Source organism: Parapedobacter soli (genome assembly GCF_025460835.1).
GTDB lineage: Bacteria > Bacteroidota > Bacteroidia > Sphingobacteriales > Sphingobacteriaceae > Parapedobacter > Parapedobacter soli.
This window is the reverse complement of record NZ_JAMXAY010000012.1, coordinates 1-101,719: the sequence shown is the minus strand read 5'-3', so window position 1 is coordinate 101,719 and position 101,719 is coordinate 1. Positions and strand designations below refer to the sequence as shown.

Sequence of the window (101,719 nt, the reverse complement as noted above, 5' to 3'; positions counted from 1 at the left end):
ATTTTTAAATGGAAAATGGCTGGCTGACTTTTTCAGCAGGCCCTATTTTAGACACCGCTTGTCCCTCCACAGCAAAGTCGCTGATTGTGGCAATGGCATACCCTGCAGGATTTCCCTGGGCGTCCAGTGCTTCTGCCGCAATGATCAGATCGTCGCCATCGGGCGAGAAAGCGAAATCCTTGACATGCGGAACCATCGCCAGGCTTTTGCCTGTATGGTCCACCAAATGGAAGTCTGTACGGAGTAATGGCTCATCGGCCGATTTTACCAACACCCCCAAGGATTCACTGCCTGGCCTGAAGTCTGGTGTATTTTCAATCGCGTAGGATGTAGTGAAGCTATCGCTGGATTCGATGTTGTCGAAGCGATGGATATGGACGGTAGACTCGCTTTCAAAGGCGTCATAATCGAACCATAGGAACATGCTGCCGTCGGCCGAGACGTTGTACCCATACCCTTCTGAAAAGGCCTTTCGTTCGGTTTTATCCGCAAAGGAGTACACTATCAGCTCATCGGCCGAGGGGTACACCAATGTGCCTTTCATCGGCGGGTTTTGGCCGGTATCTCCCCGGTTATCGTCTTTGGTGCACGACATAAAAAAGGCAAAGGTGATGAACATAGTCAATGACATCTGCATTTCGGTAGTTTTTAAGAACTGTTACAAACATACGCAATCCGACAAGCCCGATAAATCCACGGAAACAAGGAGTTTTTTCAAAATAGGTGCCTACGTCCCGCCACTTAGGCTGCATATCGTGTAACAATCCTGGAGGCCCATACCATGGACCGGCAAGAGAGACGCGATACCCTTTGTCAGTGTACGCTTGCGGCGCCGTTGCTACCGTTGGTTGTGGACTCTCTTGCCCGGTGGTTTTTCTGCTGACTCCATCTGTTTTAACACGGAGACGGGTTCGGGATGTGCCGTACTGGGGTCAGGCCATACCGACATGGATTCATGTTGTGCCAATATGGGTCCATGTCGCGTCGACAGGGGTTCAGGTCACGCCGGTATGGGTTCAGGTCGNACCGACATGGATTCATGTTGTGCCAATATGGGTCCATGTCGCGTCGACAGGGGTTCAGGTCACGCCGGTATGGGTTCAGGTCGCGCCGGTATGGGTTCAGGTCACGCCGGTATGGGTTCAGGTCACGCCGGTATGGGTTCAGGTCACGCCGGTATGGACTCATGCCGCATCGGTATGGGTTCAGATTACGCCGGGCGGAATTCGTTCGGACGAGCGTTTAGACCGGCTACATTCTTCAGGGGTTCGGGTAGGCTTCATCCGGCTCCCTTTTGGTTCCACCTGGATTCGGTCGGGCACGTAAGTAAACCACGTGAGCTCCGTGTTGACCCATGGCTGTACCAGCTTAACTCAAAATGACCCTACTTTAGTCCAGCGTGGTACAACCTGAACCCAAGATAAGCTCACTTCAATCCAAGATGGCCCCACCGCAACCCAAGGCGACTTAACTGCAATCCCCTCAGCGTGCAATCGGCCCTGGGTGTGTTAGGGATGAACCCTTGTCGGTTCCATATAAATCGTTGTCCATTTCACCTGAACCAGAGGAGGTGTCGCCCGAGTTCAGGTGGTAGAGGGACGGAACCAAGTTGTGTTGTACCAGCTTTGGGCCGGTGTTTCCTGAACCCATTGCGGTGTTTCCTTAATCCAATGACGGAGTTGCTATGGAGACATTCACTTTCCTTGCAATTTCCAGCATTTAGGATAGCAGCGCTCTGCTATAACGGACTTCGAGGTGTGTATTGGGTAATTGTTGAATCGCGTGTGTCGGATGCAACTTGTTGATAGGTGAGATTTGTTAACCTTAATTTGAGCCTTGCATTATACTTGTCGCATAGTTTTGCGCCACAGTGAACTTCTGGGGCTTCTACGTTAATATATAGTACGAATTGTTCTATGAACTTTATTTTTCTAACTGCGACAGGATTGTGCGTTTTTTCGTTTCATTAAAAATGTGTTACTTTACGCAAAATAAAGAACCAGTTTTTACCTGATCGCATCATGACGAAGAGTGATTTCCATCTGCAGGCATTGCGCGAAGGGCAGGAATCTGGCCTTCATCATTTCATGGCTATTTATGGTAAGCCGTTGCGGTTCTTTGCGTATTCATTGGTCCGTAAAAAAGAGGTCGCCGAAGAAGTTGTTTCCGATGTGTTTTATAAACTCTGGAGTAACCGTGAAAATTTCCATACTCCCCAAAATGTAAAAGCATTCCTATACATTGCCACCCGAAACGCATGTTATGACTTTTTGGATTCCCCTAAAAATAAAATCCAGTACGACCCTGAAATTACCGACGAGTTGGCCTATCCCCAAAAGGACTTGTTGTCGCAAATCATCGAAGTCGAATTGGTTGAATTAATCTATCAAGAGATTAATAACCTGCCTGAGCAGCAAGCTTCGGTGTTTAGGATGAGCTATGTGGAGGATTTGACCACCGAAGAAATCAGTGATAAGCTGGGTATATCCGCCAATGCAATCTTCCTAGCCCGCTCCCGCGCGCTTGCTAAGCTCCGCGTCGTTTTCAAGGATAAAAAGGCGCTCTGGTACCTGTTAATTCTATTGCCCTTAGTCGATCGTTGGGTAAACTAAAAAGATTTTCAGAAAAAATGTAAAATAATGTGACAGGTTTTGTCGTCGTTCCCGTTTCTATACCAACACGACTGAAAAAACTATGTTGGATACCCATTATATTGCAGAACTGTTAAAGAAAAAGCTTTCTGGTGCATTGTCTGCCTCAGAAGAAGCTGAACTCATGCGTTGGGCAGGCAGTGATGCGGTATACCAAGATTTATTAGCGCAAATTGAAGAAGGGAAAAGCATCGAGGAATTGGTGTTGCTGCGCTATGAGTTAGAACAGGGAGACGAGCAAGATTTTACCGATAAGCTTCGAAAAAATGTGGGCAGTCGCATTTCCGAAACTGATCCATCTTCCAAGCCGTACAGCATCCGACGAATGCTGCCTTATGCGGCTGCCGCGGTATTGCTGGTGGCGGGCACCGTATCCTGGATGATGCTTCGCGATGATGTGATATCTGTTGAAAATACCGTATATACAGAGATGGTGAATGATATCGCACCGGGTGGCAATAGGGCTATGCTCAAGTTAGCAGACGGACGAGTTATCACACTCGACGAAATCCAAAGGGGGATTGTTGTTGACGATGATGAGATTCTGTACGATGATGGTACGTCATTGCTGTCATTATCCCCGAGTGATGCCGATGTAGAACGGTTGGCGGTGCCTTTATTAGAATTGTCGACCCCCATGGGCGGTACCTATTATGTTGAGTTGCCGGATGGTACGCAGGTGTGGCTCAATGCCGCTACCACGTTACGTTATCCCGCCAAATTCGGATTAACGGAACGGATAGTAGAAGTAGAAGGCGAGGCCTATTTCCAGGTGTCACACGACGCCAATCGTCCTTTTAAAGTGAACAGTAGTGGACAGCTCATTGAAGTGTTGGGTACGGAGTTCAATGTTACCGCTTACCCAGATGAGGCAGGTGTCAAAACCACCTTAGTGGAGGGACGGGTCAAAATTCAGGCGGCCCCAGAGCAAGGAGCCTCAGCAAGCACAGACTTCATTACACTTGTACCCGGCGAGCAATCCTTTGTGGACAATGGTAATTTAGTAAAATCCCTTGTCGACGTCAGTGCTGTAACCGCTTGGAAGTCGGGTAAATTCCATTTTGACGGAAAGTCTTTCCAACAAGTTATGAATGAGGTCTCACGATGGTATGATTTAGATATCGTGTATCCCGGGGGTGTGCCATCCGGCCAATTGGTCGGTGATGCCTACCGCAGTCAAAACCTTTCGGTGGTGTTGAAGATGCTCGATGTGCTGGAGGTAAATTATGAGCTGAGTGTAGCCGATAAGAAATTAACGATATACGATAAAAAAGGAGGTAAGCCGTAGGTCTCTCGCAGACCGAGCTGACAAAACGTACAAGGAGACCGTAATGACGTAGGCTGGCGTCAAAAAAATAAGGGAAGTGCTACCAACACCTCCCTCAAACAGTCGGGATAGCGCTAAATACTTTAAACCATCCAAACTGTTCAAAGTTAATGAATAAGAATTACTTAGTGAGGGTAATGAGGTTACTTTTACTCTTTATGTTGGCAGGACTGCTGCATGTCAGTGCCGCGACAAATGCCCAAACGGTAACCCTGAAAGGAAATCGCCTTTCATTTGATAAGATATTGCAAGCCATCAGGCAGCAAACTGGGTACACCGTCTTCACCGCGGAAGCGGTAGTGAAAAACACCAAACCCATCTCTGTCGACGCTAAAAACATGCCCGTCGACCAATTTTTAGAAACGATTTTCACGGGGCTTCCGCTGGAGGCAACCATCGAAAATAAGACGATAGTGATCAAAAGAAAAAGCACTGTGGTGCCTGCTACCCGCAGCGATCGGACGCCTGAGATCGAATCGGTGCAACAACGGGTAATTTCGGGACAGGTCACCGACACCGAGGGAGCCCCCTTAGCGGGGGTGACGGTACGGGTGGCAGGAACCAATGCCGTGACCACAACGAATACCAGCGGCAGGTATGAACTCCAAATCCCCGAAGGCGGGACAACCCTCACATTTACCAATATCGGGCATGTCTCAGTCGAACACATTATCGGTACGCAGACTACGCTAGATGCCGTGCTGCAGAGCAGTGTAAGTGATCTCGATGAGGTGGTCGTGGTGGGTTATGGCACGCAAAAGAAACGAGACATCACCGGAACGGTTGCTTCACTTCCGATGGAACGGCTGGAAATGGCTCCAAACGTCAATCTGACCCAAGCCATACAAGGCGCGATCCCCGGCGTACAGGTCTCTACTTCGTCAGCCGGAGCCGCACCCTCGCAATCCGTCATGATGCGGGGCCGGAATTCCATAAAAGCCAGCACGTCCCCGCTGGTGGTCATCGATGGGATCGCCGGAGGGCTTGGCGACGTCAACCCCAACGATGTTGCTTCCGTCGAGGTGCTGAAAGACGCCTCCGCTGCGGCAATTTACGGATCCAGGGGAAGCAACGGCGTCATTCTCGTCACGACAAAATCGGGAAAGGGCGGAGACACCAAGATCCGATACAACGGCTATTATTCCATGCAGCGGTTTGCCAACCTACCGGACATCATGAAGGGAGAAGAATTCTACCGTTTCAAAACGGAACGGAATCCCGAAGCCTTCACCTCTTCGGAACTGGACATCTACGAATCGGGGGAATGGGTCGATTGGCTGGACCTGGCGCTGCGCAATGGAAAAAGCACGCAGCACAATCTTTCTTTTTCCGGCGGATTCAAGGAGACGCAATATTACATTTCCACCGGGATAACCGATGTAACCGGACTGGCCGTCAATGACGATTACCTGAAATTGACCTCCCGGATCAACGTGGATACCAAATTCAAGAACTGGCTGACCGTGGGTACCCGCACCCAGCTTGCCTACACCGATGCCGGGGGTATTGCGCCTACCTGGGATGGAGACCAGGGTGTATTCTGGATGAACCCGTTTACCAAAGCATACGACGAAAATGGCGAACTGACCATTTACCCATGGCCTGAAGACACCTATTTCCGCAATCCGCTGATGGGGACGCTTGCCAAAAATATTGACGAATCGTACCAAGTAGTATCCAATAATTATGCGGTGGTCGACTTTCCGTTTGTGAAGGGGCTGCAATACCGGATCAATGCGGGAATCCGGTTGGGGTTCTCCAACGATGCCACCTATTATGGGCGGAATACGCAGCGCGGACTTTCCAACAGCGGCGACGCCGCAACGAGCCGGGGATTGTCCAGAAACGTGGTGATCGAAAATATCATCAATTATAACCGGGAATTTGGCAAGCACAGTGTTTTCGCTACCGGACTTTACAGTTTTGAAAACTCCCGAAGCAACACCAACAGTGTGGACGCACAGGGTTTTCCCAACGATTTCCTGACCTGGTATTCCGCACCCCAGGCCGAGCTGGTTGTCCCCGGGTTTTCAAATACCGAAACCTCGCTGCTATCAAGCATGCTGCGCATCAATTATGCCTACGATAGCCGGTATCTGCTTACGCTGACCGGGCGCAATGACGGCTATTCCGGGTTTGGCGCGAAAACAAAATGGGGCTTTTTCCCTTCATTGGCTGTTGGCTGGAATATTTCCCGGGAAGACTTCTTCGGATGGAACGACGTGGTCAATGAGCTGAAACTTCGGGCTTCGATCGGGCTCAGTGGAAACCAGGCGATTTCGGCCTATGAGACCATTTCCCGTCTCTCTTCCGAGGATATCGTGGCCGGATCAACCACGCTGCCGGGGTACGTCCCCAGCAAACTGGGGCAGGACGACCTCGGCTGGGAGACCACAAGAACGTTGAACCTGGGCCTCGATTTTGGGATCCTGAACAACCGGATTATCGGAGACGTCAATTTTTACAAGTCGAACACCTTCGACCTGCTCCTTGACCGGACCATCTCTCCCATATACGGCGTAAGCTCCATCACCCAGAACATCGGGCAAACGGAAAACAAGGGACTGGAAGTATCGTTTACCTCCCGGAACCTCACCACGGAGAATTTCCAATGGGAAACCACCGGAAATATCTCTTTTGTAAAGAACAAAATCGTTTCCCTTTACGGGATGCTGGATGAAAACGGAAATGAAATCGACGATGTTGCCAGCACCTGGTTTATCGGAAAGCCCATTTTGGTGAACTACGGCTATAAATGGGACGGTGTCTGGCAATTGGACGAAGCCGAAGAAGCCAAGGCGTATGGAACCCAACCGGGATACATCAAAATCAAAGACGTCAGCGGCCCGGATGGTGTACCGGACGGCGTGCTTTCACCCGATTACGACCGGGTCATCATCGGGCAGCGGGATCCGAAGTACATCTGGGGAATGAACAATACGTTCTCCTATAAAAATCTGACAGTGAATGTGTTTATCCACGGCGTTCATGGCGTCACCAAAAACAACACCCTACTGAACGATACGGACGTAGATCAAGCCGTTCGGATGACCACCACCAAAAAGAACTGGTGGCGGCCGGATAACCCGACAAACGAATGGTACATGAACACATGGAATGCCAACCTTCAGGACGGGAAAAGCGCAGCTCCTTATGAACACGCAGGCTTTGTCCGGATCAAGGATGTTTCAATCGCATACGATTTCGCGAAAAGCGCTTTGTCGCGTTACGGTATCGGCAAATGCCAGCTTTACCTTACTGGCAGGAACCTCTTTACCCTCACCCGATTCGGGGGGATGGATCCCGAATTGAACGGACAGCGGAATATTCCCCTGCAAAAGGAATACGTGATCGGCTTAAATCTTGAATTTTAATTGTAAACGCTTCATAGTATAGCTAATGAAAAAGTTGTTAAACATTGCCTTTGTTTCCGCCATCGTATGGATTGCGGCAGGTTGTTCCCAGGGTTGGCTGGACGAAACGCCACCCCACTTGATCACCGCTGAAACCCTGTATACAAACCTCGATGGATTTGAAGCAGGCCTGAATGGATTATATTCACTGGTTAGAAGGGAAAGAGAAGCAGTTAATGGTGCCAGCAATAACCTGACTGCGATGATTGCGACCGTTGGAACGGACAATTTAGTCGCCCACAATTCCGCTTATATCGGCTCCATCACGCAAAATTGGAAAAGCCTGAACGTTTCCACCAATTCGGGCCTCTCAGGTGTTTTTCTGTGGTTATACAAAATCGTGAATGCCGCCAATACCATTATCAACCGGGCAGAAAGCGGAACGGAAGTTGACTGGACCGGCGGCGGTGCAACCCCCGAACAGAACAAAAACCGGGTCCTTGCCGAAGCCAAAGCATTGCGCGCATGGGCATACCGGCACTTAACGTTTTGCTGGGGCGATGTACCCCTGTCGCTGGAAGAAGCCCAGGGATCTGACATAAAAACGGACTGGGAACGTACCCCCCGGGCGGAAGTCCGCAACCAGATAAAAGCAGACTGGCTGTTTGCCGAGCAATACCTATCCGCAGAACCTGCCATACGCGGAAAAATTAGCAAAGGCGCTGTTCAGCATTATCTTTCCGAATTATACCTGACGATAGGCAAGCCCGACAGCGCGTTGTATTGGGCCGACCAGTGCATCAACACCCCGGCCTATAAACTGATTACCGAAAGGTACGGCGTGAAAAGCAATGAACCCGGTTCGGCTTTCATGGATATGTTTTATGAGGGCAATTCGAACCGCGAAGAAGGCAACACCGAAGCCCTTTGGGTATGGCAGTGGGAGTATAATGTGGTAGGAGGCGGCGGGAGCCTGATGCGAAGGGAATACAGCAACACCAATTTCAACAACCAAATCAAGATCGGCGGCATTGCGCCGCTGCAATACACCGTGGAGCGGGGCGGTCGCGGAATCGCACGTGCCCTTCCGTCGCAATGGGCCATTAATCTGTACGATCCCGATGACGTCCGCGGTTCCAACGACGCCATACGCACCTATTATATCCTGAAGGATGCCACCCAGAATGCGCCCGGCGAGGCCGACAGATTGCCCGCGGGGTATAATTACGGAGATACTGTTAAGTTGGATTGGTCGGAAGATCTGGTGTATACCACCAAGAGTTCCCGCAACGATTGGCCATTTATCCGGAAATGGGATAACACCATTTCCGCCGACCTGCAGGCATCTTTTCAGTATAACGACCAGGTTTATCTCCGGCTGGCTGAAACCTACCTGCTTAAAGCGGAGGCCCAGTTTAAACTGGGTAACAACGCCGGGGCAGCAGAAACCATCAACATCATCCGGAGAAGGGCGCATACCCATGACATATCGGCCACCGATGTCACCCTTGATTTTATCCTAGACGAGCGCTCGCGGGAATTGATTACAGAAGAACACCGGCGTTATACCTTGCTCCGGACGGGAAAATGGCTGGAGCGGGTACAAGCCCACAACTTTGCCGGCGGAAACCAGACTGCCACAGCGAGGGATACGCTGTACCCGATTCCCCAGGTGGTACTCGATGCCAACCTGACGAAAGAAATGCCGCAAAATCCAGGTTTTTAATCATGAAACGGAACCATATAATCCTGTCTGCCACGATCTGCCTGCTGGCGTTCGGCCTCCGTACGGCGGCCAACCAGATTGTGTATCCCTGGCGTGCCTGCCCGGCGATTGCACCGGTAGGCAAATCCATCGACATTCTCTATGACAACCCGGCGGCGCTGCCGGTAGACTCGATCATTCTCTCCGGGCCCTATAACCGGGTAGTCCTTTCTGCGGACACCGTCCAACGCGGGCGGTTCGAATACGATTCCTTCACCCGAGCAGCGGTCGGTACGCTGATCCGGATTACGATACCCGAGGGCACGCCCGAAGAACTGTACGACCTGATTGTCAAAAGCGGGGGCGAAACCAACGTCTCCAGGCGGTCGGTCAAGGTGCTCAACGCCTTCCGCAACCCGCATCGCTTCATCCACATCAGCGATCCGCATATGTCGCGGCAATGGGTCGGCACGCCGGAAAATGGATACGCCAAGGAACTGGAACTGCTCGATCGGTTTATCGAGGTGGCCAACATCATCCATCCCGAATACGTCATCGTCACCGGCGACATCATCCACGATTATACCCGTTTCGATGCCGATTCATTGGGTTGGGGCGGTGTCGTTCGCTCCGGATTTGACCATCCGCCGCTGGCGGAAGAGAAATACAAGAATTTCTTTGAAGGAGCGCATGGATTTTCGGGCGTTTACGGATTCGACGCCCCGGTGTTCTCCATCCCCGGCAACCACGATTTCTACGGCCCCAAGGCAGATGACTATACAGCCAAAGCCGCACAGTGGAATAAGTTAATGGGAAGGCGGGTGTATGGATTTTCGTACTTCGACACGCGTATTGTTGCCTCCGACGACTACCTCGGTGACCCCGTTATCGATATCCCCAATCAGGCACCGATGAGTGGACTCCAAGGGAGGCTTTTAGACGATTTCCTGAATATACATGGATCTGGCAAATTGCGTGTCATGGCGCAGCACCGTCATGACCGTGTGGATACCTCATTTATGAATCGCCACAGAATTAACATCCTACTCAACGGGCACAATCACCAGCCCCATGAAGAGTTTGTAGGCACGACGCCCACACTGAGTATCCGACCAGGCGCCGTTTGTAGGAGTGGGGAAATTGCCAACTGGGAGAAAATATTGGGTTTCTTTCGTCTATTCACGGTCGATGGCGACACGTTTCATTATACACCGCCCCTACGGTTCTGTGAAAATCCCACAGCACCTTACGACCAGCTTGTGATGAAGTTGACGCTCGAGTTTAGCAAGGATAATACTGGGTTGTCTGATTCCAACGAAGCGATACTAACTAACTGTTTTAATTTGGATCTTCCAGGTTGCCATGTTCGGTTTGTGATGCCCAAAAACAAAGACGGGTATCGCGTGACGGGCGGCGAGGTGTATCAAACCATCGAAAATTCGCGTGTGGTAGTGCTGGATGTTCGTGCAGATGTAAGCGCCAACAGTCATAAAACTGTAACTGTTTCTGCTCGCCGGTTGCCGGACGGCTGACATACCATGATACAATTCCTGGCCCGGATCGTCACCAGGCCAGGAATTAAGCCTTAGGGGTCTCCTCACTTGGAGCCGGTCTTCCGGTCCGTGTGCGCAGCGTGGGCCCTACCCGATTAGTGTCTACCTAGAGATCGGTATAGCACGAGCAGTAGCCCCCCGGCAACCAGCGCAATGGCCAGCCACCTGAATGAGTATCCCCAAACGGGCTGTCGGTCTGTCCTCGATTCGTGTTCCTGTGCGTGTGTATGCCTTGCTGAGGTATGATGCTGTGCCGATGATGCCGCATCCCGTTGGGCCGCTGTATGGTCAGCTAACACCTGGGTATGTTTGTTTGTTGAATGGGCTAAGAGAATGGCGGTTGCTTCGCCTTCAAATCCATAGACAGGGTGGTATGATACCGGCCCTGCCGGGAGGATGACAATGTCAGCTGATTCGGCAACCCATTGTTGCCAATACTGTCGGGTGGATTGTGCCGTCGCTTTTTCGACGTGTTCGATGGAAGTTGCTGTTTGTGTAAGGCTGCTGTCTTGTTGGGATATGCTCCGTAGGCGCTGGGTTTTGCAGGCACACAGCGATAAGAGTGCTAACAATAGTAATCGTTTCATAATCGTTTTCTTATTGATTAATCAACCCCGCCGGCGGAACAAAGTCTGCCGGCAGGGTTGGGGTTCATGGTTCCACGCTGTTCGTGGTTATCGGGCAATCTGTGATGCTGGCGCGCTCCAGTCGCTTACCCCCTGCGGATTGCGGGCGCGCACGCGGACGTAGTAGGTTACCGCCGGGGTAAGGTCGGCGATGATGTTATCGCGTTTGTTCCGGCCATTCCGGAATGAGGCGATTTCACCCCAGACGATTTCCCTATCGACCATGGTACCCACCTGGTACTCGAACTCCGTGGCATTAGGTACCGGGTCGAACAGCAGGGCCAGTTGTCCGCTCAGATGGCCATCTACGAGGCGGGCGCGTGTCGGGGTGGTTGGTACGGTGAGAACTTTGGGCAGGTCCTTCAGGCGGAACCCGGAGCTGAGCAATTTGTGCGTAACGCCGTTGCACGTGGTGTTTACATAAAAGGCCAATCTGCGTAGGACATCCACTAGCACCTTCTTACTGGCGTTCTTGGCTTCTGAGTCGTAGGGGCTACCCTTCCTGTTGGTAAGCTGCATCTTCTCGTCGTAATCAGCTAAGGCCAGTTCCAGTTCTTCCAGCGGTGGATTGGGTTCGGCAAAGAATTCCGTATTCCCACCTATTGCTTGGAGTACGGTGCTGGCGAGGTAACCCAAGTCAGCATCGCGGTAGTCACCATAATTGATTTTTACTTGTCGTTTCATGATTGAAAAAAATTAAAAGTTATTAAATGAATGAATTAATGGGTGTCCGGCGCCGATAGCCAATCGGCTACGGCATATAGGCTCCCGATGGGGCGCCGTTTCCGGCGCACCTGGTTTTCGGCATTACCCTCTACGGTAACCAGCCAGTTGCCCTCAATCTGATCTATGAACCCCACATGGGCAATGCGTTTCAACGTGGGGTAGTAGATGCCGAACACATCGCCATGCTTCATCGTCCCGCTGTGGCCACCTTTCGTCCAGACCGTCCGGCTGGCTGGGAAGAGTGCCGGGCTCCAGGGGTTGCGTGGCTGGGGGTACCCCGCCCTGCCGAAGCACCAGCTTACAAAGGCTGCACACCACGCGTGCCCCGGCCCGAGGCCGCAGTAGCGGAGGTACGCCTCCACACGGGTGCCGTCGTTGCGGCCGGAAGCCTCCCTTACACCCAGCTCGGCCAGGTAGATCGCGCGCAGCCGTTGGCGCGCATCAGCTACGGCCATTTCGCTGTTGGCGCCTGTGGGCGGAGCAATAGCTGGTGTATTTATAGCAGTACGATAAGGACCAGCATAAAGCCCCAGAACAACGAGCAGAACAAGCCCAGCAGCATAAGCAGGTGTTGCCATGGTTTCATCGGATTTAAGGGTTTAACCATAGAAGGGATCGCGTGACGTACCAGCGCTACCGTAAGTACACGGGCCATCAAGCCGGCAGCCAGTACCGCCGCGGCGGCAAAAGCCAACGCACTCAACAGGCCCAGGTCGAACGGTGCCGCGGTGGCATCCACCTGGCGGAGCAATGGTCCGCTGAAGGCGAATGCCAGCACTGCAACCAGCAACGCCGACACATTTCGTGCGATACGCCCACGGCTCCAATGGATGGTGCCGGTTGGGGCAGGTAATGGAATTGATTTTAACATGATTGTTGTTTTTAAAGTAATTAACTCGCTCCTACTCGTATTCGCAGGTTTTCGGATTTCCCCTGGTCGTTGCAACAGACATGGGCAAACATAGAACGGAAGCCGTGCGGGGTCAATTTTTTAGACAAGGATGAACTTACTTGTACTGAAATGAACTTACTTGCACTTCGGAAGCCGTTACTTCCGGCTCGGAAGCGATCACTTGCGGGGCGCAAGCCGTTGCTTCCGTTGCATCGGCTACAGCTTGTGTATCGGAAGCCGTTACTTCCGGCTCGGAAGCGATCACTTGCACTTCGGAAGCCGTTACCGGCGGGCCGCAAGCCGTTGCTTCCGTTGCATCGGCTATGGCTTGTGTATCGGAAGTCGTTGCTTCCGGCTCGGAAGCGATCACTTGCACTTCGGAAGCCGTTACCGGCGGGCCGCAAGCCGTTGCTTCCGTTGCATCGGCTATGGCTTGTGTATCGGAAGTCGTTGCTTCCGGCTCGGAAGCGATCACTTGCACTTCGGAAGCCGTTACCGGCGGGCCGCAAGCCGTTGCTTCCGTTGCATCGGCTATGGCTTGTGTATCGGAAGTCGTTGCTTCCGGCTCGGAAGCGATCACTTGCACTTCGGAAGCCGTTACCGGCGGGCCGCAAGCCGTTGCTTCCGTTGCATCGGCTATGGCTTGTGTATCGGAAGTCGTTGCTTCCGGCTCGGAAGCGATCACTTGCACTTCGGAAGCCGTTACCGGCGGGCCGCAAGCCGTTGCTTCCGTTGCATCGGCTATGGCTTGTGTATCGGAAGTCGTTGCTTCCGGCTCGGAAGCGATCACTTATGGGTCGCAAGCCGTTACTTGCGTTGCATCGGCTACGGCTTATGTATCGGAAGCCGTTACTTCCCAATCGGAAGCGATCACTTATTCTCCTTTTTTTTCCGTTCGGTGTTCAGTTTTTTGAACCCCAGGTGCTTCTTTTTACGTTCCGTCATCAACTCAATCACGTCGGATTTCAGGTAATAAGGCCGGCGGCCGATATTCAGGATAGCTTCCAGTAACTTGCCATCCACCTCGTTGTAGAAGGTGCCTTTGGAGATGCCGAAATAGTCGGTTAACCACGTGATGTCGACGTGCTCGGGGACTTCCTGGGTCGGTTGCTGCTCCAGTACCATCGGGCGGTGCTTTGGTATGCGGTCAGCGAGCAGGTCGTGGATTTTTTTGGTTTCTTCCAACAACTGGGTCAATGTCGTATTTGTTTCCATAATAGATAGTATAAATGATTCGAAAGCAAATATCATCCGTTATGCAGTTGGTGGGTAGTGGATTACGGACATTTCATACGGTTTATTCCGGACGGTAAGGTCCGATTACGGATAAGGTTTGTTCGGCGAAGCGATGTGCTTCCGATGGCAAGTGGTTCCATGCTTTGCGATAAGCCTTGGTGAAGGCCGAGGTGTCTGCGTACCCCAACAGGTCTGCCGTTTCTTGAACCGATACGTTTTCATTCCGTGATAAGAGCCGGTGGGCCGTCTCCATCCGCATGCGCTGGAGCATCTGACCGGGGGTGATGGTGCCGTCTGAGACGTTCCGAAATGCGCGGTTCAAGGTTTTCGGTGAGACGTGTAGGGCCGTCGCTACTGTTTCGACACTCAAACGCTCCTGGAGGAGCAAGGCGTGTTTGCAATGGCGGAGAAAGTCGCGGACGACTTCCTCGTAATTGCGCCTGGATGCGCTGGCTTTCCGGGTCCGGGCCAGCAGACGGTCGTAATAGGCCATGATGCGGTTCAGTTGGTGAAAGTGATCCAGCTCGGCGATCGCGGTTTCGTCGCCCGATTGGTAGGTAAGGGAGAGCAGGTAATTCGCTAATATATCGGGCAATTCATACCGTGGGAAAATCAGCGCTACTTGATGTGGCTGCATGGTGGCCGATACTTCGTTGATCAGCGGCAGTGCTTGCTTGATACGCTTGATCCACTCGGTAGCGGCGGCGAAACAAACCAATCGGTGTTTACCCGGCGCAAAGGCAACGGAATAATTGCCGTTACAGAGGTACAAAGCTTGGCAGTGGTTGGTTGATTGATTTAGTGGAATTGGGTCTGCACCGGTGCGTTCCATAAGGAGACTGCCGGTGACCAGCACGATAAGGTACAGGCCCGTTTCCGGTATTTCGACGGAAGCCCGGGTCGCTACGGGCAAATCCATGGTAACCACGGTTTGGGTATAATGGATGATCGTTGTCGTTTTGGTGGTTGCTGCCATTTCATCAGAGGCGGTCTGTACAGTAATCTTCGCGTCAGGATCGGACAAGGCCGGGAAACGTATCGCCACGGTCGGTGTCATGATAGATGTTTTTTGTTCAACAAGGTAAATCGGTGCGAGGAAGATAATGAATTTTGTTTTAAAACTGGGAGAAAACGAGGCGGAAAGTGGATTTATGCTTATCTTGCAGAGCAACTTAACGAGCTAAGCAATGAACCAGATCAGCATAGCATGATGGACAGCGAAATCATCATATATCAAACCCCTGACGGTAATATCAAAATAGATGTCCGATTGGAAGGAGAAACCGTTTGGCTGACGCAAGACCAGATGGCCACACTTTTTGGAAAGGGCAGAAGTACCGTAGCTGAACATATTGGAAATGTTTTTGAAGAGGGTGAACTGGAACAAAATCGAACTTGTCGGAAATTCCGACAGGTTCGTCAGGAAGGTAATAGAAAAGTCGAAAGGGAGATTGACCATTACAACCTCGATGTCATCATTTCCGTCGGTTACCGCGTGAAATCGCCTTTCGGAAAGATTCTTCTATCAGAAAATCAAAGATATTTACACCACCAGTATAGACTATGACCCTAAAGACGAAAAGACGGTTGAATTTTTTAAGGTGGTACAGAATAAATTGCTTTGGGCGATCAGCGAACAAACGGCTGCAGAATTGGTGTATCGTAGATCCAAAAGGAATTGGAGAAAGAACACAGCTTGAAGGAACTTGAGGCAGATCTTAAAAAATTTGAACCTAGGAAATGAGAAGGTAGGATAACCAAGTGATGTCGACGTGCTCGGGGATGGGGTGGGTCCGTTGTTGCTCCGGCACTATCGTGCGGTGCTTTGGTATGCGGTCAGCCAACAGGTTGCGGATTTTTTTGATTTCTTCCAACAAGCGGATCAATGTCGTATTTGTTTCCACAATAGATACGCATATGACTTGTGGGAAAAAACTGTTACCTTTGGATAAAGGAAAGCGATTAGCTATGCATGAAGTCATTATAAAATACAAGAGCCAGAAAACGCTCAAAGTTTTAACTGCGTTGGGGGAGTACTTGGGTTTTACTATTTCCGCCCCGGAAGTTAGGAATGAGGCAGCTACCTATTCGATTAATGGTGTGCCAGTAGAAATCGGCGATGCATCTATTGACATCCGCGAATTGGATACGGTATTCACGGGTAAAAATATAGATGCGGCATCATTGCGAAAATCGGCATGGCAGCGGAACGGATAATCTGCGATACCGATGTCATGATCGAGCTTTTAGACAGGGATAAAGCGAAACATGCGCAGACGGACCAACTTCTTGAAAAAATCGGTTTGGATAACATCCTTATCTCGGCTATCACCAAGATGGAGCTTATCAAGGGTACGGTTAACAAGGAACATAATCAACAAGTCTACAAAAAGCTGAAACGCCTTGACACTATTCTTCTTAGCCCCGAAATTACGATACGTGCCGTCGAACTATTGAATAATTATCACCTTAGCCATGGATTGGCTATACCTGACGCATTGATTGCTGCGACTGCGTTGGAAACCAAACTCAAACTGTTCACTTACAATCTTCGCGATTTTACGTTTATAAAAGGGTTGAATCTGTATACCTAAATTTTCAACTCCTCATCATGGAATTACCGTGTATGGTTACTATGATAGGCTTCGGTTCGATTAACCCTAATTAGAGGAACGAATGGAAAATGCGGAATATCATCGCAACCTACTCAACGTTGAAAATAACATAAATGTTTTTTTTACACAAAAAACGAATTGCATGAATTTGAAAAGGATATTAGATACATAAAAGACTAGCGTTGCTATAACGTTTCTCTTCTCGCAAAATCACCAAATTTTAAGAGTATAGGGAAAAATACTGGCCAGCAATCGGCACAAAATTATTCTATTTTTCTAGAATGTTCAGTAATCGTAATCCTGCTTCTGTTATCCTATATCTTTGATTAGGATGAGTTGTGTTATTGGGAAATTCTTGTTCCACCCAACCACATTTGATCAATGGATCCAAATACTTCGCTCTATTTTTACTTTGATTGGTCAAGTTCATAGATTCAAATAATTCTTGTCTGCTCATGTATTCAAAAAGTACAGAAAGCATTTCCACTACACGATCATGGACATCGTCTGTCAATATTTCGAGAGCTGACTTGTGAGCTCCGTTACTAGCTCCGTTACTAAATTCCGTTAAATGGACTAAGTCCTTAAACTTCAGATCATCAACTCCGTTACTAGCTCCATTACTAATGTCAATCAGAGAGGGTAACACAGTCAAAAAACACGTACTTTGATCATCCGTCTCAAAAACAGGCTCTGGTGAACCGTTATTGCGCATGGCTCGATAAATAGTCGGAATAGTCACTCCGTAGCCACTATCTGAAATAGCAAAAAAGCAGCTGCCTACTCTATTTTACCCAGTGCCTTATTTAATTCATCAATCATAGCCGGCCGATGCTTATACATTGTCTTCCACCGAAGCATCTGTTGCATTAATGTTTCCTGACCGGAAACTAGGTCTTTGTAAAGGGATCGTACCGTATCGAGCAAGTTGCAGTACGCTTTACGGTTGTTTGCAGCTTCCGCGTGCTTGTCTAGGAGTGGTACGTACAAAGACAGCAGCTCCGTGGGATACGACTTATAGAGGTGTTTATGATAGGACAAAACAGTGTCTAAGTTCGTTTGTTGCCGTACCAGTGCAAATAGCCGTTCGAACAGCTGCTCCTCTACATATAACGGTCCGAGTTTTTGCAGTTCCCACTGCACTTCATCCACCCAAGCGTTAGCTTTTTTTCGCTTTTTGATCTCCTGTTGGATAGTAGCTATCTTGTCTTCAATAACCGAGTTCCATGCAGCATCCGTAAAGGTTGCCTTCCATTGCCTATAATATCGTTGATTGAAATAACCACTAAACGCAAATCGTTCGGTGTAGTAACGGACCATTTCGACATCGTCTTCCATTTCTGCTATTTGAAGCAACTTCACTTCCCAGCCATGTACGGTGCCGGGATGCCCTTTCTCTTCAGCCAAACGAATACCTTCTTGCAGGAGCACCTTCGCTTCGTCCAACTTTTTATTGTCAATAGCCTTTTCTACGAGCAGGTCCCTTACCTTTGGCAGGTCGATCTGTTGCTCCATCAGTTGTTGTGCTTCTTCTGTTCGATTGGACTTCTCCAAAACCCAGGCTTTCAGTTCAATGAAGAAACTACTCCCATAATCGAAGTCGTCGTTTCGGAATTCATCAATGGCAGCGTCGGCAAAACGAATGAAGTTGTCTACCTGTCCGATATCCACACAAAGTTGCGCATACAAATCGGCCATATCGTAACCGAAATTGCCATAGTCGAAGTAAAGCTCTTCCCCAAGTTCAGCTCTTAAATAATCCGCTACTTTTTCTTTCAGGCTCGTCGGGGCCTGTTGCGCGATGTCAGCCAATAAGGATATCGCGTTATCGATAGCATCACTTAAGTAGCCGCTGCTATCGTCGGCATAGGTAATGATAGGCATTACCTCATTTATAAACACCATGCAGACCTTGCTGGCGTCCAATAGGTTTTTTTGGGACATATAGTGTTCCCCTCGCATCAAAACTTTACCCAGTTCGCGCCCGAGCTTACCACTTGACCCATAATCGACAAACTGACGTTTGGTATATGACTTGGTTGTTTTACGTATCAACTCACGTATATGTTTTTCGACGTCGAAGTGATCATCCTTTTCCGCAAAGAAAAGTTCGAAATCGGATTTGAAGCTATTATTCGTTTTGCTGTATTGGAGGATAAAGGTTTTGAGCTCGTCGGCACTGATTCTATCCAGCAATCCGCGGAGTGCTAATTTCGGTTTCTTTTTGTTGGCCTTTTTCTTATCTACATCCGGACCGACCGTGTTTTCATCCCTGATAGCATACAAGACAGCGACGACATGTTTGCATAGGTCTCCATCATAGGGGCAGTCACATTGGTACTCGCTCACTACCCCACGTTTGTTTATCTCCACTTCCACGGAATACTCCTCCGACCCGGTAACCGTAGCGATCCATTCACCTTTTTCAACCTCTTCAAGAGATTCGACATGTTCGTTTTCAAAATACGCCCTTCCCCGTTGTAAGATCGGGCGTCCGATATATTCTTCAAATGATGCTAATTCCATACTTTATTTTTTGGCAAAATAAACAATCGTATAGAGAAATGGGGTGTCAAAAAGCATTAACGTGCTGCGTAGCCGTATCCTTATCCAGTGCACAGTGTGAAACCACATGGCATGTCAGAAGAAACGCTATCTTTGACTGAGGGAGAACTTTTCAGTTATGCATGAAGTCATCATAAATACAAATGCCAGAGTCCGACAAGATTCGATTACATTGCGGAGATACTTGAGGTTTACTATCCCCGATCCGAAAGCGAAAACTAAAGCGATTCTAGGAGCGAATGAAAGATAACCACCAGCTCATCAAAATAGCCGTAGTCGGCCCCGAGTCGACCGGCAAATCCACCATTGCGGAGCAGCTGGCCCGGCAGCTGGGTACGGTGTGCGTGCCGGAGTATGCGCGCGAATATTGCCGCCACCTCAACCGCGAATACACCTTACAGGATGAAATGAACATGTTCTATGGGCAGGTGGCCCTGGAGCGCAGCCTGGTGCCGCTGGCACAAAACAATATATTGGTTTGCGATACCATGTTCCTTACCATCAAAATATGGTGCGACCATCTTTTTGGCCAAACGCCGGATGAGGTGCTGGATGCACTTCAAGCAAGCTACTATGACCTGTATTTACTGTTGGATATCGACTTGCCGTGGGTGGACGACCCATTAAGGGACTTCCCCGACTTGCGCGAACATTTCATGGAAGTGTGGCATAATGAACTGAAAGCTCTCAACGCGAACTACCGGCTCATATCAGGGCTGGGTGAGGAGCGGCACCGGAATGCGCTGGAAGCTGTGAAAGGATTTCTGGATCTCAGATAGTATTAATACCGATAGTGCTCCGGCTTATAAGGCCCTTCTACCGGCACGCCGATATATTCCGCCTGATGGGGGTCCAGTACGTCCAGCTCCACCCCGATCTTTGCCAGGTGCAGGCGGGCTACTTTTTCGTCGAGGTGTTTAGGCAACGTGTACACCTTGTTTTCGTAGTTTTCCGTGTTGGTCCACAATTCAATCTGGGCCAGCGTCTGGTTGGTAAACGAATTACTCATCACGAATGATGGATGCCCCGTGGCACATCCGAGGTTTACCAAACGGCCTTCTGCCAGCAGGATGATGTCTTTGCCATCTATCGTATATTTATCCACCTGCGGCTTAATCTCCACTTTGGTGTTGCCATAGTTTTCATTGAGCCACGCCACGTCGATCTCATTATCGAAATGCCCGATATTACATACCACCGCTTTGTCTTTCATCAGCTTGAAGTGCTCGCCGCGGACGATATCACGGTTGCCTGTTGTGGTTACCACAATATCGGCTTCTTTTACCGCATTCGCGAACTTTTTCACTTCGTAGCCCTCCATTGCGGCTTGCAATGCACAAATCGGGTCGATTTCGGTGACGATGACACGCACGCCGGCACTGCTTAGCGATTCCGCAGAGCCTTTGCCCACGTCGCCATATCCCGCTACCACGGCAACCTTGCCGGCCAGCATCAGGTCGGTAGCACGGCGGATGGCATCCACCAGCGACTCGCGGCAACCGTATTTATTGTCAAACTTGGACTTAGTGACCGAATCGTTGACGTTGATGGCAGGCAGGTGCAATGTACCGTTTTTCATCCGCTCGTACAGGCGGTGCACGCCTGTGGTGGTCTCTTCGGAGAGGCCTTTGATACCGGGAATCAATTCGGGAAATTTATCGAAGACCATATTGGTGAGGTCGCCGCCGTCGTCCAAAATCATATTGAGTGGCTGGCGATCTTCGCCGAAGAACAACGTTTGCTCGATGCACCAATTAAACTCGTCTTCCGTCATGCCCTTCCAGGCGTATACTGGTATGCCCTTGGCGGCAATTGCTGCAGCAGCATGGTCTTGGGTAGAGAAAATGTTGCACGACGACCAGCTTACCTCGGCACCCAATTCGATGAGGGTCTCGATAAGGACAGCCGTTTGGATGGTCATGTGCAGGCATCCAGCGATACGGGCACCTTTCAGTGGTTTGGAGGCGCCGAACTCCTCGCGGAGCGACATCAGGCCCGGCATTTCGGCCTCGGCCAACTCGATTTCTTTGCGGCCCCATTCCGCGAGGCTGATGTCTTTGACTTTATAGGGTACGTATGCGGTGTCTATCGATGACATAATGCGATAAGCTAAACGAATTAATAAGTGCAAAGGTACGCCATTCGCCACGGATTTTCAAATTCAGAAAACCCGTACAATGCATAAGCTGGTTAGAAATCGATGTTGTACACGCTTTCGATAAGGGTAGTCGGAAAGCAAGACAATATTTCCGCTGTTGAAGTATTATTCATGCTATAAATTCAATATTGTACAACAATGAGCCAAATGAGTGGAAGTATTGCCTTCCTTCTTCCGTTAGTTTTGCTTCTGTTAACGAATCGGATTAATCAGGTAAGTGACGAACCTCGTTTACAGCTTAGGATACATAGGTGTCCGCATCTGAACGGGATAGTTTTGTGATTTGGCGATTGGGGCAATGAGCGGGTATAAACGAAAAATTATGGGTAGTTCGTGTCGGCCTAAAAATTAGGATAATCACTGGGGCGAATGAAACGAGTAAATACACCTTATTTATGGCAACTAATAATAGGTACGATGCGATTGTAATCGGATCGGGGATTTCGGGTGGATGGGCGGCAAAGGAGTTAACTCAGAAGGGGCTGAAAACCATTATGCTGGAGCGAGGCCGCGATGTGAAGCACGTAGAAGATTACCCTGCTGCGACTAAACATCCGTGGGAATTCCCGCATCGCGGTGGGCGCACGCAGCAGATGATCGCGGATTATCCGGTATTGAGCCGGGATTACCCGTTGAATGAGAAGAATCTCGACTTTTGGGTGACGGAAAAAGACAGTCCTTATCGGGAGGTCAAGCGGTTCGATTGGTACCGGGGGTACCACGTAGGGGGGCGCTCGCTGATGTGGGGCCGGCAGAGCTATCGCCTGGGTGACCTTGATTTCGAAGCAAACGTGAAAGACGAACATGGCGTAGACTGGCCCATCCGCTACAAGGATATCGCACCATGGTACAACTACGCAGAGAAATGGGCAGGTATTAGTGGAAACCGTGATGGATTAGATGTATTGCCTGATGGCGAGTACCTTCCCCCCATGCCCATGAACGTGGTGGAAAAAGACCTGGCCGATCGCATTAAAAAACATTACGGTGGTAAACGCCATTTTATCATTGGGCGTGTGGCTAACCTGAGTGTTCCTCACGAAGGCCGCATCAATTGCCAGTTCCAGAACCAATGTTGGCTGGGGTGCAATTTCGGTGCGTATTTCAGCACGCAGTCGTCGACGTTGCCGGCAGCGATGGCCACGAATAACCTCACGCTGCGCCCATTTTCGATTGTGACACGTATCCTCTACGATAAAGACACCAAACGGGCGACGGGGGTGGAAATTGTGGATGCGGAGACGCACCAAACGTACGAGTATTTTGCCAAGGTGGTGTTTGTGTGTGCATCGGCCTTCAACTCCACTTGGGTATTGATGAACTCCGCAACGGATGTGTGGGAAGGAGGATTGGGAAGCAGCAGCGGCGAGCTTGGCCATAATGCGATGGATCACCATTTCCGCTGTGGTGCCCGAGGCCGCATCGAAGGGTATAAAGACCGCTATTATTACGGGCGAAGGCCTACGGGCTTGTATATTCCGCGGTTCCGGAATGTGGGCGACGATCATCGACCTTACGTCCGTGGCTTCGGGTACCAGGGCGCGGCGACAAGGGGCAGATGGAGCGGCGAGGTGGCCGAGATGAGCATCGGCGGGGCGTGGAAGGACGCGCTGTGCGAACCGGGCGACTGGTCTGTCGGTTTTACCGCCTTCGGTGAAATTTTGCCTTACCACGAGAATCGCATCTTCCTCGACCACGACATGCGGGATAAGTGGGGGTTACCTGTTTTGGCAATGGACATGGAAATCAAGGCAAACGAGCGGGCCATGCGCAAGGATATGGTCCAAGACTGCGAGGCGATGTTGGATGCGGCCGGCGTGAAGGATGTGGAGGGCTACGACCGAGGGTATGAATTTGGTATGGGCATCCACGAAATGGGTACCGCCCGTATGGGGCGGAGTCCGAAATCGTCGGTGCTGAACGCCTACAACCAGGTGTGGGATGCGTTGAATGTTTTCGTGACCGACGGTGCATGCATGACTTCGGGTGGGTGTGTAAACCCCTCGCTTACGTATATGGCACTCACGGCCCGAGCCGTCGATTTTGCAGTTGGAGAACTGAAAAAGGGGAACTTATAATCGGAATGATCGACTGGAATTTTAGCCACCTAATTATCGGAAAAAATGAATAGACACAAGGGAAATGATCACACGCGACGGACTTTCCTGAAAACGGGCGCGTTGGCGGCCACAGGATTTATGATTTTGCCCCGCCATGTACTGGGCGGAAAAGGGTATACAGCGCCCAGCGACAAGCTAATTGTTGCCGGAATCGGGGTCGGGGGGAAGGGCTCGACCGATTTGAAGGCCTTTCACGAAAGCGGCAAAGCCGAAATCGCCGTGCTGTGCGATGTCGATGACCGCGAGGCGGCGACTTCGATTAAGCGCTTCCCAAAGGCGAGGTATTACAAGGATTTCCGGGAAATGCTTGATCGGGAACATAAACACATCGATGCCGTTTCGGTTTCGAGTCCGGATCACAACCACGCCATCCAAGCATTGGCCGCGATGCAGTTGGGTAAGCACGTGTATGTGCAAAAACCGCTTGCACACGATGTCTGGGAGGCGCGCGTGTTGACACATGCGGCTAAACGATACGGGGTCGTTACCCAAATGGGCAACCAAGGGGCGTCCGGTAACGGTGTCCGGATTTTACGCGAATGGTTCGACGCCGGCCTTATCGGAGATATCCACACCATTTACTGCTGGACCGACCGGCCGGTGTGGCCGCAGGGCATCCCCTGGCCGGCCCGCAAAGGCCGGATACCGAAGGGATTGGACTGGGACTGCTGGTTGGGTACCGCGCCCTACCGGGACTATGTCGATAACATCGCTCCGTTCAACTGGCGGGGCTGGTGGGCGTATGGCACCGGCGCATTGGGCGACATGGGATGCCACATCATGGAAGCGCCCTTCAGTATACTCGGCCTCCAGTATGTGAAAGATGTACAGGCCAGCGTGGGCACCGTATATCAGGGCCGGTTCAATCGGGCAGATTTTCCCGATAGCTGCCCGCCTTCAAGCTATGCGGTACTGACGTTCCCGAAGACGGAAAAAACGGCCGGGGATGTCAGAATCCATTGGATGGATGGGGGAATGCAGCCCGATAGGCCGGAGGAGCTTGGGCCGGACGAGGCCTTCGGCGATGGTGGGAACGGCATTCTTTTCATCGGGACAAAGGGTAAAATGCAAGCGAACTGCTATGCGGAAAACCCGCGGTTGTTGTCGGCATCGTCCGGCACCTCGAAACCCGACGTGCCGGTTAAATACAAGCGGGTGCCGGGCGGGATTGCCGGCCACTATGCGCAATGGGTGGAAGCGTGCATCGCCGGTTACGGCAACAAGCCGGTGAGTGCGCCCTTCGAGATCTCGGGTCCGCTCACGGAAGCCCTGTTGATGGCCAACCTGGCCATCCGCGGCGCCGGCCTGAACATCGACGGCAAATACCCGGGCCGCAACAGGCGCCTTCTTTGGGATAATGAGAACATGAAAGTGACCAACTTCGATGCCGTTAACCAGTTTGTTAAACGCACCTACCGTAAGGGATGGGAACTGAATTACGACTTATGAGGACGCCGGGAATGATGACCAGAAGGGAGGCACTGGCCTGCGTCGGATGGATCCTGGGGAGTGCGGTGGTGGGGGGGCACCTGTTTATGACCGGCTGTACGCGCCGGCGTACCCCGCGCGTGGACGATCTTTTTGAATCATCGACGATGGATTTGCTGGGGGATGTAGCCGACACCATACTGCCGCCTACCTATACCCCGGGCGCAAAGGAAGCGGGGGTGGGGGCGTTTATCCCCGTCATGGTACGGGATTGTTACGACGAGAAGCATCAGGTTGTGTTTGTGGATGGAATGGATGCGCTCCAACGGGCGTCCCGTGATCGATACGGCAGGGAATTCCAGCAACTGACGGCCGATGAGCGGACGGCACTGCTGGCACCGATCGATAAGGAGGCCAAGGCGTACCAATTGACGAAGGAGACAACGGATGCGGACCACTATTTCCATTTATTCAAGCAACTGACGCTGCTCGGTTACTTCACCTCCGAAATCGGTGCGACCAAGGCGTTGCGCTACGTGCAGATTCCCGGGCGTTATGATGGCGATTACCCGTACCAAAAGGGCGATAGGGCATGGGCATTATGAGGCAGGAAATGGCAGGCGGAAATTGGCTATTTTGCGGTTGCAAATAAACGAATTGGAAGATGAAAACAATGAAAGGACCGGGCATTTTCTTGGCACAATTCCTCCGGGATCAAGTGCCCTACAACGACATGGCCTCGATTTCAAAGTGGGTGGCCTCCCTGGGGTACAAAGGGGTACAGGTGCCAACCTGGGATGCCCGTGTGTTTGATTTAAGTATGGCGGCGGGTTCGAAGGATTACTGCGAACAGTATCTGGGAATACTGCAGGCGAACGGATTGGAATTAATTGAGCTCGCGGCTTATCTGCAGGGCCAGGTGATGGCCATCCATCCGGCGTATGAAATGCTGTTCCAGTCGTTTTACCCGGCTGGGCTCAGCGGAACCGAACGGGCTGAATGGGCGGCCAAAGCGCTTCGCGACACGGTCCTTGCATCGGCGCATTTCGGAACAACCTCCATCTCGGTGTTATCAGGGGGGCTTGCCTGGCCCTACATGTATCCCTGGCCGCAACGATCGGGCGATCTGATCGACGAAGCATTCGGCGAGCTAGCAAAGCGATGGCTCCCCCTGTTGGATTTTGCCCACGACCACGGGATTACCTTTGGTTTCGAACTGCATCCGGGGTCGGACCTGTGCGATGGTGCTACGTTTTTACGGTTCCTGGATAAAGTGGGCGGGCACTCGGCAGCATGCCTGACGTATGATCCCAGTCACTTCTTGCTGCAGCAGCTGGATTACGTGGAGTTCATAAAACTATTTGCCGACCGCATCCGGGCATTCCATGTTAAAGACGCGGAGTTTAATCCCAGTGGGCTCGTGGGGGTATATGGCGGCTTTAACAACTGGCAGCAGCGCGCAGGTCGATTCCGTTCGTTGGGGGATGGACAGATTGATTTTAAGCGCATTTTCACGCTATTGACGGAATTGGGCTACGACGGCTGGGCAATATTGGAGTGGGAGTGTTTTGTGAAAAGCCCGGAACAGGGAGCCCGGGAAGGGGCTGAATTTATTAATCGCCACCTGATCGAAGTGACCCCGTATGCCTTTGACGATTTCGCGGCCAGTTCGATGAGTCGCGAGATGAATCGAAACGTACTCGGACTGAGGGAGTGAGCCTTCATATCAGCCCCGGCACATCGTGGTCCGGGATGAAAATAAATGGGTAACCAAACGTGAAACCTTATGCATGAGTTAAATAAATACAGTAGACAAGTAACCCAAAACGATACGCAACCGGGCGCACAGGCGATGCTACATGCGATTGGATTGACCAAAAATGACCTAAAAAAGCCGCAGGTGGGGATCGTAAGTGCCGGCTGGGAGGGTAATCCCTGCAATATGCACCTGAATGCCCTTGCGTTGGAAGTAAAAGCCAGTGTATGCGCAGCGGATATGGTGGGCCTGATCTACCATACCGCGGGCGTAAGTGATGCGATCTCCATGGGATCAAGCGGCATGCGCTATTCGCTGCCCTCGAGAGACCTCATAGCCGATTCGGTTGAAATGGTCGGAGGAGCACAATGGTACGATGGTATCGTAGCGGTGGTGGGGTGTGACAAGAACATTCCAGGGGCCCTGATGGGCATGAGCCGGCTGAACCGCCCGGGTATTCTGATGTATGGGGGGACCATACAGCCCGGCTACCACAACGGCCATAAGCTGGACATTACGTCTGCCTTTGAGGCCACCGGCAAGAAAGTGGCGGGCGAAATCGACGAAGCGGCATTTGATGATATCGTATTGCACGCTTGCCCGGGACAAGGAGCATGCGGCGGCATGTATACGGCCAATACCATGGCGTCGGCGGTAGAGGCCATGGGGATGAGCTTGCCGTTCAATTCATCCTACCCTGCGGTGAGCTCGTACAAACACCGGGAAGCTGGGGCGATCGGTAAGGCCATCCGGTTGCTGCTGGAGCGAGACATCAAGCCTAAAGACATCCTTACGCGCGAAGCATTTGAAAATGCAATCCGGCTGATTATTATACTGGGCGGTTCCACCAATGCGGTAATCCACTTGATTGCACTGGCGAAAACCGTGCGTGTTCCGCTAACCATCCACGACTTCCGGCGGCTGGGCGACAGCACACCCGTACTGGCCGATTTGAAACCGAGCGGCAACTACGTCATGGAAGATTTATTTAACGTCGGGGGCGTACCTGCCGTAATGAAAATGATGCTGCGGGAAGGGCTTTTGCACGGCGATTGCCTGACGGTTACGGGCAAAACATTGCGGGAAAACCTTGATGGGGTGCCCGACTTAAAGGCGGGCCAGGATATCGTCCGCCCGATTCATATGCCGTTGAAGCCCACCAGCCACTTGGAGATTTTACAGGGCAACCTGGCGGAACAGGGTGCAGTGGCTAAAATTACAGGGAAAGAGGGAGAGGTTTTTACGGGGCCAGCCAAGATTTTCAATTCGGAGGCGGATGCCAATGAAGCGATTTTCGAGGGGCGGGTCAAACCGGGGAATGTCGTGGTCATCCGGTATTGCGGCCCCAAAGGGGGGCCAGGCATGCCCGAGATGCTGAAGCCTACCGCCGCGCTGATGGGGGCTGGGCTGGGCAAGGACGTGGCCCTGATCACCGACGGGCGGTTCTCGGGAGCCACACACGGGTTTGTTGTCGGACATGTGACGCCCGAAGCCCAGGATGGTGGAAACATCGCGCTGCTGAAAGATGGGGACACCATTTCTATAGATGCCGTTGCCAAAACGCTTTCCGTGCAGTTGAGCGACACCGAGCTGGCGGCGCGCAGGGAGCTGTGGCAGGCACCTCCGCTGAATGCCGGCCAGGGCATCTTATTCAAATATGCGTATTCAGTTACTTCGGCCTCCGAAGGATGTGTAACCGATGAAAAAATAGAACGATGACCGATCGATCATTTCTTGCAGCGAAAGCGCTTAAAACCCGGAAATCCATCATTGAGATGGTGCACCGGGCGAACTCGGGCCATGTGGGCGGAAGTCTGGGGGCAGTGGAAATCGTGGTGGCACTGTACTACTGCCTCATGCGGCATCGGCCGGAGCAGCCTGACTGGCGTGACCGCGACCGATTTATCTTGTCAAAAGGACATTGCACGCCGGTGGTTTATGCGGTTTTGGCCGATTGCGGCTATTTTCCGGAAAGCGATCTGCAAACGTTCCGGCGCCCCGGATCCCACTTGCAAGGGCATCCGTACCAGCCCAAAACCCCCGGTATCGATGCATCGACGGGGACACTGGGATTGGGGATCTCCACCGGAGTTGGGATGGCATTGGGCGCAAAGCTGCGAAACCAACAGCACCACTACTACATTCTTTGCGGCGACGGAGAGCTGCAGGAAGGGCAGGTGTGGGAAGCGGCCATGTTTGCCAATAAGTACAAGCTCGGCAATATTATCGCGTTTGTAGACCGCAATTATTTACAGACGGACGGCCACTCGGAAACGGTGATGCCGTTGGATCCGCTTCGTCCGAAGTGGGAAAGCTTCGGTTGGGATGTAGACGAAATTGACGGGCATGATTTTGCCCAGATTATCGCGGCCGTGCAACGGGCAAAGGCGAACGCCTCGCGCCCGACCATGATTATTGCCCATACGGTGAAAGGCAAGGGGGTGTCGTTTATGGAGCATGAAGCGAGTTGGCACGGTACGCCGCCGGGGAAGGATGATTTTCGCAAAGCAATGGAGGAACTGGGACATGGAGTTTAAACAGACACGACAGGGATATGTGGATGGGTTGCTGGAACTGGCAGCCGAAATACCGGATTTGGTGGTCTTGGATGCCGATGTGGCCAAAGCAACGAAAACAGTGGATTTTCAAGCAGCTCACCCGGATCGCTTTTTTAATTGCGGAGTGCAGGAGCAGCATATGCTTTCGGCAGCGGCCGGGTTGGCACTTGAAGGTTTCCTGCCCTTTGCGTCTACGTTTGGGGTATTTGCTTGTTGCCGAGCGGGCGACCAAATGCGAAATTCAATTGCCTATCCACAACTGAATGTTAAAATCGGCGCTACACATTGTGGTATCAGCACGGGGGGCGACGGGGCCTCACACCAAAGTATTGAAGACATCGCGATTGCCCGGTCATTTCCGAATATGACGGTACTTGTACCGGGCGATTACGAAGAAGCCAAGCAGGCGACCCGGGCAGCGGCGTACCACGTGGGGCCGGTGTACCTGCGGTTTGGGCGAGATACCTATCCGGTGGTCGCGGAGATTCACGGGGATTTTGAAATCGGGAAAGCTAAACTGCTCCGCATGGGCTCGGATGTTACCATCATCACCACCGGCATTATGGTCAGTGAAGGGCTGATGGCGGCCGACAGCTTAACGGAAAAGGGCTATAGCGTACGGGTGCTGCATTACCCAACGATAAAGCCGTTGGATGAAAAAGCTATTATCGCCGCGGCTCGGGAAACCCAAGGTATTGTCACAGCAGAAGAGCACTCCGTCATCGGTGGATTGGGCGAGGCCGTAGCCGGTGTGGTAACGCAGTCGTATCCCTGCCCCGTACACCGTGTTGGCGTAATGGATGTTTTCGGCGAATCCGGACATGCCAACGAACTGCTAGATCAGTATGGCTTGCGGGCAGTTAATATTGTGGAAGCCGTGCTTAATATTCTTTCTGAACCCCTTAAAAAAGAATCGTATGGAAGCCTTAGTTAAATTCGATAAAGGACCGGGAAATGTGGTGCTAATGGATGTGCCCGAACCGCGGTGCGGGAATACGCAGGTCATGCTCGAAGTACATTGCTGCGGTATCTGTGGCACAGACCTGCATGTGTACAACGACACCTTTCGAAACTTCCCTCCTGTCATACTCGGCCACGAGTTTGCGGGAACTATCGTGGAGGTAGGGGCGCACGTGCAAGGTATCGACCCAAATGGCTCTTTCGCCGTATTGGGAGCGACTGCCGTCACATGTGGGCTATGCCAGTATTGCCATAACGGTCAATTCATGTTTTGCGAAAAAAGACGAGGAATGGGCCATGGCGTTAATGGAGCCTTTGCAAGATACGTGGCGGTACGTCCTGATCAACTGTTCAAGCTTCCAGCTAAAGTAACGATGCAAGAAGGTGCATTGGTCGAGCCGCTTGCTGCCGCTGTCCATGCCGTGTGTGACATCGCACGATTCAAGCTGGGCGACGTCGTCTTGTTATCGGGCCCAGGGCCAATAGGATTGCTTTGTCTCAAGCTGTTGGCGGCCCAAGGGCTCAAGACCATTGTAGCAGGAACGGCTGACGATAACGTACGCTTGGACAATGCGCAACGATATGGCGCTGCCCGGATCGTGAAAATCGATCAAGACGACCTTGAGGCAGTTATTGCGGAAGAGACCGGTGGAAAGGGAGTCGACCTTGCTATCGAATGTGCCGGTGCAGCGGGCTCCGTCCGGAATTGCTTGCAAGCGCTGCGGCCATTAGGCCATTATGTGCAAGTAGGCCATTTCGGTAAGGATTTGAGTATGCCGTGGGATCTTGTCGCTTTCAAACAACTGACAATTAGTGGGTCGGTGGGCTATACCCGCGATACGTGGCACCAGACCTTGCGAATTTTGGAACAGGGACAGCTGGATGTGCATGAAGTGGTTACACACGAATTGCCTCTGGCGGATTGGCGCCTTGGATTCGACCTGTCCGAACAGAAAAAGGCAGTTAAAGTATTGTTGTATCCCAACTTACCCAAACCCATGAATCGTGATGCTTGATACTGAGCAACCCGATGCATTTATATAGAAACCATATTTAACAAATTAACCCAATATGTCTCTGAAATTTTCAAACAAATCAGCAATTATAACAGGAGCAGGCAAAGGCATTGGCTTTGAGATCGCTCATCAACTGGTAAGGAGCGGTGCCAATGTAATGCTGAATGATATTGACCCTGAATTGGCAAAATCAGCTACCGAAAAGCTCTCGTTAGAAGGGCCCGGCACATGTGTTGCGTTGGCAGGGGATGCCGGCGACGTTGCATTTATACAGCAAATGATTGCCCAAACGATCGCATATTTCGGCCGGGTTGATCTGGTGGTTGCGAATGCAAGCTATACCTTGTTTGGCGATTTCTTTGCGTTCACGGAGGAAAACTTCCAGAAAGTTGTCGACCTCAACCTTAAAGGGCCGTTTTTTATAGCTCAACAAGCTGCCATACAGATGCGGAAACAAGGGAACGGAGGTCGGATTCTTTTAATGTCATCTACCATTGGCCTGCGCGCGTACCCGCAGCTTGCTGTTTATTCGATGACCAAAGCGGCCTTGCATATGATGGCCCGTAGCTTGGTACTTGATTTATCCCGCCATGGCATCACCGTCAATGCCATCGCTCCGGGAGCGACCATTACTGAACGTACCCTTTTGGAGGATCCGGCGTATGAAAATAAATGGAAGCAACTCATACCCGACAGCAAGACGGCCTTTCCTTGTGATATTGCAAAAGCCACGCTTTTTCTCCTTTCCGAAGATGCAAGCCATATCACCGGCCAAACCATCGTTGTTGATGGAGGTTGGACGGCTGTGGGCCCTTATCCTAATGCTGCAAATCTCAGTAAGACCGAATCATGAATGATACCTTGGTTTCATTTATGGCCTAATATTGAACAATAATACCGCGATTTCTTTGTTGTGGCGCACATGGATTCAATATAGTGCAAAGCTCGACCAATATAATGTAAGTTTACGCATTTTCGGTTCACTATCTTTATCCCTAAGTTATAAACAGGTAAATACGATTGATATTGAAAATCCATCGGCGGCTAAACCCGGTTTAACAAATACAATTACATAACGATATATGGAGATAGATAAACGAAGCAAGGAAAAACTATTGTCAAAAATTTAACACAAAATAAAAATGGAAAGAAACAAACACCTGTTAATTTTCAGCGCGTGGATCGGTGTATTATCGCTGTTCTGCGCCACGGTAGCGCATGCCCAGCGTACCAACGCCGAGTTCAAGGGCATCGTTTTAGACCAGACCGGGGCACCACTATCCGGAGTAACGGTAAAGGTGCAAAGTTCGGTAGGCGATCACGTGCAAACCACATCGACTAGCGACGGAGGGCAGTTTAGCTTCAGGAACCTCAACGTAGGGACGAGGTACGACGTTTTATTCAGTTTACTGGGATACGAAAGTTATGTGGAAAGCGCCTTTCTGATACGGGATCAAACCGATAACTCGTTATCGGTGACGCTTAGTGAAGTAGCGTCCAACTTAGATGAGGTGGTTGTTGTCGGGTACGGAACACAACGAAGGGGTAACGTGACGGGAGCTGTTTCAAACATTGTGGCGGAAGACTTACGGACAACGACACATAGCAGCTTAGCCCAAAGCCTGCAAGGAAAAATGCCGGGCTTACAGATTAGGCAGCAAACGGGTGAACCCGGCGATTTTAACACGATGATCAATATCAGAGGCTATGGAACGCCGTTATACGTAATCGATGGAATTCCCCGCGACGGGGCAAGTGAGTTCCAAAAACTAAATCCGGAAGATATTGAAAGCATTTCCATCTTGAAAGATGCATCAGCGGCCATCTATGGATTAAACGCCGCGAACGGAGTTGTCATCGTGACGACCAAGAAAGGTACACCGGGTAGAGCTAGGTTTACCTACAGTCACGTTTCCGGCTTGCAGTTTCCAACAGGGATGCCGAAGATGACCAATGCTGCCCAATATATGGAAATGCTGAACGAAGCGACTGTCAACGGTGGCGGAACCCCCATTCTCCCTAAAGAGGAACTGGAAAAATACCGGCAGGGATTGCCCGGTTATGGGTCGACTGATTGGTATGACGAAACATTCAGGTCGTATTCGTCGCAAGCGGAAGATAACATTTCTGCTCAGGGAGGCTCCGAGGTAATGTCTTATTTCCTGAGTTTTGGCTTTCAAAACGATAATGGATTACTGCGATCCAAAGACATGAATTATAAACGGTATACGTTTCGGTCGAACCTCACGGCAAGGTTGGCAAAAAACTTCACCGCTGACGTATCCCTTTCGGGTAGAGCAGATCGGCGAAATAAGCCTGGCACGGATTTCTTTACCATTTTCAAACAGACCCGAACCAGTTTGCCGATTGAACAGGTGTATGCGAACAACAACCCTGATTATCCTGCCTTGGTGCTGCCATTGGATAACCCGGTTCTTCTTGCAGATAAGAATTACACCGGATATGACGATACCAGAAATAAGTCGTTTCAGTCGTCTATTTCATTTACGTACACCACCCCGTTTGTAAAAGGGTTACAATTGAAAGCTACGGCGGCCTACGATAGCAACAATGAGCTCGTCAAGTACCTCGGAAAATCTTACCTGGTTTATTCGTACGATAAGGAGGATGATGTTTACCTGCCTTTCGAAAAAAATAATCCAGCGAGGATCTCCAATACAAACCGAGATTTCAATCGGGTGAATTTTCAGTTGCAAGCGGGCTACGATACATTGTTTGCCAACGGACACCGGATCGGGGCTACTGCGGTTTATGAGCAGCGGGAGAGTTGGTTCCGTAGCTCGTTCCTTCAACGCGAATACGAGTTTTACACCAACGACCAAATTGACCAAGCCAGCCAAAATAACCAAACCAACCGCGGGCACGAGAATGAAACCGCGAATATATCGTATATCGGCCGATTCAATTATGCGTTCAAAGACAAGTACCTTCTTGAAGCGGCCGCTAGATACGACGGATCGTATCGTTATCATCCCGATAGGCGATGGGGGTTCTTTCCGGTTGTCTCGGGTGGATGGGTGATTTCCGAAGAGCGTTTTATGAAAGATCATGTGTCCTTCCTCACCCACCTTAAAGTTAGGGGTTCGTATGGGATAATCGGTGAAGATGCGGGGGCACCCTTCCAGTATGTGCAGGCTTTCTCCACAGCGGGTGGACGGGGTTATGAATTTATTGATGGCACCTACCTCAGTGGTGCCGCTTCTCCATCTATTGTAAATGAATATCTTACCTGGTTCCAGTCGCGCACTCAAAATATCGGATTGGACTTGGCGTTGTTCCGTGGCAAATTGGCGTTTGAAGCCGATGTGTTCCGTCGCGATAGGACGGGGTTATTAGCATATCGCAACGTATCAGTACCCAACACGTTTGGCGGCACGTTACCTCAAGAAAACTTGAACAGTGACCGGACACAAGGCTTCGAACTTGCTGTATCCCATCGGAATACAATTAATAAAGTCAGCTACGGGATCAGTGGCAATTTCAGCTTTTCAAGAACCATGAACAACTATGTGGAACGGGCCCCTTTCAGAAGTAGCTGGGACCGGTGGAGAAATGGCGCCGAGGGCAGGTGGAATGATTTGATATGGGGTTATACTGTTGAGGGGCAATTCCAAAATCAAGAGGAAATCTACGTTGCTCCATTGCAAAATGGAAACTTGGGCAATGCACGGGAACTTCCTGGTGATTTTCGATATCGGGATGTTAACGGCGACGGCATTATCGATAGCCGAGATATGTTGCCACTTTTCCGGAATGGCCAACCAAAATACTATTACGGACTAGTTTTGGATGCCGAGTGGAAAGGGTTTGACGTGAATGTCGTGGTACAAGGCGCTGGAAACTATACCCTGCGATTTGGGCAAACGTATGCCGGTGTCTTTAATTTTAACGGCAACTCGCCGGCGTTTTTCTTCGACAGGTGGCATCAAGCGGACCCGTATAATCCGGATAGTGAGTGGATACCGGGTGCATGGCCCGCTACACGCTTTGATCCCGATAGGGGGGCGATAAGCAATGAAAGTGAGGTTTGGCGGAAAGATGCGACTTACCTACGTCTGAAGAGCATCATGATTGGTTATACGGTCAATTCGCCCTTCATCCGGAAAACGGGTGTAAGAAACATTCGGGTATATACAAATGCTCACAACCTGTTCACGCTGGCGGATCGTTTTGTGAGGCCATTCGATCCCGAGAAGATCGAGGGCGATTATAGCGGTGGATATACGTATCCATTAACCATGAGTTTTAATCTGGGTGTTAGTGTCACCTTTTAATGGAGTAAATGATGAAAAATAAGACAATCCGTACCACTATTGGATTAATAATGTTGCTTTTCCTATCGGAAGGTTGCAGCAAGAATTTCTTGGACAGAATGCCTACAGATAAGCTTGACGGGAACACGCTTTTCGCAAACCCAATGGGCGTAAAGGTCTACATGGCAAACTTATATGGGCAACTTCCCATAGAAGATTTTAAATTTTATGACAGGGGTTGGTCTTATGTCGAATGGATGGCCCCTTCGGTGTTGACCATGGCTTTCTTGACCGATGAAGCCGTTCACTCGCAATGGGATGTGATGCTTAATAATGGAGGCAATAGTTGGTGGGACCCGGGATATAAACTAATAAGGGATGTTAATCTGCTTATTGATATTATTCCCACGCTTGGTCTCACGGAGTCCGAAGAGAAAAGCATGTTAGGAGAAGGTGCTTTTATTCGGGCTTTCACATATTACGGCTTGGCCAAGCGATATGGCGGAGTCCCGCTTATCCGTGAAACGCAGGTATATGATGGCGATGTGGAAAAGCTTAAAGTTCCGAGAAGCACAGAGCAGGAAACTTGGGATTTCGTGTTAAGCGAATGCGACCTCGCGATCGCGAACCTCCCCGATACCTGGCTGGGCGGCGAACGAAGGGCTACGAAGTGGGCTGCATACGCGTTAAAATCGAGGGCCGCCCTCCACGCGGCGTCTATTGCAAAGCATTGGGCGAGATCACCACTCTCGGGGCCTGCCGTTGACCAAGGGTTAGTGGGCATACCGGCCGGTGAGGCTAACAGGTATTATGAAGCTTGTATCGATGCTTCGGCCGCCATTATGGAGTCAGGCAAGTTTGGGCTGTTCAAACCGAACCCGACTAATCCGCAGGAAGCGGCAGAAAACTATCGTGTTTTATTTGAATATCCCAATGCTGCCGGCAACGAACCCATATTTATCAAGGGTTTTGCGAGGACCGGGGTCGATGGACACAATTACGATGTCTGGTATAACCCAAACCAAACGGCAAACGGGTGGGGGTACCCGGGACGACTGAACCCATCACTCGAGTTCGTCGATTTGTATGAGAGTTATACTAACCCAGGTCATAGTGCGCCCATTGTCACGACGGAAGACGGTAATGTGAATGACTATAATGGCTATCGCAAAGACCGATCATATCTGCGGTTCGAAAACCCATATGATATATTTAAAGACAAGGACGCGCGCTTATGGGGCACGGTGGTCCTACCGGGCACAGAATGGAAAGGTGAAACCATCATTATTCAAGGGGGATATGTTCAGCCGGACGGAGAGGCTCAAATCGAAATCGACAATGCAATTACGGTGGACGGCACGACTTACTACAGTTATGGTGCGCCCGATTGGACACAGTATTCTGGTTTTAACCCAGCGAATATACAAATGACGCGATCGGGGTTCAGCTACAAAAAGATGTTATCCTCGCAGCCCATAACCCCTGCGGATAGGCAGTCTATTACCGACTGGATGGAATTTCGCTATGCAGAAATCCTGTTGAATTATGCAGAGGCCGTTGCAGAAAGCGGCTTCGCGGCTAACAATGCCCAATTAACTGCCGAACAGGCCATCAACGCGCTCCGGCGGCGCGCAGGCCACACCGTAGACATTCCCCTGACCATTGAAAGTGTGATTCGTGAGCGAAGGGTTGAGCTGGCATTTGAAAACAAGCGGTTTTGGGACTTGATCCGTAGACGCGAATTCCACACGCTACTAAATAACACTCCTAGAAGAGCATTGGTGCCCCTTCTTGACTTACGTACTTCTCCTGCAACTTATATCTTTGTGCGTAGAACGGTGTCTAGGACAATTACGCGTACATTCAATCCAAGGCACTATTACGTTTCCATACCGGGCATTGGCGCAAACGGATTGGTTCAAAATCCTCAATATTAAAAGTTATGACTAAGAAAGTAATAAAATTAAACACGATATGGATGATGGTAAGCGTGGTTACCTTCATGTCTTGTGAGTTGGATAATTATGACATGCCGAACGCCGTATTGTTTGGGTCTATTGTCGATGCTGAAAGCGGCGAGCTTCTAGAGCAAGATATCATTAACGGCACACAAATCGAGTATATTGAGCTGGGTTTTGACGACCCAGCAACCCAGTATCTCGTGGTCAAAAACGATGGTACGTTCAGAAACAACCTGGTTTTTGCAGGTACGTATACGGTGCGGCCCGTTAGAGGGAATTTCTTTCCAATCGACAAAAAGGAAATCCAGGTGAAAGGGGATACGCAAATTGATTTTCAGGTACAGCCTTACATCCGTGTGAAGAATGTATCCATCGCGAAAGCGGGAGATAAGGTGATCGCTACGTTCAATTTAGAACAAACGGGGCCTAATAATGTAAGGAAAATTGGGTTATACGCACATCCCGAAGCTGCTGTCGGAGAGCCCTTACGGAAAGTAGCTGTTGAAAAGGTTCTGAATGAGCCAACGGATCCGGATGCGACTTTCTCACTTGAAATCGACTTGCCATCGCACCCCACATTAGCGCCCGGGCATCCCTACTTTTTTAGGGTAGGGGCGCTGTATGATGCTCCAGAGGCCAAGCTGAACTATGCGAAAGCGGTAAGGTTGGCGTTGTAAGCCATCGACGGTTTCCTGGCCACAAAACCAAATGCCGCAGCAGGCACCTAGCCAAGGGTGAGTGCTGCGGCATTTGGTTCGTGATAAAAACGTCGGCGATAGTCCATCGGCGAATATTTCGTAATCAGCTTGAACTTTCGGTTAAAATACGATAGACTATTATAACCGCATGCATAACAGACCTCTGATACGGAGATGTCTTGTTCAATAAATAGCCTGCAAGCATGCCCAATCCTTATTTCATTGAGAATATAGGTGAATGTCTTGCCGGTCCGACTTTTAAAAAATTTACAAAAAGCAGAGGCGTTCATATGTACGTGGGCCGCCACTTCAGCTAAGCTTATGTCTTCAGTAAAGTGCTGCAACACGTATTCGAATACACTGTTGATCCGATCCGCATCGTTAAGTGAGAATGAATTTTCATACCCTATTGACGATAACATACGTTGCTCACTGGAGTGGGCGATCAGCTGAAGAATGTCCAGCAGGCAGATAAGACGCTCATAACCTTCTACGGTCAATAGTTCTTCCATTTTCTTCGCTACCACCTGTTGGGTTTCTCCATAAATATGGATTCCCCGAAGCGAATTGTTCAATAATTTTTTTACCATACCCATCTCGGGAATATCAAAGAATTGACCGCCGATAAAGTCCTCGGTAAAATGAACCACTATAGCCCTGATCCGTAAATCAGAGTCGTTTCGGTAATAGATTTCATCGTTACGCATGTAATGTGGCAAGTGAGGTCCGATCAGTAATAAATCGCCCGGCCCGAAACTATCGGTGTGGTCGCCGACAAATCGCTTCCCAACACTTTCTGTAAAAAGCGTCAGCTCGTATTCGGGATGGAAATGCCATCCAATCTTGATGTGTGGAAGAATTTCTTCTTTAAGTGCAAAGGAGCTGTTGGAGCTGACAGTGACCTTTTCTAAAATAGGGTTCATAAGTCGATTAGTTTGAACAATAATAACTAATAAAAAGCACCAATATAGGAAATCGATTCAATATAATTCATATTAATACCAAAATAATGTTAGTCGGCCGTCTTCAGGTATCCTATCTTTGTCTAAAGTAATAAGCTTGATGCCCTTGATTAATAGTGCATCAGCTGGCAAAATGTATTGCTTTTAAATTAATTGGATTAAATTATTGGCATTTATGGAAACATCCCTCGGTAGCTTGGCGTTTTGCATGGTTATAAATTTGTTGTCGGGCAATCCGCTTACCATCGAAGAAGAAATCTATAATGATAGGTCGCATTTTGTGGTATCGACCGAGTCGGCGATTTATTACTTGGATAAAGCCGGGGGTGGATTATCGAGCATAATCGATTGCGATGGGATAGATTGGGTGCATTACAATGGTAGCCCTCACGCCAAGGTGCCTGATGGTGCCTCGGGAGGTTTTCGCGGTCTCCCGAATTTTGTTTTCCGCTCTGATGACGGCGGCGCAGGGCACCCCGGGTTTGACCAATGTATAAGCGAGCAGATCGATAGCAACGCCATTCGTACGAAAAGCAAAAGCGGAAAGTGGGTTTGGTTATGGAGGTTTCATGATGACCATGTCGAACTCACCATGGAACGGACGGATCCAAACCATAGCTATTGGTTTTTGTACGAGGGGCCGGTTGCCGGTAGTTTTAACCCTTACCTCAAATATTGGGGAACTGATCTTGGCGGACCGCGATATGAAGTGCCTTCATTGAACCATGGTGAAAGCATTGCGGATACTTGGCAGTGGGCTTACTTCGGCGACCAAGAAACAAACCGGGTCTTTTTTGTGGCCCAGCAAGAACACGATCACTTGAACGACATTTTTTCTTACATGGGGAATAGCGGTGCAGGTAAAGATGCGGAAGACGGGATGGTTGTTTTTGGTTTTGGTAGGGGTACGGGTGCCCAGTCGCTGATGACTGCGGAAAATGTCACGTTCAGGTTTGGCTTTCTTGAACGTAAAATTATAACCCAAGAAGACCATGAGTGGGCGGCAGCTTGCATCGAGCAAATGCACAGGCATAAATCGAATTTGCATTAAACAAACACGATAATTAACGATTATTTCGACACAACCATGAAAAGAATATCTTTTGCTGCGATTGCACTTATTGCACTGCTGAGCACAACACTTCATGCCCAAGAGACTACTCCGGGCCAGTTCATCAAACGGTACTGGTATCAACAGGGCCTCGAACATGGCAATCCGAACTTCAACCAATCCATCCGGGTAAGCTCCCCGGATATCATGTTGCATCCCCTGTATGGTAAACGAGTCGAAGCGCGTGGCAATGGAATGATTCAAGTATTGGCAGAAGAGGAGCTGGACCAAATCGAGAGTGCCGCCCTATATTTGGAGCTGTGGGGAGGGCATCCCGGAACTGCCGCTAAAGCCATGACCGTTAATGGACGAAGTACCTACGCGATTCCGGAGGTGGGCACCGCGAAAGGACACTGCACGTATCATTATCCACTGATTCCGGTGGAGATAACGGATCTGGTCAACGGATACAATGTATTTCAGTTTTCGTGTCAGGCGGGGTTTTCCTTTTGGGGCCATTTCCTGATGGACAACGCGTGCTTGGTGCTCACGTTGAAAGGGGAGCATACCGATTTGGTTGCGGCCGGACTGCAGGGCTTTGAAGCGAGTGTGGTCGCCACGGTCCAATCGGCCGATGCTATTGAATTGCAGCTCGCCCTGTCGGAAATGCATGACGCAGAAATCGACTACGTGGAGTATTATGGCTATTACGAAGGCTTTGACGAGAATGGAAATGGATTGGAGACGGACTGGCATGGATATACTAAACGCAAGGTGCCGCAACATCACCTGGGCCGCAGCGACACGGCACCGTTCAACGTGGTGTGGAACACGGCAATGCTCAAACCGCAGCATGGCGTTAAGGTGAAGGCTGAGGTCCACTTCAAAGACCGGGATCGCATCAGTTACCTCACCCCAGAGACGACCGGTCTGAAAATACCAGTGCGCACCGATACCCGCATCGATAGGTTTCGGTCGCACGACCTGCCCGTTCCCTTTTGGTCGCGGGCGAATAAACTGAATACGTGCACCATCGTGGCGGATGTGGTTCCGGGTAAGATTGATAAAGCCGAATTACACATCCTGATATGGGACGGCGGCGAAGGGGGGGTAAAAGATCATTTTAAATTCAATGGCGTTCCGCTGCAGTTGGCCAGCGGTAAAAGTGCACATGATGTGATATATCGTATTTTCGAATTGGACCCCGCATGGATTCGGGCGGGGGAGAATACGATTGAGTTGCTTTCGGATACGGAGCATCATGGCATTGAGGTCTTGTTGCCCGGACCTGAATTAGTAATAAAAAGCACGAAATAAACCGAACAACCCGATTATACGACGTTTTAATAGTACCATTATGTTATCAAACATCACAAAAGCGGCCCTAGGGCTATATGTTGCATGCATCACCCCTACGCTAACCCATGCCGCACCTTCTCAAGGCGATTTAACAGGAATCCATGTACGGGATACGTCAAAAACCCAGTTAGCGAAATCGAATCTTGAATATACTTGGGAGCACGTTTCTACTGCGCATGGTGATTTTCCCACGCCGAATGCGGGTAACCAACAGACCGCAACGTTGGTGATGGACGTCGACCAGGACGGCATCAATGATTTTATCATTGCCGAGCGCTCGGAGGCGCCGGCGGTGGTGTGGTACCGGAGAACGGCGACCGGATGGGACCGTTACGTTGTCGACCAAGAGCGTTTGCCCATCGAGGCGGGATCGGCGTTTTATGATATCGATGGCGACGGCGATCTGGACATCGTGTTCGGGGGCGACAGCCAGAGCAACCAGCTCTGGTGGTGGGAAAATCCGTATCCGAATTATGACCCGGACAAACCTTGGGTACGCCGCTTGATTAAAGACGGTGGGGCGCCGAAACATCACGACCAGCTTTTTGAGGATGTTGACGGCGACGGGAAAACCGAATTGGTTTTTTGGAACCAGGGGGGCACGACCTTATTCTTAGCGAAGATTCCTGACGACCCCAAGCAAACTCAACCCTGGAACTGCGTACCCATTTACCAATGGAGTGCTGACAGCGAAATGGAACAGCGAGGCTCCTATCCGGGCTGGCGCAAAACAAACGAACACGAGGGCTTGGCCACGATCGATATCGATGGTGATGGTCAGCCGGATATCGTGGGCGGCGGCCGGTGGTTCAAACACATCGAGGGGACCACGTTCCGCCCAAACATCATTGACGCCGGATATGCGTTTACGCGGACTGCCGTAGGTGATTTTATTGAAGGTGGCCGGCCGGAAGTGTTGCTGATTGCTGGGGATGGCACGGCGCCGTTGGTGCTGTACGAATGGCAGCGTGGCGTCTGGAAGAGTAAAATATTGATTGAAAACGTGATGGATGGCCACTCCATTACCGTCCTCGATTTGAACGGCGACGGGCACCTGGATGTCTTCCTCGCGGAAATGCAATTGGGTAAAAACCCAGACCCAAAGACCCGGGTATTGTTTGGCGATGGACAGGGTAACTTCGCGGAAATGCGTATCCATTCGGGTTTTGGCTTGCATGAGGGCGTTATGGTCGACCTTAATGGGGATGGTTTGCCCGATATTTTGGGGAAACCTTATAACTGGAAGGCACCCCGGGTGGATATTTGGATAAACAAAGGGATAAAAACAAGTAATTAATTCATGAGAAAATTAAACATTACAACTTGGATGGTGCTGTTGGTCGTGACGGCCAGCGCATATCGGTGCGGTACCGCGACCGGCAATCGTGATTCACAACCTATTGTTTCACTTAATCAATGGCATTACATCCAGGTAGATGATCAACGTGCGAAGTGGGGCGACTGGGCACAGCCCGAATGGTTGCGCTATTTCGGGCTTGATATGGCGGACGTAACGGGCGATGGTTTCAAGGATATCGTCGCCGGCCGCTATTTTTACCAAAATCCGGGCGGCGATATGACGGAACACTGGCATCGGATAGACCTGGGGATGAATGTGGACGGGATGTTGTTTGTCGATGTGAAGGGGCATCAATATGGCGGCATCATTGCAACAGCCCTTCCGGCCGTATATTGGTTCAAGGCCCTGGATGAACAGGGAAGTGCCTGGCAAGGTGTACAGATCGGTGAAGTGCCCGCCACCGGCCATGTGAATGGACAGGGATATGCCAATGCCCAGATCATACCCGGGGGGAGCAAAGAGGTTATGCTCGCGACCGGCGAGGGTATTTATTATTTTGAGATCCCGGATGATATCAGCCGGCACGAAGGGTATTGGCCGATGACCCACGCCGCGCCCGACGCATCAGACGAAGGGTTCGGTGTCGGCGATATCGACGGCGATGGGCTGCTGGATATCGCGGCCGGGCGGCGGCAGGGAGAAGACGAGGGGAGTGGTATGGAAATTTTTTGGTGGAAGAATCCGGGAAATGGCCAGGGGAACTGGGAATCTTTCCCGATCGGACAAACCTTGTTTGACGCAGACCGGATTGCTGTGGCAGACATGAACGGCGACGGCAAAGCCGACGTCGTGGTATCGGAAGAACGGTATCCCGGACGGGAGCCCGATGCGAACCTCTTTTGGTTTGAACAGTCTGTTGACCTCACCAATGGAGGTTGGGAGCGGCACACCGTCGTGACCCAGTACTCGATGAATAATATGGATGTGGCGGACATGGACAACGACGGCCATATGGATATCATCGTGGCTGAGCATAAGGGGAAAGCCCTAAAACTTCAAATTTGGAGAAACGACGGCACGGGCAATTTCACCGAAAACCTGGTGGATACGGGCAAAGAGGGGCACCTCGGCGCACGTGTGGCCGATCTTGATGGAAACGGCACGTTGGACATCATCAGTATTGGATGGGACAAGTATCCGTATTTGCATGTCTGGCGAAACGACGGTCTTGATAAAGCCGACGATACGCAATGATGCTCAGATACGGGCATTCGGCAAATGGAAGACAGGTGGGTTTTATTATGTACGTCAGAATTATGAAACATCGAATTATAAGGGGGCTCATGTTCTTAATGCTGGTTGCGCATGCGGCAGGAGCACAACCCGGGGCACGGTCGGCTCAGCCGTTAAAAGTAATGAGCTACAACGTTTATAACGGCTTTGATTACGGTAGGGATAAGGCACGTGCCCAAGCACTAGGGGCGTGGGTTGCTTCGCAGCAGCCCGATGTGGTCGCCCTGCAGGAGCTTTGCGGCTTTACCGACAAGACACTTCAGGAGCTCGCCGCCACATGGGGGCATGACTATGCGGTTATATTGAAGGCGGACGGCTTCCCTGTTGGACTGACCTCCAACAAGCCGATTACCGTCAAGAAGAAAATGATTGAAGGGCTTTGGCACGGCATGCTGCATGTGACTACCCATGGTACGGACTTTTTCGTGGTCCACTTATGCCCGTCTGATTTCGCTACGCGGCTTCGCGAATCTGCCAGGATTACCCGGTACATGCGCAAAAACCTATCGTTGTCTAACGAAAAGTACGTGGTCTTAGGCGATTTTAATGCACATTCGCCGTTTGACGCGCACTTGGATAAGCAGTATCCAGAGCTTATGAAGTGGTATAATCAGTTAGACGCAGAACGGAAGCCAAAAACCCGTCAAACGCTCAGCTACGGCCAGCTTGATTACAGCGTAATGGCCACTTTCTTGGCTTTTCCTTTAATCGATGTGTGCGAGCGGTTCGTGGATGGCAGCGATCGGTTTAGTTTTCCGTCCCCGTTGCATTTCAACCCCGTCCGTACACGGGAATCACTTATCCCCATCCGCGAGCGGCTGGATTTTATCCTCGTCAGTCCGTCGCTCGCAACGCAATGTACGGATGCAACGATTGTCAACACCGGGGTGGCTGACGCATTTTCGGACCATTATCCCGTTATTGCAACGTTTGCTTTGGGCAACTGAGCTTCTCGCTGCCAATGGCGCACATCATTGCAGCATTCACGATCGCTTCTCGGTTTGTTAGGATGTAAGAAAATAAGAACAAAATCGGGATCGGGTTTGAAAAAATACATGTTATCCATTTGCATATTGCCGGTGATACATGAATTCTGACATTTCAGTGAAACAGCGGTTTGTTATGGCAGCTATATTGCGTTATCTTTGCTGGGAATTTGAGTAAACTAACAGAAAGGACTGAACAATGTATCCAGAATACTTGGTAGCGCCGATGCGCGATGAACTTACCCGTGTAGGTTTTGAAGAATTGAAAACACCCGAAGAGGTAGATACAGCCATCAAACAGGAAGGTACTGTATTCGTAGTGGTTAACTCGGTATGTGGTTGTGCGGCTTCTAATGCACGCCCCGCTGCCGTAACGGCTATAAAAAATGAGAAACACCCTGATAAGGTGGTAACGGTGTTTGCCGGGATGGAAAAAGACGCCGTAGATCGGGCGCGTTCTTATATGTTACCTTATCCGCCCTCGTCGCCCGCTATGGCGTTGTTTAAAGACGGCAAGCTGGTGCATATGATTGAGCGCCATCAGATCGAAGGACGCCCTGCACAGATGATTGCTGATAACTTAGTAGCTGCTTTTGACGAATATTGTTAAGCAGTGGGCTTAACGTAATTTACACGACAGTTAGTTAACAAAAAAGGTGCTCCGGGAAACCGGAACACCTTTTTTTGTTTATCAATGTTGTTGTTTAGTAATCAATCGGTATTCTGAGTTCCACCCGGCTACCGCGTTGCGGCACACCTACGATGTGGATGATGCCGCGCTCAGAATTGGCGAGTGCGGATTCTACGTCGTCGGCACTGTTAACCGACTGCCCGTTTATCTGGGTAATCACCAAGCCGCGCTGCACATTGAAGTAATCAAATAACCCGTCGCGGTGTACTTGGGTAACCACTACGCCCGATGAGATACCGAGTTCCTTCTTTTTCGCATCGTCTGCAGGCACAAAGCCAGCGCCTAATTTATTGTAGATTTCTGTGGCGCTCCGTTTTGCACTGCTGTCTGAGTCCCTATCGCGTTCTGATGAGCTGGTGTCTTCTTTCAGTGTCACCGTCACATCGCGTTCTTTACCATCGCGTTTGTAGGTGAGTTTAACCTTGTCGCCGGGGCGCAACCGATAGATGCGTTCCTGCAAATCCGAAGACGAAGTGACGGTGCGTCCATCCAGCTTCGTGATGATATCCCCCTTCTTGAGACCAGCTTCTTCTGCTGCCCCCTTGGCTACAACATCCATAATGTATAAGCCGTTCACATCATCGATTTCCAGTTCTTTTGCGGCGGCAGGGCCCAATTCGCGGAATGTGATGCCGATCAAGCCGCGTTTAACCCGGCCGAATTTGATGAAATCATCTGATATTTTCTTGACCAGATTGACCGGTACGGCAAAGCCGTAGCCGGCATACGTGCCCGTGGGGGTCATGATATTGGAGTTGATACCGATCAGTTCGCCATCGGCATTGACCAATGGCCCGCCGCTATTGCCCTTGTTGATCACCGCATCCGTCTGGATGAATGATTCGACAGCCGTGTTCAAGATGGGCTCATCGTCTGATTGCGGGTATCCGCCGCGCTCTTGGTACTGCCGCTGTTGAAGCTCACGGGCAATGATGCCCGTAGAGCGGCCGGTAGCGCTGACAATCCCTGCCGTTACCGTAGATTCCAACCCAAGGGGATAACCTACGGCCAGTACCCATTCGCCGATGCGCACTTTATCCGAATCGCCGAACCTCACGAAAGGAAGACCGCTCTCGTTGATTTTGACCAGGGCAAGGTCGGTGTTCGGGTCGCGGCCTATCACTTTGGCTTCGACAACCCTTTTGTCCGTGAGCTGGACCTCTATTTTATTGGCGCCTTCCACAACGTGGTTGTTCGTTACGATGTAGCCGTCTTGTGAAATGATGACACCCGATCCCGTGGCTTGGGCAGGGGGTTGCGACCGCGGTTGCTGCCGCTGCTGGCGGGGTATGCCGAAAAATTCTTCGAATAAATCAAAGGGCGCACCGGAGCCCCTGGAACCAGACCGGCCCGGGTAGGTGGTGGTAATGTGGACTACGGCCGGTGCCACCATGGCAGCGGCCTGCGTAAAGTCTGGATTGCCGGTGGAAGATACCACATTCGGCATCGGGTTGCTGGCGTAATGTAACTGTTGCCGCTCTTCGAACGACATTCTGCTCTCCTGTTTGCTTTCAAACAGCTTATAACCGCCCACGGCAATTAAGCCTCCTACCAGTGCGGTCAATAATGTTAATCCTAGTTTTCTCATATCCTGTTTTTTTAATTTACCAGAAGGAACCACCATTTAATCGCTTGTCGCAAGCCATTGTTCGTGCAGGTTTCAATGATGATTCCAGTCGTTATAAGTCGAAAAATTCCGATCTTTCAAAAAGATGTTCAAATGTAATACCATTCGGGTGGCTAAAGCAAGTGGAAAGCCGGGTTTTTCTGTTAAATAATGTTAAAGCCGATTACCCGCGGCGCGATGCGGCGTCATGATGGATTATTGGATGGATATCAGTATCTTTGCCAGCGCTAATGGTAATAGATGTCTACATTTACGTTCTATAAGTATCAAGGGGCAGGTAATGATTTTATTATCATTGACAACCGTAAACCGTTGTTTAACAGCGAAGATGAAGATTTAGTGCGCCGCCTGTGCGATCGGCGGTTCGGCATCGGGGCAGATGGCTTGATGCTGTTGCAGCACGCTGATGGCTATGACTTTGAAATGGTGTATTTCAATGCGGACGGCCGCGAGGGGAGCATGTGTGGCAACGGCGGGCGCTGTATCGTCGCTTTTGCTAAAGATAGGGGCCTGATTGATAAAAGTGCTGACTTTTTGGCAGCCGATGGGCGCCATTATGCGACAATCGACGCCGGTGGGCGTAGCGTGAGCTTGCAGATGATCGATGTGGGCCGGATCGGCCGCGATGGTGAAGCCTACGTGCTGGATACCGGCTCGCCGCATTATGTGGCATTGGTAGACGGGCTTTCGTCTTTTCCGGTGGTTGCCGAGGGGCGCAGCATACGTAATGGTACGCGCTATAAGGAAAAGGGTATCAATGTCAACTTTGTTGAAGCGGATGGAGCGGGATATTATGTGCGTACTTACGAACGCGGTGTCGAAGATGAGACGTTGGCTTGCGGTACCGGGGCCACAGCAGTGGCTCTGGCGATGGCCAAGCACGAAGGCAGGGATGGCTCGATGACGGTACCGATACGGGTGGCGGGCGGCAACCTGAGGATAAGCTTTGTTAAAGAGGGCGACCGTTTTACGGATATATTCCTGGAAGGCCCGGCTGCATTCGTCTTTAAAGGTGAAATAACACGATGACGATGACCCTGGCCCGTTTTATCCTGTATTTCGCCGGACTTTCATCGGCCATAGTGGCGGTAGCGGTAGTATTGCCGCACCTGTTCGAGGGCGTTTTGATTTTAAGCCCCCACTTTTGGTTGCTTTTTGCGGTCGTATCCATAACCACTTTGCTGGCCTATGTGGTCAGCGATTTGGGGATCAAAAAGGGGGGCGAAGGGTCCATCCTGAGCTTGATGGTGGGCCTTTTTGTCAAGCTATTGGCGTGTTTGGCGGTGGTAGCTGCAGTGATAATTAAATATCCTGATAATAAAGTGATTACGGCACTTAATTTTTTTTCATTGTATTTCTTGTTTACGGCCTTTGAAGTTACCTGTTTGTTGCGTAACTTGCGCGACCAAAATCAGATGTAAAAAATTGGGATTAGATGGATTTTAGGCACTTTTTCAATTCAAAAAAAATTAGCTTCATCGCGATTTTCGCCGTTTTTACGACCTTTTCCGTTGCACAAACTGCCGACTCCACCAGCACAGCAGCCGCTTCTGTGAGCCATGAAACCCATGGTGAGGAACCGTATAACGCCACAGAGGTAATCATGGAGCATATCGGTGACGCCTATGATTGGCACCTTTGGGGCGACCTCTCGATTCCGCTTCCTGTGATTCTTTATACCGACAAGGGATTTGAGTTTTTCCTGTCTTCCCAATTCCACCACGGTGAACATGATTACCAAGGAAAACATTATACCTACCGGCTGGTAGACAAGAAGAAAATACGGGTGGTCGGCTCGAACGGGGCCGTAGATGAGGAGGCATCGAAAAATGTTTGGGATTTCTCTATCACCAAGAATGTGGCTGCAATTTTCTTGTCGGTATTCCTGTTGGTATGGATTTTCTCCTCGGTGGCCCGCGCTTACAAAAAGCGTGAAGGGAAAGCTCCCAAAGGTTTCCAGTCGCTCATCGAGCCCATCATACTTTTTGTCCGGGATGACATCGCACGGCCCAACATCGGGCATCGGTATGCGCGCTTCATGCCGTTGTTGCTCACGATTTTCTTTTTTATCTGGATCAACAACCTATTGGGGTTGATACCTATTTTCCCGGGGGCGGCCAACGTTACCGGTAATATCGCCGTAACGTTCGTGCTGGCATTCATTGTGCTGATCGTAGTTAATATCAACGGCAATAAGTACTACTGGAAACATATCCTGGCGCCGGATGTTCCCTGGTGGTTGTACCCTATCATGATTCCGGTCGAACTGGTAGGGGTGATTTCTAAACCCTTTGCGTTGATGATCCGTTTGTTTGCGAATATCACAGCGGGGCACATCATTATCTTAAGCTTGATTTCACTGATTTTCGTCTTCAAGTCGTTGGCCATCGCGCCGGTGTCGCTGGCGTTCGTGTTGTTCATGAACGTCTTGGAACTGCTTGTAGGCGTTTTGCAGGCATTTATATTTACGTTGCTCACCGCCTTGTTTATCGGCATGGCGGTAGAAGAGCATCATTAATGGGTCTTTTACTATATAATATACATTAAATTCAAATTGTTATGGTAGGTTCAATTGCGGCAATCGGTGCCGGATTAGCAGTAATAGGTGCCGGACTCGGCATCGGTCAAGTTGGTGGCAAAGCCATGGAAGGTATTGCCCGTCAACCTGAGGCTGCTTCTAAAATTCAGACCGCGATGATCATTGCGGCAGCGCTTATCGAAGGTGTTGCCCTCTTTGCAGTCGTGGTAGCCTTGATGGGGAACAATCCTCAATAAGCGCTTATTACTGAGTAAAGGGCCGGACAGCTGACGGTTGGTCCGATGTCCGGCCCTTCTTTAAACAGAATCAAATTTAGTATCGTATATGAATTTTGATATTGGAAATCCGAGTTACGGATTGGTTTTTTGGACACTGATCGCATTTTTCCTGTTGCTGTTCCTGTTGAAGAAATTTGCATGGAAGCCTATCATGGAAGCAATCGGCGAGCGTGAGCGGTCTATCGAAGACGCATTGGCCTCGGCTGAAAAAGCAAAAGAGGAAATGGCCCGCCTGACCAACGAAAACGAGCAGCTGCTTAAGGCAGCGCGTGCTGAACGCGACATTATCCTCAAAGAGGCCAAAGAACTGAAAGATCAGTTAGTGGCCGATGCGAAAGTGCAAGCACAGGCCGAAGGAGCCAAACTTATCGAGCAGGCACGGAAGGAGATCGACGACCAGAAAAAGAAAGCACTGGTGGAGGTCAAGAACCAAGTGTCGTCGCTTTCATTGGACATTGCCCGTAAGGTGCTCCAAAAGGAATTTGAAAACGAGAAACAGCAGGAAACACTGGTTTCCGACCTGTTGAAAGACGTGAAGTTGAATTAACTCAATCCGAGGCAAACACTAGAACATTATGTCTGAGTTTAAAGTTGCATCGCGATACGCCAAGTCACTCATCGATCTGGCCCAGGAGCAGGGAAATCTGGAGGCTGTGAAGCGAGACATGGAGCAGTTTGTGGCAACATTGAGGGCCAACAGCGAATTGCAAGCCGTGTTGAAAAACCCGATTATAAAGCAGGACAAAAAGCAGAATATCCTTGACGCATTGTTTGGCAGCAAAATCCACCAGTCAATCGTTGCTTTTTTCCATATTATGGTACGTAAGGGGCGATCAGGTATCCTTTATGCGACGGCACGTGAGTTTATCCGCGAATACAACGAAGTGAAAGGCATTGTCCACGCTACGGTCGTGTCGGCAAGTAAGTTGTCGTCAATAAACTTAGACGCGTTGCAAAAAACAATTGCCAGCGAAATCAACGCGGATGTGGTGTTGCAAAATACCGTAGATCCCTCATTGATCGGCGGGTTTGTGGTGAAAGTTGGCGACAAACAGATAGATGCCAGTATCAATGGTAAGCTGAATAAACTGAAGCGTTATTTTGAAACGCAGGCGGTGGGCTAGGGAGTATTGAGCAGCGGGTATTGAGTAGTTAATATTCCGATAAGAGAAATGTTGTCGGGAAACACGAAGAGTAAAAAGCAAAAAATACAAATAAGATGATAGAGGTAAGACCCGATGAAGTATCGGCAATTTTAAGGGAACAATTGTCGAGCTTCAAATCAGAAGCCGAGCTTGAAGAAATCGGTACCGTATTGCAGATCGGCGATGGTATCGCACGGATATACGGCTTAACGAAAGTCCAATCCGGCGAATTGGTTGAATTTGACAACGGATTGCAAGGCATTGTATTGAATCTGGAAGAAGATAACGTGGGTGTGGTTTTGCTTGGGAAATCAGATGAAATTAAAGAAGGTGATACCATCAGGCGTACCCGCCGGATTGCTTCTATCAAGGTAGGCGAGGGTATGCTGGGCCGCGTGGTGAACACCCTCGGTCAACCCATCGATGGCAAGGGCCCTATCTTGGGCGATACATACGAGATGCCTATCGAACGTAAGGCGCCGGGTGTCATCTACCGCCAGCCGGTGAACGAGCCGCTCCAAACAGGTATCAAGGCAATCGATGCCATGATTCCGATTGGCCGTGGCCAACGTGAGTTGGTGATTGGCGACCGCCAAACGGGGAAAACCGCGGTATGTATCGATACCATCATCAACCAAAAAGAATTTTACGAGGCCGGTGAGCCCGTATTTTGTATATATGTAGCTGTAGGCCAGAAGAACTCAACGGTGGCCAATATCGTCCGTACGTTGGAAGAAAGCGGTGCCATGCCATACACCATTGTGGTAGCCGCTTCTGCTGCCGACCCTGCCCCTATGCAGTTTTACGCGCCTATGGCCGGGGCTGCAATCGGCGAGTTTTTCCGCGATACCGGCCGCCCGGCATTGATTATCTACGACGATTTGTCTAAGCAGGCAGTGGCGTATCGTGAGGTGTCGTTATTGTTGCGCCGCCCGCCGGGCCGCGAAGCATACCCCGGCGACGTGTTTTACCTGCACAGCCGCCTGCTGGAACGTGCTGCAAAGATCAATAGCTCTGACGCTATTGCCCAAAACATGAACGACTTGCCCGATTCGATAAAGGGCCTCGTGAAAGGCGGTGGCTCATTGACGGCGCTGCCCATCATCGAAACCCAGGCAGGCGACGTATCGGCTTATATCCCTACCAACGTCATCTCGATTACAGACGGACAGATATTCTTGGAGTCTAACCTGTTCAACGCGGGTGTTCGCCCGGCAATCAACGTAGGTATCTCCGTATCACGTGTGGGGGGTAATGCCCAAATCAAATCGATGAAGAAAGTGGCCGGTACATTGAAGCTCGACCAAGCCCAGTACAGGGAGCTCGAAGCGTTCTCTAAATTCGGTTCCGACCTCGACGCCGCTACCAAAGCGGTACTTGATAAGGGTGTACGCAACGTAGAGATCCTGAAACAAGGCCAGTTTGCTCCGGTGCCTGTAGAAAAACAGGTGGCTATTATCTATGCCGGGGTAAAAGGATTGTTCCGCAGTGTGCCAGTGAGTAAAGTGAAAGAATTCGAGGCTGAGTACCTCCAACAACTGGAACAACGCCACCCCGAAGTGTTGAAAGCACTGAAAGAAGGAAAGTTCAACGATGAGTTGACAGGAGTACTGGATAAGGTAGCGAAAGAGCTGGCGGATAAGTATTAATATAATTAGACATGAGACAGTAGATATGAGATATGAGACAATAAACCGTCTCAAATCTAACATCTCAAATCTAGCGTCTAAAGTCTCACGAAGGCTAAGAAATGGCGAATTTAAAAGAGGTAAGAAACCGGATAACTTCGGTAACGTCTACGCAGCAGATTACGAAAGCCATGAAAATGGTTTCGGCGGCCAAGCTTAAGCGTGCCACGAATGCCATTGTGCAATTACGCCCCTATGCGGAGAAGCTACGGGAGATTTTGGCCAACGTGTCTGCTAGTGTTGAGGATGGCGCGTCGCCCTATACGGTAGACCGCAAGCCCAATAACGTGCTGGTCGTCGTCATTGCATCCAACCGCGGATTGGCGGGAGCATTCAACACCAACGTGATAAAGACGGCCAACCAGCTGATTGCCGAAAAATACAGCGAGCAGCTGCGTGCCGGCAAAGTGCATATCGTCGGTATCGGAAAGCGCGCGCAGGATTATTACCTTAGGCGGAATTATCAGGTGCTGGGCAATCACAACGACCTTTTCTCCGAACTTAACTTCGAGAATACTTCCAAGATCACCGAAACAATCATGGAAGGGTTTGCTGCTGGTGAATACGATCGGGTTGAATTGGTGTACAACCGCTTTAAGAATGCAGCGGTGCAACTATTGACCACCGAGCAATTGCTGCCCCTGCTGCCGGCAAAACAGGAGTCCAATCAGTCTGAAACCGAAGTTGACTACATCATCGAGCCCTCGAAGGAAAAAATCGTCGAAGAGCTGATTCCGAAAGCAATCCGGGTACAGCTGTACAAGGCCGTGCTGGATTCGCACGCGTCTGAACACGGCGCACGGATGACCGCCATGGATAAGGCTACCGATAATGCCGGCGAGTTGCTCAAGTCGCTCAAACTATCTTACAACCAAGCGCGCCAAGCGGCCATTACCACTGAGCTCACCGAAATTGTGAGTGGTGCCGCCGCGTTATCCAATGGCTAAATTGCCTGCTTTTAAAGCTTAATAAAATAGGCTGACTGCTTATGAAAAAGGACATTTAATGTCCTTTTTTTGTTCGGCTAACTGTTATCGGCAAAGTAAGCACCTGAGAATATTGAAAAATACCCACAAATGGGTATGTTTCGCGGAAAACAAAATCCCGATATTCGCGTTATTAAAACGAATACCTATGATATAACGCTTTGGCAAGGTTATTGATTAGTTCGAAACGTGCCGTACCAATTAATTTTGGTGCTATACAAATTTTTACTGTAGCAAAAGTGAGGTGAACCTCGTTCACATGAATTGAGAGAGTAGGGGCTACATTATCTCGCTTACATGAAAGAACTTATACTTCGCTTCAAGACAGTGCCCCGGTGGGCCATATTGCTGCTGGATTTACTCATATTAACCTGGTCGTTCTCGCTATCCTATTTTATTGCGAAGCAATTTAATTTCCACGAGATTGTGCGCGGGCATTTCTTCATCTATACCGCCATGTATAGCGGTATCGCGTTACCGGTGTTTTTCCTGATGCGGATACATACCGGCTTGATCAGGTATTCGGATACGCGCGATATGTTGAAGATATTTTCGGCGATGCTGTTTACATCAGCGGCTTACCTGATGGTAGTGTATCTGATTCTGGGGCCGCTATTGAACATCCACGACCCCCACTTGGGGCTGGTGATGCTTATCAATTTCTTTATCGCTACGTCGTTGCTGATCATGCTGCGTATCACGGTGAAAAGCATCTATTTTATGCTGATGCGGAAAGCGCAGGATGTGGATACGGTTCGTGTGTTGATCTATGGTGCCGACCAGAACGCCGTGATGGCAAAACAGGCATTGGAAAACAGTACGGAATCGAAGTTTATTATCATTGGCTTCATCGACACCAACCGGAGCAAGCTGAATAGCTATATCGAACGGAAGCGGGTCTACCACGTGAAGGATCTTGCGGCGCTGAAAAGCCGCTATGCGGTCGATCAGATGATTTTTGTGAAAGACCATTTGGGCAGTAGGGATAAAAAAGTCATTGTGGAGCGGTGCCTCCGCCTGGGGATCAAGGTACTCACGGTCCCACCCGCCTCAGAATGGGTGTCTGGCAGGCTACGGATACAACAGATCAAAAATCTGCGCATCGAAGATTTGTTGCAACGCGCCCCCATTAAAATAAACAACGACAGGATATGCGACGACCTTTGCGGCAAGCGTATCCTGATTACGGGTGCTGCAGGCTCCATTGGTTCTGAGATCGTCCGCCAAGTCTTGCGTTATGAACCCCAGATGCTCATACTATGCGACCAAGCGGAATCGCCGATGCACGAGATCCAGCTGGAAATCGAAGAGAAATTCCCGGGTAGCCATGTGGTGGTGGCCATTGCAGATATCCGGAACCTGGAGCGGATGCATCAGATTTTCAATGATTATAGGCCGGAGCTGGTATATCACGCTGCTGCCTATAAGCATGTGCCGATGATGGAGCGTAACCCGGGGGAAGCGGTAAGCACCAACGTGGGTGGCACCAAAAATGTTGCTGATCTGTCTGTGCTCTTCGGCGTGAAGAAATTCGTGATGATATCTACCGATAAGGCAGTGAACCCCACCAACGTGATGGGGGCATCGAAGCGGATTGCCGAGATTTATACCCAGAGCCTCGACGGGCAGCAATCGTTGCAATTTGTCGATGGCCAGTCAGAGCAGGGGCCGGCATCCAAAGGTACCCGCTTCATCACCACCCGCTTTGGGAATGTACTCGGGTCGAACGGGTCTGTAATACCCCGGTTCAGGGCGCAGATTGAAAAAGGTGGCCCGATGACGGTGACGCACCCCGAGATTACCCGTTACTTCATGACTATACCCGAAGCTGTTCAATTGGTATTGGAAGCCGGCACGATGGGTAAAGGTGGCGAGATTTATGTGTTCGACATGGGCAAACCTGTTAAGATCGTCGATTTAGCCCGTAAGATGATCCAGCTCGCTGGCCTGAAACCCGATAAGGATATCGAGATCATATACACAGGCTTAAGAAGCGGGGAGAAACTTTACGAAGAGCTGTTGAGCGATGGCGAGAAGGTGTTGCCTACCCACCACGATAAAATCCATATTGCACGCGTGAGCCCCGTGGAATACAGTTATGCAAAACGCGTCATCTACGAACTCGTCGCACTGAACGAGCGGAAGAATAGTAGTGGTGTCGTTCGGAAAATGAAGGAAATCGTTCCGGAGTTTGTCAGCAAAAACTCGCCCTTCGAAGCGTTGGATTCGGTGGGTTAGGTTGCCATCTACCACCTGATCAGTGCACTGGCCCATGTAAAACCGGAGCCAAACGCAGCAAGGCAGATCAGGTCGCCCGATTTTATTTTCCCCGACTCCCAGGCTTCGCTGAGCGCAATAGGTATGGAGGCTGCCGTCGTGTTGCCGTATTTCTGGATATTGTTGAAAACCTGGCTATCTGAGAGCCCCAATAATTTCTGGACGTATTGGCTGATCCGCAGATTGGCTTGGTGGGGTATCAGCATATCGATGTCTTTTTCCGAAAGGCCGTTGGCAGCCAATGCCTCTTTAATGACTTCAGGGAATTTCACAACCGCTTTCTTAAACACCGCGGGCCCATCCATATAAGGCAATGCCGCACCGCTCTCCAGCTGTTCCGCCGTTAAGAAGAGCCCGCCCAGTTCCTGCTCGGGGAATGGTTTGGCATCGCTTAACCATTTGTTGGCATGGGCACCCGGATAATACATCGCCAACAGCTCAGCGTCTGCCCCATCGCTATGCAGGTGTGTGCTCAGAATACCTTTGCCAGGTTCTTCGGTAGGCTGCAGTACGGCGGCTCCGGCACCATCACCGAAAATTACGGAAACGTTCCGGCTCCGAGTCGCGAAGTCCATAGCGAACGAGTGCTTTTCACTGCCCACCACCAGGATATTCTTGTACATACCGGTTTTGATGAACTGGTCGGCCACAGACAGCGCATAAACGAATCCCGAACACTGGTTGCGAACATCCAGCGCCCCTATTTCACGCATGCCCATTTCACGCTGTAACAACACGCCGCATCCGGGGAAATAATAATCCGGCGTCAATGTGGCAAATATAATAAAGTCGATATCCTGCGCGGTGGTGCCCGCCCGCTCCAGGGCTGCTTCGGCGGCTTTGATAGCCATGGTGGTGGTGGTTTCGCCGTAGCGGTCGGCAAAACGGCGCTCCTGTATACCTGTTCGCTCCCTGATCCATTCGTCGCTCGTCTCCATGAAACGTGTCAAATCGGAATTGGTATATACATTCTCGGGGACGTAAAATCCGATGCCTGCTATTGTCGATCGATACATATTGATTTTATCTAAAATAGGGTTCTATCTTACAATTGTACGGAAATTTTATAAAAAGGCGTAACTTTGTGTCTATGACGGTCGAAACACAGGAAGAAACCTTTACGCTCGATCAGATACTGGCCGCGGTGACACCCGGTCACCGCCTGATCCTTTGGAACGACGATACCAACACCTTTGATCACGTTATCAATTGCTTGGTCAAGCACCTCCAATACACAGCGGCACAAGCCGAAGACATCGCTTGGAAAGTGCATAACGAAGGGAAATGTACCGTGCTGGAGGGAAGTTATACCGAGGTGGAGGTGTACCGGAAAATACTCAAATCTGAAGGTCTGACAGTAAGCGTAGACTAACCCCGTACGGCTAAGGTAACAATGTACACGAAGCAGCCCCCAGGCTGTAATAATGCGGTTACCATTGATAGGGGATTGTAATAAAAGCACAATCTTTGCGGCCGATACACGAATGATATTTAACGACAAACAGATGAATGCGTCACGCAAAATAAGTGAATTCAGGTATATTGTTTTATTGTTGGCTCTTGCATGGCCTTTTGCTGGGGCTGCCCAGCAGGCATCGGGCACCATCTCGGCGGTAGTGATCGATGAGAGCTCGAAAGAGCCGGTTGGTTTCGCCAGTGCGGCACTCCTTACCCAGGCGTCGAAGTCGTACGTCGATGGATTGCAGACCGTAGATGACGGTAAAATTCTGTTCAATGGTGTCGCCCCCGGGGTTTATGCCATCCGGATCACCTACGTTGGCTACGAAAGCTACCTGAAAGAAGATGTGACCGTAGAGGCGGGCAGGCATGTCGACTTAGGCAACCTGCTGCTGAAAGCTTCGGGTGAGGTGTTGGAGGAAGTGGTGGTGCAAGGTACGCCCCCTGCGATGCAGCTGGGCATAGACCGCAAGATATTTAATGTGGCTCAAAGCACATTGAGTGTAGGAGGAACAGCGACAGACCTCTTATCCAATGTGCCGTCGTTGCAGGTAGATATGGATGGTACGGTAAGCCTTCGCGGGTCTAGCAGTGTGCGTATCCTGATCAATGGACGCGAGTCGGCACTGGCAGGTAGCGACGTGACCCAATTCCTGCAATCATTGCCTGCGAACGCCGTAGAGCGGATCGAGGTCGTTACCAACCCCTCGTCGAAATACGATGCCGAAGGGCAGTCGGGCATCATCAATATTGTGCTGAAGAAGAACACCTACCTGGGTTTCAACGGATCGGTCAACGTTTCCGGTGGCTCGTATGATAACTACATGGCTGGCCTGAACCTCAATTTCCGTAACCGCAACTTCAATTACTATGGCGGTTATACCTTCAACCGGAGGAACATGGTGGGCGATGGCGTGAACAACACCGAATTGCTCAGCAACAACAGCCAAACGAATAACGTGAGCGAAAGTGCGCGGCTGGGGCTCAATCACAATGTGCAGTTGGGCATGGATTACTACCTCGGTGAGAAGACCCTGATCGGCCTGGCGGGCAATCTCAGCCTGCGGGGCAACGACCGCAACGAGGACCTGTTCTACCGCTATTTTAACCACCCCCAGCTGTCGGGCAATAGCAGCAGGTACTCGCGCCAGGATGAAGATGACCTGGGGTATGAAGTCGCGTTGGATGTTAAGCGCGAGTTCGGGAATAAAGGCGAGGAGCTGTTGGCCAATTTCGCGTTCGGATACGACGGTGAAGAGGGGGTAAACAGGTTTACCCAAGATTATACCACGCCGCCCAACGAAATGTACGAACTCATGCGTATCAACGATACCGAAGAAGACGGCCGCAACATCAATGTCCAGCTGGATTATGTCCGCCCGTTTGGCGATAACCATAAGTTTGAAGCCGGCTACCGTACCACGGTGCGGACCAGCTTAGAGCACCAGTATTCACAGGTGGACTCTACAAACGGTCTGCGCCCGGATTACTCGGTGAGCAACGATTTTGACATGACCAGTAGCGTACATGCGCTGTATGCCAATTATCAGAATATGCTGACGGATAAATTGGGCTATCAGGTTGGGCTCCGCGCCGAACAAGCCTACCTCGACACCGAGCTGGGGCTGCTTACACCGGGGCTATCCGACAATGAGCGTACCACCACCGGCCGATTAGACTATTTCCGTGTGTATCCGAGCGTATTCCTGACCCAGGAATTCGGCAACCAGAACCAACTCCAGGTGAGCTATACACGCCGTGTAAGCCGACCACGGGGCTGGCAGGTCAACCCGTTCGTGGACGTATCTGACAACCTGAACCACCGGCAGGGGAATCCGAATCTGCTGCCCGAAGATATCCACTCCTTCGAGCTTGGGTATACCAAAACATGGCCGTCGTTGCTGTTCACCTCGTCGGTTTACCACCGTATTGTGAACGACGTGACGCAGCCCATCATCCGGGAAGTCGATGACAATACAGGCGTTACGCTCATGCAATGGCAAAACATCAGCCGGAATGAGTCGACCGGACTGGAATTGATTTCGCGGATCGACCTTTCCACGAAATGGGATGTGATGGCCAATGTGAACGCCTACCACACCCGTTTCCAGGGAAGCGAGGCATTTGATATCGAAGGGTCGGAAGGGTTCAGCTGGAACGGGAACGTGATGACCAACTATCGATTCACCCCGATATTTTCAATGCAAGCACGGTTTGATTACCGGGCCCCCCGCATCATGGCTCAGGGGAAAAGTATCGAGAACTATGTAATCGATGCCGCACTCAAGCTCGACGTGCTGAACCGTAAAGGCAGCATCATGTTCAACGCGCGGGATCTGCTGAACCAGCGTCGCTTCGGTGGGTTCACTACCAGCAACGGCGTGCACCGCTATTTCGAGCACCGGTGGATGCGTAGAACCTTTATGTTGTCCTTTAACTACCGTTTTGGCGACCAGAGCCTCAAGCGGGAAGACCGGAAGCGGCGAAATGACATGCAGGACTTCGGCGGTGGTGAAGGCGAGCAGCAATTTTAAAACAGCTGCTGGAGCTCAGCCAGTCCGTTGATGCTTTGCTTCACGTCTGAAGGTACTTCCGCGTTGTTCGGATTGAAATAAATCGCATCCATGCCTACGTTTTGGGCACCCCTTACATCTGCATCCAGACTATCGCCAATCATGACGCTATTGGCGATGCTGGTATTCGCGTTGCCGACCGCATGGTGGAAAATCTCGGGGTGCGGTTTATGGAAACCCACCCGCTCGGATATGACCACTGTTTTAAAATATTTTTTTAGGTCGCATGTTGTGATTTTGGCCTCCGAGGCATCGCCGAAGCCATTTGAGATCAGGTGTAAGGTGTATTTCTCCCGGAGGTAGCCGAGCGTTTCGTGCGCATGGGGGAAGAGGTTGGTTTTCTGGGGGCAGATGCGGAGGTAATCCTCTTCGAACGCCGGGGGGAACCACTTCGGGTCGAGGCCGAACTCGCGGAATGTGTCGGCAAACCGCGCTACGCGAAGCTCTGCCTTGGTGATTTTGCCGTGGTGGTAAAGCGCCCACAGGCGGTGGTTGTTGCGATTATAGGTGTCGATAAACAGTGTTGCCGACGAAATGCCTAAGTTGCTGAACCGGTAGCTTTCAAACAGCTCGGATAACGTTTCGGCCGCGTTTTTCTCAAAATCCCAAATGGTATGGTCTAAATCAAAGAAAATGTCCGTCTTGCCCATGCGTTGCATGGGGCAAAGATAGCCATTCTACCGGACATGTAGCTTCCGCAGCTGCTCACGGATATACTTGCCGGCAGCGGTGAGTTGTGCGGATGTCCAGCCGCCCGAGGTGGGTGCACCGGGAGCAAGTATAGCCGTGGTCTCGTCCTTGTCGGTGATGTTCCAGTTCGCCCAACTGAGCTGATGGTCTTCCATCCACTCCATCCACTGATTGGTTTTCCCTTCATCGAATATGCCATCGCCATTCGACTCGCCCACGCCCCACTCCGTGACGAATAGGGGGAGGCCTTTGGCCAATGCCGTTTCGGCCTTCTGCCGGAGGTTATCCTGGTGGTAGGGGTCGCTGGCATAGAAGTGGAACGAATACGCGATGTTGTCGTACCCGGTAATGGGGTCGCCCGCCGCTACGTCCACGTCTTGGTCCCAATGGGGGCTACCCACAATGATCAGATTATCGGTGTCGTATTTCCGGATTTCGTCGATAACGGCAATGGAGTAGTCTTTGATGGTCGACCACGACTGCTGTGCCGGCTCGTTCCAGATCTCGTAGATGATATTGGGCGTGCCGGCGTATAGCTTAGCCATCGCGGCAAAGAAACCCTTCGATTGCTCAAGGTTGCGTTCGGCGTTGTGGTCATGCCAGTCGATGATCACGTACACCCCGCGATCGATGCCACGCTTTGCCACCTGTTTAATCAGCGCCGCTTGTTTTTCGGGTTGCTGCAGGTAGCCCCCATCCGGCTCGATGGCCATGGAGAGCCGGATGAGGGAAACATTGAAATCATCGACCAGCCAATCGACCACTGCATGGTTATAATACTTCTGCCCTTCCCAGATGCTCCACGAGAAGCTCATACCCCGTAGCTGGGGCGGTTCACCATGTTGGTTGACAACCCGGTTGCCCGAGGTCCGCAAAGCCCCATGCCGCTGCACCGGGGTTGGTGGCCCTTCTTCCGCCCCGTCGTGGGGCTCGGGGGCCGAAGAGCACGACAATAGGGCAATAAGAGCGAAATAAACGGTGCAGATAGTGCGTATGTTCATAATAACTGGATTAATTGTTTACCTTAAGCCCACATGGTCCACATAGATGGTGCCAGACCAGTCGGTATCTTGGAAAAGCAGGTCCTGTAACGTACCATCAAAGCTAAGATCGGATTTGTGGATATTGAATGTCACCCATTCGCCCTCCACAATTGTCACTACATAGGGGGCACCCCATTGCTCGTTAGCGATCACGTTGATTGTTTTTCCACCCGTACCTTCGGTGCCGAATATGGAGAACGAGACCGTGGTATAACTGCTGGTGGAGACACCGTCGCTGTGGAATCTAAGGGCCCCATAGTTGCCATCGTAGACTTTTTTGATGGCAGCGGCACCGTCACGCACATTGTCGGCATTGTTGAAGTCGACCGATCCTCCCCACCCCCAATCTCCCCAGCCGGGAGCAATACCGTCGACATAAATGGGCAGCGGAAGCGGATCCAGTGGCGGCAGGTCACCGACAAACTCCAGGGTTATCGTGGTTTCCACATCGATCAGCGGGTGGGTGACCAACGTGAGGGTACCCTTGCCAGCTTTCTCGGGGACAACGATTTCCATCCCTGTGTCGGTATGGCTGGAAAACGCGGTGACGGTGTCTTGCATCCCTTTGAACAATATCCCCTTAACTAACTTCAATTCAGTGCCCGAGATGCTCAGGGTCGCACCATGGGCCACCGGGTTTGGCGAGAGGGCCGTAACCGTTGGCAACACCACCTGCAATGATGTTTCACTTGCGACCGTTACCCCTGAGAACGCGATAAGTTCGAAGGGGCCATTGTTTACACCATTGGGTATCGGCACTACGATGGTCTCCTCAGTTTGGCTGGTAAATGTTTCAACCGGGTCTGTGAGTCCGGTGAAATGTATACCTTTCACCAAGTCGAGATCGGTTCCCGAAATCGTCAGCTCACTGCCGTGGCGTACCGGCGATGGTGTGAAAGATGAAGGCGAGGGGAGGATTACCTCCAAAGCCGTTTCACTCTCCAGCGAGATGGGCTCCGTGCCGCCGCACGAGAAAATCAACACCCCGGTTTGTGCTTCCAGCGGCACGCGCACAACCAGCTCGGTGCGCGACTGGCTTTCGAACGTTTCCACAACGGCACCACCCTCGAAAGTCACTGCCGATATCCAGTTGAGGTATTCGCCTTCGATGGTAATCGTTTCGCCGGGCTTCACGGTTTCCGTGAAGGATGTGATTTCCACCGGCACGTTAAGGTTCAGGGGCGACTTGGACACGATGTCGCCAACCGCCGTTTTCAGTGTTACCGGCCCATACTCGGCTTCAATGGGTACCGTCACTACGATTAATTCGGAAGTGTGCGTTACGAAGCCACTACTCGGGATGCTGGCCCCAACAAGGTCGATGGCCGTTACTTTGTCCAGGTTATTGCCTATAAATCGGATCTGCTCGCCGTGGTTGACGCCCGCCGGACCGAAGCTAAGCAGTTCCACGGCCGTCGATGCGACTTCTTTTTTCTCGCACGAGAGTATCGTTAGTAGGGTAGCGCTTGCCAGACAGGCAAGCACCACCCGCATGGGGAATGTCAGTTTCATTGTCTTTGTGTTTTAGGTGTCATTCGCTTTTGTTTTCATCGATTTTCGGCACAACGCGGAAATTGTCAAACGCGATGTCACAATCCAGATCACCGGGGCCGTGGATCAGTATCCGGGTCCAATAGCCATCGGGATTGACCACGGGGGTGACCCCGAGGTCCTTATAGCTTTGGATAATCGTTTCGAATGGGATGGCTACCGTTTGCCACTTCCCGCCGGTATCGAAGGGCGGGGCCCACTGGTAGGCATCGTTTACCTCACCGGGCAGGCCGAAGTTGAATTTGATCATGTTGTTGTCGTAAGGCTTCAACGTATTGATCTCAAACTTGAGGTAATATTTTTCGGGCTTGGTAATGGCCTCGTCGGGCAGGTTTTTGCTGACGTCGCCCATGGCGCTGGCCGGGCCGCCTGCCACTTCTGTCCAAGCCCATGCGGAAATAGCGCGGGTTACCCGAATATAGTTGCCGTTGATGGCGGGAGGGTCACTGGCTGCCGGGTCGCTTACCACAAATGCGGCATTCCACCAGCCGGTGAACGGGTCGCTGCTGAGGATGATATTCCGGCTGTCCCTGAACCAGAAGTCGGAAGGCGTTTGCCCGAAGTTTGTGGCCACCGTGATCGGCCCGGGCTGTGCTCCTTCCGGTATACGTACCTGGAGGAGGTCGTCATCCACCGATACCACCTCACCGATGGCACCACCGCTAAAGGTTACCGTGAGTGGCGGGTAAAAGTAATTGCCACGTATGGTAGCCACATCACCGGCCAAGGTGTACTCATTATCCATCGAGAGGAGGAGCGGCTCGCTGATCAGCACCTCGAACTCGTGTTCCAGCACATGCCCGTTGGCAAACACGATACGCATGGTGTTGGTGATGTCTACGGGCACTTCACTGGGTATGCTGACCAGGATTGACGTACTGGTAATGTATGTCGAAGTGAGTACCGCAGGCTGGTCGTTGAACCAGATCTCAGTGGCGCTGCCCAGGTTCTCGCCTACAATGGCAATCAGGTTGGCCTGGTAGCCGCCGATCAGCAGCGAATCGGCAGATGCCGGATCGGTAATACGGATATAGCGGATGCGCGGCTCGCCGCCGGCATCGCTCTTCGTACAGGCACTGTAACTGCCGGCCACCATGGCGGCAAAGGCAAGGAACAGGATGGATTTATATAAGGATTTCATCTTCTTTTCCATGTTGGGGTGAGCTAGTTGTTGAAATAATCGACTGCCGGTTTGCGGAGGTTGGGCGCCTGGCTCAATTCGGCTGTAGGGATGGGCAGCAGGAAGTTGCCACTATTGGCCGTGATGTTGCGCTCGGTAAACCAGGTCGTCTTGGTAAACGTCCACGATGTCGGACTGGGCATCTGGTTGGGCACCGTGAAAAACAGTCCGCGGTCTTGCGTATTCAGGATGTCATATGCCTTTTGCGGATTGTAATAGTGCAAGCTTACGAGGTCATACCACGCCATGCCTTCCATGGCGAACTCGACGAAGCGCTCTTTCAGGATGACGTCCAACGTAAGCGGGTCTTCGAATGCCGGCAGGCCCGACCGCATGCGTACCTTGTTGAAGTATTCAACCGCCGTGGGGTCTGTGGTGGATGCCTGGTTGCCCAATACAGCCTCGGCATAAATCAGGTAAATTTCGGCGAGGCGCTGCATGTAGGTGTCGTGTCCATAGTTTTGCGATGCGGCCTGCCCGCCTACATCTTCAGCTTTGCCGGTGACGTACTTCTTGACGGACAGGAAGTTGTTGTCTGTGCCGGTGAACGGGAATATCAGCTCCTGTTTTCCGCCGGGAATGGACTGCGTGATTTCCGCATAGTGGCTGCCGGGCAGCATGAAGGTGGCTTTGAGCCGTTGGTCCAGCGTGCGGCCTTCCATGCCTTCTTCGGTTGCCTTGATGCCGTCATACATCGATATCATCCACCACGTGGCGCCTTTGTCGCCACCCCAGCCGTCGCCATTGGCGATGTCGCCACTGTAAGCCAGGTAAGCAGGGGTCGAATTCTGGGTGCCCCACGCACCCGGCGAATAGGTCCATTGCAGGGAAAACAGCGATTCCGCATTGTTGTCGTACGGATATAGGAATAGATCGGCATAGCTGTTGAGCAGGGAGGCACCGCTGAGGTTGATCACCCGCTCGGCATAATATTTGGCGCTGTCGAGGAATACTTGGTCGCGCGTACCGGAGCCACCCGAAGCGACCCCCGCACGGGTGAGGTAGAAACGGGCGAGCATACCTTCTGCCGACCATTTGGTGAGCCTCCCCGGGCGCAGGGGTGTTTCCGGAAGGTCCTCAGCTGCGGCCCGCATTTCGTTGGTGATAAATCGCCATACGCTTTCCGGCGTGTTGCGCTGTGCGGTGGTGTCGGCCAGCAGGGTGATGTTGTTCTCGATGATGGGTACTGCACCCCAGTTCATCACGAGGAACCGATAGGCCAGGGCCCGCATAAACCGGGCTTCGGCGAGGGCTATCCGTTTCACATCAGCCGAAACGCCATCACCGGCGTACTTCATGATGTTTTGGATGGCAAGGTTAGATTGGCCCACCACGATGAAAAACGACCGCCAAGCGGTGCCGTTTTCGGGGGTGTCGCCCGTGGTGTTGAACAACACGTTGCCGCGATCGTTCCACGCGGAAAAAGCAGTCCCTGCCCGGAAGTCGCCCAGGTTGTATGAGGCTTTATCGTTGTAATCAAACCACACCTTGCTATACAGCAGTGCGGTAGCGGCAAGCACTTGGTCGTCGGTCTTGTAAAAATTCGCATCAACGATGGCGTCCGTGGGTGGCTTTTCCAGGAAGCTGTTGCTACAGCCCGCAGATGCGATTAAAGTGCCTATCAGTAACGTGCCTATATAAATGCGCTTTGTATGTGTCATGGTTATGATCTTTAGAAACTCATTCCTAAACTAAATGTGTAGATGGGCGTTAGCGGGTAACGGCCGAAATCGAGGCCAATAGCCTGGTTCTGGTTGCTGGCATCGCGGCCTACGTAGGCCCCCACTTCGGGGTCGAACCCGCTATATTTGGTAAACGTGGCCACATTCTGGGCACTGAATGCTACCCGCACCTGCTGTATGACTTTCAGCTTTGACAATATCGTTGCTGGCAGGTTATAGCCCAGGGCAACGTTCTTGATGCGGATGTATGAACCATCTTCCACCCATTTGTCGGTATGGCGGGCGTAGTTGCCGTTGGGCCCCAACGAAATACGCGCCACGTTCGTTTCGGGATTTTCCAGCCTCACCGTACCGCCGTCCCCAACGATAGGGCGCGCATAGTCCATCGCGTTAACCATCAGGTTCCGGCTCAAGTTGATGTTGTTCGGATTGGAGCTTACCCTCGCGATGTAGTTGTAGATGTCATTGCCAAATGCACCGGTGAGCAAAATGCTGAGGTCAAATCCTTTGTAGGAGAAAGAGTTGGTTAAGCCGGCAAAAAATTTCGGATAAGGGTTGCCGATGAACGTCTGGTCGTACACGTCTATGATGCCGTCGGGCGTGCCGTCGGGGCCGCTGATGTCTTTGAACTTCACGTCGCCCACCCAGATATTACTTTCATTGGTGGGCAGCCGATCGCCGTTGTTGTCGGCCGGTACAGCGCTCTTCTCGATTTCGTCGACCGACTGGAATATGCCTTCTTCGATGTAGCCGAGGAACTGCCACGGGGCCAAGCCCACCACCGATTGCTGTGTCCAATCATCCAGCCACCACGATGTACGGTTGATCTGGGCAGCGTCGGAATAGAACTTTTTGATGGTGGTTTTGAACCCGGATATGTTGAAGTTGGTGGCCCAGGTGAATGCTTCGTTCTGGATGTTGACCGTATTCAGCGTAATGCCCCAGCCTTTGTTCTCGAGTGCACCGATATTTACCTGCGGGGCGGCCACGGCACCTACGCCGTTGGTACCCATATACCACGGCAGCGGGTTTTCCATTAAGAGGTTGTCCGTCTTTTTGATGTAGTAATCGGCCTCCAGCTCAATGCGGTTTTTCAACAGACCGATGTTGATGCCGAAATTGTTGGTCAGCGTTTCTTCCCACTGCAGTCCGGGGTTGTTGTAGCGGCTGGGCAAGAACCCGGTGCCGGTGGGCGTAGCTCCCGGTGCCATGGGTGAATAGATGTAGCCGCTGCCCCCTTGGTTGCCGGTGGTACCGGTTTCGAACCGGAGTTTCAGTTCACTGATGGCGGGCACGTTGAAAAAGTCTTCCTGCGACAGGCGCCACGCTGCGGATAGCGATGGGAATACCCCCCATTTATTTTCATTGCCGAAGTTGACCGATCCGTCGGTACGTATGGTTCCCGATACGATATAACGGTCGTCGTAGTTGTAGTTAACGCGGCCGAGGTATGACTCCATGCCCCATTCACCGGATCCGCCTGTGGCCGAGGCCGTGAGTGGGTCGCCCGCTTCCAAGTCGAGGATATCGTCCGTAAGGAACCCGGTGCGGCGGCCACCGAGGTTCTTCCAGGTTGACGCCTGCGCCTCGTGGGTGGCCATCACGTTGAGGTGGTGTTTGCCAAACTGTTTGTTGTATTCGAGTAGCTGGTTCCAATTCCAGTACGTATTGAGGTTGCCGCGGCTCTGCAACGAAGCGGTGGCGTTTTCTGCCCATCCGATTTTGTAGACGGGGATGTAGTAGCTTGAGTTTGAAAAGCCGAAATTCGTGTTGAAGGATGTCCTGAATTGCAGGCCCTCGATGATATCGATACCCAGGTTTATGCCGCCCAGGAATTGCCTTCGCGTCAGGTCGTTGGTGGTTAGGGCGGCGATTGCCAGCGGGTTTACCGGTGCAAATTGGTTTGCGCCGTTATAGTCGTCGCCACCGCCCCAGGAGCCGTCGAGATTCTTCACGGGTATTTGGGGGGTGAGCCGCAGCGCATTTGAAATGATGTTTTCCTGGCTGGTGGTAAGGCTTTCATCCGTTTGGCTGAAGCTGATATTGGCACCCAGGGAGAGCCAGGTCCGCGGTTTCGCATCCACATTGAGGCGGCTGCCGTACCGCTCGAACCCCGAGCCTGCGGCGATGCCTTCCTGGTCCATGTATTCGCCCGATAGGTAGTAGGTAAGGCGGTCGCCACCACCGCTCAGGCTCAGCTGGTGCTTGTGCATCGGTGCGTTCCGGAATAGGGCATCCTGCCAGTCGGTACCTTCGCCCAGCAGTGTGGGGTCGAGGAACTCCAACGGTGTTTCGCCACCGGCGATTGCATGGTATTCGTTTACCATTTGGGCGTATTGGCGTAGGTTCATCACATCCATGCGCGGCGGGCCGGTTTGAACGGTGTATTGGCCGCTGTAGTCTATTTTTGTCTGCCCCGCTTTTCCGCGCTTGGTGGTAATGAGCAGTACCCCGTTTGTGGCTCGCGACCCGTATATGGCGGTTGCCGAGGGGCCTTGGAGCACCTGGATGTCTTCGATGTCGGCCGGATTCAATCCAGCCAGTGGGTTAGAGGAGCTCTGCTCGCCGAACGATACGGCCTGGCCTGCCACCTGTACGCCATCGATCACATAAAGGGGTTCGTTGGTGCCATTTATGGAGTTTATGCCGCGGATATTGACCGATATGCCGCCACCGGGCTGCCCCGAGTTCTGGGTGATATACACGCCCGCGGCACGCCCTTGTATGGCCTGCTCGATGGTGGTGTTCACCGTGCGGCCGATGTCGTCAGCGCTGATGGTTGTCTGTGCGCTGGTGAGGTTACCGCGCTTGTTGGTGCCGTACCCGATGACAACCACCTCATTCAATGAAGACGTGGCAGGTTGCAGGCGTACGTCGATAACCCGGCGGTTGCCTACAGGCTCTTCCAACGTTTGCATGCCGAGGTACGAAAAAACCAGCACCGCCTCTTGGGAGGGCACGGCTATTCGGTAGCTGCCGTCATTTCCGGTAGCGGCAGACTGGGTGCTGCCCTTCACGGTTACCGATACGCCCGACAGCGTGGTGCCGGACACCTCCCTTACGGTACCGCTCACCTGTAGTTGGTTGCTGTTTTGGCCAACCACGAGCTGTGCGATAGCTAGCATTACGAAGAGCAGTCCGGCATTTTTTGATAAATGTGGAATCATGAGGTTAAAAATTGGTGGTTATACTATAATCAAAAGTACGTTTATTTCTACTATTTGATTAATACTATTTTAGCTTATTGTTATGAAAAAAAGACATGGCTGCCTGAGGATAAAAAAAGCGGGGGCATGGATTTATGCCCCCGTAAAATAATTCGGGTATCCCGTGCTTAGTCGACGGCACTGAACATCCAGAACCAAGCGGTACCCCATGGTCCGACACCCGGCTCGGGGTAACTCAGCACCATGTTGCCGTTGTCGAGCAGTAGGATATCATACTCATATACGGGCGCTCCTCCCTCGTTGGGCGAGATGCCGCACAGCACGGTGACACCCTTGGTGCTCAGCTTGCCTTTTGCCCACACATCGCCGTTATCCAGCGTGATTACCTTGGTGAGGTCGAACGAGAAGGTGCCCGTTTGGGTGCTGCCATCGGCTTTCACCTTCGTTAATTTTGCACCGCTTAACGAGAATATCATTTTTGCACCGGCACCTTCTCCCGGGGCCTGGCCATCGATTTGGTCGACAGGAAGCACCCACCATGCGGGGGCGTTGTTGCCCATATAGCCGCCGTTGCCCCACACACCCGATTGGTTGACGTCCCACGTCCATTCCTTTTCGCTCCCCCCGGTGAGGTAGCCCCATTCGAGGGGCACTTCATACGTGAGCTCGTCGATCTGCACGTTCAGCGTCTTGGTGATTTTCGTGCCATCGGCATTGAGCCCTGTAAATGTGATTTCGTTTTCGCCGGTTACCACCAGCAATACGGTGTCGGTTTTCTTTTGGGTTACGCCCACGCCATAGTCCCAGGAGGAAAGCACCGGACTTTTGTTGTCTAATACTACTTTGTTCGAATTCTTTCCGCCGACCACAATCGGTGTGGCCGTGATGTTCAGCTCTTCGGCCGTAATGGCTCCGCCGATATCAAGCCTGTTTTCGATGGGATCGCAGGCCGTGTATGCTGTCGTAACCAACAGCGCAATATATATGATGAATCGTTTCATTTTCTTTGGATTTTAAATTGTTACCATCCGGGGAATTCGTCTGCTGCTGTACCCCAGCCTGCATTTTGTTCCAATACACCCTCAGAGAGCAGCACTTGCGACTGCGGGATGGGCCAGAAACCTCCGGTTGCTTCGAAACGTGCACGGTAGCCACCGCCGAAGCCCTTCATCTGGGTGTCGACGCCTTTGTTTTTTATGGCTACGCCTTCTTGGGCTGCCAGTGCGTCCGCCGCATCGTGCCAACGCATCAGGTCAAAGTACCGTAAGCCCTCGAAAGCCAGCTCCCAGCGGCGCTCCCGCTTCAATGCGTCGAGTGAGTATGCCACTGCCGGGAGATTTACGCGCGCCCTTACCTTATTCAAATTCGTGGCATCTTCTGACAGCTCCGAGTGCATGAGCAGCACGTCGGCAAAACGGATCAGTACCAGGTCTTGGGTATGTGCCAACTGGTAATCGGAGGGTGCTGCATCCTTTAAAATGGCGTACGATGGGATCAGGTTGCCATCATCATAGGCCGTGATCGGGACATACTTCTTTTGCCAGAATCCTGTTTCTTCCATTTGGGCATCGGCACCATAAATGTAATCGTCCAGGTCGGTTTCGGCATTGATGATTGAGCCCGTCCTACGGATATCCGTTGGTTCCGCCTGCGCCCAAGCTTGCCATAATGCTGTGTTTACCGGTCCGGCTCCCCAGCCCTGGCCAAAGGGAAATGTTCCGGCTTGCCCGTTGTTTGAGCGAAGCCCGAAGTGAAGGTTGTACTGGTTGGAGTAACCCAGTACGTATTGGTCGCCCCAGTCTACCAGTGTGCCGAATTTGACGGCAAAAACGGTCTCTTTGTTGCCATCGCCTTCCCATTGCAATTCATTGTCGGTTACATACTCATAGTCGGCCGCCGTATATTCATTGGTGTACGGCCACAGGTTGCGGAAATCCGAAACCAGTCCGTGGCCACTGTTGCTTATGCAATCTTCCAGCCAACCGATGACCTGTGCTTTGCTGATCTCGCCGCCGTCGTTGGCTACGGGCAAACTCGATTTACCGTAATAACCGGTATAAAATAGGAACACACGTGCCGCCAGTGCTTGTGCCGCCCATTTGGTGGCATGTCCCGAAGCCACACTGGTATAAGGCGTACCGGGCATCAGGGCAATGGCTTGCTGCAGGTCGTAAGCAATCTGGCCATACGTTGCGTCAGCGGGAGATTTTGGCAGATTCTCAGCTTCGGTTTTGATAACCAAAGGCACTTCACCGAACATCTGGGATAACTCAAAGTAGAACAGCGCCCTCAGGAAGTGGGCTTCGCCCAGCAATTGACTCCGCTGGTTATCGTTCTGCCATCCGGTTACCTTATCGATGTTTTCGATGGCCGTATTGGCACGGTATATCCCTTGGTAGCGGGCGGTCCAGTACGACTCGAACCGGTTGGGCTGGGTATTCATGAGGTGGTCGAGCCCGTGCATGTCCCTGTCGTTTTCGCCACCGCCCCCGAACCGATCGTCCGAAGCCAGCTCTGATACATAGAAATGGGTGTTATGGACATTGGATATGGCCGCGCTCAGTGTGGAATAGATACCGGTGACCATCTGCTCGGCATCAGCCACGGTAATGGGGAAGTTGCCCGTATTTTTCTTCGTGTAGCTCTCGGTATCCAGGAAGCTTTCACAGCCTGAGAACGTGATGGCGAGGGCTATTATATAGAGTAGCTTTTTCATTGTTCAGCAATTTAAAATTTAACATTTAACCCAACGAGGAAGGTCCGCGGACTTGGGTAGAACCCAAGGTCGATACCCGATACCCAACCCCTGTCGTAACCGTAGCCGATTTCCGGGTCCATGCCTGAGTATCCGGTAAATGTATACAGGTTTTGCGCTGCAACGTAAAGCCGGGCTTGCCCGAGTGGCATATTGGGTACCAGCGACTTGATATCGTATCCAAGGGTGATGTTCTGTATCTTCACGTAATCGCCGTCTTCGATATAGATATCCGAAACGTACTGGGCATTTGTGTGGCTGCCGTTAGTAAGCCGTGGCAAGAAGTTGGATGTGCCTTCGCCATGCCACCTGCCGAATATTTCGGTGGTATAATTCTGCAGCGGGCTGTCGGCAAACGACCGGTACGACTTTGCTATCTGGTGTCCGAAAGCGCCGGTGGCGGTGATGGACAGGTCAATGCCCTTGTATCCGAAATTGATGTTCATCCCGCCGGTGAAGTCGGGGTGCGGGTTGCCGATCATCACCTTATCGTCGTCGGTGATCGCACCGTCGCGGTTGGTATCGGCAAAGATGACGTCGCCGGGTTGGGCTGTCGCCAGCACGCCTTTGCTGCTGGCGCGGTAATCAGCGATCTGCTCCGCTGTCTGGAAAATGCCTTCTGTCTTAAATCCATAGAAGTATCCTACGGGGTAGCCCACCTGTGCGCGGTACATTTCGGTGGTACCTTGGCTGATTACGTTTGCATCGCCATGGATGATGCCCTCGCCGTTGTCGATGCGCACCACTTTATTCCGGTTGTAAGCGCCGTTTATGCTGATGCCATAGGAGAAGTCGCCTTTCCGGTCGTTCCAGTTCAGTCCGAGTTCAACCCCTTGGTTTCGGATATCACCACCATTTATGACAGGCGGGTTGGTGCCGTAAATGGCGAGCACCGGGGCTTGGACGAGCCAATCGATGGTCGATTTCCGATACCAATCGAACACGACGCCCAATTTGTCATTGATAAACCGGGCATCAAACCCGATATTGAGCTGCTCGGAGGTTTCCCATGAAATGCCGGGGTTTGGCAGTACATCGGGGTAAGCGCCGTTTAAGAGTGTATTCTTGTTGTTGCCGAAGTAATACCCTGTCTTGCGGTCGGTAGAGATGGTTGCCAAATATTGGTATGGACTGATGGCTGAGTTACCGTTCTGGCCCCAACTAGCCCGTAGCTTGAAGAAGTTGGCCCAGCTGGAAGCCGATTCCATGAACGGTTCGTTGGTGACCACCCAGCCGGCGGCTACCGACGGGAAGTACCCCCAACGGTGGCCCCGGGCAAAGTTGGACGAGGCATCTGCTCGCATAATCAGGGTAGCCATATATGTTTCATTGTAATTGTAGTTCGCACGGCCGAAGAACGACGCCAATACGTTATCGCCCCAGGGTTCACCGCTCACGGTGGGTATAAACCCTTCGTACCCTTGGGCATTGATTACCCATGCGTTGCGCCAGCTGCCGGGGAATGAAGAGTTGGAGGTAGTGACACCCACGTCTTCCCCGAGCCCCATCCGCTCAACTGCCTGGCCTACCACCACATCGAAATTGTGGTTGCTTTTCACGTCCCAGCTATATGCCAGTGTGTTTTCAAGGATCCAGTTGTACCCCTGGCCCTGGCTTTGGCTGATGTCGTCGACTGCATTTTGCGAGGTCGTGGAGAGCTGGAACGCCGGTGTATACTGCCTATATGCGTAGCTCGATAGCCGGTAACCGAAGTTGCTCCTGAACTTCAGGTTTTTTATAGGTTGCACCTCCAGGTAGGCATTTGCCAGCAGGGAGTGGTTTTTGCTGCGGTTCTGGCCACGCCGGTATACCATGTCGGCCAATGGATTTGCTGTAGCGCCATCCAGGGCCCACCCGTCGGCCACCTTGCTGGCGTGGTCGTAGTATCCGCCGTCGGAGTTGTATGCCGGCAACAACGGATTGCCTACCAGCATGTTGTGGATGTCGTTCCAATAGATGTTTCCGATACCGATACCCGCTGTGGTATTATAAGTATAGGTGATGTTCTCACCGAATTTGATGATGTCGAAATCGTTATTTTTGAAGATGACATGGTCTGAGTTGAACCGTACGGTATGCCGTTCGGAGCTGGGCTGTACGGGCTTACCGAATATCCCTTCCTGGTTGGCAAAGGAATAGCCCAGTGAGAATTTCGATTGCTCATTGCCTCCTATCAGGTTGAGGGCATGGTTTTGGGTGAGGGCATCGTCATTATGTATCGTTTTGAGCCAGTTGGTACCTTCCCAGGTGCCGTTCATGATCTGCTCGTATTGGTTTGGGATCAATGTTGCCCAATCGTAAGGTGCCAGCCCTTCGTTAAACATCCGCTCATCCTGAATCTGCATGTACTCTTTTGCGGTAAGCAGCGAGGGCAATTTGTACGCATTCTGCGCCCCGATGTAGGTGTCGTAACTCAGTGTAAGCTTGCCGGCCTTACCCTGCTTGGTCGTTACGAGCACGACGCCGTTGGCGGCACGCGAGCCGTATATCGCGGCCGATGCGGCATCCTTCAGCACATCGATGGATTCGATATCGGATGGGTTCAGGGCATTGATGTCGCCGTTGGCAACCCCATCGATCACATACAGCGGCGAGGAGCTACCGATGGTACCAAGCCCGCGTATGGTCACTTTAAACCCTTGGCCGGGCATACCCGAGCTCTGGGTAATCTGGACACCCGGTGATTGGCTTTGCAGCGCACCCAATACGCTCGATGTACTCAGCTTTTGCAGGTCTTCACCTTTCACCTGTATCGTGGCCCCGGTTGTCAGCTTTTTCTTCTGCGTACCGTAACCGATTACGACCAGCTCTTCCAGCGTATTCACGTCTTCCGCCAAGGTGACATCGATGATGGATTGGCCGCCGACAACGATCTCCTGGGTAATGAAACCGATGTAAGAGAAAGTCAGGATGGCATTGGGTGCCGTGACCGGCAAGCTATAACGCCCTTGGTTGTCGGTTACCGTCCCCGTGTTGGCGCTTTGTTCTTTTACGGTGACCCCTGCCAGGGGAGTGCCCGTAGCGTCGGTGACCGAGCCGCTTACTCGGTGTTGAACCATATTGCCCGGTGCGACTTCCGTAATCGGGTTGCCGTAGGCGCGGGATGTGCCCCCCAATACCGGCAGTGCCAAAACTAAACAGCCTGTTGCCAGTTGTAAGAGCCTATCTCTGGTTTTTTTGTAAAATATAGACTTCATTGGTTTTAAATTAAGTGAATTATTAGTGTTTTGTCATGATTCGTGATTAGTCGGTGACTCACCCAGCAGTTGGATCATCTGCAGGCAGCACCGTGTGTTGTGGTAAGGGCATTTCCAGAACCCGGCTTTATCTTCGTGGTCCATGATGCGGCCCTGCTCATCGCGCCCCCAATACCATTCGCCCCTTTCCCGGTCGATGAGGTTTTCCGTGATGTATTGCCAGGTGCGGTTGGCGGCTGCGGTATAGCGGCTGTCGCCAGACAGCCGCCCCGCCCGGTAGAAGCCCACCAATGCTTCGGCTTGTACCCACCAATGCTTCTCCGCAACCAGTCCGTTTGTCGTTGCGTCAAATTCGTAAGGCAAAGCCCCTGATTTCCCGGCCCACTTCAGGCTCGCGTTGGCCAGCCTGAGGGACAGGTCCCGCACGGAGTCTGCTAATAGCCCGTCGTTGGTCACCTGTGATGCTTCGCATAGCAGCCATGATGTTTCGATCTCGTGGCCGAAAGACCGCAAGAGTGACTTGGCATGCCATTGTTCGTCAAAGAAGAGGGTTAGGTGGCCGTGCGGGCTGACGAAATAATTTTTGAAAAGTCCGAGTATCGCGTCGATTTGTTGTTTTAGTGTTTCGTTTGGCCATACGTTGTATAAATTAGTGTAAGCTTCCAACAAGTGGAGATGGGTATTGAGTGTTTTCTTTTCGTTTTGGTCTTTCGCGCTCAATTGAAGCTGTGTGGTTGCGCGCCAATCCCTTTCGAACGCTTCGATATACCCCCCGTGACGGCTGTCCCAGCCATGCTGCTCGATAGCCAGGTAGAGCTCTTGGGCCAGCGCCAGTACGGCGTGGTCTGCATGGACTTTGTAATATTCTGCCAGCCCGTAAATGGCAAAAGCAATGGCATAGGTCTGCTTACGGCTGTCGGCCGGGCTTCCGTCGGGGTGTACCGACCAGTATACCCCGCCATATTCGGGGTCTAGCAGGTACTGCCGGATGTATTGGAAAGCAATATCTGCCAATTCGCGGTAACGGGGTATGGCAGTATGGCTATACCCTGCGGAGAAAGCCCATAGGATACGGGCGTACATCACCGAGCCTGTGATGGCTTGTGGGTGCGGCGTATCGGTATGGTCCACCTTTGGGTGAAAGCGGCCATTGGCATGGTCAAAGACCGTATCGCTCCAATATGCGAGTATGTGTTTGAGCTCGTGTTCGAACTCACCGGTCGCGAGAGTGCTATGCTTTACCGTGTGCGATACGTTCATTTTTTTTGGTGAGTTTTTGAATGTTTTCTACAGACAGGGCCGAAAAGAACCTGTCTTCGGGTGTGTTTTTTGCATAGTCTACCAATTGCGCGATGGAGCTTGTTGCCACATGCATGCGTGTATCCGACGATGCATAGTAGATATATACCGTCCCATCGTCGTCGGCAATCCAACCGTTGCAGAAGACGACGTTAGACACGTCGCCGATACGTTCGTCGCCCTCCGGCGCCAGGAAATATCCGGCCGGTTTGTGGATGATCCGCGAAACATCGTCGAGTGCCGTCATAAACAGGTACAGTACGTACCTTAGCCCTGCGGCGGTGTGGCGTACGCCATGCGCCAGGTGGAGCCATCCCTCGGACGTTTTGAGCGGGGCGGGCCCTTGGCCGTTTTTGGCTTCGTAAACCGTATGGTACCGTTTGCTATCGATGATATGCTCGTCGCCCACCACCGCGTTTTCCATGCATTCGGTCAGTGCGAAGGCGATGCCCCCCCCGCTGCCAGCTTCGATGAAGCCATCTTGCGGGCGGGTATAGAGCGCATATTTGCCATCCACAAATTCGGGGTGCAACACCACGTTACGCTGTTGCGGCGAGCTTGTTTTCAGGTCGGGTAAGCGCTCCCAGTGTTCCATGTCGCGTGTGCGGATGATACCGCATTGTGCGAGGGCGGCCGACTGATCGGTTTGCGGCGCACTGGTGTCGCGGCGTTCGGTGCAGAACAACCCATAAATCCACCCATCTTGGTGCTCCGTGAGCCGGATGTCATACACGTTGGTGTCGGGGTCACCGAACTGGGGGATTTCGACCGGGTACTTACGGAAACGGAAATTATCGACGCCATTGGGACTTTCTGCGATGGCAAAGAACGACTTCCTGTCCGTAGCTTCTACACGGACCATCAACAGGTACTTGCCCTGCCATTTGATGGCGCCGGCATTGAAGGTCGCATTGATGCCGATCCGCTGCATCAGGAACGGGTTGGTTTGACGGTCGAAATCATACTGCCATTCCAGGGGGGCATGTGCAGCGGTGAGTACGGGGTGCCGGAACCGGGTGAATATCCCGTTGGCCGACCATAACGGCTCGTTTTTACGGCTGAGGAGCTTCCCATGCCTATCCAGGAGGGCGGCCTTTTTTACGTCGAAATCAGTTGTAGATAGTGACACAATCGTTATATTGAAGTCATTAATTTTCCAGTTTGTTCCACCACGTCTTCTTCAGGATGATGGCTATTGCCGCCAGCAGTACGACGGTAATCAGCAGCTCCGTTTCCATCATCAGCACCAGGTACATGGGTAGGATGGTGAGGCACAGCTGCCCGACGATACCGAGTACCACGTTGAACATGTCGCGGCCAAAGTGCTTGTTAGCGATAAAGGTGGGGTCTTCGGCGGCGACCAACAGCCGGATCGGCTTCCAGAAGCCCCACGGCTTTACCGTCCGGTAAAACTCCTTTAGTACGCTGGTGTCGGTGGGCTTTGTGCACAGTGACCCAATGATGGAGCCTGCCAGCGACAGGGCGAAGAGCAACGGGAAGTAGTATAGGTCCAAAAAATCGAACACTAGCGGAAATATCAGCGCAGGCACGATACCTGCCAGCATCCCCCAGAAGAAGCCCGAAGCGTTGAACCGCCACCAGTACCACTTCAGCATATTGGCAGCGATATACCCGCCGTAGAGTGCAGATACAATCCACTGCAATACGCTGTTTACGTCTTCCGCGAAAAAGCCCAACGAGATGCCGATGACCGCGATGGCGATGCCGGAAATATAATTGACGTTGCGTATGGTACGGTTTGATGCGTGCGGTTTGATGTATTTGAGGTAAATGTCGTTTGTGAAGTAGGCCTGTGCGGCGTTCAGCGTGCCGGCGAAGGTGCCCATGAATGCCGCCATCAGCCCCGCCAAAAGCAAACCCATGAGCCCCACGGGTACAAACTGTAGGATAGCCGACGGTAAAATCCGCTCGAAGTCGACACCCACGGCTGTTTGGAGGTCGAGTTGATCGTAATATAAAAGGCCCAACACAGCGAAGCCGATGACCATCGAATAGCGGATGGGCAGTAATACCACGGATACCAGGCCGCTCATCTTGGCGGCATCTTTGGGCGACCTGGTAGACAGGATTTTCTGCATGTCGTAATTGGGTGCCGGGCCCGCAAGACTGGCGAAAACGCCCTTAAAAAGCATCATCATGAAAAATACCGTGAACAGTCCGAAACCATCGCTTTCGATTTTGCTGTTTACTTCGTCGATGATGCCCGTCCAATCGAGGTCGGCCAGTGTCCACCCGAAGAATGGCGACAGCCAGCCTTCGGGTACGTTCAGTGGCTTGATCGCAAGGTGCTGCGCGGCAATCACGGCTACCACAATAGCGGCTGCTGACATGATGGTGTATTTTACCACGTCGCCGATGACGATGCTGGTCATGCCACCCAAAATGGAATAAAACATGGTAAGCAGGCAAAATACCACCCCATAGAAGTGCGGCACATATAAAGGCTCGATTGTAAAGGGTAGGTAGGGGGCAACGGCGCTCCAAGGGATGAAGATCTCGACAAACTTGCCCAGGCCGATGAAGCCGTACGCCAGGAAGCCGAAACAACTGATCAACGCAAAGACCACGACAATCGCGTGCGATGCCGTGACATCGCGGCCTTTGGTGCCAAAGCGTGTCCTTAGCCATTCGGCACCGGTGGTAACATTGCTCCGCCGAAGCCACACAGACAGGTACATCATCAGGAAAATCTGGTTGAATACCGGCCACAGCCATGGTATCCAGATGCTTTTCATGCCATATACAAATGCCAGGGTGACCATCCACATCGTGCCCGATATGTCAAACATATCGGAGGCGTTAGACATACCCAGCATATACCAGGGCAGTTTTTTGCCGCCCAGCAGGTACGACTCCTTGTCGCGCTGGGCTCGTTTTTTCAACAGGATGCCCAGGATGACCATGGCAGCCAGATAAACCAGGATGATGGCAATATCGAGGGGTTGGAGCAGCATACCGTACTAGGGTTTTGTGGGTTGGTAAATATGCAGCGGGGCGAGCCCGTCTTCAAAGCGTACCGCGGGTAGCCGGTAGAAGTTGCGGAAATCCTCTGCCGCGGAATGGGCCGGATACGGTGCATAAAAATGGTTGGGGCGGTTGAAAGCATTGCGCCACAGTAACACCCAAGCCACCGGGTAATCCTTGATGGTTGGATAAAGCACCTGTGTAAACCAATGCGGATTCGGGATCTGTTCGTAGCCCGTTTCGGTAATGGCTGCGACTTTATCCCGCTCAGCAGCAATTGCGGTGAGGATAGCTAGGCTCTTGGCCATCCGCGCGGTATACGCTTGTTCATCGCCCATGCAATATTCGTCGAACCCCATGATATCTACATAATCGTCGCCCGGATAGCGCACCAAGTAATGCGCTTCAGATTCGATGGTGCTGCTGGAATAGGCGAATAGTAAATTCGCCAGCCCCTTTTTATCACGCAGGTAATCCACGGTGTATCGCCATAATGCCTGATACTCCTGGGGCGTGCAAAACGCTTCGCCCCACCAGAACCAGCTTCCGGTATGTTCGTGGAATGGGCGGAATATAATGGGTATCGCCGTTCCGTCATTGGTTTTCAGCGTTTTGAAAAAGCGGGCCAGTCGGTTGAGGTAATCGTTGTATTTGCCGTGGTGCTTACCTCCCGGTAGGATTTGCTTCACGCTATTCCGCGTTGTATCCCACGCGCTTTCGCCGTTTACCGGGTTGGTGGAGTGCCAGCTGATGGTGTTGATGCCGCCCCGCTCGTATGCCTCTATGATACGGTCGCGCATCAAGCTGAATGAGACGTTGTCCAGGTTGGCGTTGCGGCCGATTTCGAGATGGCCCACATCCCAGCCGTGTACGGCTGGATAAGCACCTGTAGTGCTTTTTATATCAGACCTATCCGGTTCGGCGGCCCAATCTATGCCATACGCGGTGGCATCTTGATGCCCCAGTAGCAGGTATTGGCCGCTTATTGATTTAAGCGCGTTCAACAAAGCGGCCGCCTCGGGTGAGCGCCCTGCTACCGACACCTGTGAAACCAAGCAAAACGCGGCGATTAAAATACCAGTCTGTTTGACGATTCTCATTGCGGACTACAATTGGATAATTACTAAAGCAAACATACAGGATGTTTGTGCTTCTAAAATAATACTTTTTTAGCGCTTTGTGATAAACTTCTTGCAATTTTGGTGATTGTTTGTGAAACCAACCACTAACCTCGCATGATTAATGCGTGAAAACCAACATGTGATTTTAACAAGTATTCATTGTATTATTTTTACAACCCCGCTTTTTTTTCACTACTTTTGTGGTACCAGTTATAGGAAGGATACCATGAGTCAGAAAATCACCAGAGAAGTGACACCGCTTACGGAGAGCGACTGCTTCACGTTGTTTTGGCGGGTGAAAGACCACTTCGATTTCCCCCTGCATTATCACGATGAGTACGAGTTGAATCTTATCCTCAACGCCCGGGGTGCACAACGTATCGTGGGCGACCACGTGTCCCGGATCAGCGATGTGGAGCTGGTATTGGTAGGGTCTAACCTATACCACGGCTGGTTTGACGATGCCTGCGAAAGCAGGGAGATAACCGAAGTGACCATCCAATTCCACCGGAACCTGTTCAGTGAAGACTTTCTCCACAAAAATCAGCTGAATTTTATCCGTAATATGTTTGATAAATCGCAGCAGGGTATCCTGTTCGGCCGCGAGACCACCCTGTTGATTAAAGACCGGTTGGTTGGGCTCAAATCTAAAACGGGCTTCGATTCGGTTTTGGAGTTGATGGCGATCCTGCATTACCTTTCGCAGGCGGAGGGCATGCAGACGTTGAGCAGTGTGGGGTTCGACGACCACCATGCGCAGTCAAATAGCCGACGCATTGTGAAAGTATTCGAATACATGAATGAGCACTATAGCAAGCCGATTTCATTGGCCGATATGGCTGCTTATGTGAATATGCACGAGGCGTCTTTCAGTAGATTTGTCAAGAAAAGTACCGGTAAAACATTCATCGATAGCCTTAATGAGATCCGGCTGGGGCACGCAACCCGGCTGCTCATCGATACTAACCAGACGATTGCTGAAATCGCTTACGGCTGCGGATTTAATAATATTTCAAATTTCAACCGGATATTCAAGCGGAAAAAGAATTGTACCCCGCGGGAGTTCCGGGAGAACTTCTCGGGTGCGCGCGTTTATATTTGATCTGTGGGCCGGAGTTTCCTAATATTGTCATAATGCAGTCGTTATTTGTAACTAATCGATGTAAATCGATACTTTTGTGATTGCTTTTCAGGAGTTTGCTATGCGGAAGCCTTTAGTGCTGTTTTATTTTCTCGTTTTTTATGCCACGGCCCAGCTGGTGTGGTGGGGGGTGTTGCTCATTGATGCCCAGCCCGATCGGCAGGTGATGATCATCGGTGAAGGTCTGTTTTTCATGGTGATCTTCGTGGTAGGGGCGCTCAAGTTGAAAAAGGCATTTCTGCGCGAACATAAAAGGCAACACCAGCAGCAGAACTTCCTTTTGGCGGTAACCCACGAACTGAAATCGCCGCTCGCATCCATCAAACTGGCTATCCAGACCATCCTGAAACGGAGCTTGAGCGACGAGCAGCGCAACCAGTTCCTGTCTAACTCGCTCAAGGATATCGAGCGGCTGGACGATTTGGTGGGGAATGTGTTGATTGCAACCAAGCTTGAAGACCTCCGGTATAATTTCCCTAAAGAGGAAATCGACCTCAGTGAGTTGGTGCAGCATGTGGCGGGGCGGTTGCAGATACACTCCTGTACCACACAGGTGATCAAAACCGAGGTGGAAGCCGGCCTGCAAATAGAGGGCGACCGGTTTGCCATTACCAATGTGGTGACGAATCTGATTGAAAATGCAGTGAAATATTCACCGCCATGCGCTCATGTGCTGGTAAGGCTTGCCCAAGAAAGCGATCAGGTGGTGTTTAGCGTGGCCGACCATGGGATCGGTATCGACGATAATGAAAAAAAGCTGATTTTCAATAAATTTTACCGGGTGGGCAGTGAAGATACCCGAAAAACCAAGGGTACCGGACTGGGGCTATATATTGTGAAGACCGTACTGGAGCGGCATCGTGCGCAGATTAAGGTGAGGGATAACGTGCCATCGGGAAGTGTTTTCGAAGTGAAATTCCCGTTAACGAATGCAGGCCTTTTAACAACGGCGGAGCACTTGACCGGCGAGCTTGCCGAAGATAAATCGATAAAGTAATTTTATCACAGTTTAATAATAATTATGCAACAAGCGAAGCAACGCATCTTATTGGTGGAAGATGAGGAACATCTGTTGGACGCCATCAAGCTCAACCTCGAACTGGAAGGGTACCGGGTATCTACGGCCACCGATGGGAAAAAGGCGCTGAAGATATTTAAGGAAGAACGGTTCAATCTGGTGATATTAGACGTGATGATTCCCGAAATAGACGGTTTCCAGGTTGCCGAAACAATACGGCTGCAGAATACCGAAGTACCTATTATGTTCCTTACGGCCAAAAACAGCAGCGAGGACCGGATCACCGGACTGAAAAAGGGTGCGGACGACTACCTCGTGAAGCCGTTTAATTTGGAAGAGCTGATCCTGCGGGTGGGTATATTGGTGCGCCGGAGCATGAAGGGGGATGACCTGAAAGAGCTCAACTCCTACCAGATAGGCGATAAGACCATCTATTTCAATTCTTTCGAGCTTCATCATGCTGATGGTACGGTGACCTCGCTGACCAAAAAAGAAGCCATGCTGCTCAAGCTGCTCATCGAGCGGCGCAACGAGGCGGTGTCGCGGGAGCAGATCTTGGAAACGGTGTGGAACTACGATGTGTATCCTTCGACCCGGACAATCGATAATTTCATCCTCACCTTCAGGAAGTACTTTGAACCCGACCAGAAGCACCCGATATATTTCCATTCCATCCGTGGGGTAGGTTATAAATTTACAGACAATCAGCAGGCGTCATGATGACTTCAAAAGCACGTGTCGCCATACTGACACTTGCATTTTTGCTGTTACTATGGTGCATCTATACGCAAGCGCACCAGGCCGCAGTGCTGGTGGCCGGAGCCATGTGTTACCTGATCTGGAGCCACTACCGGGAAGGAACGGTTTTTATCGCCACCCAGGCGTTCCAGAAGAAGGATTACGATAAAGCACGGCGATTGCTGGAAGATATCAAGCAGCCGGAATATTTGCGCAAAGGACGGCGCAACTATTATGAATTTATGTGTGGCAACATCGCATTGAAAGCCGAGGATTACGAGGCTGCCGAGCGGCATTTCCAGATAGCCTCGCGGTTGCCTTTCCGTAGGCCTAACGACAAAGCCATTATTTTGGTCAATCTGGCGAATATCAATCTCCGGAAAAAGGACTTCGAGCGGGTACGGGCTTATATCGACCTTGCGCGCAAACTGGAAGTGAGTTCCCGTGTAACGCATATCATTAACAGAATAGAAAACGAAATACCAAAGGAGTAGACGTGACAAACAATTTAGCAAACGATTTGCTTATCCGGGCGGCTTTTTCAAAGCCTACTGAGCGCCCGCCGGTGTGGATGATGCGGCAGGCAGGCCGGTTTATGCCGGAGTATTGGGATATCAAGAACAAGTATTCTTTCCTGGAGATGTGCAAGACACCGGAAATCGCGGCGGATGTGACCATGCTGCCAGTAGACCTGCTGGGTATAGATGCCGCTATTTTATTTTCCGATATCCTCGTTACGGGCGAGGCCATGGGCGGACAGTTGAGTTTTGAGCAGGGGGTAGGCCCACGGTTTGCAAATCCGGTGCGCACGCGCGAAGATGCCGAAGCGCTGCGTACGGATGTGTTGGATAAGCTGCAATACGTTGGCGATGCCATCCGCGCTGTCCAGCGGCGCTTGCAAGGCCGTATCCCGCTCATCGGGTTTGCCGGGGCGCCCTTTACCGTATTGAGCTACCTTGTAGAAGGAGGCTCCTCGCGCGACTTCAAGCGCACGAAGCTGTTGCTCAATAATGAGCCCGACCTGGCACACCTTATTTTGCAGAAAATCGCCGACGTGACGGTCGATTACCTGAATATGCAGATCGCCGCAGGTGTGAACGCGCTGCAGCTGTTTGACAGCTGGGCTCAAGCACTCTCGTGGGATGATTACCGCGTGTTCGCCCACACTTATAATTCGCAGATCATCTCCAGGCTTCACCGGAAGGACATTCCGATCATTTCATTCTGTAAGGGAAGCTCCGTGTTTGCCCCGGTCATGGCCGATGCCGGTCCGGATGTGGTTTCTGTGGATTGGAATGCCGACTTGCGCAATATCAAGGACAGCCTGCCCCAAGGGGTGGCGGTACAGGGCAATCTGGATCCGTTTGTTCTTTATGCCGATAAGAAGGTAATCAAGGAGAAAATCCTGCAACTGTTTGAACGCATGCGCGGGCAGGACGGGTTTATTTTCAATCTGGGACATGGCATTATGCCGGATATCCCGTTCGACAATGTGAAATATGCGGTGGAAGTGGTAAAGGAGTTTAGATTTTAGATACCCGCCGCCATGCTGTACCTCTACGCAAAAGCCATACACATCATCTTCGTAGTCTGCTGGATGGCGGGGCTGTTTTATATGGTACGGCTGTTCATCTACCACACGGAAGCCCGGCAGCGGCCGGAAAGTGAATACGAGGTATTGCACCGGCAGTTTATCCTGATGGAGCACAAGCTGTGGTGGATCATCACCACCCCCGCCATGTACCTCACGGTAGCGGCGGGGCTGGTGATGCTGTATGTCAATCCGGCACTCTTGCAGGCGGGGTGGATGCATGTGAAATTGGCTTTCGTGCTCGGGCTGGTGGGGTATCATTTCGTGTGCCAGCGCGTGATGTTTAACCTCCGCGCCGAATCGAGTACCTGGACTTCCATGCGGCTGCGCCTGTGGAATGAGCTCGCTACGGTGTTGCTGTTTGCTATCGTTTTTTTGGTGGTGCTCAAGAGTGCCATCAACTGGATCTATGGCGTGTTAGGCCTGTTGCTCTTGGGTGTGATGCTGATGGTGGCAGTGAAGCTGTATAAAAAAATCCGGGAGCGGCGCTAACCTTATTCGCTGAAGCAAAGGTATTTGATTTCGGTATACTCATCCAGCCCGTGTTTGGAACCCTCGCGGCCGATACCCGATTGCTTGACCCCGCCGAACGGCGCTACCGCATTGGAGACCAGTCCCGTGTTGATGCCTACCATACCCGATTCGAGTTGCTCGGCCACCTGCCAGCAGCGGTTTACATCGCGGCTGTAAAAATAAGCAGCCAGCCCGAATTCGGTGTCGTTGGCCATTGCGATGCCCTCTTTTTCTGTTTTGAACCGGAACAGTGCACATACCGGGCCGAATGTCTCTTCATGGGCCAGCAGTGCCGACGGGCTTACATCGGCAAGCACCGTAGGCTCGTAAAAAAGCCCTTCCATTGCTTTCCCGCCGGTGAGGAGTCGGGCGCCGCCGTCGATGGCATCTTCCACGTGTGCTTTCACCTTTTCCAGTCCATCGCGGTTGATCAGCGGTCCCACCTGTACGCCGTTGTCGAGGCCGTTGCCTACTTTCAGTTCTTTCACGGCCGTCGTGAGCTTTTCGGCGAATGCATCAAACACGCCGTCCTGCACGTAGAAGCGGTTGACGGAAACGCAGGTCTGCCCCGAATTGCGGAATTTCCCTGTGATGGCACCGGCCACGGCCGCATCGATGTCGGCATCGTCGAATACCAGGAACGGGGCATTGCCACCGAGTTCGAGCGAAACCTTTTTGATGGTGCGGGCGGCGTTGGCCATGAGCGTGCGCCCCACCTCCGTAGAGCCGGTAAACGATATTTTCCGTACGAGTTCGTTGGTGGTGAGTTCTTCGCCCATGCCTTTGCTATCCTTACCTGTCACCACATTGAATACGCCCGGGGGGAAACCGGCTTGGTGGGCCAGTTTGGCAACCATCAGTGCCGTGAGCGGGGTTTGGGAGGCGGGCCTCAGTACCACGGTGCAGCCCGACGCCAGGGCGGGGGCTACCTTGCGGGTGATCATGGCCAGCGGGAAGTTCCAGGGGGTGATGGCGGCAACCACACCTACGGGCTGGCGGATGGTGATGAGCCGCTGGCCCGTTTTGGTGGCGGGGATGGACTCGCCATAAGCCCGTTTGGCCTCTTCGGCAAACCACTCGACAAACGATGCACCATAGTCTACCTCGGCAAGGCTTTCGGACAGCGGCTTGCCGCTCTCCAGGGTCATGGTGCGGGCTAACTCGTCTTTGTGTGCCATGAGGAGCTCGTACCATTTCTGTACGATGCGGCTGCGCTGCGTCACGTCGGTATCACGCCATCCGGGCCACGCCGTGTGTGCGTCGTCGATCGCCTTTTTGCAGTCGGCCACGCCGAGGTCGGGTGCGGAGGCGATTACTTCGCCCGTAGCGGGGTTAATGACGTTAAATTTTTTGTGGCCTGAAATGAACTTGCCATTGACGTACGCCGCTGTGGGAAGCCGGTTTTCTGTTTTTGTTGTCATTTCTGTTTTTATTATCTTGGTATGTGGTGACTGTGGTTGGTTAACCATCGAGCCGCTGCAATAGTTTTACCCAATTGTCAACATTCACGGTTAAATTAACCATATTTGCTCTCATATCAGGCAAACGCACTTATTAAAATCGCGGTGAGCAGCATTAGGAGAAACGCAGTATATAATACGTTCTTATCGTTGAGTCAGGTATTGGTCCCTGTGATTGTCTTCCCGTACGTATCGAGGGTGCTGGGGCCCAAAGGGATCGGTGATATCGGGTTTGTCGACAGTTTTTTGCAGTTTGCCGTTTTGCTTGCGGCGTTGGGCATACCTATTTATGGCGTGCGCGAGATTGCTAAAACGCGGCATGATCGTTTGCGGCGGTCCCAATTGTTCAGTGAATTATTACTGCTGCATTTCCTGTCGACTTTTCTGATTTCGATTTTTTATTGGGCCTTGTTCACTTACCATCCTAAGCTGGCCATTCACCATGGGCTATTCGTAATCAGTTTGGGGATGATGTATATGCAGGTCTTCATGATCGAATGGTTGTTCCAGGGCGTGGAGGCGTTCTCTTTTATAACGAAACGGGCCCTGGTGTTCCGATTGCTGTCGGTTGTGCTAATTTTTTCGTTTGTTACGGAGGCCGATGATACGCTGGTGTATTTCCTGATTATTTTCCTCACGGGTACATCAAATATGATCGTGAATATTATTTATGCAAAACGTTACGTGGAACTTCGGTTTCGCGGGCTGGATTTGGCGAGGCACCTAAAGCCGCTGTTTTACATCTTTTCTTTCGGGATCGTGGTTAGCTTTTATACGGTATTGGACACGGCGCTGCTCGGATTGCTGCGTGATACCAGTGAAGTGGGGTACTATAGCGCTGCTACCCGCGTTGTCAAATTGGTCCTTACGGTATTGACCGCCTTCGTGCTGGTAGCTATTCCAAGGCTTTCGGTAAGCTTCAATAGTGGGGATTTACCGGTGGTGCATCATCTTTTGGGGAAATCGTTTGGATATATTGCTTTGATCGGTGTTCCGGCCGCGGTTGGGTTAATGGTGTATGCGAACGATCTGATGATGTTGTTTGCGGGGCCGGAGTTTGTGCCGGCTGTGGCCGCGCTCCGGATTATGACTGCCAGCGTATTGATTATCGGGCTGAGCAATGTGTTTGGCATGCAAATACTCAACCCGTCGAACAATGAACGGTTGTTTTTCAGGGCAGCTTTGATGGGGATGTTGGTGAGCTTGGCTTTCAACCTCACATTAATTCCATATTTTGGGCTGTATGGAACCGCTATAACCAACGTGGTCACGGAATTGACTGTGTTGGTCTTATTGATTATTTATTCGGCCCGTGTAATTGATTTTAGGCCAAAATGGCGAAAAATTGGGGAAGCCCTGTTATCTTGCGCTCCGTTTATCCCGGTTGGCATGCTGATTAGGCCGTTACATATCCACCCACTATTCGGCCTTTCTTTGGCGATAGGGCTATCTGCGGTATGCTATTTCGTTATTCAACACTGGGTTTTCAGAAACCAGTTGGTCGATGAACTGAAGCAACAGGTATTAAGGAAAATTGGCGTGACATAGGACTGAAGGGAATGAAGCACAGGTTAGCCATTGTTATTCCGGCATTTAAGGCCGATTTTTTCGAAGCTACGCTAGCGAGCATCGCGGCACAGACGGACAGGCGATTCGTGCTGTACATTGGTGATGACGCAAGTCCGGACGATTTGTATACGATTGTGTCACCTTATCAATCGGAAATAGCCGTGGTGTACCATCGTTTTGAACAGAATGTAGGGAAAGAGGACCTGGTGGCACATTGGGAAAGATGCGTTGCGCTGGCAAATGGTGAGGAATGGGTTTGGTTGTTTTCGGACGATGATATCATGGAAGCCGGTTGTGTATCGGCTTTTTATGATTTTTTGGAAAATGGAAATAAGGACATGCGGGACGTTGATCTTATCCATTTCGACATAAAGGTGATCAATGAAAATAACCGGCAGGTGTGGCCCTTTAAGCAATTTCCTGTTTATTTGGATGGTGCCGGTTTTTTTGCGCATCGTGTCCGCGGTGAGCTTCATAGCACCGTGGTGGAGTATATTTTCAGGCGGCATAAATGGCAGCAGGTGGGGCAATTTGAGCGGTTCGACTTGGCTTGGTTTACCGATGATGCGACATGGATAAAACTGTCTAGTGAACATGGTATCCATTCCATTGTGGGTCCATTGGTATATTGGCGGTACAGCGGCCGAAACATATCCTCTCAACAAGCTTCCAAAGAGCTGGTGGGAAGGAAGGTGCAATCGGGGCTAGATTTTATGAAGTGGGCAGAAGGCTATTTTAAGCGATACGGGCTGGCAGACCGTACCTCTTCATGGGAAAAGACAGTGTACCTCCTGAGTGTGCCGTTAAGTTCGACGGCATTATCATGGAAAGAAAAGATACTTTATGCCGATTGCATCGGTACGCGGATGGGGATGTCGTGGTTGGGAAGGGTGAGGGCAGTAATTTATGTGTGTTTTTCTGGTTTCCTGCGCTTGGTCCGGGAATCCTTTGTAGGCCGGGCTGTCAAAAGGAACCGGGGTAACGTTTAACAAATGATATATATCGTTTTATTTGTGGTATTGGCCGCTCTTACCGTCTTGGACCTAGTGGGAGACGATCGGTATTGGATTAAGCGTGGAACGTTCATCGGGGTGGTCCTGTCATTGATTTTCATCAGCGCCATACGCTGGCAAACGGGGCCGGATTGGGACTCCTACATTAACTTTTATGAGCGCATCGATGAATTTCTTACCGGACCGGCGATAAATTTTTTCGAACCCGGGTACACGGCAATGAATTGGGCGTTCTCCACCGCCGGCGCACCATATACGGCCATGCTGGCCTTTCTTGCCCTAATAACGATAGGGGTTAAAGGAGTGGTGTTTTTGCGGTATCCCCGTATACTTTTCTTGTTGCTCTTTTTGTACTATGCCTACTACCTGGCCGACATGATTTCCGTTAGGCAATTTACAGCCGTGGCACTTTGCCTATTTAGTTTGAAATATATCGAAGAGCAGCGTTTCTGGTATTTTCTGGCAACGATTGTAGTCGCAACAACTATTCACGTGTCGTCCCTTTTCTTCGTTGTTGCCTACTGGCTTTATTGGGTGAGGTTGTCCGATAATATGCTGTACACCGGCCTGCTTATTGGTTTTGCGGTCGGGTTGGTCGATATCACCACGTGGTTGGTCAACGTGGTGGTCAGCGTGGTGGGCGTGGACGCGGCTATTGCAGACAAGGTATTGCGGTATGACGACGAGGGACTGGGGACCAGCCATGCGAATCCATATATCTCCTATGTGCTGGGCCTCCTTAAACGTGCACTCATCCTACCCATTTTGATTGCCGGGCGGCGAATGATACCGCGTGACGATGAGGGTTGGTATAGCGGGCAGCTTAATCTGTTGGTGTTTGGAAACATCATTTATTTTGTGTTCATCCTCAACGTACCCGTCATCACACGGCTGGCATTGCCGTTTCTTTATATGGAAATCTTCCTTTTAGCCAGTTTAGTATCTTCCTTGAAGGATATCAAGATACGGGTGCTCGCCATTTTGTTTGTTATCGTATTCGGTGCGGTACGGCTTTATATGTTTATGGTGCCCTACTGGGATCTTTATGTGCCGTTCCAGACCATCTTTGATAAGAACCACCTACTCAACAGGTATTGACGCGATGATATTTTTTTGTGAAGTTAATAAAACGGGATTGGAGCATGCCACGATCAATAGGCAAACGCTTACGTTATTGGCCCGCATCTTTCCCGATTCGACCATCTATGCTCGTGTAAGCGAACCCCACTGGAAGGCGATCTCCGATAAGCAGCATTGGGGTAACGTTGTGCCGGTATTCGAGCCGGTAGTGTTGGCGGAGAAAGGGAATAAATGGCGCTGGATTGTTAAGTTATTGACCGAATGCAAACGTAGTTTCCTCATTTTAAGGCACGCACAGCGTACCAAGGCAGCCTTTATTTTCTTCGCGTCAAACTCACCCGTGGGGAACCTGTTCATCTCGCTGATGCTCCGGTTTCTCTTTAGAAAATGCAGGGTGGTCATTACCTTGCACGGTGAGCTGAAATTGTTGCGGCAAGGGGGCGGCAAGACTGTGGATAGGTTGTATTCGAGCCTTCTCCGAATGGCTTTTGCCATGAGGCTTCGCGGCCGGCGTTATCTGGTTTTGGAAGAGTATATCCGTGACCGCATGGTGATGCATAAACTACTGCCAGCCGACAGCATGATGGCGATAAGGCATCCGTTGACTTATGAAGGGGAGACCCGCCACCACGGGATTGGACCACGTATTGTCTTCGGCCACCTTGGCGTTGCTAAGCTAGAAAAACAGTCGCCTTTGTTTTTTGAATTGGCCGCTAGATTCCGATCGGAAATTGCCGCCGGCCGTGCATCATTTGTGGTAGCGGGGCAATTGTTGGAAGAAATGCTGCCTTTCAGGAATGCGTGGGTAGAATACAGTGATGGCGACCAGTTCGTAGCATATGATGCTTATCTCGACCGCTGTATGGAGATGCAATATGCCGTTTTCTTTTATGGCAGCAAGGAGTATGAGCTGATCAGCAGTGGGGCCATCATGGATGCCATATCCTTTGGAACGCCAATTATCGCGTTGAGGAATCATTATTTTACCCATCTTTTTGCGGCGTGTGAAATACCGCCGGGGATATTGTGCAGCGACTTTGATGAACTATGCAACGTAGTGGATGAACTCATTGCAACGTCAGCATCTAACACTCAAAGCGATAAAAATGCAGATTCCGTAAGGCCGTTAAGAGCAGATTATTTTCGAATGAAAGCGGGTATGGAGCTTCTGAAACGCAAATTTGACCTCGGTCAGATAGAGGTTGACCTTGCTACACAATTGAATGAATTTTTAAGTTGATATACACATGGAACAGCCGTTGGTGACCATTGCCATTCCGTTTTATAATAATGCGAAAACCCTTATCGGCGCGATACAATCGGTTTATGCGCAAACATACGCCAATTGGGAGTTGATTTTGCTTAATGACGGATCGACAGATGGCTCGCTCGCATTGGTGGCGGAACTAAGCGACCCGCGGGTGCGTATTGTGGACGACAACCAAAACAGGGGGTTGGTGTATCGCTTGAACCAGGTGCCAGACTTAGCGAACGGGAAGTATATAGCTCGGATGGACGGCGACGATATAATGCTTCCAACACGGATAGCGAAACAGGTTGCCCTGCTGGAATCACGGCCGGAAATCGACTTGGTAGATACAGGCGCTTATTTTATTGACTCCGATGGATACCCTATTGCAAAGGCAGGGCTGGGCGAGATCAGTCATCGCCCACGGGATGTGATCAAGAAAGCGATGTTGATACACGCCTCGGTGGTGGGAAAGAAATCTTGGTTTTCTGCAAATCGTTATGATCCACGTTACGTGCGGGCGGAAGACTACGAGCTGTGGTGCCGGACATTCGCGCGCAGCCGGTTCGCCCGTGTCCGGGAACCGCTTTATATTATCCGCGGCGGACATATCGACGTGAGAAAATACCGAAGCAGTATGTCTACCATGCGACGGATCCTTGCGAATTACGGCCCGCAGATGCTAACCCGAGGGGAAAAAAGAGTAGAAATCGCGAAGACTTATCTTAAATCAGGAATATACACTATTTTTGGCTGGCTAAACATGCAGTATAAGCTTGTTGCCTTGAGAGGAAAAACATTGGATAGGGCAGAGGTGGACGACGTATGCAATTTATTAAGAATAATTCATCAGATAACCTTGCCTGTCAAGCTGCAATAAGATGACCCTATGACATTTTCGGTAGTTATCCCTACTTATAAACGAACGGACCTGTTGGCAACGTGTTTGGCGAAGTTGTCGCCTGACATGCAGAAACTCGATGCGGAAGACTATGAGGTGATTGTGACGGATGACAGCGACGAAGAGGAAGCTAAATGGTTGGTAGACGCTTCATTCCCGTCAGTAAGGTGGATAAAAGGTCCGGGGAAAGGACCTGCAGCCAATCGCAATCATGGGGCAAGGGCCGCCAAAGGCAAATGGATTGTTTTCACCGACGACGACTGCATCCCAACAGAAGGTTGGTTGGCGGCATACAAAAGCGGGGTTTTAAATACCGGTGGTCGTTATCAAGTGTTTGAGGGAAAGACCATAAGCGACAGGCCACAGCGCAGGTATGATGAGGAGTCGCCAATAAACCTAACAGGCGGGCATTTGTGGTCCTGCAATTTTGCAATAAAGAAAACGTTGTTCGAACAAACGGGAGGGTTTGATGAAGGGTTTCCCTTTGCGGCCATGGAAGATGTGGATTTCCAGTACCGTGTAGCCAAGTTGACGGGGTACCAGTTTTTGCCTGACGCTATAATTGTCCATCCTTGGCGCCGTATCAATACACATACGTGGCTGCGGAAACAATATCATTCGCGGGTTTATTTTTACCGGAAGCATCGCACGGAACTTGGTTTTCGTTACCGATTTAACATGATCAAGAGTTTCGTGGTAACGATGACTCAGGGCGCTTTTAAACTGGTTCGGTTTTCATTTAAGGGGTTGAAGTTCTATTTATTTCATTGCCTATTACGCTTTAGCCTAATTTTTGCTTAACGTGGGTGATAATCGGCGCTAGCTTATGTTTTACATTAAACTTGATCATAACGGTGGATAAAACCAAAATTATCCTGGTATCCAATACGTCATGGAGTTTTGTGAAATTCAGGATGACGTTAATAAAAGCGTTGCTGGACAACGGTTGCCATGTGATTTTGTTGGCCCCCGAAGATGAGGAGACACCTAAATTGAGGGCGTCTGGTGCAACGTATGTTCCGTTGAACCGCCTGCAGGCAAAAGGGGTGAATCCTTTCTCGGATATTGCGTTTGTGAAGGAATTAAGTGGCATTTTTAAAGCTGAACGGCCTGATTTGGTCATCCAATATACTATCAAGCCCAATGTCTATGGGTCATTTGCAGCCCGGAAGTTGGGCATCCCGCATATTTCAGTAGTGACCGGGCTGGGGTATACGTTCATCAGGGGTGGGTGGATGACAAGGGTAACTTCATGGATGTACAGGCGTGCTTTTAAATCGGCACATCAGGTGTGGTTTCTCAATAATGACGACCGGGAGCTGTTTGTGTCTCGTGGCTTGGTGGATGGGAAGAAAACGCTCGTGTTGCCCGGAGAAGGGATTGATGCCATTGATCATTTCAACCCCGGTTCTGTACAGATAAGGGATGGTGATGTAGATAGCAGAAAAGGGACACAATTCGTTTTTGTGGCCCGCTTGCTGTTTGATAAGGGGATAACAGAATATGTGGCGGCAGCACGCATATTAAAAGAAAGATATCGTGATGTGGATTTTAATGTGCTTGGGTACTTAAACGTGAAGAATCCGAGTGCAGTGAGTGCAGTGCAACTCAGGGATTGGGTAGACAGTGGCATTATTCGCTACTTAGGGCATGTCGACGATGTCAGACCTATACTGCGTTCGCAGGATTGTGTCGTATTACCGTCTTACCGGGAGGGGATGTCGACAACCCTAATGGAAGCCGCGGCCTTGGGACGGCCGCTGATTGCAAGTGATGTGGCGGGCTGCCGGGAACTTGTAGACGATGGTGTAAACGGGTTCCTGTGTGCGGCGAAAGATCCGTCTGATTTGGCAGAGAAGATGGAGCGATTTATGTTGCTCCCGAAGGCCAAACAAATGGAAATGGGGGCTGCCGGGCGTAAAAAGATGCTGGTTGAATATGCGGATACAAAGGTGCATCAAATTTACCTGGATTACATTAATCACGTCAGTAAGGTGAAAAGAGAGCACCCTAAAAGATAAAAATCAGGCAACTTTCTTTTTATTAAATGATATATTTGGTGCTTATTATCTTCTAGATAACGAAAAAAATGATTGGAAAGTTTTTCAGGATCCCGGTAGTTTTATGTGTGTTAGGTGTGTGTTGGGATGTGGTTTACAGTCAAACACTGCCCGTTGGAAGCATCGGGCTCGAAGATTGGTATAGAAGGGAACAACTGTTGGGACGTGTTGATTCGGCCATTTCATTTACAATACGCCCCCTTACTCAGGAAGCATTGCAACGGACGGATATTTTCAGTCCTGATGGTGTCGGCCAAAAGGCGTTGACCACGAAGGATGGCCACGGTACGTTACGTTTTATGCCCTTACAGTGGCGAAACGAGATTACCTCGACATTTCCCTACAGCAGAAACGATGGTGCGATGATTCCCAATGTGGGTTACCAAACGATGGTCAGTGCTGGTGTCTATTTGCGTTACCGCTTCTTGAGTGTGCAGTTCAATCCGGAAATCGTGTTGGCGCAGAATGCACCATACCAAGGATATAACGGGCTAGTAAGGCGGTCATGGCAGCTATGGTATGGTCGTATCGGCAACACGATCGATCTGCCCGAGCGTTTTGGCGAGGGATGGTATGCAAAGGCTTTTCCGGGGCAAAGCAGTGTGCGCTTAACGCTCAATCCGGTTTCCGTCGGCCTCTCCACTGAAAACCTCTGGTGGGGACCGGGTATCCATAACTCACTACTGATGACGAATACCGCACCCGGGTTCCCCCATCTAACATTGAATACCACCCGACCTGTTCGAACGTATATCGGTTCGTTCGAGGGGCAGGTAATAGGTGCTAGGTTGGAAGGTTCAGGATATCCGCCGACACCGCTGGGAAATCCGGACCACTATGACCAATATTATAAACCCAAGAGCGACGATTGGCGATACTTATCGGGCGTGATACTGAGCTACCAGCCTCGGTGGATCAAAGGGCTTTCGTTGGGGATGCAGCGTGTGTTCGTTGGATACCATAATAACCTTGGAAATAGCCTGAAAAACTACCTGCCTTTTTTCGAGCCGGTTAATAAATCCGATTACGGCCAAGGGAGCGACAGCTCATCTGCGGACGAAGCGGTTTCAAGAGACCAATTATTCAGCGTGTTTCTTCGTTGGTTGATCGTTGGCGCGAATGCCGAGGTTTATTTTGAGTATGGCAGGAACGACCATTCCTGGAATACGCGGGATCTGATTACGCAGCTTGAACATTCCAGATCTTATAACATCGGCTTCAGAAAGCTGACCCCGATCAATTGGTTCAGCGCCGAGGATTTGATTGAAGTGCATCTGGAGATCACCCAAGGTGAGGGCCCGCGTGATGAGCGGATCAGGCCGGGTGGGCCGTGGTACAGACATGCCGGGGTAAGACATGGTTATACGCACTTGGGGCAGATGCTTGGTGCGGGTATCGGGTCGGGAAGCAATTCGCAGACACTCAATGTCAATTGGATCCAGGGAGTAAAGCGGTTGGGTGTTCAGTTCGAGCGCTATGTGCACAATAATGATTTCTTCTATATCCATAATGGTGACATCCGGCGGAACTGGGTCGATTTCAGCTTCGCGTTGCAGGGCGAATGGAATTATCAGCGTTTTGTGGCCAGAGGCCACTTGAATATCATCAAAGCCTTCAACTATCAATATGAAATGGAGGAAAGCAATTTTTCCAATAACTTTTGGAAGTTCCGGAATCAGGACAGGACGGGTTTTCAATTTAAAGTTGATTTGATGTACCGGTTTTGAATAAGTTATTTGATGTTGGGTTATTTTTAGCATATCAAGGAATTTAAGAACATGAGATATATTGCAACGGGTTTGTGGGGTTCGGTGGTAGTTGTGGTGGCGGCTATCCAAGTGGCAACAGCCCAGGTTGTGCCGGTTAGCATGCCGGTCTTGGAAGACGCACTGCGGCGCGAGCAGCTACTGGGAAAGTTGGATTCGACCATTTCGTTCGCGATTCGCCCGCTTGACAATCAGGCGCTTTCCGTTTCTGACATCTACGGAAGCAGTAAGCGAAGAGGGATGTGGACAGCGTGGGCGTCAGATGAGGAAAGCGTGGTTCAGCTCATGCCTGTAGTTTGGAACCAACAGTATGTGACCAAATATCCCTATGGTTGGAACGACGGTGGCATGATACCGGCAGTGGGCTATCAGACTGCGGTAAGCGCGGGCGTATATGCCCGGTACAAATGGTTCAGCGTGCAGTTGCGGCCGGAATTTGTGTATGCACGGAATCTCAGCTACCCTGGATACAACGGGGATAACCGTTATGCATGGCGGATCTGGTATGATTTTGCAAACAATATCGACATGCCGGAGCGGTTTGGCACTGGTAGTTATACCCGGGTTTTACCGGGGCAAAGCAGTGTGCGTTTTAACTACGGGGTGGGCTCGTTGGGCATATCGACGGAGAATCTTTGGTGGGGTCCGGGAAGAAGAAACGCGTTGCTCATGAGCAATACCGCACCTGGCTTTCCGCATCTGACGTTAAACACGCGAAGTCCGATAAGGACCGGTATCGGGTCTTTTGAAGGGCAGTTGATTGCCGGCCGGTTAAGCGAGTCGGGATTCACGCCGACGCCGTTGGGAAATCCGGACCATTTTGACCAATATTACAAGGAGAAGCGCGACGACTGGCGTTACCTATCCGGATTGGTTTTTACTTATCAGCCGAAGTGGCTCCCCGGTCTGTTTGTCGGTATGGCTCGGAGTTTCGTTACGTATAGCGAAGATTTGGGGGGAGGGCTCGGCGGATACCTGCCCATGCTTGGCCCCGGCTCCCGATCGAGTAACGATCCTGAAAAGATGCAGAACCGGGAGCAACGTATGAACCGTGATGTGTACGGGTCGGTATTTGCTCGCTGGCTTATGAGCCAAGGCAATGCCGAAATTTATGTGGAATATGGGCGAAATGACCCGCCCTGGGATATGCGGGACCTGCGTGTGGAGCTTGATCACACAAGGGCCTTTGTTGTAGGGTTCAGGAAATTGATACCACTCGACAAACTGAAAGCCGAACTCATCCAGGTTGGAATGGAGGCTACTCAAATGGATGCCACAAGGACCGCAGACATACGTAGAAGCCCATCGTGGTACACCAATGACATCGTGCGGCACGGTTATACCCACCGGGGGCAGGTCTTGGGTGCTGGTGTGGGTCCCGGAAGCAATGTTCAGTCGATCGACGTTTCGTGGGTGCGGGGGTTGAAGCGTGTGGGGGTGCAGGCTGAACGATTTGTGCATCACAACGACTTTTATTACAAAGCAACATCGGATTTTAGACGGCGATGGGTAGATATTGGTGTCGGGTTAGAAAGTGAATGGGATATCGGACAGCTATTGCTCTATGGCAAGTTTAACTACATTTATGCGTATAATTATCAGTACGAACTGGAAATACCCGAAAAAGATTGGGAGGGTTTTTGGCATTTTTTACCGCAAGACAAGGTTAATTTGCGGTTCCAACTTGGACTGATGTACAGTTTTTGATAAAGACGATGGAGGGCGGTTGCCTCGGTCAGAGCGCAGTTGTATTGCGCTGATTATGTGTAAGTAAAATTAGATTGGTGAAACCTATCATGGTGGGATTTGATATTAAAGTTGACGAATATGCAGGCGGCATGAGGGCATTAAAAAAACAAATTCGAATGAAATATCGGCTTTCTTATATTATCAGTGTCATTTTATTGATAAGCGTCGGTTCGTTCGTGGAAAGAAGTTTCGCACAGACCATGAATACTTCAGATTTGTCCACGGTTCGTGTTGATGAGTTGTCAGATGAACAGATAAGGGCCTACCTTACCCAAGCTACCTCATCGGGGATGAGCGATGTACAGATGGAACGGTTGGCACTGGAGCGTGGCATGCCTCTCGCCGAAGTGGAGAAGTTACGGCAGCGGATCGAACGTTTGGACGGTGCGTCCGAAAGGCGGACATCTTCCGTTCCAACGCGGAACACCGAACGGCAGGTCATTGATTCCCTATCATCGACGCCTCTTGCCAATGATACGGCTCGTTCGGATTCATCGAGCAATCCGAAGCTCGAAATATTCGGTGCCTCATTGTTTCGCGGGGTTATGCCGATCTTCGAGCCAAATTTGCGAATTGCGACACCGCGTAATTACATCCTCGGGCCGACGGATCAGATATTGATCGATATCTATGGGGCCTCGGAGGAGTACCATGCACTTACTGTAAGCCCTGAAGGTACCATTACGATCCCTTACGTGGGTGTTGTTGCTGTTGGCGGTATGACTATAGAGCAAGCCACGGCACACATCGAATCCGAGCTGGCAACCTTGTATTCAGCTATCCGAACTGGCGCGACGAAGGTAACGGTGGCATTAGGCAATATCCGGAGTATCCACGTAACCGTTACCGGGGAGGTTGCTATGCCCGGCTCATATACGTTGCCATCCGTTGCAACAGCATTTAATGCGCTGTATTATTCCGGGGGGCCTACCGCCAACGGTTCGTTCCGGGACATTCGGCTAATTCGGAATGGTAGGGAAATCGCCCGGCTAGATATTTACGATGTGTTGATAAACGGCTATTTCTCAGAGAATGTACGGTTGGAAGATCAAGACGTATTGATGATCCCCCCTTATCAGAAACGAGTGAAAGTGAGTGGTGAAGTGAAACGACCTGCAATCTTTGAATTGAAGGATGGGGAAACGTTCGATGAGCTATTGGTATACGCGGGCGGTTTTACGGAAAATGCCTATCGCGCCCGGATTAAGGTAAAGAAGCGAACGGAGAAAGAACAGCGTATCGAGGATCTGCTGAGTAGCCAATATAGCCATTATGTGCCGCAGGCCGGCGACCAATACTTGGTAGACCGCATTTTGGATCGATTTGAGAACCGCGTAACCATTGAAGGCGCTGTATTCCGGCCGGGGCAGTATGAACTTAGTCCGGGACTAACTTTATCGATGCTCATAAAAAAGGCAGAAGGATTGAAAGAGGATGCCTTCTTGAATCGGGGAAGTATCCTCCGGCTGCAAAAGGACCTGCAGTACGAGCAATTGTCGTTCGATGTTGCCGCTGTTGTGGCTGGGACAGATCCTGACATTGAATTGAGGCGGGAGGATGTTGTCAATATATCATCGATTTTCGAATTGCGAGAAGCGTATACTGTGGATATTGACGGAGAAGTCCGTTCGCCCGGCCATTTCGCTTTTGCGGAGGGAATGACCTTGAAAGACCTGATCATGCAAGCCGGGGGATTCCGGGAGAGTGCATCGGGCAGCAGGATTGAGATCTCCCGAAGGGTAACGAATGCGGATGTGATGTCCCAATCGGCCCATATTGCACAAATCTTCCAGGTAGACGCCGACAAGGGCTTAAATAAGCAAGAGGAAGATTTTGTGTTGATGCCTTTCGACCGGGTGGTTGTGCGTACGTCAACCGGTTATGAAACGCAGAAGATGGTCCGTATCTTGGGCGAAGTGCTTTATCCTGGGTTGTATACGATCAATCGCAAAGATGAGCGTGTGTCAGATCTGATAAAACGCGCAGGTGGGCTCACACCGCTTGCGTATGTAGATGGAGCATCATTGAAGCGGGGTGTGTTGCCTGATACAGGGGCAACGGTGGCTGAAGCAGAGCCGGAGACTGCCGAACGGGAACGGAAGAAGCAGGCCGAGTACAACAGGCTGCTCGCCTTGCAACAGTTGCAAAGCGATGCAACGGCTTTTAACAACTTGAACATCGAAAAAAATATCGGAAATGACCTCGTGGGGATAAACCTCGAACGCATTATCAAAAAGCCTGGCTATCGGGGCGACCTTATTTTGGAGGATGGCGATGTGATCTACGTGCCTAAAGAACTGCAAACGGTAAAGATTTCCGGGGAAGTATTGGCGCCATCTACAGCGGTGTATTCGCCTTCCAAAGGCTTTGAACAATATATTTCCCAGGCAGGTGGGTTCTCTTCGCGTGCCTTACGCAAGAGCGCGTACGTGTTGTACGCAAATGGATCGGTGAAGAGCACGAACCGTTTCCTGTTTTTTAATAATTATCCACCCATCAAACCGGGAGCGGAGATTTTCGTGCCGCAGAAAGAAATCAAACCCACTATCGGTGTACAGCAATGGCTGGGCTTCGGTACCGGTATCGCATCGTTGGCAGCGATTATCGTAACGATATTCCGCTAGTGGGCATTTTTATTTTAGTTAAAGCTAATGAAACTGGGCACTCACCAGCCGATAAAAGGAAAAGATGAAACCTGACCATGTCAGGGCCCAACACAAGAGGCGGTGGAAATGCAGGTTCCAAGGGGCGGTTAAGAACAATTTTTCGAATGAAACCACCACCAGCATTGGTTTTAGTTTCAGGGGCGT

General features: G+C 51.1%; 82 protein-coding genes and 1 pseudogene. 54 read left to right on the top strand and 29 right to left on the bottom strand.

The window, feature by feature from the left end; genetic code table 11:
- Positions 1-4: 4 nt before the first annotated feature.
- Positions 5-631: a hypothetical protein gene (locus NGM62_RS07525; protein ID WP_262246905.1), complete on the bottom strand. Its 627-nt coding sequence runs from the start codon at positions 629-631 to the stop codon at positions 5-7.
- 1,390 nt (positions 632-2,021) lie between these two features.
- Between NGM62_RS07525 and NGM62_RS07520 the strand changes: the two genes are divergently transcribed.
- From NGM62_RS07520 to NGM62_RS07500, 5 genes are all read left to right on the top strand, one after another.
- Entirely contained in the window at positions 2,022-2,612 is a 591-nt protein-coding gene (locus tag NGM62_RS07520; protein ID WP_262246904.1) for an RNA polymerase sigma factor, read from the top strand.
- Between the two features lie 82 nt (positions 2,613-2,694).
- Positions 2,695-3,939, top strand: a complete 1,245-nt coding sequence (locus tag NGM62_RS07515; RefSeq protein WP_262246903.1) for a FecR family protein — start codon at positions 2,695-2,697, stop codon at positions 3,937-3,939.
- A 176-nt stretch (positions 3,940-4,115) separates the two neighbouring features.
- On the top strand, positions 4,116-7,352 hold the full coding sequence (locus NGM62_RS07510) for a TonB-dependent receptor (RefSeq protein WP_262246901.1): 3,237 nt from the start codon (positions 4,116-4,118) through the stop codon (positions 7,350-7,352).
- Between the two features lie 25 nt (positions 7,353-7,377).
- The gene (locus tag NGM62_RS07505) at positions 7,378-9,057 is read left to right on the top strand and encodes a RagB/SusD family nutrient uptake outer membrane protein (protein WP_262246900.1); all 1,680 of its coding nucleotides are present in this window, start codon (positions 7,378-7,380) and stop codon (positions 9,055-9,057) included.
- A 2-nt stretch (positions 9,058-9,059) separates the two neighbouring features.
- On the top strand, positions 9,060-10,568 hold the full coding sequence (locus tag NGM62_RS07500) for a metallophosphoesterase family protein (protein WP_262246899.1): 1,509 nt from the start codon (positions 9,060-9,062) through the stop codon (positions 10,566-10,568).
- A gap of 116 nt (positions 10,569-10,684) precedes the next feature.
- Here the strand turns inward: NGM62_RS07500 and NGM62_RS07495 are convergent, their stop codons facing one another.
- The 7 genes from NGM62_RS07495 to NGM62_RS07465 form a co-directional block, all read right to left on the bottom strand.
- Positions 10,685-11,176: a hypothetical protein gene (locus tag NGM62_RS07495; RefSeq protein ID WP_262246898.1), complete on the bottom strand. Its 492-nt coding sequence runs from the start codon at positions 11,174-11,176 to the stop codon at positions 10,685-10,687.
- Positions 11,177-11,263: 87 nt separating this feature from the next.
- On the bottom strand, positions 11,264-11,899 hold the full coding sequence (locus tag NGM62_RS07490) for a fibronectin type III domain-containing protein (protein ID WP_262246897.1): 636 nt from the start codon (positions 11,897-11,899) through the stop codon (positions 11,264-11,266).
- A 35-nt stretch (positions 11,900-11,934) separates the two neighbouring features.
- Entirely contained in the window at positions 11,935-12,519 is a 585-nt protein-coding gene (locus NGM62_RS07485; protein WP_262246895.1) for a CHAP domain-containing protein, read from the bottom strand.
- Complete coding sequence (locus NGM62_RS07480; protein WP_262246893.1) at positions 12,438-12,812, bottom strand: hypothetical protein; 375 nt, start codon at positions 12,810-12,812, stop codon at positions 12,438-12,440. The genes NGM62_RS07485 and NGM62_RS07480 overlap by 82 nt, the downstream gene beginning before the upstream one ends.
- A 136-nt stretch (positions 12,813-12,948) precedes the next feature.
- Positions 12,949-13,623 carry a hypothetical protein gene (locus NGM62_RS07475; protein WP_262246892.1) on the bottom strand — a complete coding sequence of 225 codons (675 nt, stop codon included), beginning with the start codon at positions 13,621-13,623 and terminating at the stop codon, positions 12,949-12,951.
- Between the two features lie 80 nt (positions 13,624-13,703).
- A complete protein-coding gene (locus NGM62_RS07470; RefSeq protein ID WP_262246891.1) occupies positions 13,704-14,048 on the bottom strand; it encodes a helix-turn-helix domain-containing protein in 345 nt (114 codons plus the stop codon).
- Between the two features lie 82 nt (positions 14,049-14,130).
- On the bottom strand, positions 14,131-15,126 hold the full coding sequence (locus NGM62_RS07465) for a helix-turn-helix transcriptional regulator (RefSeq protein ID WP_262246890.1): 996 nt from the start codon (positions 15,124-15,126) through the stop codon (positions 14,131-14,133).
- On the opposite strand from NGM62_RS07465, the pseudogene rhuM reads away from it, so the two are divergent.
- Positions 15,010-15,769: pseudogene (gene rhuM / locus NGM62_RS07460) on the top strand (RhuM family protein). The gene NGM62_RS07465 and the pseudogene rhuM overlap by 117 nt on opposite strands.
- A gap of 33 nt (positions 15,770-15,802) precedes the next feature.
- Here rhuM and NGM62_RS07455 read toward each other — a convergent pair.
- Entirely contained in the window at positions 15,803-15,973 is a 171-nt protein-coding gene (locus NGM62_RS07455) for a hypothetical protein (protein ID WP_262246887.1), read from the bottom strand.
- 64 nt (positions 15,974-16,037) lie between these two features.
- On the opposite strand from NGM62_RS07455, the gene NGM62_RS07450 reads away from it, so the two are divergent.
- Both NGM62_RS07450 and NGM62_RS07445 read left to right on the top strand, forming a co-directional pair.
- A complete protein-coding gene (locus tag NGM62_RS07450; RefSeq protein ID WP_262246885.1) occupies positions 16,038-16,286 on the top strand; it encodes a hypothetical protein in 249 nt (82 codons plus the stop codon).
- Positions 16,268-16,663 carry a type II toxin-antitoxin system VapC family toxin gene (locus tag NGM62_RS07445; RefSeq protein ID WP_262246884.1) on the top strand — a complete coding sequence of 132 codons (396 nt, stop codon included), beginning with the start codon at positions 16,268-16,270 and terminating at the stop codon, positions 16,661-16,663. Before NGM62_RS07450 ends, NGM62_RS07445 begins: the two co-directional genes overlap by 19 nt.
- Positions 16,664-16,952: 289 nt before the next feature.
- Here NGM62_RS07445 and NGM62_RS07440 read toward each other — a convergent pair whose 3' ends face one another.
- A complete protein-coding gene (locus tag NGM62_RS07440) occupies positions 16,953-17,426 on the bottom strand; it encodes a Fic family protein (RefSeq protein ID WP_262246883.1) in 474 nt (157 codons plus the stop codon).
- A 38-nt stretch (positions 17,427-17,464) separates the two neighbouring features.
- Positions 17,465-19,210, bottom strand: coding sequence for an SWIM zinc finger family protein (locus NGM62_RS07435; protein WP_262246882.1), 1,746 nt, complete (start codon positions 19,208-19,210; stop codon positions 17,465-17,467).
- 278 nt (positions 19,211-19,488) lie between these two features.
- On the opposite strand from NGM62_RS07435, the gene NGM62_RS07430 reads away from it, so the two are divergent.
- Positions 19,489-20,028, top strand: coding sequence for an ATP-binding protein (locus NGM62_RS07430; RefSeq protein WP_262246880.1), 540 nt, complete (start codon positions 19,489-19,491; stop codon positions 20,026-20,028).
- 2 nt (positions 20,029-20,030) lie between these two features.
- Here NGM62_RS07430 and ahcY read toward each other — a convergent pair whose 3' ends face one another.
- Positions 20,031-21,347: an adenosylhomocysteinase gene (gene ahcY, locus NGM62_RS07425; protein ID WP_262246878.1), complete on the bottom strand. Its 1,317-nt coding sequence runs from the start codon at positions 21,345-21,347 to the stop codon at positions 20,031-20,033.
- Positions 21,348-21,802: 455 nt separating this feature from the next.
- Here ahcY and NGM62_RS07420 point away from each other — a divergent pair, with 455 nt between their 5' ends.
- The 12 genes from NGM62_RS07420 to NGM62_RS07365 all read left to right on the top strand — a co-directional run bounded on the left by NGM62_RS07420 (position 21,803) and on the right by NGM62_RS07365 (position 38,157).
- Complete coding sequence (locus tag NGM62_RS07420) at positions 21,803-23,485, top strand: GMC oxidoreductase (RefSeq protein WP_262246877.1); 1,683 nt, start codon at positions 21,803-21,805, stop codon at positions 23,483-23,485.
- 45 nt (positions 23,486-23,530) lie between these two features.
- On the top strand, positions 23,531-24,976 hold the full coding sequence (locus NGM62_RS07415) for a Gfo/Idh/MocA family protein (protein WP_262246876.1): 1,446 nt from the start codon (positions 23,531-23,533) through the stop codon (positions 24,974-24,976).
- 11 nt (positions 24,977-24,987) lie between these two features.
- Positions 24,988-25,560 carry a gluconate 2-dehydrogenase subunit 3 family protein gene (locus tag NGM62_RS07410; RefSeq protein WP_262246874.1) on the top strand — a complete coding sequence of 191 codons (573 nt, stop codon included), beginning with the start codon at positions 24,988-24,990 and terminating at the stop codon, positions 25,558-25,560.
- Between the two features lie 59 nt (positions 25,561-25,619).
- The gene (locus NGM62_RS07405; RefSeq protein WP_262246872.1) at positions 25,620-26,672 is read left to right on the top strand and encodes a sugar phosphate isomerase/epimerase family protein; all 1,053 of its coding nucleotides are present in this window, start codon (positions 25,620-25,622) and stop codon (positions 26,670-26,672) included.
- Between the two features lie 69 nt (positions 26,673-26,741).
- The gene (ilvD, locus tag NGM62_RS07400) at positions 26,742-28,430 is read left to right on the top strand and encodes a dihydroxy-acid dehydratase (protein WP_262246871.1); all 1,689 of its coding nucleotides are present in this window, start codon (positions 26,742-26,744) and stop codon (positions 28,428-28,430) included.
- Entirely contained in the window at positions 28,427-29,248 is an 822-nt protein-coding gene (locus NGM62_RS07395; protein WP_262246869.1) for a transketolase, read from the top strand. The genes ilvD and NGM62_RS07395 overlap by 4 nt, the downstream gene beginning before the upstream one ends.
- Positions 29,169-30,203: a transketolase family protein gene (locus NGM62_RS07390; RefSeq protein ID WP_262246868.1), complete on the top strand. Its 1,035-nt coding sequence runs from the start codon at positions 29,169-29,171 to the stop codon at positions 30,201-30,203. Before NGM62_RS07395 ends, NGM62_RS07390 begins: the two co-directional genes overlap by 80 nt.
- Entirely contained in the window at positions 30,187-31,245 is a 1,059-nt protein-coding gene (locus NGM62_RS07385) for a zinc-dependent alcohol dehydrogenase (protein ID WP_262246867.1), read from the top strand. Before NGM62_RS07390 ends, NGM62_RS07385 begins: the two co-directional genes overlap by 17 nt.
- A gap of 55 nt (positions 31,246-31,300) precedes the next feature.
- Complete coding sequence (locus NGM62_RS07380) at positions 31,301-32,098, top strand: SDR family NAD(P)-dependent oxidoreductase (RefSeq protein ID WP_262246866.1); 798 nt, start codon at positions 31,301-31,303, stop codon at positions 32,096-32,098.
- A 289-nt stretch (positions 32,099-32,387) separates the two neighbouring features.
- Complete coding sequence (locus NGM62_RS07375; protein WP_262246865.1) at positions 32,388-35,540, top strand: SusC/RagA family TonB-linked outer membrane protein; 3,153 nt, start codon at positions 32,388-32,390, stop codon at positions 35,538-35,540.
- An 8-nt stretch (positions 35,541-35,548) separates the two neighbouring features.
- Positions 35,549-37,456: a RagB/SusD family nutrient uptake outer membrane protein gene (locus tag NGM62_RS07370; protein WP_262246864.1), complete on the top strand. Its 1,908-nt coding sequence runs from the start codon at positions 35,549-35,551 to the stop codon at positions 37,454-37,456.
- Positions 37,457-37,461: 5 nt separating this feature from the next.
- Positions 37,462-38,157: a DUF3823 domain-containing protein gene (locus NGM62_RS07365; protein ID WP_262246862.1), complete on the top strand. Its 696-nt coding sequence runs from the start codon at positions 37,462-37,464 to the stop codon at positions 38,155-38,157.
- A 47-nt stretch (positions 38,158-38,204) separates the two neighbouring features.
- On the opposite strand, the gene NGM62_RS07360 is transcribed toward NGM62_RS07365, so the two are convergent.
- Positions 38,205-39,101, bottom strand: coding sequence for an AraC family transcriptional regulator (locus NGM62_RS07360; protein ID WP_262246861.1), 897 nt, complete (start codon positions 39,099-39,101; stop codon positions 38,205-38,207).
- A gap of 214 nt (positions 39,102-39,315) precedes the next feature.
- On the opposite strand from NGM62_RS07360, the gene NGM62_RS07355 reads away from it, so the two are divergent.
- From NGM62_RS07355 to NGM62_RS07330, 6 genes are all read left to right on the top strand, one after another.
- Positions 39,316-40,191, top strand: coding sequence for a hypothetical protein (locus NGM62_RS07355; RefSeq protein WP_262246860.1), 876 nt, complete (start codon positions 39,316-39,318; stop codon positions 40,189-40,191).
- A 36-nt stretch (positions 40,192-40,227) separates the two neighbouring features.
- Positions 40,228-41,508 carry a hypothetical protein gene (locus NGM62_RS07350; protein ID WP_262246859.1) on the top strand — a complete coding sequence of 427 codons (1,281 nt, stop codon included), beginning with the start codon at positions 40,228-40,230 and terminating at the stop codon, positions 41,506-41,508.
- Between the two features lie 40 nt (positions 41,509-41,548).
- The gene (locus tag NGM62_RS07345) at positions 41,549-42,847 is read left to right on the top strand and encodes an FG-GAP repeat domain-containing protein (protein WP_262246858.1); all 1,299 of its coding nucleotides are present in this window, start codon (positions 41,549-41,551) and stop codon (positions 42,845-42,847) included.
- A gap of 3 nt (positions 42,848-42,850) precedes the next feature.
- Complete coding sequence (locus NGM62_RS07340) at positions 42,851-44,104, top strand: FG-GAP repeat domain-containing protein (RefSeq protein ID WP_262246857.1); 1,254 nt, start codon at positions 42,851-42,853, stop codon at positions 44,102-44,104.
- A gap of 62 nt (positions 44,105-44,166) precedes the next feature.
- On the top strand, positions 44,167-45,090 hold the full coding sequence (locus NGM62_RS07335) for an endonuclease/exonuclease/phosphatase family protein (protein WP_262246856.1): 924 nt from the start codon (positions 44,167-44,169) through the stop codon (positions 45,088-45,090).
- A gap of 238 nt (positions 45,091-45,328) precedes the next feature.
- On the top strand, positions 45,329-45,739 hold the full coding sequence (locus tag NGM62_RS07330) for a BrxA/BrxB family bacilliredoxin (protein ID WP_262246855.1): 411 nt from the start codon (positions 45,329-45,331) through the stop codon (positions 45,737-45,739).
- 94 nt (positions 45,740-45,833) lie between these two features.
- Here the strand turns inward: NGM62_RS07330 and NGM62_RS07325 are convergent, their stop codons facing one another.
- Entirely contained in the window at positions 45,834-47,408 is a 1,575-nt protein-coding gene (locus tag NGM62_RS07325) for a Do family serine endopeptidase (protein ID WP_262246854.1), read from the bottom strand.
- Positions 47,409-47,687: 279 nt separating this feature from the next.
- Here NGM62_RS07325 and dapF point away from each other — a divergent pair, with 279 nt between their 5' ends.
- The 9 genes from dapF (at position 47,688) to NGM62_RS07280 (ending at position 56,321) form a co-directional block, all read left to right on the top strand.
- Complete coding sequence (dapF, locus tag NGM62_RS07320) at positions 47,688-48,476, top strand: diaminopimelate epimerase (protein WP_262246853.1); 789 nt, start codon at positions 47,688-47,690, stop codon at positions 48,474-48,476.
- Entirely contained in the window at positions 48,473-48,868 is a 396-nt protein-coding gene (locus NGM62_RS07315) for a hypothetical protein (protein WP_262246852.1), read from the top strand. Before dapF ends, NGM62_RS07315 begins: the two co-directional genes overlap by 4 nt.
- A gap of 14 nt (positions 48,869-48,882) precedes the next feature.
- A complete protein-coding gene (gene atpB, locus NGM62_RS07310; RefSeq protein WP_262246851.1) occupies positions 48,883-49,965 on the top strand; it encodes a F0F1 ATP synthase subunit A in 1,083 nt (360 codons plus the stop codon).
- A gap of 41 nt (positions 49,966-50,006) precedes the next feature.
- The gene (gene atpE, locus NGM62_RS07305) at positions 50,007-50,222 is read left to right on the top strand and encodes an ATP synthase F0 subunit C (protein WP_262246850.1); all 216 of its coding nucleotides are present in this window, start codon (positions 50,007-50,009) and stop codon (positions 50,220-50,222) included.
- Between the two features lie 88 nt (positions 50,223-50,310).
- Positions 50,311-50,811, top strand: a complete 501-nt coding sequence (locus NGM62_RS07300) for a F0F1 ATP synthase subunit B (RefSeq protein ID WP_262246849.1) — start codon at positions 50,311-50,313, stop codon at positions 50,809-50,811.
- A 28-nt stretch (positions 50,812-50,839) separates the two neighbouring features.
- Positions 50,840-51,388, top strand: coding sequence for an ATP synthase F1 subunit delta (gene atpH / locus NGM62_RS07295; RefSeq protein ID WP_262246848.1), 549 nt, complete (start codon positions 50,840-50,842; stop codon positions 51,386-51,388).
- A gap of 95 nt (positions 51,389-51,483) precedes the next feature.
- Positions 51,484-53,058: a F0F1 ATP synthase subunit alpha gene (gene atpA, locus NGM62_RS07290; RefSeq protein ID WP_262246847.1), complete on the top strand. Its 1,575-nt coding sequence runs from the start codon at positions 51,484-51,486 to the stop codon at positions 53,056-53,058.
- Positions 53,059-53,159: 101 nt separating this feature from the next.
- A complete protein-coding gene (atpG, locus tag NGM62_RS07285; RefSeq protein WP_262246846.1) occupies positions 53,160-54,044 on the top strand; it encodes an ATP synthase F1 subunit gamma in 885 nt (294 codons plus the stop codon).
- Between the two features lie 336 nt (positions 54,045-54,380).
- Entirely contained in the window at positions 54,381-56,321 is a 1,941-nt protein-coding gene (locus NGM62_RS07280) for a polysaccharide biosynthesis protein (protein ID WP_262246845.1), read from the top strand.
- Positions 56,322-56,329: 8 nt separating this feature from the next.
- Here the strand turns inward: NGM62_RS07280 and NGM62_RS07275 are convergent, their stop codons facing one another.
- Positions 56,330-57,376: a 3-oxoacyl-ACP synthase III family protein gene (locus NGM62_RS07275; RefSeq protein WP_262246844.1), complete on the bottom strand. Its 1,047-nt coding sequence runs from the start codon at positions 57,374-57,376 to the stop codon at positions 56,330-56,332.
- Between the two features lie 74 nt (positions 57,377-57,450).
- Between NGM62_RS07275 and NGM62_RS07270 the strand changes: the two genes are divergently transcribed.
- Positions 57,451-57,732, top strand: coding sequence for an ATP-dependent Clp protease adaptor ClpS (locus tag NGM62_RS07270; protein ID WP_262246843.1), 282 nt, complete (start codon positions 57,451-57,453; stop codon positions 57,730-57,732).
- Between the two features lie 133 nt (positions 57,733-57,865).
- Complete coding sequence (locus tag NGM62_RS07265; protein WP_262246842.1) at positions 57,866-60,352, top strand: outer membrane beta-barrel family protein; 2,487 nt, start codon at positions 57,866-57,868, stop codon at positions 60,350-60,352.
- Here the strand turns inward: NGM62_RS07265 and NGM62_RS07260 are convergent.
- From NGM62_RS07260 to NGM62_RS07200, 13 genes are all read right to left on the bottom strand, one after another.
- Complete coding sequence (locus tag NGM62_RS07260; RefSeq protein WP_262246841.1) at positions 60,349-61,041, bottom strand: YjjG family noncanonical pyrimidine nucleotidase; 693 nt, start codon at positions 61,039-61,041, stop codon at positions 60,349-60,351. The genes NGM62_RS07265 and NGM62_RS07260 overlap by 4 nt on opposite strands.
- A 27-nt stretch (positions 61,042-61,068) precedes the next feature.
- On the bottom strand, positions 61,069-62,082 hold the full coding sequence (locus tag NGM62_RS07255; protein ID WP_262246840.1) for a glycoside hydrolase family 5 protein: 1,014 nt from the start codon (positions 62,080-62,082) through the stop codon (positions 61,069-61,071).
- Between the two features lie 18 nt (positions 62,083-62,100).
- Positions 62,101-63,636, bottom strand: a complete 1,536-nt coding sequence (locus tag NGM62_RS07250; protein WP_262246839.1) for an IPT/TIG domain-containing protein — start codon at positions 63,634-63,636, stop codon at positions 62,101-62,103.
- Between the two features lie 19 nt (positions 63,637-63,655).
- Positions 63,656-64,828 carry a glycan-binding surface protein gene (locus NGM62_RS07245; RefSeq protein WP_262246838.1) on the bottom strand — a complete coding sequence of 391 codons (1,173 nt, stop codon included), beginning with the start codon at positions 64,826-64,828 and terminating at the stop codon, positions 63,656-63,658.
- An 11-nt stretch (positions 64,829-64,839) separates the two neighbouring features.
- Positions 64,840-66,516, bottom strand: coding sequence for a RagB/SusD family nutrient uptake outer membrane protein (locus NGM62_RS07240; protein WP_262246837.1), 1,677 nt, complete (start codon positions 66,514-66,516; stop codon positions 64,840-64,842).
- 11 nt (positions 66,517-66,527) lie between these two features.
- Positions 66,528-69,704 carry a SusC/RagA family TonB-linked outer membrane protein gene (locus tag NGM62_RS07235; RefSeq protein WP_262246836.1) on the bottom strand — a complete coding sequence of 1,059 codons (3,177 nt, stop codon included), beginning with the start codon at positions 69,702-69,704 and terminating at the stop codon, positions 66,528-66,530.
- A 167-nt stretch (positions 69,705-69,871) separates the two neighbouring features.
- Positions 69,872-70,705 (bottom strand): hypothetical protein, encoded by an 834-nt coding sequence (locus NGM62_RS07230; protein ID WP_262246835.1) that lies wholly within the window; start codon positions 70,703-70,705, stop codon positions 69,872-69,874.
- Positions 70,706-70,725: 20 nt separating this feature from the next.
- Positions 70,726-72,420: a RagB/SusD family nutrient uptake outer membrane protein gene (locus NGM62_RS07225; RefSeq protein ID WP_262246834.1), complete on the bottom strand. Its 1,695-nt coding sequence runs from the start codon at positions 72,418-72,420 to the stop codon at positions 70,726-70,728.
- A gap of 11 nt (positions 72,421-72,431) precedes the next feature.
- The gene (locus NGM62_RS07220) at positions 72,432-75,656 is read right to left on the bottom strand and encodes a SusC/RagA family TonB-linked outer membrane protein (RefSeq protein ID WP_262246833.1); all 3,225 of its coding nucleotides are present in this window, start codon (positions 75,654-75,656) and stop codon (positions 72,432-72,434) included.
- Between the two features lie 33 nt (positions 75,657-75,689).
- On the bottom strand, positions 75,690-76,916 hold the full coding sequence (locus NGM62_RS07215; protein WP_262246832.1) for an AGE family epimerase/isomerase: 1,227 nt from the start codon (positions 76,914-76,916) through the stop codon (positions 75,690-75,692).
- A complete protein-coding gene (locus NGM62_RS07210; RefSeq protein WP_315975855.1) occupies positions 76,888-78,084 on the bottom strand; it encodes a glycoside hydrolase family 130 protein in 1,197 nt (398 codons plus the stop codon). Before NGM62_RS07210 ends, NGM62_RS07215 begins: the two co-directional genes overlap by 29 nt.
- Before the next feature lie 19 nt (positions 78,085-78,103).
- The gene (locus NGM62_RS07205; RefSeq protein ID WP_262246831.1) at positions 78,104-79,930 is read right to left on the bottom strand and encodes a sodium:solute symporter family protein; all 1,827 of its coding nucleotides are present in this window, start codon (positions 79,928-79,930) and stop codon (positions 78,104-78,106) included.
- Positions 79,931-79,936: 6 nt separating this feature from the next.
- Positions 79,937-81,040 carry a glycoside hydrolase family 26 protein gene (locus NGM62_RS07200; RefSeq protein ID WP_262246830.1) on the bottom strand — a complete coding sequence of 368 codons (1,104 nt, stop codon included), beginning with the start codon at positions 81,038-81,040 and terminating at the stop codon, positions 79,937-79,939.
- A gap of 247 nt (positions 81,041-81,287) precedes the next feature.
- Between NGM62_RS07200 and NGM62_RS07195 the strand changes: the two genes are divergently transcribed.
- The 6 genes from NGM62_RS07195 (at position 81,288) to hemJ (ending at position 86,041) form a co-directional block, all read left to right on the top strand.
- On the top strand, positions 81,288-82,163 hold the full coding sequence (locus tag NGM62_RS07195) for a helix-turn-helix domain-containing protein (protein ID WP_262246829.1): 876 nt from the start codon (positions 81,288-81,290) through the stop codon (positions 82,161-82,163).
- 100 nt (positions 82,164-82,263) lie between these two features.
- Positions 82,264-83,199: a sensor histidine kinase gene (locus NGM62_RS07190; RefSeq protein WP_262246828.1), complete on the top strand. Its 936-nt coding sequence runs from the start codon at positions 82,264-82,266 to the stop codon at positions 83,197-83,199.
- Between the two features lie 24 nt (positions 83,200-83,223).
- On the top strand, positions 83,224-83,940 hold the full coding sequence (locus NGM62_RS07185) for a response regulator transcription factor (protein WP_262246827.1): 717 nt from the start codon (positions 83,224-83,226) through the stop codon (positions 83,938-83,940).
- The gene (locus NGM62_RS07180) at positions 83,937-84,452 is read left to right on the top strand and encodes a hypothetical protein (protein WP_262246826.1); all 516 of its coding nucleotides are present in this window, start codon (positions 83,937-83,939) and stop codon (positions 84,450-84,452) included. Before NGM62_RS07185 ends, NGM62_RS07180 begins: the two co-directional genes overlap by 4 nt.
- Before the next feature lie 2 nt (positions 84,453-84,454).
- Positions 84,455-85,492: a uroporphyrinogen decarboxylase gene (gene hemE / locus NGM62_RS07175; RefSeq protein WP_262246825.1), complete on the top strand. Its 1,038-nt coding sequence runs from the start codon at positions 84,455-84,457 to the stop codon at positions 85,490-85,492.
- Positions 85,493-85,504: 12 nt separating this feature from the next.
- On the top strand, positions 85,505-86,041 hold the full coding sequence (gene hemJ / locus NGM62_RS07170; RefSeq protein WP_262246824.1) for a protoporphyrinogen oxidase HemJ: 537 nt from the start codon (positions 85,505-85,507) through the stop codon (positions 86,039-86,041).
- A 2-nt stretch (positions 86,042-86,043) separates the two neighbouring features.
- Here the strand turns inward: hemJ and NGM62_RS07165 are convergent, their stop codons facing one another.
- The gene (locus tag NGM62_RS07165) at positions 86,044-87,483 is read right to left on the bottom strand and encodes an NAD-dependent succinate-semialdehyde dehydrogenase (protein ID WP_262246823.1); all 1,440 of its coding nucleotides are present in this window, start codon (positions 87,481-87,483) and stop codon (positions 86,044-86,046) included.
- A 105-nt stretch (positions 87,484-87,588) separates the two neighbouring features.
- On the opposite strand from NGM62_RS07165, the gene NGM62_RS07160 reads away from it, so the two are divergent.
- The 10 genes from NGM62_RS07160 to NGM62_RS07115 all read left to right on the top strand — a co-directional run bounded on the left by NGM62_RS07160 (position 87,589) and on the right by NGM62_RS07115 (position 101,533).
- Positions 87,589-89,070 (top strand): flippase, encoded by a 1,482-nt coding sequence (locus NGM62_RS07160; RefSeq protein WP_262246822.1) that lies wholly within the window; start codon positions 87,589-87,591, stop codon positions 89,068-89,070.
- Positions 89,071-89,081: 11 nt separating this feature from the next.
- Positions 89,082-90,080 (top strand): glycosyltransferase family 2 protein, encoded by a 999-nt coding sequence (locus tag NGM62_RS07155; protein ID WP_262246821.1) that lies wholly within the window; start codon positions 89,082-89,084, stop codon positions 90,078-90,080.
- Between the two features lie 3 nt (positions 90,081-90,083).
- Positions 90,084-91,202 (top strand): EpsG family protein, encoded by a 1,119-nt coding sequence (locus NGM62_RS07150; protein WP_262246820.1) that lies wholly within the window; start codon positions 90,084-90,086, stop codon positions 91,200-91,202.
- 37 nt (positions 91,203-91,239) lie between these two features.
- The gene (locus NGM62_RS07145; protein WP_262246819.1) at positions 91,240-92,424 is read left to right on the top strand and encodes a hypothetical protein; all 1,185 of its coding nucleotides are present in this window, start codon (positions 91,240-91,242) and stop codon (positions 92,422-92,424) included.
- Positions 92,425-92,431: 7 nt separating this feature from the next.
- Positions 92,432-93,313 carry a glycosyltransferase family 2 protein gene (locus NGM62_RS07140; protein WP_262246818.1) on the top strand — a complete coding sequence of 294 codons (882 nt, stop codon included), beginning with the start codon at positions 92,432-92,434 and terminating at the stop codon, positions 93,311-93,313.
- Between the two features lie 9 nt (positions 93,314-93,322).
- A complete protein-coding gene (locus tag NGM62_RS07135; RefSeq protein ID WP_262246817.1) occupies positions 93,323-94,135 on the top strand; it encodes a glycosyltransferase family 2 protein in 813 nt (270 codons plus the stop codon).
- Between the two features lie 53 nt (positions 94,136-94,188).
- Complete coding sequence (locus NGM62_RS07130; RefSeq protein ID WP_262246816.1) at positions 94,189-95,355, top strand: glycosyltransferase family 4 protein; 1,167 nt, start codon at positions 94,189-94,191, stop codon at positions 95,353-95,355.
- Between the two features lie 68 nt (positions 95,356-95,423).
- Positions 95,424-97,121, top strand: a complete 1,698-nt coding sequence (locus NGM62_RS07125; protein ID WP_262246815.1) for a capsule assembly Wzi family protein — start codon at positions 95,424-95,426, stop codon at positions 97,119-97,121.
- A 51-nt stretch (positions 97,122-97,172) separates the two neighbouring features.
- Positions 97,173-98,867 carry a capsule assembly Wzi family protein gene (locus NGM62_RS07120; RefSeq protein ID WP_262246814.1) on the top strand — a complete coding sequence of 565 codons (1,695 nt, stop codon included), beginning with the start codon at positions 97,173-97,175 and terminating at the stop codon, positions 98,865-98,867.
- A 158-nt stretch (positions 98,868-99,025) separates the two neighbouring features.
- The gene (locus NGM62_RS07115; protein ID WP_262246813.1) at positions 99,026-101,533 is read left to right on the top strand and encodes an SLBB domain-containing protein; all 2,508 of its coding nucleotides are present in this window, start codon (positions 99,026-99,028) and stop codon (positions 101,531-101,533) included.
- Positions 101,534-101,719: the final 186 nt, after the last annotated feature.

Coding starts and splice junctions, on each gene's coding strand:
- NGM62_RS07525 (WP_262246905.1), bottom strand. CDS start 631: ATGTCATTGACTATGTTCATCACCTTTGCCTTTTTTATGTCGTGCACC.
- NGM62_RS07520 (WP_262246904.1), top strand. CDS start 2,022: ATGACGAAGAGTGATTTCCATCTGCAGGCATTGCGCGAAGGGCAGGAA.
- NGM62_RS07515 (WP_262246903.1), top strand. CDS start 2,695: ATGTTGGATACCCATTATATTGCAGAACTGTTAAAGAAAAAGCTTTCT.
- NGM62_RS07510 (WP_262246901.1), top strand. CDS start 4,116: ATGAGGTTACTTTTACTCTTTATGTTGGCAGGACTGCTGCATGTCAGT.
- NGM62_RS07505 (WP_262246900.1), top strand. CDS start 7,378: ATGAAAAAGTTGTTAAACATTGCCTTTGTTTCCGCCATCGTATGGATT.
- NGM62_RS07500 (WP_262246899.1), top strand. CDS start 9,060: ATGAAACGGAACCATATAATCCTGTCTGCCACGATCTGCCTGCTGGCG.
- NGM62_RS07495 (WP_262246898.1), bottom strand. CDS start 11,176: ATGAAACGATTACTATTGTTAGCACTCTTATCGCTGTGTGCCTGCAAA.
- NGM62_RS07490 (WP_262246897.1), bottom strand. CDS start 11,899: ATGAAACGACAAGTAAAAATCAATTATGGTGACTACCGCGATGCTGAC.
- NGM62_RS07485 (WP_262246895.1), bottom strand. CDS start 12,519: ATGGCAACACCTGCTTATGCTGCTGGGCTTGTTCTGCTCGTTGTTCTG.
- NGM62_RS07480 (WP_262246893.1), bottom strand. CDS start 12,812: ATGTTAAAATCAATTCCATTACCTGCCCCAACCGGCACCATCCATTGG.
- NGM62_RS07470 (WP_262246891.1), bottom strand. CDS start 14,048: ATGGAAACAAATACGACATTGACCCAGTTGTTGGAAGAAACCAAAAAA.
- NGM62_RS07465 (WP_262246890.1), bottom strand. CDS start 15,126: ATGACACCGACCGTGGCGATACGTTTCCCGGCCTTGTCCGATCCTGAC.
- NGM62_RS07450 (WP_262246885.1), top strand. CDS start 16,038: ATGCATGAAGTCATTATAAAATACAAGAGCCAGAAAACGCTCAAAGTT.
- NGM62_RS07445 (WP_262246884.1), top strand. CDS start 16,268: ATGGCAGCGGAACGGATAATCTGCGATACCGATGTCATGATCGAGCTT.
- NGM62_RS07435 (WP_262246882.1), bottom strand. CDS start 19,210: ATGGAATTAGCATCATTTGAAGAATATATCGGACGCCCGATCTTACAA.
- NGM62_RS07430 (WP_262246880.1), top strand. CDS start 19,489: ATGAAAGATAACCACCAGCTCATCAAAATAGCCGTAGTCGGCCCCGAG.
- ahcY (WP_262246878.1), bottom strand. CDS start 21,347: ATGTCATCGATAGACACCGCATACGTACCCTATAAAGTCAAAGACATC.
- NGM62_RS07420 (WP_262246877.1), top strand. CDS start 21,803: ATGGCAACTAATAATAGGTACGATGCGATTGTAATCGGATCGGGGATT.
- NGM62_RS07415 (WP_262246876.1), top strand. CDS start 23,531: ATGAATAGACACAAGGGAAATGATCACACGCGACGGACTTTCCTGAAA.
- NGM62_RS07410 (WP_262246874.1), top strand. CDS start 24,988: ATGATGACCAGAAGGGAGGCACTGGCCTGCGTCGGATGGATCCTGGGG.
- NGM62_RS07405 (WP_262246872.1), top strand. CDS start 25,620: ATGAAAACAATGAAAGGACCGGGCATTTTCTTGGCACAATTCCTCCGG.
- ilvD (WP_262246871.1), top strand. CDS start 26,742: ATGCATGAGTTAAATAAATACAGTAGACAAGTAACCCAAAACGATACG.
- NGM62_RS07395 (WP_262246869.1), top strand. CDS start 28,427: ATGACCGATCGATCATTTCTTGCAGCGAAAGCGCTTAAAACCCGGAAA.
- NGM62_RS07390 (WP_262246868.1), top strand. CDS start 29,169: ATGAAGCGAGTTGGCACGGTACGCCGCCGGGGAAGGATGATTTTCGCA.
- NGM62_RS07385 (WP_262246867.1), top strand. CDS start 30,187: ATGGAAGCCTTAGTTAAATTCGATAAAGGACCGGGAAATGTGGTGCTA.
- NGM62_RS07380 (WP_262246866.1), top strand. CDS start 31,301: ATGTCTCTGAAATTTTCAAACAAATCAGCAATTATAACAGGAGCAGGC.
- NGM62_RS07375 (WP_262246865.1), top strand. CDS start 32,388: ATGGAAAGAAACAAACACCTGTTAATTTTCAGCGCGTGGATCGGTGTA.
- NGM62_RS07370 (WP_262246864.1), top strand. CDS start 35,549: ATGATGAAAAATAAGACAATCCGTACCACTATTGGATTAATAATGTTG.
- NGM62_RS07365 (WP_262246862.1), top strand. CDS start 37,462: ATGACTAAGAAAGTAATAAAATTAAACACGATATGGATGATGGTAAGC.
- NGM62_RS07360 (WP_262246861.1), bottom strand. CDS start 39,101: ATGAACCCTATTTTAGAAAAGGTCACTGTCAGCTCCAACAGCTCCTTT.
- NGM62_RS07355 (WP_262246860.1), top strand. CDS start 39,316: ATGGAAACATCCCTCGGTAGCTTGGCGTTTTGCATGGTTATAAATTTG.
- NGM62_RS07350 (WP_262246859.1), top strand. CDS start 40,228: ATGAAAAGAATATCTTTTGCTGCGATTGCACTTATTGCACTGCTGAGC.
- NGM62_RS07345 (WP_262246858.1), top strand. CDS start 41,549: ATGTTATCAAACATCACAAAAGCGGCCCTAGGGCTATATGTTGCATGC.
- NGM62_RS07340 (WP_262246857.1), top strand. CDS start 42,851: ATGAGAAAATTAAACATTACAACTTGGATGGTGCTGTTGGTCGTGACG.
- NGM62_RS07335 (WP_262246856.1), top strand. CDS start 44,167: ATGAAACATCGAATTATAAGGGGGCTCATGTTCTTAATGCTGGTTGCG.
- NGM62_RS07330 (WP_262246855.1), top strand. CDS start 45,329: ATGTATCCAGAATACTTGGTAGCGCCGATGCGCGATGAACTTACCCGT.
- NGM62_RS07325 (WP_262246854.1), bottom strand. CDS start 47,408: ATGAGAAAACTAGGATTAACATTATTGACCGCACTGGTAGGAGGCTTA.
- dapF (WP_262246853.1), top strand. CDS start 47,688: ATGTCTACATTTACGTTCTATAAGTATCAAGGGGCAGGTAATGATTTT.
- NGM62_RS07315 (WP_262246852.1), top strand. CDS start 48,473: ATGACGATGACCCTGGCCCGTTTTATCCTGTATTTCGCCGGACTTTCA.
- atpB (WP_262246851.1), top strand. CDS start 48,883: ATGGATTTTAGGCACTTTTTCAATTCAAAAAAAATTAGCTTCATCGCG.
- atpE (WP_262246850.1), top strand. CDS start 50,007: ATGGTAGGTTCAATTGCGGCAATCGGTGCCGGATTAGCAGTAATAGGT.
- NGM62_RS07300 (WP_262246849.1), top strand. CDS start 50,311: ATGAATTTTGATATTGGAAATCCGAGTTACGGATTGGTTTTTTGGACA.
- atpH (WP_262246848.1), top strand. CDS start 50,840: ATGTCTGAGTTTAAAGTTGCATCGCGATACGCCAAGTCACTCATCGAT.
- atpA (WP_262246847.1), top strand. CDS start 51,484: ATGATAGAGGTAAGACCCGATGAAGTATCGGCAATTTTAAGGGAACAA.
- atpG (WP_262246846.1), top strand. CDS start 53,160: ATGGCGAATTTAAAAGAGGTAAGAAACCGGATAACTTCGGTAACGTCT.
- NGM62_RS07280 (WP_262246845.1), top strand. CDS start 54,381: ATGAAAGAACTTATACTTCGCTTCAAGACAGTGCCCCGGTGGGCCATA.
- NGM62_RS07275 (WP_262246844.1), bottom strand. CDS start 57,376: ATGTATCGATCGACAATAGCAGGCATCGGATTTTACGTCCCCGAGAAT.
- NGM62_RS07270 (WP_262246843.1), top strand. CDS start 57,451: ATGACGGTCGAAACACAGGAAGAAACCTTTACGCTCGATCAGATACTG.
- NGM62_RS07265 (WP_262246842.1), top strand. CDS start 57,866: ATGAATGCGTCACGCAAAATAAGTGAATTCAGGTATATTGTTTTATTG.
- NGM62_RS07260 (WP_262246841.1), bottom strand. CDS start 61,041: ATGGGCAAGACGGACATTTTCTTTGATTTAGACCATACCATTTGGGAT.
- NGM62_RS07255 (WP_262246840.1), bottom strand. CDS start 62,082: ATGAACATACGCACTATCTGCACCGTTTATTTCGCTCTTATTGCCCTA.
- NGM62_RS07250 (WP_262246839.1), bottom strand. CDS start 63,636: ATGAAACTGACATTCCCCATGCGGGTGGTGCTTGCCTGTCTGGCAAGC.
- NGM62_RS07245 (WP_262246838.1), bottom strand. CDS start 64,828: ATGGAAAAGAAGATGAAATCCTTATATAAATCCATCCTGTTCCTTGCC.
- NGM62_RS07240 (WP_262246837.1), bottom strand. CDS start 66,516: ATGACACATACAAAGCGCATTTATATAGGCACGTTACTGATAGGCACT.
- NGM62_RS07235 (WP_262246836.1), bottom strand. CDS start 69,704: ATGATTCCACATTTATCAAAAAATGCCGGACTGCTCTTCGTAATGCTA.
- NGM62_RS07230 (WP_262246835.1), bottom strand. CDS start 70,705: ATGAAACGATTCATCATATATATTGCGCTGTTGGTTACGACAGCATAC.
- NGM62_RS07225 (WP_262246834.1), bottom strand. CDS start 72,420: ATGAAAAAGCTACTCTATATAATAGCCCTCGCCATCACGTTCTCAGGC.
- NGM62_RS07220 (WP_262246833.1), bottom strand. CDS start 75,656: ATGAAGTCTATATTTTACAAAAAAACCAGAGATAGGCTCTTACAACTG.
- NGM62_RS07215 (WP_262246832.1), bottom strand. CDS start 76,916: ATGAACGTATCGCACACGGTAAAGCATAGCACTCTCGCGACCGGTGAG.
- NGM62_RS07205 (WP_262246831.1), bottom strand. CDS start 79,930: ATGCTGCTCCAACCCCTCGATATTGCCATCATCCTGGTTTATCTGGCT.
- NGM62_RS07200 (WP_262246830.1), bottom strand. CDS start 81,040: ATGAGAATCGTCAAACAGACTGGTATTTTAATCGCCGCGTTTTGCTTG.
- NGM62_RS07195 (WP_262246829.1), top strand. CDS start 81,288: ATGAGTCAGAAAATCACCAGAGAAGTGACACCGCTTACGGAGAGCGAC.
- NGM62_RS07190 (WP_262246828.1), top strand. CDS start 82,264: ATGCGGAAGCCTTTAGTGCTGTTTTATTTTCTCGTTTTTTATGCCACG.
- NGM62_RS07185 (WP_262246827.1), top strand. CDS start 83,224: ATGCAACAAGCGAAGCAACGCATCTTATTGGTGGAAGATGAGGAACAT.
- NGM62_RS07180 (WP_262246826.1), top strand. CDS start 83,937: ATGATGACTTCAAAAGCACGTGTCGCCATACTGACACTTGCATTTTTG.
- hemJ (WP_262246824.1), top strand. CDS start 85,505: ATGCTGTACCTCTACGCAAAAGCCATACACATCATCTTCGTAGTCTGC.
- NGM62_RS07165 (WP_262246823.1), bottom strand. CDS start 87,483: ATGACAACAAAAACAGAAAACCGGCTTCCCACAGCGGCGTACGTCAAT.
- NGM62_RS07155 (WP_262246821.1), top strand. CDS start 89,082: ATGAAGCACAGGTTAGCCATTGTTATTCCGGCATTTAAGGCCGATTTT.
- NGM62_RS07150 (WP_262246820.1), top strand. CDS start 90,084: ATGATATATATCGTTTTATTTGTGGTATTGGCCGCTCTTACCGTCTTG.
- NGM62_RS07140 (WP_262246818.1), top strand. CDS start 92,432: ATGGAACAGCCGTTGGTGACCATTGCCATTCCGTTTTATAATAATGCG.
- NGM62_RS07135 (WP_262246817.1), top strand. CDS start 93,323: ATGACATTTTCGGTAGTTATCCCTACTTATAAACGAACGGACCTGTTG.
- NGM62_RS07125 (WP_262246815.1), top strand. CDS start 95,424: ATGATTGGAAAGTTTTTCAGGATCCCGGTAGTTTTATGTGTGTTAGGT.
- NGM62_RS07120 (WP_262246814.1), top strand. CDS start 97,173: ATGAGATATATTGCAACGGGTTTGTGGGGTTCGGTGGTAGTTGTGGTG.
- NGM62_RS07115 (WP_262246813.1), top strand. CDS start 99,026: ATGAAATATCGGCTTTCTTATATTATCAGTGTCATTTTATTGATAAGC.